The sequence below is a fragment of the Parasediminibacterium schistidii genome, assembly GCF_046546515.1.
GTDB lineage: Bacteria > Bacteroidota > Bacteroidia > Chitinophagales > Chitinophagaceae > Parasediminibacterium.
In genome coordinates, this window is the sequence record NZ_JBKHKJ010000001.1 from 173,014 (window position 1) to 288,356 (window position 115,343).

82 protein-coding genes and 1 tRNA gene (2 of these 83 only partly in view) are annotated in these 115,343 nt (G+C 40.6%); 48 read left to right on the forward strand and 35 right to left on the reverse strand.

From position 1 onward, the window contains the following. A protein-coding gene (locus ACHFIY_RS00625) for a sugar phosphate nucleotidyltransferase (RefSeq protein WP_410844099.1) crosses the window boundary here: on the reverse strand, positions 1-365 show its 5' end (the start). 628 nt of this gene lie to the left of the window's left edge; the window shows 365 of its 993 coding nt (coding positions 1-365); its start codon is at positions 363-365; its stop codon lies off the left edge, out of view. A gap of 379 nt (positions 366-744) precedes the next feature. On the opposite strand from ACHFIY_RS00625, the gene trmD reads away from it, so the two are divergent. Next, a complete protein-coding gene (trmD, locus tag ACHFIY_RS00630; RefSeq protein ID WP_410844100.1) occupies positions 745-1,464 on the forward strand; it encodes a tRNA (guanosine(37)-N1)-methyltransferase TrmD in 720 nt (239 codons plus the stop codon). 74 nt (positions 1,465-1,538) lie between these two features. Here the strand turns inward: trmD and ACHFIY_RS00635 are convergent, their stop codons facing one another. From ACHFIY_RS00635 to ACHFIY_RS00645, 3 genes are all read right to left on the reverse strand, one after another. Further along, on the reverse strand, positions 1,539-1,940 hold the full coding sequence (locus ACHFIY_RS00635; RefSeq protein ID WP_410844101.1) for a response regulator: 402 nt from the start codon (positions 1,938-1,940) through the stop codon (positions 1,539-1,541). Between the two features lie 22 nt (positions 1,941-1,962). Then, on the reverse strand, positions 1,963-3,357 hold the full coding sequence (locus tag ACHFIY_RS00640) for a PAS domain-containing protein (protein ID WP_410844102.1): 1,395 nt from the start codon (positions 3,355-3,357) through the stop codon (positions 1,963-1,965). 149 nt (positions 3,358-3,506) lie between these two features. After that, positions 3,507-6,380 (reverse strand): PAS domain-containing sensor histidine kinase, encoded by a 2,874-nt coding sequence (locus tag ACHFIY_RS00645; protein ID WP_410844103.1) that lies wholly within the window; start codon positions 6,378-6,380, stop codon positions 3,507-3,509. A 244-nt stretch (positions 6,381-6,624) separates the two neighbouring features. Between ACHFIY_RS00645 and gldB the strand changes: the two genes are divergently transcribed. Next, complete coding sequence (gldB, locus tag ACHFIY_RS00650) at positions 6,625-7,647, forward strand: gliding motility lipoprotein GldB (RefSeq protein ID WP_410844104.1); 1,023 nt, start codon at positions 6,625-6,627, stop codon at positions 7,645-7,647. A 446-nt stretch (positions 7,648-8,093) separates the two neighbouring features. Here the strand turns inward: gldB and bshA are convergent, their stop codons facing one another. Further along, complete coding sequence (gene bshA / locus ACHFIY_RS00655; RefSeq protein WP_410844105.1) at positions 8,094-9,233, reverse strand: N-acetyl-alpha-D-glucosaminyl L-malate synthase BshA; 1,140 nt, start codon at positions 9,231-9,233, stop codon at positions 8,094-8,096. A gap of 851 nt (positions 9,234-10,084) precedes the next feature. Here bshA and ACHFIY_RS00660 point away from each other — a divergent pair. Further along, entirely contained in the window at positions 10,085-10,189 is a 105-nt protein-coding gene (locus ACHFIY_RS00660; protein WP_410844247.1) for a DUF4160 domain-containing protein, read from the forward strand. A 94-nt stretch (positions 10,190-10,283) separates the two neighbouring features. Further along, positions 10,284-10,520 carry a DUF2442 domain-containing protein gene (locus ACHFIY_RS00665; RefSeq protein ID WP_410844106.1) on the forward strand — a complete coding sequence of 79 codons (237 nt, stop codon included), beginning with the start codon at positions 10,284-10,286 and terminating at the stop codon, positions 10,518-10,520. A gap of 9 nt (positions 10,521-10,529) precedes the next feature. On the opposite strand, the gene ACHFIY_RS00670 is transcribed toward ACHFIY_RS00665, so the two are convergent. After that, positions 10,530-11,681, reverse strand: a complete 1,152-nt coding sequence (locus tag ACHFIY_RS00670) for an acyltransferase family protein (protein ID WP_410844107.1) — start codon at positions 11,679-11,681, stop codon at positions 10,530-10,532. Between the two features lie 1,227 nt (positions 11,682-12,908). On the opposite strand from ACHFIY_RS00670, the gene ACHFIY_RS00675 reads away from it, so the two are divergent. From ACHFIY_RS00675 to ACHFIY_RS00690, 4 genes are all read left to right on the forward strand, one after another. Next, positions 12,909-13,679, forward strand: coding sequence for an exodeoxyribonuclease III (locus tag ACHFIY_RS00675; RefSeq protein ID WP_410844108.1), 771 nt, complete (start codon positions 12,909-12,911; stop codon positions 13,677-13,679). Positions 13,680-13,749: 70 nt separating this feature from the next. After that, complete coding sequence (locus tag ACHFIY_RS00680) at positions 13,750-14,055, forward strand: DUF4286 family protein (RefSeq protein ID WP_410844109.1); 306 nt, start codon at positions 13,750-13,752, stop codon at positions 14,053-14,055. 162 nt (positions 14,056-14,217) lie between these two features. Beyond that, positions 14,218-14,487 (forward strand): HU family DNA-binding protein, encoded by a 270-nt coding sequence (locus tag ACHFIY_RS00685; RefSeq protein WP_410844110.1) that lies wholly within the window; start codon positions 14,218-14,220, stop codon positions 14,485-14,487. 91 nt (positions 14,488-14,578) lie between these two features. After that, the gene (locus ACHFIY_RS00690) at positions 14,579-14,707 is read left to right on the forward strand and encodes a 30S ribosomal protein THX (protein WP_410844111.1); all 129 of its coding nucleotides are present in this window, start codon (positions 14,579-14,581) and stop codon (positions 14,705-14,707) included. Positions 14,708-15,213: 506 nt separating this feature from the next. Here ACHFIY_RS00690 and ACHFIY_RS00695 read toward each other — a convergent pair. Next, positions 15,214-16,305, reverse strand: coding sequence for an acyltransferase family protein (locus tag ACHFIY_RS00695; RefSeq protein WP_410844112.1), 1,092 nt, complete (start codon positions 16,303-16,305; stop codon positions 15,214-15,216). Positions 16,306-16,918: 613 nt separating this feature from the next. Further along, a complete protein-coding gene (locus tag ACHFIY_RS00700) occupies positions 16,919-18,487 on the reverse strand; it encodes a hypothetical protein (protein ID WP_410844113.1) in 1,569 nt (522 codons plus the stop codon). Between the two features lie 328 nt (positions 18,488-18,815). Here ACHFIY_RS00700 and ACHFIY_RS00705 point away from each other — a divergent pair, with 328 nt between their 5' ends. The 11 genes from ACHFIY_RS00705 to ACHFIY_RS00755 all read left to right on the forward strand — a co-directional run bounded on the left by ACHFIY_RS00705 (position 18,816) and on the right by ACHFIY_RS00755 (position 32,863). Then, the gene (locus tag ACHFIY_RS00705) at positions 18,816-20,006 is read left to right on the forward strand and encodes a 2-isopropylmalate synthase (RefSeq protein ID WP_410844114.1); all 1,191 of its coding nucleotides are present in this window, start codon (positions 18,816-18,818) and stop codon (positions 20,004-20,006) included. 409 nt (positions 20,007-20,415) lie between these two features. After that, positions 20,416-21,531: a 3-isopropylmalate dehydrogenase gene (leuB, locus tag ACHFIY_RS00710; RefSeq protein WP_410844115.1), complete on the forward strand. Its 1,116-nt coding sequence runs from the start codon at positions 20,416-20,418 to the stop codon at positions 21,529-21,531. A gap of 249 nt (positions 21,532-21,780) precedes the next feature. Continuing rightward, positions 21,781-22,650, forward strand: coding sequence for a branched-chain amino acid transaminase (locus tag ACHFIY_RS00715; RefSeq protein ID WP_410844116.1), 870 nt, complete (start codon positions 21,781-21,783; stop codon positions 22,648-22,650). Positions 22,651-22,747: 97 nt separating this feature from the next. Beyond that, positions 22,748-24,430: a dihydroxy-acid dehydratase gene (gene ilvD / locus ACHFIY_RS00720; RefSeq protein ID WP_410844117.1), complete on the forward strand. Its 1,683-nt coding sequence runs from the start codon at positions 22,748-22,750 to the stop codon at positions 24,428-24,430. A gap of 324 nt (positions 24,431-24,754) precedes the next feature. Continuing rightward, positions 24,755-25,321, forward strand: a complete 567-nt coding sequence (locus ACHFIY_RS00725) for an ORF6N domain-containing protein (protein WP_410844118.1) — start codon at positions 24,755-24,757, stop codon at positions 25,319-25,321. A 26-nt stretch (positions 25,322-25,347) separates the two neighbouring features. Continuing rightward, positions 25,348-26,166 (forward strand): energy transducer TonB, encoded by an 819-nt coding sequence (locus ACHFIY_RS00730; protein WP_410844119.1) that lies wholly within the window; start codon positions 25,348-25,350, stop codon positions 26,164-26,166. A gap of 22 nt (positions 26,167-26,188) precedes the next feature. Beyond that, a complete protein-coding gene (locus ACHFIY_RS00735; protein WP_410844120.1) occupies positions 26,189-27,070 on the forward strand; it encodes an energy transducer TonB in 882 nt (293 codons plus the stop codon). 32 nt (positions 27,071-27,102) lie between these two features. Further along, positions 27,103-28,887 carry a biosynthetic-type acetolactate synthase large subunit gene (gene ilvB, locus ACHFIY_RS00740; RefSeq protein ID WP_410844121.1) on the forward strand — a complete coding sequence of 595 codons (1,785 nt, stop codon included), beginning with the start codon at positions 27,103-27,105 and terminating at the stop codon, positions 28,885-28,887. A 134-nt stretch (positions 28,888-29,021) separates the two neighbouring features. Beyond that, positions 29,022-29,609: an acetolactate synthase small subunit gene (gene ilvN / locus ACHFIY_RS00745; protein ID WP_410844122.1), complete on the forward strand. Its 588-nt coding sequence runs from the start codon at positions 29,022-29,024 to the stop codon at positions 29,607-29,609. A 120-nt stretch (positions 29,610-29,729) separates the two neighbouring features. Then, positions 29,730-31,214, forward strand: a complete 1,485-nt coding sequence (ilvC, locus tag ACHFIY_RS00750; RefSeq protein WP_410844123.1) for a ketol-acid reductoisomerase — start codon at positions 29,730-29,732, stop codon at positions 31,212-31,214. A 545-nt stretch (positions 31,215-31,759) separates the two neighbouring features. Beyond that, positions 31,760-32,863 carry an acyltransferase family protein gene (locus tag ACHFIY_RS00755; protein WP_410844124.1) on the forward strand — a complete coding sequence of 368 codons (1,104 nt, stop codon included), beginning with the start codon at positions 31,760-31,762 and terminating at the stop codon, positions 32,861-32,863. Positions 32,864-32,869: 6 nt separating this feature from the next. Here ACHFIY_RS00755 and ACHFIY_RS00760 read toward each other — a convergent pair whose 3' ends face one another. Next, on the reverse strand, positions 32,870-34,153 hold the full coding sequence (locus tag ACHFIY_RS00760; RefSeq protein ID WP_410844125.1) for a M28 family metallopeptidase: 1,284 nt from the start codon (positions 34,151-34,153) through the stop codon (positions 32,870-32,872). Positions 34,154-34,298: 145 nt separating this feature from the next. Between ACHFIY_RS00760 and ACHFIY_RS00765 the strand changes: the two genes are divergently transcribed. Next, the gene (locus ACHFIY_RS00765) at positions 34,299-35,309 is read left to right on the forward strand and encodes an ABC transporter ATP-binding protein (RefSeq protein WP_410844126.1); all 1,011 of its coding nucleotides are present in this window, start codon (positions 34,299-34,301) and stop codon (positions 35,307-35,309) included. Between the two features lie 68 nt (positions 35,310-35,377). On the opposite strand, the gene ACHFIY_RS00770 is transcribed toward ACHFIY_RS00765, so the two are convergent. After that, positions 35,378-37,252: a DNA polymerase III subunit gamma/tau gene (locus ACHFIY_RS00770; protein ID WP_410844127.1), complete on the reverse strand. Its 1,875-nt coding sequence runs from the start codon at positions 37,250-37,252 to the stop codon at positions 35,378-35,380. A gap of 1,126 nt (positions 37,253-38,378) precedes the next feature. Between ACHFIY_RS00770 and ACHFIY_RS00775 the strand changes: the two genes are divergently transcribed. Beyond that, positions 38,379-38,639 (forward strand): hypothetical protein, encoded by a 261-nt coding sequence (locus tag ACHFIY_RS00775; protein WP_410844128.1) that lies wholly within the window; start codon positions 38,379-38,381, stop codon positions 38,637-38,639. 21 nt (positions 38,640-38,660) lie between these two features. Here the strand turns inward: ACHFIY_RS00775 and ACHFIY_RS00780 are convergent, their stop codons facing one another. Continuing rightward, complete coding sequence (locus tag ACHFIY_RS00780) at positions 38,661-38,924, reverse strand: hypothetical protein (protein WP_410844129.1); 264 nt, start codon at positions 38,922-38,924, stop codon at positions 38,661-38,663. A 414-nt stretch (positions 38,925-39,338) separates the two neighbouring features. Between ACHFIY_RS00780 and ACHFIY_RS00785 the strand changes: the two genes are divergently transcribed. Genes ACHFIY_RS00785 through ACHFIY_RS00800 form a run of 4 tightly spaced genes read left to right on the forward strand, consistent with a single transcriptional unit; the run spans position 39,339 to position 44,925 of the window. Continuing rightward, entirely contained in the window at positions 39,339-41,954 is a 2,616-nt protein-coding gene (locus tag ACHFIY_RS00785) for a DUF7619 domain-containing protein (protein ID WP_410844130.1), read from the forward strand. 19 nt (positions 41,955-41,973) lie between these two features. Further along, entirely contained in the window at positions 41,974-42,975 is a 1,002-nt protein-coding gene (locus tag ACHFIY_RS00790; RefSeq protein ID WP_410844131.1) for a hypothetical protein, read from the forward strand. Between the two features lie 5 nt (positions 42,976-42,980). Continuing rightward, positions 42,981-43,535 (forward strand): RNA polymerase sigma factor, encoded by a 555-nt coding sequence (locus tag ACHFIY_RS00795; RefSeq protein ID WP_410844132.1) that lies wholly within the window; start codon positions 42,981-42,983, stop codon positions 43,533-43,535. Beyond that, entirely contained in the window at positions 43,525-44,925 is a 1,401-nt protein-coding gene (locus ACHFIY_RS00800) for a hypothetical protein (protein WP_410844133.1), read from the forward strand. The genes ACHFIY_RS00795 and ACHFIY_RS00800 overlap by 11 nt, the downstream gene beginning before the upstream one ends. A gap of 88 nt (positions 44,926-45,013) precedes the next feature. On the opposite strand, the gene ACHFIY_RS00805 is transcribed toward ACHFIY_RS00800, so the two are convergent. The 3 genes from ACHFIY_RS00805 to ACHFIY_RS00815 form a co-directional block, all read right to left on the reverse strand. Next, a complete protein-coding gene (locus ACHFIY_RS00805) occupies positions 45,014-48,262 on the reverse strand; it encodes a TonB-dependent receptor (protein ID WP_410844134.1) in 3,249 nt (1,082 codons plus the stop codon). A 279-nt stretch (positions 48,263-48,541) separates the two neighbouring features. After that, entirely contained in the window at positions 48,542-50,458 is a 1,917-nt protein-coding gene (locus ACHFIY_RS00810; RefSeq protein ID WP_410844135.1) for a foldase protein PrsA, read from the reverse strand. Positions 50,459-50,622: 164 nt separating this feature from the next. Continuing rightward, a complete protein-coding gene (locus ACHFIY_RS00815; RefSeq protein WP_410844136.1) occupies positions 50,623-52,107 on the reverse strand; it encodes a redoxin domain-containing protein in 1,485 nt (494 codons plus the stop codon). A 190-nt stretch (positions 52,108-52,297) separates the two neighbouring features. Here ACHFIY_RS00815 and ACHFIY_RS00820 point away from each other — a divergent pair, with 190 nt between their 5' ends. Beyond that, a complete protein-coding gene (locus ACHFIY_RS00820; protein WP_410844137.1) occupies positions 52,298-53,050 on the forward strand; it encodes a PP2C family protein-serine/threonine phosphatase in 753 nt (250 codons plus the stop codon). A gap of 3 nt (positions 53,051-53,053) precedes the next feature. Here the strand turns inward: ACHFIY_RS00820 and ACHFIY_RS00825 are convergent, their stop codons facing one another. Further along, a complete protein-coding gene (locus ACHFIY_RS00825) occupies positions 53,054-53,701 on the reverse strand; it encodes a J domain-containing protein (protein WP_410844138.1) in 648 nt (215 codons plus the stop codon). Positions 53,702-54,231: 530 nt separating this feature from the next. On the opposite strand from ACHFIY_RS00825, the gene apaG reads away from it, so the two are divergent. Further along, positions 54,232-54,618 (forward strand): Co2+/Mg2+ efflux protein ApaG, encoded by a 387-nt coding sequence (apaG, locus tag ACHFIY_RS00830; protein WP_410844139.1) that lies wholly within the window; start codon positions 54,232-54,234, stop codon positions 54,616-54,618. Between the two features lie 174 nt (positions 54,619-54,792). Here apaG and ACHFIY_RS00835 read toward each other — a convergent pair. Beyond that, positions 54,793-54,865, reverse strand: a tRNA-Lys gene (locus ACHFIY_RS00835). A gap of 166 nt (positions 54,866-55,031) precedes the next feature. On the opposite strand from ACHFIY_RS00835, the gene ACHFIY_RS00840 reads away from it, so the two are divergent. The 3 genes from ACHFIY_RS00840 to ACHFIY_RS00850 all read left to right on the forward strand — a co-directional run bounded on the left by ACHFIY_RS00840 (position 55,032) and on the right by ACHFIY_RS00850 (position 57,506). Then, positions 55,032-55,838 carry an SDR family oxidoreductase gene (locus ACHFIY_RS00840; protein WP_410844140.1) on the forward strand — a complete coding sequence of 269 codons (807 nt, stop codon included), beginning with the start codon at positions 55,032-55,034 and terminating at the stop codon, positions 55,836-55,838. A 28-nt stretch (positions 55,839-55,866) separates the two neighbouring features. After that, positions 55,867-56,691 (forward strand): SAM hydrolase/SAM-dependent halogenase family protein, encoded by an 825-nt coding sequence (locus tag ACHFIY_RS00845; RefSeq protein WP_410844141.1) that lies wholly within the window; start codon positions 55,867-55,869, stop codon positions 56,689-56,691. A gap of 86 nt (positions 56,692-56,777) precedes the next feature. Next, complete coding sequence (locus ACHFIY_RS00850; protein WP_410844142.1) at positions 56,778-57,506, forward strand: ThuA domain-containing protein; 729 nt, start codon at positions 56,778-56,780, stop codon at positions 57,504-57,506. 222 nt (positions 57,507-57,728) lie between these two features. Here ACHFIY_RS00850 and ACHFIY_RS00855 read toward each other — a convergent pair whose 3' ends face one another. From ACHFIY_RS00855 to ACHFIY_RS00865, 3 genes are all read right to left on the reverse strand, one after another. Continuing rightward, a complete protein-coding gene (locus tag ACHFIY_RS00855; RefSeq protein WP_410844143.1) occupies positions 57,729-58,430 on the reverse strand; it encodes a murein L,D-transpeptidase catalytic domain family protein in 702 nt (233 codons plus the stop codon). Between the two features lie 82 nt (positions 58,431-58,512). Then, the gene (locus ACHFIY_RS00860; protein ID WP_410844144.1) at positions 58,513-60,156 is read right to left on the reverse strand and encodes a L,D-transpeptidase family protein; all 1,644 of its coding nucleotides are present in this window, start codon (positions 60,154-60,156) and stop codon (positions 58,513-58,515) included. A gap of 148 nt (positions 60,157-60,304) precedes the next feature. Continuing rightward, entirely contained in the window at positions 60,305-60,667 is a 363-nt protein-coding gene (locus ACHFIY_RS00865; RefSeq protein ID WP_410844248.1) for an IS1 family transposase, read from the reverse strand. On the opposite strand from ACHFIY_RS00865, the gene ACHFIY_RS00870 reads away from it, so the two are divergent. Then, the gene (locus ACHFIY_RS00870) at positions 60,561-60,785 is read left to right on the forward strand and encodes a hypothetical protein (protein ID WP_410844250.1); all 225 of its coding nucleotides are present in this window, start codon (positions 60,561-60,563) and stop codon (positions 60,783-60,785) included. The two genes, ACHFIY_RS00865 and ACHFIY_RS00870, sit on opposite strands and share 107 nt — an antisense overlap. On the opposite strand, the gene ACHFIY_RS00875 is transcribed toward ACHFIY_RS00870, so the two are convergent. Both ACHFIY_RS00875 and secA read right to left on the reverse strand, forming a co-directional pair. Continuing rightward, positions 60,744-61,034 (reverse strand): IS1/IS1595 family N-terminal zinc-binding domain-containing protein, encoded by a 291-nt coding sequence (locus ACHFIY_RS00875; RefSeq protein ID WP_410844145.1) that lies wholly within the window; start codon positions 61,032-61,034, stop codon positions 60,744-60,746. The two genes, ACHFIY_RS00870 and ACHFIY_RS00875, sit on opposite strands and share 42 nt — an antisense overlap. A 147-nt stretch (positions 61,035-61,181) precedes the next feature. Next, positions 61,182-64,502 carry a preprotein translocase subunit SecA gene (secA, locus tag ACHFIY_RS00880; RefSeq protein ID WP_410844146.1) on the reverse strand — a complete coding sequence of 1,107 codons (3,321 nt, stop codon included), beginning with the start codon at positions 64,500-64,502 and terminating at the stop codon, positions 61,182-61,184. Positions 64,503-65,816: 1,314 nt separating this feature from the next. Here secA and ACHFIY_RS00885 point away from each other — a divergent pair. Then, complete coding sequence (locus ACHFIY_RS00885) at positions 65,817-66,353, forward strand: Uma2 family endonuclease (RefSeq protein WP_410844147.1); 537 nt, start codon at positions 65,817-65,819, stop codon at positions 66,351-66,353. A gap of 149 nt (positions 66,354-66,502) precedes the next feature. On the opposite strand, the gene ACHFIY_RS00890 is transcribed toward ACHFIY_RS00885, so the two are convergent. Continuing rightward, the gene (locus ACHFIY_RS00890) at positions 66,503-67,804 is read right to left on the reverse strand and encodes an Lcl domain-containing protein (protein WP_410844148.1); all 1,302 of its coding nucleotides are present in this window, start codon (positions 67,802-67,804) and stop codon (positions 66,503-66,505) included. Positions 67,805-67,821: 17 nt separating this feature from the next. After that, positions 67,822-68,583, reverse strand: a complete 762-nt coding sequence (locus ACHFIY_RS00895; RefSeq protein ID WP_410844149.1) for a T9SS type A sorting domain-containing protein — start codon at positions 68,581-68,583, stop codon at positions 67,822-67,824. Positions 68,584-69,115: 532 nt separating this feature from the next. Here ACHFIY_RS00895 and ACHFIY_RS00900 point away from each other — a divergent pair. Beyond that, entirely contained in the window at positions 69,116-69,784 is a 669-nt protein-coding gene (locus ACHFIY_RS00900) for a hypothetical protein (protein ID WP_410844150.1), read from the forward strand. Between the two features lie 367 nt (positions 69,785-70,151). On the opposite strand, the gene ACHFIY_RS00905 is transcribed toward ACHFIY_RS00900, so the two are convergent. The 6 genes from ACHFIY_RS00905 to ACHFIY_RS00930 form a co-directional block, all read right to left on the reverse strand. Then, positions 70,152-73,781 (reverse strand): S8 family serine peptidase, encoded by a 3,630-nt coding sequence (locus tag ACHFIY_RS00905; protein WP_410844151.1) that lies wholly within the window; start codon positions 73,779-73,781, stop codon positions 70,152-70,154. Between the two features lie 291 nt (positions 73,782-74,072). Further along, positions 74,073-75,095 (reverse strand): sugar kinase, encoded by a 1,023-nt coding sequence (locus ACHFIY_RS00910; RefSeq protein WP_410844152.1) that lies wholly within the window; start codon positions 75,093-75,095, stop codon positions 74,073-74,075. A 727-nt stretch (positions 75,096-75,822) separates the two neighbouring features. After that, complete coding sequence (locus tag ACHFIY_RS00915) at positions 75,823-76,302, reverse strand: Lrp/AsnC ligand binding domain-containing protein (RefSeq protein ID WP_410844153.1); 480 nt, start codon at positions 76,300-76,302, stop codon at positions 75,823-75,825. Positions 76,303-77,119: 817 nt separating this feature from the next. Then, positions 77,120-78,034, reverse strand: a complete 915-nt coding sequence (locus ACHFIY_RS00920; protein ID WP_410844154.1) for an ROK family protein — start codon at positions 78,032-78,034, stop codon at positions 77,120-77,122. Positions 78,035-78,100: 66 nt separating this feature from the next. Further along, positions 78,101-79,189, reverse strand: coding sequence for a serine hydrolase domain-containing protein (locus tag ACHFIY_RS00925; RefSeq protein WP_410844155.1), 1,089 nt, complete (start codon positions 79,187-79,189; stop codon positions 78,101-78,103). A gap of 239 nt (positions 79,190-79,428) precedes the next feature. Further along, a complete protein-coding gene (locus tag ACHFIY_RS00930) occupies positions 79,429-82,836 on the reverse strand; it encodes a hypothetical protein (RefSeq protein ID WP_410844156.1) in 3,408 nt (1,135 codons plus the stop codon). A gap of 209 nt (positions 82,837-83,045) precedes the next feature. Here ACHFIY_RS00930 and ACHFIY_RS00935 point away from each other — a divergent pair, with 209 nt between their 5' ends. Further along, positions 83,046-83,687: an MBL fold metallo-hydrolase gene (locus tag ACHFIY_RS00935; RefSeq protein WP_410844157.1), complete on the forward strand. Its 642-nt coding sequence runs from the start codon at positions 83,046-83,048 to the stop codon at positions 83,685-83,687. A gap of 55 nt (positions 83,688-83,742) precedes the next feature. On the opposite strand, the gene ACHFIY_RS00940 is transcribed toward ACHFIY_RS00935, so the two are convergent. Then, positions 83,743-83,949, reverse strand: coding sequence for a hypothetical protein (locus ACHFIY_RS00940; RefSeq protein WP_410844158.1), 207 nt, complete (start codon positions 83,947-83,949; stop codon positions 83,743-83,745). A 76-nt stretch (positions 83,950-84,025) separates the two neighbouring features. Here ACHFIY_RS00940 and ACHFIY_RS00945 point away from each other — a divergent pair, with 76 nt between their 5' ends. Continuing rightward, positions 84,026-84,490, forward strand: coding sequence for an SRPBCC family protein (locus ACHFIY_RS00945; protein ID WP_410844159.1), 465 nt, complete (start codon positions 84,026-84,028; stop codon positions 84,488-84,490). A gap of 121 nt (positions 84,491-84,611) precedes the next feature. Here ACHFIY_RS00945 and ACHFIY_RS00950 read toward each other — a convergent pair whose 3' ends face one another. After that, positions 84,612-85,079 carry a hypothetical protein gene (locus ACHFIY_RS00950; protein ID WP_410844160.1) on the reverse strand — a complete coding sequence of 156 codons (468 nt, stop codon included), beginning with the start codon at positions 85,077-85,079 and terminating at the stop codon, positions 84,612-84,614. A gap of 254 nt (positions 85,080-85,333) precedes the next feature. Between ACHFIY_RS00950 and ACHFIY_RS00955 the strand changes: the two genes are divergently transcribed. Continuing rightward, a complete protein-coding gene (locus ACHFIY_RS00955) occupies positions 85,334-86,620 on the forward strand; it encodes an acetyl-CoA hydrolase/transferase family protein (RefSeq protein WP_410844161.1) in 1,287 nt (428 codons plus the stop codon). Positions 86,621-87,399: 779 nt separating this feature from the next. Here ACHFIY_RS00955 and ACHFIY_RS00960 read toward each other — a convergent pair. From ACHFIY_RS00960 to ACHFIY_RS00975, 4 genes are all read right to left on the reverse strand, one after another. Continuing rightward, positions 87,400-87,996: a mobile mystery protein B gene (locus ACHFIY_RS00960; RefSeq protein ID WP_410844162.1), complete on the reverse strand. Its 597-nt coding sequence runs from the start codon at positions 87,994-87,996 to the stop codon at positions 87,400-87,402. Beyond that, positions 87,987-88,442: a mobile mystery protein A gene (locus ACHFIY_RS00965; RefSeq protein WP_410844163.1), complete on the reverse strand. Its 456-nt coding sequence runs from the start codon at positions 88,440-88,442 to the stop codon at positions 87,987-87,989. The genes ACHFIY_RS00960 and ACHFIY_RS00965 overlap by 10 nt, the downstream gene beginning before the upstream one ends. Positions 88,443-88,894: 452 nt before the next feature. Further along, positions 88,895-89,188 carry a hypothetical protein gene (locus ACHFIY_RS00970; protein ID WP_410844164.1) on the reverse strand — a complete coding sequence of 98 codons (294 nt, stop codon included), beginning with the start codon at positions 89,186-89,188 and terminating at the stop codon, positions 88,895-88,897. A 204-nt stretch (positions 89,189-89,392) separates the two neighbouring features. Beyond that, entirely contained in the window at positions 89,393-89,584 is a 192-nt protein-coding gene (locus ACHFIY_RS00975) for a phage integrase SAM-like domain-containing protein (RefSeq protein WP_410844249.1), read from the reverse strand. A 1,038-nt stretch (positions 89,585-90,622) separates the two neighbouring features. Here ACHFIY_RS00975 and ACHFIY_RS00980 point away from each other — a divergent pair. The 12 genes from ACHFIY_RS00980 to ACHFIY_RS01035 all read left to right on the forward strand — a co-directional run. After that, positions 90,623-91,276, forward strand: a complete 654-nt coding sequence (locus ACHFIY_RS00980) for an RNA polymerase sigma-70 factor (protein WP_410844165.1) — start codon at positions 90,623-90,625, stop codon at positions 91,274-91,276. 50 nt (positions 91,277-91,326) lie between these two features. Next, a complete protein-coding gene (locus tag ACHFIY_RS00985) occupies positions 91,327-92,313 on the forward strand; it encodes a FecR family protein (RefSeq protein ID WP_410844166.1) in 987 nt (328 codons plus the stop codon). Between the two features lie 48 nt (positions 92,314-92,361). Beyond that, positions 92,362-95,937: a SusC/RagA family TonB-linked outer membrane protein gene (locus tag ACHFIY_RS00990; protein WP_410844167.1), complete on the forward strand. Its 3,576-nt coding sequence runs from the start codon at positions 92,362-92,364 to the stop codon at positions 95,935-95,937. A 75-nt stretch (positions 95,938-96,012) separates the two neighbouring features. After that, positions 96,013-97,503 (forward strand): RagB/SusD family nutrient uptake outer membrane protein, encoded by a 1,491-nt coding sequence (locus tag ACHFIY_RS00995; RefSeq protein WP_410844168.1) that lies wholly within the window; start codon positions 96,013-96,015, stop codon positions 97,501-97,503. Between the two features lie 23 nt (positions 97,504-97,526). Then, positions 97,527-98,942: a choice-of-anchor Q domain-containing protein gene (locus tag ACHFIY_RS01000; protein ID WP_410844169.1), complete on the forward strand. Its 1,416-nt coding sequence runs from the start codon at positions 97,527-97,529 to the stop codon at positions 98,940-98,942. An 89-nt stretch (positions 98,943-99,031) separates the two neighbouring features. Continuing rightward, positions 99,032-100,447: a right-handed parallel beta-helix repeat-containing protein gene (locus tag ACHFIY_RS01005; protein ID WP_410844170.1), complete on the forward strand. Its 1,416-nt coding sequence runs from the start codon at positions 99,032-99,034 to the stop codon at positions 100,445-100,447. 1,183 nt (positions 100,448-101,630) lie between these two features. After that, a complete protein-coding gene (locus tag ACHFIY_RS01010) occupies positions 101,631-103,835 on the forward strand; it encodes a GH92 family glycosyl hydrolase (RefSeq protein WP_410844171.1) in 2,205 nt (734 codons plus the stop codon). A gap of 53 nt (positions 103,836-103,888) precedes the next feature. Continuing rightward, a complete protein-coding gene (locus tag ACHFIY_RS01015; RefSeq protein ID WP_410844172.1) occupies positions 103,889-104,992 on the forward strand; it encodes a type I phosphomannose isomerase catalytic subunit in 1,104 nt (367 codons plus the stop codon). A 294-nt stretch (positions 104,993-105,286) separates the two neighbouring features. Beyond that, the gene (locus tag ACHFIY_RS01020; protein ID WP_410844173.1) at positions 105,287-106,525 is read left to right on the forward strand and encodes a glycoside hydrolase family 88 protein; all 1,239 of its coding nucleotides are present in this window, start codon (positions 105,287-105,289) and stop codon (positions 106,523-106,525) included. Positions 106,526-106,711: 186 nt separating this feature from the next. Next, the gene (locus ACHFIY_RS01025) at positions 106,712-111,349 is read left to right on the forward strand and encodes a beta strand repeat-containing protein (RefSeq protein ID WP_410844174.1); all 4,638 of its coding nucleotides are present in this window, start codon (positions 106,712-106,714) and stop codon (positions 111,347-111,349) included. Positions 111,350-111,426: 77 nt separating this feature from the next. Next, the gene (locus ACHFIY_RS01030; protein ID WP_410844175.1) at positions 111,427-114,342 is read left to right on the forward strand and encodes a right-handed parallel beta-helix repeat-containing protein; all 2,916 of its coding nucleotides are present in this window, start codon (positions 111,427-111,429) and stop codon (positions 114,340-114,342) included. Positions 114,343-114,859: 517 nt separating this feature from the next. Continuing rightward, positions 114,860-115,343, forward strand: partial view of a T9SS type A sorting domain-containing protein gene (locus ACHFIY_RS01035; protein WP_410844176.1) — the beginning only. It continues 1,811 nt past the right edge of the window; 484 of the gene's 2,295 nt are visible here — the first part of the coding sequence; it begins with the start codon at positions 114,860-114,862; the stop codon falls past the right edge of the window.

A 115,343-nucleotide genomic window follows, 5' to 3' on the forward strand; every position in this document is an offset into this window, starting at 1 on the left:
CTGTATGGGCTGTCCATTACCTCTTTTACGTCGTACTCGCAAATGGTGTCGCCAAGAGCTATAAAAACTTCATCGTTGCCCACAATGCTCCTAGTAAGCTCTATTGCGTGGCCAGTACCCTGCCTTTCGTTCTGGAAAACGAAATGGGTAACCAAATCGGGGTAGGTATGCAGCACATACTCTTTAATTTTTTCACCTAGGTAGCCAACTATAAAAACAAATTCGTTGATGCCAGCATCATGCAACTGGTCCACGATAAAACTAAGTATGGTTTTACCGGCTATGGGTATCAATGCTTTTGGTTGTGTATATGTATGTGGCCTCAATTTAGTACCTGCACCCGCCACTGGAATAATTGCTTTCATGTAAAAAGTGTTTATTTAAGATAATTTAGTTGCCCCTTGTATGCTTTAAATTGCAAGCCCAAACACGATTATTACAGCGTGAAAATAGGAAATTCTTTTTTCATGCAATTTTTTATAACTGCATTAGGGTACAAAAAGCCCTTTTTATCCTTAAAGCAATTTCTTTTTTATCAAAATAAACAATAGTTATTACATATTAATATTAAATATACATCCTGCTCCCGAGATGCCTAACATGGGCGTACACCCTTTGCCACAGTTATTTAACCCATTCAAGGTTTGTTGCAAGTAATGGTTACTATTCAAGTATTTTCTTGCCACAAAGGCTTAAAGACTAAAAGTAACACCAAGGAAATAAGGAAGAATGGCAGACGCATAAATGATTGCTGGGAATTTATATAATGCCGATATTTGCCGCCTCATGCAGATAGACATCATCACCGTGGCACCTGAATTGTTAGAAAGCCCTTTTAGCCACAGCATCATGAAAAGGGCGCAGGACAAGGGGCTGCTTGCTGTGCGTACCCACAACCTGCGGGAGTGGGCAATAAACAAACATGGGCAGGTGGATGACTACCAGTACGGTGGAGGAGCAGGCATGGTGATGATGTGCGAGCCTTTGGCAAACGCAATTGAACACCTGCAAAAAACCACTACATACGATGAGATAATATATATGACCCCAGATGGCAAAACATTCAACCAACAAACTGCCAACCAGCTTTCCATGAAAGAAAACCTGCTGATTATTTGCGGGCATTACAAAGGCATAGACCAGCGTATCAGGGACTTGTATGTAACCCTAGAAATTTCTATTGGCGACTATGTGCTAAGTGGTGGCGAACTGGCAGCGGCAGTTGTGGTTGATTCTATTGGCAGGTTGATACCGGGTGTACTAAACGATGAAACATCTGCATTGTTTGATAGTTTCCAAGACAACCTGCTTGCCCCGCCCGTATATACCCGGCCTGCCGAGTTTAAGGGGCAAAAAGTGCCAGATATTTTACTGACGGGTCACCCCGTAAAAATTGAGGACTGGCGACATGAACAAAGTGTACAAAAAACAACCGAAAGGCGGCCAGATATTTTGAGGGATTGATTGGGTAGGCAACAAGGCAAGGAGGCAAAGAGAGAAAGCCTATTCTGAACAGCCTACATTTCAGGTTTGCCCACTCAAGCAAAAAAAGGAGCTACCGCAGGTATTGTTTTTATAAAATTGCAAGCATCTACCTTCAATGGTTTTTCCAAGTAACCAATTACCTGTGGGAACTGTTTGGCATTTTCTTTGTCGGCACTGTCAACAGAGGATGTAACCATAATAACCCGTAACTTATTTGCAAATGAAAAATCTTGGATGGCACCTAAAAAATCCCAGCCATTCATTACTGGCATATTAATATCTAGTAAAATAAGGTAATTTTCATTTTCGTCGTACTGGGTGCTGAAATAGTCAAAAGCAGCTTTTCCATCCCCAAAAACAAGGGGCTGGGCAGATAGGTTGCTTTTCACCACTATCGCTCTGTGCAATAGCTTTATTGTTGGGTCGTCATCTACAATTAATACTTTCAAATTCATGTTTGCTGGCGTGTATTGGATTTTAAACGTTTTCTGTTTTCTGCACTATTTCCCTGATAATCAAATCTAGTTCATTTGCAGAATCTGCAATGATATTAATTAGTTCGGTATTATCAACCACTTCACCGGGAAAAGGCTCGGTAAGCATGTTTACCAGCCCCATGATGCGTGCCACGGGTGCCCTTACTATATGCGATTGGGTCCATGCTATTTCCTTTAATTTCTTGTTTTGGCTTTCAATAGCCTGAAGGTAATTCCTACGGTCGGTAACATCTCTTTCCACGGCTATCCAGTGGGTGAAATACCCAGTGCTGTCTGCCACGGGCGATATGGCAATATTTATCCAAAACTCATCACCGTTTTTCTTGTAATTAATCAACTCTATGGTGCAAGGCTGCCAATTTTCCATGGCAACCTTCAACTTTTTTAGTTCCTCTTCGTCCGATTTTGAGCCTTGTAGCATCCTAGGGGTTTTGCCTATCGCTTCTTCCCGGGTGTACCCTGTCATTTTGGTAAATGCCTCATTTATATATACTATCCTTGGGCCGGGTTCGTCCATGGGTTCTGCCTCAGTAATTAATACAGCATCGGTGGCCTGCGCAATAACTGATTCCAGCAATTTTAATCGGTGTTCTTCCTCTTTTTTGCTGGTTATGTCTTGCATGGCACCAATCATCCGTATTGGCTTTTTAGCATCGTCAAGCACAAGAAAAGCCCTGTCTAAAACATATTTATAACTATCGTCCGCACAGCGGAACCTATATTCTAATTGCAGGAGCGAATTTCCCGATTTAAAAATAGACACCAACGCTTTTACTATGTTCTTATAGTCATCTGGGTGTATCCTTGCCCGCCACCATTTTTCCGTTTGCGCCACTTCCTCCTCCGGGTAGCCAAATACAGTGTTGATTCCGTGGTTGCATACCACAGTCTTGTTTGCAATGTCCCAATCCCATATAGTGTCGCTGGTGGCTTTTGCCACTATCTCATAGCGTTCGTTGCTTTTTATTAATTTCTGTTCTATTCGTTTGCGTTCTATGCTGTAAGTAAGGCTTTTGCTTAGCTGCGAAACATCTAGCTCGTCTTTCAGCAAATAATCCGACACGCCCAAGGCGAGGGTTTTAATGCCAAATTCCCTATTGCTATACCCGGTTAATACAATCACGGGGGTTAGCCCTGCCAGTTCTACAATCTCGTTCACCAAATCTTCACCGCTATGGTCTGGCAAGGAAAGGTCGAGGAAAACGGCGTCAAAAGAATGGACGCCTGCCAAAAAGCCCTTTGCTTTTGCAAAAGTGCCTGCAATTGCAATTTTAGGTACCGATGCCACATCATTCAAGTATTCCTGAATCAATAGGGCGTCTCCCAAATTGTCTTCAATTACCAGCAAGTCCAGTGTCTTTTGAGAAAACATCATTCTATTTTTTCGTTTTGCAAGCTGCCAGCATGCTGTTAAAACCAAAAATTGTTATTAATAAACAAACGAAGATACCCAAAGCAGTTAATAGCTTTATTCAATATTACAAAGATTTAATGGGTTATCTTATATTTTTTGTGGAATATTTTTCACTTAGGTATAGTAAAGTAAAAACAACTCCCCTCCCCCATTACCGATTCTACCCAGATGGCACCATGGTGGTTTTCTACAATTTTTTTGCAGATAGCTAGGCCTATGCCAGTGCCAGAGTATTCGTCTCTGTTGTGCAGCCGCTGGAAAATGACAAATATTTTGTTGAAAAATGCAGGCTCTATCCCTATCCCATTATCTTTTACAGAAAAAGTCCAATGTGTGTTACTTTCTTCAGCTGCTATACTTATAGTAGGTGCATTGTCTGGTTTTTGATATTTCAGGGCATTGCCCACCAAGTTTTGGAATAATTGGCGAAGCTGCGTGAGGCTGCCATTGATTACTGGTAAGGACCCTGCTATTATGTGGCCATTTTTTTCAGAAATCATACTTCCAAAATCCTGTTTTAAGTCCTCAACCACTTGCTGGGTATTTACTTTTACAAATACTTCTTTTACCGTGCCTGCCCTAGAATATTCCAGCAGGTCCATGATCAACCGCTTCATGCGTGTAGCCCCATCCACGGCAAAATGGATGTATTGCCGCCCTTTTTCGTCTAATTGGTTGTGGTATTTCTTTTCTAGCAATTGCAGGAAACTACTCACCATGCGCAATGGTTCCTGCAGGTCATGAGAGGTGATGTAGGCAAACTGTTCAAGTTCCTTGTTGATAATAGCCAGCTCATCTGTTTTCTTTTTGTTCTGGTCGCTAAGGTGCTGCAAAGCCATTTCATGGTTCTTCCTGTCAGTAATATCGGTACGGATAGATATATAGCTTATTACTTTGCCTGTTATTTTATCGATAAATGGTACAATTGTAGAATCAACCCAGTAAATGCTGCCATCCTTGGCACGGTTGCAAAACTCGCCCTTCCACACTTTTCCACTAGCAATGGTGCGGTACATATCCTCATAAAACGTCTTAGGATGATGGCCAGATTTTAGGATACGGTGGTTTTGCCCCATCAACTCTTCCTTGGTGTATTTGCTTATTTGTGCAAATTTATCATTTGCATACACAATAGTGCCTTTTGTATCTGTTACAGCCACTACTGCGTGCTGGTCTATTGCAAAACGCTGGTACGACAACTCGTTGAGCGATTGCTGCATTATTTCCCGGCTTTCCAATAGCTGGGCTTCTGTTTTTTTGCGGTTGGTAATATTATAACTAAGCCCTAGCAGCCCTATTATTTCGCCACCTGCATTTTTCAATGGTATTTTAGAACTCAAAAACCAAGTTGTGCTGCCATCGTGGCGGGTATTGGTGGTTTCTTTCCCAATAATAGGCACCCCGGTTGCAAAAACTTCCCGGTCCTCGGCCAATGAAATACGCGAGGATTCCGTAGGGTACAAATCGGTGTCATCTTTACCCAGTACTTCCTCTTCGCTTTTGGCGCCCATGTATTCGTATTCAGCACGGTTTACCAACGTTTTCCTAGACTGCATATCTTTTACATACACGTTCATCGGCAGGTTGTCTATCAAAGTCCTTAGCAGTATCCTTTCCTCAATAATTGCATGCTCGGCTTCTTTCCTGTCTGTTATATCGTAGCTTATACCTATCAAGCCCACTATTTTGCCAAGGGCATCCAAAAGGGGCATCTTAGATTTTGCCAGCCATTTTTTCTTTCCAGAAGCACTTGTAAAAAAACTTTCTTTGTTAATAATGGCAATGCCAGTAGCAATAACAGACTGGTCTTCTTCTATATTCCTTTTTGCAATTTCTGCTGGGAAATAGGCATAGTCGTCTTTGCCCAGCACTTCTGCCTCGGTAGCAGCCCCACAAAATTCATATTCTACTTTATTGGCAATCTTTTTCTTTGAAAGCAGGTCTTTTACATAAATATTTGCGGGGAGGTTGTCTATTAAAGTCCTTAGCAACAGCCTTTCTTCCGTAATAATCCTTTCCTTTTTTTTGCTTTCAGTAACATCTGCCACCATTATGGTATAGCCGCTTGTACCGTCTTCGTAGGTGAACAGGTTGGAGCAAAAATCGCAAGGGAACCGTGCTCCATTTTTCGTGATGCCCGTAACGGTTCCGCTAGCCTTGCCTTCTTTTGCTATTTCCAGCCCTGCTGCCCTGAAGCCAGGATCTGTAACATCAAAAAAAACTTTTAGTGGCAACGCTATAAACTCAGCTTCCGTGTAGCCAAACATATCCAATGCTGCCTTGTTTACTTCTGTCAATTGATTGGCTTCATTGGCTACCATAATGCCATACATGGCATTGCTTGCTATAGATCCGTACTTGGCTTCGCTAGCCCGTAGTTTTATTTTCTGCTGCTTTTGTTCTTCAATATCCTGGAAAGTGCCATATAACCGCGTGCATTTTTCACCATCCCAATTGCTTTTGCCAATAGACCTTACCCATATTTCGTTGCAATTGCCGGTTACTATTTGCAATTCCACATCCCAGCTTGTTCCATTTTCTTCCCCATCTTTTAGCAACTGCCTAATAATATCCCTGTTTTTGCCTTCTTTATAAAAGCAAATAGCAGTTTCCAAATCGGGTTCAAAATTTGGTGCCACTTCGTGTATGGACTTGGTAACGGGCGACCAATAAAGCTGGTGGTGGATCAGGTCCAACTCCCAGCCACCTACCCGGTTCATGATCTTGGTTTCTTCCATGAACGCTATGGTATGCTTGTCTTTTTTCCGTTCCACTTCCAGCAATGCTTTTTCTGCTTCAAAAGCGTCGCTCTGCTTTTGTAGTTGCACATTACTTTGTTGCAACACCGTTATATACTCCCGCAATTGTTCGTTGGTAGCCGTTTTCAAAAAATATTCATCAATGGTATATGCCATCTCAGTTCCTGCGTTTGTAGTATCGTTGCTTATATTGCCAATATTATCGGCAGTATCTTGCATATTCATGGCAGCACATTTGGGTAAATTAACCCTTTAAAAGGATTAAACTTAAATAGAAATTTATTTTATGTAAAAATAAGGACATTTCAAAATTATCTGTTATGTTTTTTTAAGTGCATAATTTACCTTGCTTAAAGCATAGTATTACTGGATAAAAGGTATTCGCATTTGTTTCAAATATCATAATTTTTGTTTTTTACAATTGCCAGCACTTTACTTTGTAAACTAGTGTATAAAGTAAAATAATTTTATGATTAAAATTGCTGGCTGGCTTTTGCTTGCTATTGTATTGATGGGTTGCTCACACAAAAAAAACATACCCGATGTTTCGCAAGTAGAAGTGAGCCTAAAAACCATCCGCTTTGAAAAAGACTTTTTTTCTTTAGACACTACTAGGATGGATGTAGGCCTGCAAGCATTGTTCAGTAAGTACCAGGGTTTTTCACAAGATTTCTTTTTCAATATCCTGGGCATTGCCCCACAGCCAGATAGCATCCCTGCCAATGCTAAATTGTTTTTAAATACATATTTGCCCATCTACAAAGCATCTGTGCAGCCATATACCAGTTTTTCGCTGCAGGAGGCAGAAATAAAAAAAGGGCTTCAATTTGTGCATTACTATTTCCCAAAATATGCCTTGCCAAACAAACTGGTTACATTCATTGGGCCATTCAACAGCTATGCTGGCATTATTATGCCAAACAATACCATTGCCATAGGGCTGCAATTGTACCTTGGCAAAGATTTCCCAGTTTACCAATCGGATGAAGTGCAGGCCATGTACCCAAGTTATGTTTCCCGCAGGTTCGATGCTGCTTATATCCCCGTAAACAGCATGAAAAACATTGTGGACGATTTGTTTGCCAGCCTAGCCCCCACCAAAAAGGAAGGACAACTGATAGACCAAATGATAGAAGAAGGCAAAAGGCTATATGTGCTAGACGCTTTTCTGCCTTATACCCCAGACAGTTTAAAAACAGGTTATACCCAAAAACAACTAGACTTTGCTTTTGCCAACGAAAAAGAGATATGGGCTTTTATAATAGAGAGCAATTTGCTTTATCAATCAGAACCTAGCCTTGTTAGCCCTTTTGTAAACGATGGCCCCAACACGGCAGAGCTAGGCGAAGCCTCGCCCGGGAATATTGGGCAGTTTGTAGGCTGGCAAATAGTAAAAAAATGGATGGAGAAAAACGACAAAGCCACCTTGCAGCAACTGATACAAACCCCAGCCAAAAAGATATTTGAAGAGGCAAAGTACAAACCACGGTAGTTTTTTTTCACCACTAAGGCACTAAGTAACGTTGTCAAAATAACTTTCCCAAATGTAATTTTCCAAAGTAAAGCATACTAAGCCATTAAACCCGGATTTTGCAGTTGACTTCGTTATGAGAGGCTCAAATGCAATAAAGACAAGTATTTGAGCCGAATTTTTCGTCGAAAACATAGTGTACTATGGCAAGGCCAAAAAACAAAGCAAATGCTTGTCTTTGAAGTAGTTGGGGCTTGCAATAGATTTCAACTGCAAAATCCGGGTTAAACGCAAAGAATGGCAAAGGTTTTACGCAAAGTAAAATGCTTGTAATGTTATTATAAATGTATTACTTTTATAATCGACCCTAAGCTAAGCAAATGATTTTTTTTGGCGAAGTTTAAATGCTCATGCAGTAAGCCTAAACTATAAACCTTGCTCTAAAAAACGCAATTATCTTTTTTCATTTACACGCAAGGATCCATCCTGCAATACCTTTTGTAAATAGTTTCATACAGCGGTATAATGTTGCTAATATCAAAAGCCTCTGCTTGTTTAAAAGCTGCTGCTTTCATCCTTTCCAAACCTGCTTCATCTTCTAGGATGGATATTGCAAACTGGCTCATGGCTTCCACATCGCCCACGTTGGCCATGTAGCCCGTAACCCCGTGTATATTTATCTCAGGCAGGCCGCCTGCATTAGTGCTTATCACGATGTTGCCTGCTGCCATCGCTTCCAGTGCAGCAAGCCCAAAACTTTCGTATTCGCTAGGCAGTAAAAACAAATCGCTCACGGCAAGTATTTCTTCCATTTGCTCCTGCTTGCCCACAAACCGTATTTCATCGGTTATGCCTAGTTCCCTTGCCAGCTCCTCCATGGCAGGCCTTTCCGGCCCGTCGCCCACCATCAACAGCTTGGCACGTATTTGCTTTTGTATCTCGTAAAATACCTTTATCACATCCTCCACCCGCTTTACCTTCCTAAAATTGCTGGCGTGCACCACTATTTTTTCCCCGTTGGGGGCAATTACTTTTTTAAACGCATCAATCGGCTTTTTGTTGAAACGGCTGATATCAACAAAATTGGTAATTACTTCTATGGGCTTGGTAATGGCAAAATTCTTAAAGGTTTCTTCCCGCAGGTTTTCAGACACGGCGGTGATGGCATCACTTTCGTTGATGGAAAAAGTAACCACGGGTTCGTAAGTTTTGTCTTTGCCCACCAGCGTTATATCGGTACCGTGAAGGGTAGTAATCACTGGCACCACCCTGCCCGTTTTTTGCTTTACAATTTGCTTGGCCATATAGGCAGCCGAGGCATGGGGTATGGCGTAATGCACATGCAGCAGGTCTAGGTCATAGTTCATAATCACGTCTACCATGGTGCTTGCCAATGCTATCTCATAAGGGGGATAGTCGAACAAAGGGTAAGTAGGCACACGCACTTCGTGGTAAAATATATTGGTGTTGAATACATTTAGCCTTACAGGCTGCTGGTAAGTAATAAAATGCACTTTGTGGCCTTTGTCTGCTAAAGCTTTGCCTAGTTCCGTGGCCAATACGCCGCTTCCGCCAAATGTAGGGTAACAAACAATTCCTATTCGCATGATGTGGTGGTGGTTAAAAATGTACAACTAGCTAATGGACAGCCTCAAAAAAAACAACTGCATACCAACTAAGACATGCAATTTTAATAACAATTCTAATCTTCAATACAGATTATCCTTAATTCGCAAGCCATAGGGGCTACAACTAAAGCTGAAAAGATAGATATTGAACGGGTGCATTTCAAATCTTCGCTTTTTATGGGCCTTTTTTTGAAGAGACTTTACTATTTGATTGTGAAAGCCCCAACCTAAATCCCGACCTCACCCGAACCCTCTCCAAAGGGAGTGTAGGGCAAGAACAAGGGAAAGCGAGCAAGAACAAAGGAGGGGGAATGCGAAGGCTTAAGCGAATACTTAAACTGGGTTATTTTTTGTTTTTCGGTGGTTTATTTTTTTTGCTATTTCCCTTTTTTGCCTTTAACTCATTGATATTCAGTTGTTTATGTTTTTTTTGGCCTCATTTTTTATTATAATTTAAGTGAATTTTATGATAATTTATTGATAATGGAATGATAGTTTTATTATAGTAGAATGATAATTTATTGATAAGAAACCAATAAGATTTTGATGGTGGATTATCATTTTCCCAAGACAACTAATATCCGATGCAGGAGGCAAGGCCAAGATGCCCTTAGTTGCTCCTTTAATGTAAAAGTCGGATACATAAGTATATAGCCCAAAATAAAAATCCTATATGGGGGAAATATGCCCCCATGAGCATCCCAAAATTCCCCCATATAGGATGCTTGCTGGCAGCAAACAGCAGGGATTGACTTATTACAGGAATAAATATTTCGTACTTCTGCCAAATTGAAAACAACAAAAAAGCGAAATTTTGAAATGCACCCCATATTCATATAAAATATGCCGGCGACGAGGCTATTTACCAAATACCTGATGGGATTTTATTGGAAGGTTCACTGCCTTCAAATAAACACAAGTTAGTGTTGGCATAGATAGCAATACATCATGAAAGCTTGATAGCTGATTGGGATTTGGCAATAAATGGACAACCCATTTTTTCGATTGACCCTTTAAAATAATAAAAGCATGAACCCCAGAGTAATAAAAGTGGAATATCAAAGCCCCTATAAATTAAACTTATCTTTTAGCAACAACACCATAAAACAATTCAATTTGTTGCCATACCTCCATTATCCTGTATATAAGGTATTGCAGAACGAAACCTTTTGTAAAAAGGCAAGGGTTTGGAACAATACGGTTATTTGGGACGAAATGGTGGATTTTGACCTAGATACGCTGTATTTAGAATCAGAACCCATATAACTTCCACGTCTACACCTTCACATAAACCTTCTTTTTGTCCAGCACAAAACCCACTAGCCAGTAAAATGCAATCATGCACAAGGCATAGAACAAAGAGCCTATACGCAAATCGGTAGCAATGTTTTTACAAACATGCAGGTAAAACCAGTTGAATGGGGTGGTATATACCTTTTTCCCTGTCTCGTCCAAATGGTCAACCCAGCGGGCTAATGCCAGCACACGGGGCAAAAAGCCACTCAATACAAAAATGAACAATGGGTTTTTGCCAAACACATTAAAAAAGCGGCTCCATGCACCACGGTTATCTTTAAATTCAATCAAGTAAATCATCAAAGCAAGCGTTAGCGTGGCAAGCCCAGTGGTATAAACCGTATAGCTGCTTGTCCAGGTTTTTTTGGTAATGGGGTACACATAATCCCAGCAATAGCCTGCAAAAACCAATAGCACACCAGCAACAAAAAGCTGCGATAGCATTTCGTAGGTTTTTCCCTTTGCTTGTATATAATGCCCAACAAAATAGCCAAATAGCACCTGCACAATGGCAGCTGGCAGGCTTGCAAGCCCTTCGGGGTCAAAAGGCACGCCCTCGCCTTTGTATATATGCCCCACGTCAAGTATTTTTATATCTATGGCAGTACCAAAATAGCCATTTAGGCTATAGGGATCACCGGGGTTGCCAAACCAAAAACAGGCCATCCAATACAACAATAGGATACTACACCCCACCACAAACGCCCCACGCAACTTGAAAAAATAAACGATAAGCGAAGCAGAAAAATAACAAATGGCAATGCGTTGCAGCACGCCCATTATGCGCACCATTTCCCAAGGCTTTGCAACTAAGGCATCGTTGCTCCATTTCACAAAGGGGCACCAGTTTAGGAATAGCCCAATCAAAAAAATAAGCAGCGTGCGTTTGCCTACTTTTTTTAAAGTAGAGGCTGCCCCTGCTTGTTCAAAACGGGGCATTACAAAAGCAAGCGCATTGCCCACGGCAAACAAAAAGAAAGGGAATACCAAGTCTGTAGGCGTACAGCCATGCCATGGGGCATGGTCAAGCGGCGAGAATATATAATCCCAGTTGCCGGGGTTGTTTACCAGGATCATCAGGGCTACCGTAGCCCCCCTGAACACATCTAAAGAATAATAACGCTGTTTCATAGCCCTCTTGAAATATTTTAAATGTTGAATTTTATAGTTTGAATTAAATATTGAGGTTTGTAAAAGTGCTTCAACCTGCTTTTTATTAAAATGAAGTTAAGGGATAAAACGCATGGGTAAAACGTAAAATGCTATGGGCATATAATTTTTTTACCACAAGGTCTACAAGGAATAAGAAACACTAGGGTAACAAGACGACAAAGCATATAAAGGGTACAAAATATTGCATAATCCCAATAAAATTGCAGGGATGGTGAATATCCTTGTGTCCTTTAATTATAACGAACAGCTACATTAATATAGCTTATTTTACCAAGTGCGCTTTGTATAAATCTTTTGTGAACCTTGTGGTTAAATTTTCTTTGTTACTACTCAGGTGCAAGTTTGTTTAATCTGCCACGAAGACACAAAGAGGCACAAAGTTTTAAGAGAAGAAGTAGAAAAGAAAAAAGAAAAAAAATTATATTATCAATGCCTTTTAAACTTCTTTTTTCTTCGTGCCTCTTCGTGTTTTTGTGCCTTAGTGGCTAAAAAAACATATTCGATGTGGTGAGTAGTAACTTTTCTTTTTTAATTGCTCAAGGGTTAATTATTTAATTGATGTCCTGGTAGAGTACATATTTTTCATTGCAATTCTGCTTTTCCCCCATCATGGGGGCATTTTGGGGCACTCATGGTGGCATATTTCCCCCATATAGGATTGTCCTTTTGTACAGATCCTAAATCAATCCTAACTTTGTAATATATGGCTCTTGGTTTCGTTGGTTAAATCCCTGCCGCCGCCATAGCCTTGGTACAATGCCCTGTGGGGCTCATTTTTAACATGCAAAAAAACATTATTATGAACTATATCCTTACTCAAAAACACTCAAAAAACACTCACTTTTCCGCGAAAATCACTCACAAATCACTCACAAATCACTCAAAAAACACTCACTTTTCACTCACAAAACACTCAAACTTAAAAACACATACCACTGTATTTCAATGAGTTACGTTTACGAAGGTCTAAAAATTAAATTCAGGGTGACAAAAAACAGCCAAACCAAGCGGGCAACGCTCTTAAAATGGGGCATAAAAGTTTGAGCTTTACACCCCATCAAGGTAGTAGGCAATGCTAGGTTGGCACTCACCAGCACCTCAAAAAAAGAATTAGCCCAATTATTTGTGGCAGTTAAAACATACCTAATTTTACTCATTGTTTTTTTTCGATTAAATAAAATCCCTATGCGTATTATATCTTACAATGTCAATGGAATACGGGCTGCCATCAAGAAAGGCTTTATTGATTGGCTGAAAACCGACCCGGCAGACATTATCTGCCTGCAGGAAACAAAAGCCACAAAGGAAGATGCAGACTATAAAGCAATAGAGGCATTGGGCTATGAAACCTATTGGTTTTCTGCCCAAAAAAAGGGTTATAGCGGCGTGGCTATTTTTACCAAGATAAGGGCAGACCTGATTGTTTGTGGCAGTAGCATAGAGCAAAGCGACTTTGAAGGCAGGGTAATACGAGCAGATTTTGGCAACATTACCCTTGTGAATGCCTACTTCCCAAGTGGCACCAGCGGCGAGGAAAGGCAAACCTATAAATACCAGTGGCTAGACGAGTTTTTAGATTACCTGCAAAACTTGCGAGCCACTAGGCTAAATATTATTGTAACAGGCGACTACAATATTGCCCACCACCCCATAGATATACACGACCCTAAGGGCAACAAAAACTCCTCTGGCTTTTTGCTGGAAGAAAGGGCTTGGCTAAGTAAGTTTCACCAACACGGCTGGATAGACACATTCAGGCATGTAAACCCTGATAAAAAAGATAGTTATAGCTGGTGGAGCCAACGTTTCCCTACAGTAAGGCAACAAAACAAGGGATGGCGGATAGATTATATTAGTGTTACCGACAGTTTACAAGAAGCTATTGTGGATGCAGCTATTTACCCCGATGTAAAACATAGCGACCACTGCCCCATTTATTTGGAAGTAAGTGAATAGATGCCAGCTTTAGCTGGTTTTAAGTAGATGCCAGCTTTTAGCTGGTTTAAGAATTATAAAATAATATTCAATGTTTATTTACAACGTAACCACGCATGTTGCACATACCATACACGAAGCATGGGTAGCATGGATGCAGGAAAAACATATACCCGATATTATGGGGAAAGGCTGCTTTACAAAATACCAGTTTGTGCGCATTTTAGAAACAGACGAAAAAGAAGGGGTTACTTATGCCGTGCAGTTTTATGCAAATAGCAAGGCTTTGTACAATAGATACATTGAACTATACGCACCCGCATTACGGCAAGATGCTTCTAAAAGTTGGGGTGATAAAACAATTGGTTTTAGGAGTTTAATGGAAATTGTGGCATAATTATTTTTTTTTATACCGAATAGGAATAATTATTAAAAAAGTTTTTTTATTGGCGTTGTATCGTATTTTTACAAAAAATAATATCTTTATTTAAAATTGATTTCGATCAACTAAAAGAAAAGAAAATTGTTTGTTACCTAAATATTAAAAAAACATAGCGTTATGAATAAGGCGGATTTAATAGCACAAATATCGGAGGATGCAGGTATTACTAAAACAGAGGCTAATGCTGCATTAGATTCTTTTACAGCGGCTGTTACAAAAGCCTTGAAAAAAGGAGATAAAGTAACTTTGGTAGATTTTGGAACATTCTCGGTGTCAGCACGAGCTGCACGCACTGGCCGCAACCCGCAAACAGGGGAAGCCATTAAAATAAAAGCCAAAAAAGTAGCTAAATTTAAAGCAGGTAAAGAATTAAGTGCCAGCATTTAATTAAAATATCCGTGTTGCAAATAAATAAAGTAGCTGTTTAAGTAAGTTTTTTTATTTTTACATTTCACATTTACAAAAACAATAAATAATCATGGGTAGAGGCGACAAAAAAACAGCAAAAGGCAAACGTTTTAAAGGGTCATTTGGCAAAAGCCGCCCTGCGAATGCAAAGAAAGCAACGGTAGCAACAGCAACAGTAGTAGAAGAAAAAGCATCTTAGTCTTATAGCTAAAAAGCATTCTCACAAAAGCCTGCAACATAATGGTTGCAGGCTTTTTTATTTTTGGTCAATTTGAAGCACTCGTTGGGTTAATACTGTTTGCTTAATGGTGATTTTAGAAAATAATTTGCTTGAAAGAGCTTTAGTTACTGTTCGATATGGCCCTGTTAAGCAGGATTCGTAAATCCATTCTTTCTGCCGTTTGACATCCGTTGCGATAACATGTCAAACAGCGTGGTATGTTAACATATTGAACAGAAAAATATAGCGCTAGCTGGGGCAAAAACAAAATACCAAAGAAAAATACGAAGATTATTCCGCCATGCCCCTATTATGCCAAACCTTCTATTGAACCAATACCCTAAGTGAAGAAAAATACCTAGAAACTACTAATTTTTTTAATATATCTTATCACCAAGCTAGTCAATAAGGAATGGCCGAAAAGTCCTGTTAAAAACCTGAAGGTGAGGGGGCGTTTGAGGGTCTTGTGTTGATTCTTCTCAATATTAGCTGTGAGTCATTATTCTCTTCTGTCTTATTTTCTCAATTTTTTTAGCAACCCATTCATTTAATATTGTAGCGAAGACTATAGTCATTAAAGTTAAACTTAAGCCTATTCCGCCAAAAATAATAGGAAATTTGATGCCGCTTATAATAGTCAATACAAACATATGCGATATATATATCGGATAGGATAACTCGCCGATGTATGAATCTTTTTTCCAGCGTTTTGTTAATATAAAAACAAAAGGTATGGAGATAAAAAATGCTATTAAGTATAAATAATTTTTAGCTGGTATCGGTAAAAAATCGTAAAATATTGTAAATCCTACAATACCAAACCATATCAATTTCAAATAAATATTATTTATTTCCAAGTTGCATAATTTTTTGTACCCGTGATAAGAAACAATACCCAACAGAAAGAACACTAACTCTGTTGGAAAAAAACGATAAGTCCATGGATCATTTTTCAAGCCCAATTGGTAGTATAATACTAACCGTAAGCTTAAAGAAAGCATAATTAGGAGAATAATAATTTCGAGTTTTTTCCTTGCAATAAATGGAGCAATTAAATAAAAAGTTATTTCAACTCCGATAGTCCACGCCTGGGGTATAAATAAAAATCTATAAAGCATCGGATCTGTTTCCCTAAAATTTGCAGTAAAAAACAAATGCCCGGTTCTTAAATCTAACCCTAAAAACATAACAATATCCTGCAAAAAGAGAAACAAATTGGTAAACCCCAAAAAACAAAGACTCCCAACACTCATGTTTCTGGAATAATCTGCATAAATATTAAAATTTCCAAAGTATTTTCCATGAGAGTGGATAGCCATAGCCACAGAATAAACAATGGTCAAAAAAAGAATTAGCCAGTAAATTGGATATATCCGCAGGAATCTATTTGATATGAATAACTTATAAGAATTATTTATTCCTACATATTTTTCATTAAGGATTAAAGCCATATAAAATCCAGAAATTATATAGAAGGCTTGAACTGCAGTTGGTCCGCCCACAAAACTAAATCCAAAGATTGAACTTGAATGAGCAAGTACAACTGTTATTGCCAAGAGAAATCTAAGTAAACCCATAATATATCCTGATTTTTTGCTTATCACCAACGGGCAGGTATATGCCAGGTGGCTAAAGCTAGCCCTGATTAAGCCGATGACAAAATCTTAATGCCTACGCTAAAGTTCAAATATATAACCTGTTACCTAATCTATAGTATCAAGCTGGGACAAAAGTTAAAAAAGGGCTAAAAGAGGAGTTTGTTCCATTAAGCCAGGCATATTGCGAAGACAGATGTTAGTAGAATCTATATCTGCTGTTGTTAATGCAATATTCCAATTATTTTGTCATTATCTTCCTTATCAATTTCTTGTCAATTTCTGATGTTCGGCAAGTCTCCAGATTTGCATTTTGCATGTCGCCACAATTAGTAAAATAGTTAGCATTATCCCATGCTACAAGGTTATTAGATATACAACCAGCAAGCTACCTACTTAAAAAAATCAATATAATAGAATTGAATAACATTTTTCTATTGTTGTCATGTTACAAATTTATATCTTTTTTCGTTTTACTATAAATGCTTCGTAATCTTCACCAGCTATAAATTCTTCCCAAAGATTAGTATCAATTTCTAAACCTTATAATTCAAAGTCTACTTTTATTTCTTCTATGTTATTTGTAATTCCCATCCTACCTCACCTTCTGCCCCTGCACATGCTTCCTCCCTTCCAAAAAACGCCTGTGCCTTATTTCCTGTACAGGCACATTGATTATTTTGCTTTCCAGCCAGCCGATAATGTCCAGGTACATAAAAGAACGGCTTTCCAGTGGGTTAGCTTCGAGGCGTTCCAGTTTGTCTTTCAGGCTCTTAAAGGCAGGGGTGAGTTTTTGAGGCGATAAGGAAAACGATTTGCGGATAAACTTAAACACCTCTTCCTCCACAATACTCAGGTTGTTCATCTTTGCCATGAAACGGTAAACGGACTTTATCAGGTATTCCAACAAGTCATAATTGCCCAGTTCATAATGGGCTATCAGGTGCAATAGACGGGCATAGCATTGCAGGTCTGTACGCAGGCTTACTTTCAAATTAATTATCTTGTTCAGGTAGTCAATGGTTTTTTCATTGTCGCCACTGCCAAAGTACAAGCAAGCAATTTTATAATAGAAAATAAGTACCCTATGCTTGTCCAAATGCAGTTCATAAGCAGCCAATTGTTCCTCTATATAAGGCACCAATTCTAATCCTTCTGTAAATGTACCTTCCAGGAAATGCTTGTTTATTTTAGCAATATGTAAATACACAAAGGTTTGTATGGCTGCATTTTGGGTGTTGGTGGCGGCAGGTGATTCTGCAAAGGATTCAAATTTCTGTAGGTCTATGGCAAATTTGTCATAGTTCGATAAATTGAAATGCGCACTTAACAAATTGTGTAACCCACGGATATACTGGCCCGGCTCAATGAGTTGCATTTGTGGCACATCTTCAAACAGGGCTACCCATTTTTTTGTGTAGCGGTAATACATTAGCAAATCTTGTAAAATAAAACCGTACCAGCAGTATGACTGGTATAGGTATAGCTTCTCATAAAAACCCATTTCCTGCAGTCGGTAGGGGGGCAGGTTGGTTTCAAAAAAGGCCTTCATGGCGTGTACGTCCTTCTTGTCCCTGGCATGGCCATGTTCTATGTACCAGCCATACAATTGCAACGCAAGGTTAGATAATTTGCCCACTAAATGCAGGTGGCTATTCAGTGAGTCGCTTTCGTGGCTTAAAGCCTCGGCCCGGTTGCCTATACTATGCGTAATGTGGAGTGTTTCAATCTTTTTCTCAAAAATAACCGCCTGCAATTGGAATGTAGCCTGGTTGGTGGCCTTGGCCAATTCTTTTATCTTGTCCAGTATTTTCAGGCTTTGAAAGTACAGGCCTTTGTTGTACAATATCTTGGCAAAATCCATCTGCTCATGGAGTTGTATGTCAATATTATCATCGTCTTTTAGCAAACGGAGGCTACTCAGTATTTGCTTGTATAAATGTGCTTTCGTATTGGATAGTTGCGCTTTGGAAAGACTGGGTATTTTTTTTAGCAAACCCACCTCGTCATATTCATGCATTTTCTCCAACGCATCAAATAATTGGATGATTTTTAAATTATCATCGGCAGCATTTCGCTGTACATATAGCTTAAAATTACGTTTTTCGCCTTTTTGCATCGATTTTACCAACTGGAACAAATTATCTGTACTTCTATTAGGCATTGTAATAAAATTAAGTTGAAACCCTTTCTGCTATTGGCTTTTAGCCAAATATACATACTTTATATAACGTAAAAACCCTTCAATTTTAGTGCAGGGAATAAAAGAAAGCAAAGTAAGTTTGTATATGGTTTGTTCCAAATTGTAAGTTGTTAAAGTGTAGAAATGGGGTGCTGCCTTATAAAGACGCATTTAACCGCAAAGCTCGCAGAGGGATTAACGCAATGAAGCACAAAGAGGAGGAGGAATAAAAGAAAGGCAAGCGTTTCACTTAAAGGAAGCAAAGGGGGGATTCATAACTCATAATTCATAACTCATAATTAAAACATAGATGCCACACAATAAGATTTATATTTTCGATACTACACTAAGGGATGGTGAGCAGGTGCCGGGTTGCAAATTAAACACTAAGGAAAAGATTGAACTGGCATTGTCTTTAGAAGCATTGGGGGTTGATATTATTGAAGCAGGCTTTCCTATTTCTTCACCCGGTGATTTTGAAAGTGTAAACGAAATTTCCAAGATCATTAAGAATGCTACTGTTTGTGGCCTTACCCGTGCGGTGCAAAAAGATATTGAAGTAGCTGCTGAGGCACTTAAATACGCCAAAAAGCCCCGTATCCATACAGGAATAGGTGCATCTGACATACACATCAAATACAAATTCAACACAACGAGGGAAGACATTATAGACCGTGCCATCCGTGCGGTGAAATTGGCGAAGAACTTTGTAGACGATGTAGAGTTTTACGCAGAAGATGCTGGCCGTGCAGATATGCGATTCCTTGCACAATTAATAGAAAAAGTAATTACAGCAGGTGCTACCGTGGTAAACATACCAGATACCACAGGCTATTGCTTGCCAGGTCAATATGGCGAAATCATTGCTTTTTTAAAGAACAATGTAACTAATATTGATAAAGCCATTATTTCATGCCATTGCCACAATGATTTGGGTTTGGCTACCGCCAATTCTATTGCCGGGGTAATGAATGGTGCCAGGCAAATAGAATGTACCATCAACGGCCTTGGTGAACGGGCTGGCAATACCTCGCTGGAAGAAGTGGTGATGGTGCTTAAACAACATAAAGAATTAGGTTTATATACCAATGTTGATGCGAAACTGCTATGGCCACTAAGCCGTCAGGTAAGCGAAGTGATGCGTGTGCCTACGCAGCCCAACAAGGCAATTGTGGGTGCCAATGCCTTCTCGCATTCAAGTGGCATACACCAGGATGGTTTCTTAAAAGAAGCGACTACTTACGAAATAATTGACCCATTGGAAGTAGGTGCAGACCTCTCTAAGATTGTATTGACTGCCCGCAGCGGCCGTAGTGCTTTGGCATTTAGGTTGCATAAGCTTGGCTATCAGTTCAATAGGGATGAAATTGATGTACTATACCAAATATTCCTGCAAGTAGCAGATAGTAAGAAAGAAGTAATGGATAATGATCTACATGCCATGATTCCTTCCGAACTACAAGTAAAGGAAGATAAAGGCGCAATGGCAATGCATGCATAAACTAGTGGTAAGTCGTAAGTAATAAGTAGTAAGTAGTTGTCTACAAGACCTGTCAGGTAAAAAACTGCTAGGTCTAAAATGAGGAAATTTGTTGCCTAAGTAATAAAAGTCCGTAAGCCGTATTCGGTAAACTGTAACCCATTAGTGTATAGGTGTATGGGAAATATACTAATATAGGGAGCATTTAGACACAAATAGTTACTATAAATGTTTGGTTCTGATAAGTTTTTTAAAATAAATGTATTTCCAGCCATTGATTTACATAACAAATTGACCCATTTTGGCACTAATAGATAATTCAAAGTGGCATACCCATTTTCCTTGTCTCTTTTACCCCCGTTTAAGGGATGTGGCAAGGGGAAATGTTTATTCACCTTTGGGTTATTAAAAATGCTAAAAATATAGTTGTATGAAAAAAAATATTGCAGTAATTGATGGTGATGGAATAGGACCTGAAGTAACAGCACAATCCATAAAAGTGTTGGATGCCGTTGCAGCGCATTATGGGCATGAGTTCCATTACAAACATTGTTTGATGGGTGCTGTGGCCATTGACCAAACAGGAAACCCCTTGCCACCTGAAACCATAGAAATTTGTTTGGAAAGCGATGCGGTACTTTTAGGGGCAGTAGGGCATCCCAAATATGACAATGACCCCAATGCAAAAGTAAGGCCTGAACAAGGGTTGCTTGGTATAAGGAAAGTATTGCAATTGTATTGCAATATCCGTCCGCTGACTATTTTTCCTTCTTTATTGCACCTCTCACCATTGAAAGAATCTTTTCTAAAAGATGTTGATTTGGTTATTTACAGGGAGCTTACCGGAGGCATTTATTTTGGCCATAAAGAAACCAGTACCGATGGCTTTAGCTCTACGGATACTTGCACCTATAGTACTTCAGAAATAGAACGCATTGCCCATTTGGCATTTAAAAATGCACAGATACGCCGTAAGAAATTGACTTTGATAGACAAGGCCAATGTATTGGAAACTTCCCGCCTATGGCGTAAAGTGGTGCAGCAATTGGCTTCCCAATATTCCGATGTGGCAGTTAGCTACATGTTTGTTGACAATGCTGCCATGCAAATGATACTCAACCCTAAACAATTTGATGTAATTCTTACAGAAAATATGTTTGGCGATATCATCAGTGATGAAGCCAGCGTACTAAGTGGTTCATTGGGTCTTGCACCTTCTGCTTCGGTGGGTAATATCACTGCCTTGTTCGAACCTATACACGGTTCATATCCACAAGCAGCCGGAAAAGACATTGCCAACCCTATTGGCTCCATCCTTTCCACAGCCATGATGCTGGATTATTTTGGTTTGTTCCAAGAAGCAAAAAGGGTTCGTGAAGCTGTTTCCTGGACACTGGAAAACAAGTTCGTTACAAAAGACATAGACCCAATCAATTTTTATTTTACCTCCACCCTCGGCGAATTGATTGCCGATTATGTTGGGCATAAAATAACAGATCAGGTAAACCATGAGAATATTGAGTTGAGAAAATCAACAGTTATATAAAAAAGTTCTTTGAATATTACATAGAAGTGCTTATGTTCGCAACATCAAATTACTTCTATGTCGTTAAACAAGTTTAATAAAACAATCGGTTCCATCGCAGTCATTGTGGTGGTGTTGTTGGTTGTCGTTATTATTCCTGCTTGGCATGGAGGTGGAAACTGTATTTAATTAATAAAACAATTTAATTATAACAAACCGCCTCCCACGAGGCGGTTTTTTTTTGCCTCAAATTGCTAAAAACACAGAAGCATGAAGTACTACAATGAACACACCATTATTTACCACGATGGCAGTTTTGTAAAAGCTGCCGAAGCGACAATTGATTTGTATAGCCAGTCGATGCACTATGGCTATGCCGTATTCGAGGGCATCCGTTCTTACAAAACGAAAGACGGAAGCACCAAGATATTTAAACCTGTAGAGCATTACCAACGATTGATTGCTTCTGCAAAAGCATTGAACATGCCATTTGCTTATACAACTGAGGAATTGATAACAGCTACAAACGAAGTGCTAGCAGCAAACAAACTAGGTGATGCCTATATACGCCCCTTGGTGTATGGACCTGATAACATGAGTTTTAACCCTAACACGGTTTCGCACTTCACTATCCAGGCTTGGGAAATGCAGCCTTTTTTAGGTGAAAAGCTGTTAAGGGTAATGTTATCCTCTTTCCAACGGCCAAACCCAAAAGCTTTTAGGATGGAAGCAAAGGCAAGTGGGCATTATGTAAATTCCATCATGGCCAGCCATGAGGCAAAAGCCAAAGGTTTTGACGAAGCACTACTGACGGATATAGATGGTTTTGCAGCAGAAGCCCCGGGTGCCAATTTGTTTTATGAAAAAGATGGAATATTATATACTCCAGAATTAGGGCATATTTTACCTGGTATTACAAGGGCAACTGTTTTTGAAATATGTGCCCCAAAAGGGATAGAAATAATAGAGAAGCCTTGCACTGTAGAAGAAATATACGGAGCAGATGCAGCCTTTTTCTGCGGAACAGCGGCAGAAATTATTGGCTTTGAAAGCTTAGATAATCATCCGTTTGCAATGAAATGGGAGGATACATTGAGCAGACAAATACAATTGGCTTACAAAGAGTTGGTAATAGAATAAGGTTTTTAATGCCTGCAAGGGATATAAAATATATTAAGTAACAATAATCAGTTTCCACAGTTACCCCCTTTTAATAGAAGGGGGAAATATTTTTCTTATGAGCGAATTAAATAAGTACAGTAAGACCGTTACACAAGACACAACACAACCAGCAGCACAAGCGATGCTATATGGCATTGGGTTGACAGATGAAGATTTAGCAAAAGCTCAGGTAGGCATTGCCAGCATGGGCTGGGATGGCAACACTTGTAATATGCACCTGAACGATTTGGCCAAAACCATTAAAAAAGGGGTTTGGGAAAATGATTTGGTAGGGTTGATTTTCAATACCATTGGTGTAAGCGATGGCATTAGCAATGGTACAGATGGTATGCGCTACAGCTTGGTAAGCCGTGATATTATTGCAGACAGCATAGAAGCAGTTTGTGGTGCACAATACTACGATGCGTTAATTGCTGTACCGGGGTGCGATAAAAATATGCCGGGTTCAATCATAGCAATGGGTAGGCTAAACCGCCCTGCTATTATGGTGTATGGTGGTACCATAGCCCCTGGCCATTACAAAGGGCAGGATTTGAATATTGTTTCTGCTTTTGAAGCCCTTGGGCAAAAAATTGCGGGCAATTTAAGCGATGAAGATTTTAAAGGTATTGTGATGCATAGCTGTCCGGGTGCTGGTGCCTGTGGTGGCATGTACACGGCCAACACCATGGCTGCTGCTATTGAAGCCTTGGGTATGAGCTTGCCTTACTCTTCATCTAACCCTGCTATCAGCAAAGAAAAAGACCAGGAATGTAAAGATGCGGGCATAGCCATCAAGTTATTGTTGGAGAAAGATATTAAGCCGAGCGACATCATGACCCGCAATGCATTTGAAAATGCCATGGTAACCATCATGGTATTGGGTGGAAGCACCAATGCGGTATTGCACCTGATAGCGATGGCAAAAAGCGTGGACGTGACATTGACTGTGGATGATTTCCAAGCTGTAAGTAACCGCATACCCATGCTGGCTGACTTTAAACCAAGCGGCAAATACCTGATGCAGGACTTGCATGAACACGGTGGTGTGCCATCTGTAATGAAATATTTATTAAAAGAAGGATTGCTTCATGGCGATTGCTTGACTGTAACAGGTAAAACCGTAGCTGAAAACTTGGCAGAGGTGCCTGATTTGGACTTTTTTAAACAAAAAATAATCTACCCATTAGACAAGCCATTGAAAGCTACCGGCCACTTGCAAATTTTGTATGGCAACCTAGCTGAAAAAGGCTCTGTAGCAAAAATAACAGGCAAGGAAGGAGAAAAATTCACAGGCCCTGCAAGGGTTTTTGACGGCGAAAAAGAATTGATAGCCGGTATACAAAGCGGCAGGGTACATGAGGGCGATGTGGTAGTAATCAGGTATGTGGGGCCAAAAGGCGGTCCCGGTATGCCAGAAATGTTGAAACCTACTAGTGCTATCATAGGTGCAGGCTTGGGCAAAACAGTAGCGTTGATTACCGATGGTCGTTTCAGCGGTGGCACCCATGGTTTTGTAGTGGGGCATATCACACCAGAGGCTTACGATGGCGGTGGCATTGCTTTGGTGAATGACGATGACATTATAGAACTCGATGCCGTGAACAATACCATCAATTTAAAAGTACCTGCTGAGGAAATAGCAGCACGGAAAGCCGCTTGGGTAAAACCAGTCTTGAAAGCCACAAAAGGCGTATTGTTTAAATATGCCCAATGCGTGAAAGATGCCAGCGAAGGGTGTGTAACGGATGAGGCGTAACCCCCATCCCCTAAAGGGGGTTGAGGTCGCAATTTGTGATCTCAAAGTAAAAATGCGTAGATTTTATTACTAATCAAAAGTGCCGTTAGGCACGAAATATCGGTAGCGCATAGATAAAACTGGTATTTCAGTCCCGTAGGGACGGCATATTGGTAGTTTTGATATCACAATTTGTAATTTCAAATTTTGCAAAAAATACAATCTCATTTTTTCTAAGGTCACAAATAGTGACCTTAGAAAAATAAAAATGCTTTTTAAAGAAGAGATGTAAAAAACTTGAGGTCACAATTTGTGACCTCAAGTCAGATGATAAACAATTATTCAATGCAACTACAAATTATACAGCAAAAGATATTTGAAATCAGGGGGCATAAAGTAATGCTTGATTTTGACCTTGCGGAGATGTACGAGGTAGAGACGAGGGTATTCAATCAAGCCATCAAAAGAAATATAGACAGTTTCCCAGAAGATTTTATGTTTAGGCTTACGGCAAAGGAATGGAAACAGTTGTCGTCCGAGCTTTCTAGTAAATCTGTAAACAAAGATGATAAAAGTTTGATATCACAATTTGTGATATCAAACAGGGGCGGTAGGCAACAAGCGCCTTATGCTTTTACAGAACATGGCGTAACAATGTTAGCAAGTGTTTTAAAAAGCCCAACAGCCCGGAAAATGAACATCGCCATTGTGCGGGCTTTTATTGAGCTAAGGAAATTTGCTGTGCAATACACGAATATCATTGGTCAATTGCAGGAACTAAAAGAACGGGTAGGCAACCATGATGCGCAACTGAACCAGATATACGAGGCATTGGATAAATTGCTGGCACAAAAAGAAGTAGAAGAAGATTGGGAAAACAGGCAAAGGATAGGGTTTAAGGCAACGGATTAAATACATGCAACTAAAAAACTAGAAAAATGAAATTTTTATCAACTTTAGTAATAGTATTGATTGTATTTGCACACATTGGCTATTCACAAGATACATTGGTTAAATATTATGATTCATCTTGGAACAGGCTTAGTACAAAAGAAAATGCGAGGTTTTACTTGAAAGCTGTTAAGGAAGAAAATTTATATAAGTGCAAAATATATTATTTGCCATCAATGAACATATACAGTAGGTACACTTGTAAGGATACCGCATTGAAACAAAGCATAGGTTTGGATTTAAACTACCATGAGAATGGGCAGCTAAAGGATTCTTCTTTGTATTCAAAAGAAAGCAAACATCTGTTTAGGTATTCTTTTTATGAAAGCGGCAAGTTGAAGAATGTCACAAATTATGGGGATAGCGGTGCATACAATACCCATGATTTTTATGAGAATAATAAGTTGAGGGCTTATTCGTACAGGAATAAAGGGGCAAAGGAAAGTATTGATACGGGTTATGATGAAAGCGGTAATATTGTTCCTGATTACATATATATGAGGGCAGCTGTATTTCCCGGTGGTCCAAATGGGTGGGTAAAATTTTTGCAAAAGCATTTAGACTCATATGTTCCCACGTTCAATTTTGCACCAAGGGGTAAATACACAGTTATGGTTGCTTTTATGGTAAACAAAGAAGGGAAAGTACAAAATATAAGGACTGAAAATGACCCTGGATATGGTACAAAAAAGGAGGCTATGCGGGTTATGAGTAAAAGCCCAGATTGGGAACCAGCAATAGAGTACAACCAACCAGTAAATTATACACTACGGCAGGCAATAACTTTTATTGTAAGTGGTTATTAGAATAAAATTATTTAGAAAAATAATGATGAAAGCACTTGTTTTTAGCATACAAATATTATTGGTAATAGCAACGGCCACCATTGCCAATAATTGTATTGCACAAGAGGGGGAAATAGTAAAATACTACGATTCACTTTGGCATCCTACCAACGAGGAAGGCGCACAATATGTTGGAAAATTTGAAAAAGTAGATACCTTGTACCAATACACTTTTTATTATCTGTCTTCGCACAAAATATACAGCCGTGGTATGAGTACTAAGTCCGAGATAAGAAACCAAATAGGCCCAAGGGTTACTTATTTCTTAAACGGCAAAATAAAAGACACGGCTTATTTTTATAAAAAGAACTTTGCAAGCTCCTTAAAGTCTTATTATCCCAACGGCACTATAAAAGACTCGCTTGTGAACGGCGATAATCGGTTGGGGTATAAAAGGTATTTTTTCTCTTATACGGGCAAGTGCGACTCTTTGGAATACAGGGATTCTTTTGGGCGTGCAATGGTGGAAGGGTTTGGTGCAGATGGGAGTAGTATTTTTAAAAAGTACAAGTATTATAATGATTCCTTAAAAGACTATAAACATGCGGAGGGTATAGTAATAGCAGCAGAATTTATAGGTGGGTCTCAAGCGTGGGCAAAATATTTACAAAAGAACCTAGATGTTACTACTCCAAGTAGAAGAGCGGCACCGAATGGTAAGTACACTGTGATGTTATCTTTTATTGTAAATGAAGATGGTAGTATTGGGCAAGTAGTTGCAGAAAACGACCCAGGATATGGGTGTGCAGAAGAAGCAGTGCGGGTTTTAAAAAATATCCCCAAATGGAATCCAGCCATTCAAGATGGAAAATATGTTACTTACAAGGGAAGGCAGTCACTCACTTTTATGGTGAGTAGTTATTAAGTTAGTAATTATTTTTTTTAATATAAACAAATATGGAAACATTAATCATAGAAGAAAAAGAACTGGACATCGACATCAGTGTTGAGGAAGCCCCTGAGTGGGACAACAAAGCTGGCACCAGCATTAGCGGTTCACAAGCTGTATTAGAGGCTTTGATAGCAGAGGGCTGCGATACTGTTTTTGGCTACCCGGGCGGGGCTATCATGCCTATTTATGATGCTTTGTACGATTATCATGACAAATTGAAACATATATTGGTACGTCATGAGCAGGGTGGGATTCATGCTGGTCAAGGCTATGCACGCAGTTCTGGTAAAGTAGGGGTTGTATTTGCAACTAGTGGTCCTGGTGCTACCAATTTGGTAACTGGTTTGGCCGATGCCATGATAGATAGTACCCCTTTGGTTTGTATCACTGGTCAAGTATTCGCCCATTTGCTGGGTACCGATGCTTTTCAGGAAGTAGATGTAATTAATATTACCACCCCCATCACCAAATGGAATTACCAAGTTACGGATGCCAATGAAATACCCAATATATTGGCAAAAGCCTTTTTCCTTGCTCGCACCGGAAGGCCTGGACCAGTATTGATTGACATTACCAAAAATGCCCAGCTTCAAAAGTTTGATTACGAAGGTTATACGCCTTGCTCGCACATACGCAGCTACCGCCCCAAGCCAATCGTAAGGAAATCTTATGTGGAAGAGGCTGCCAAATTGATAAATGAAGCTCAAAGGCCTTTCGTGATTTTTGGGCAGGGCGTGATATTGGGTGAAGCCGAAAAAGAATTCAAAGCATTTATAGAAAAAGGGGGCTTACCAGCCGCATGGACATTGTTGGGGTTGAGTGCATTGCCAACCGACCACCCACAAAATGTAGGTATGCTGGGTATGCACGGCAATTATGGCCCCAATGTATTGACCAATGAGTGTGATGTATTGATAGCGGTAGGTATGCGTTTTGACGATCGGGTTACTGGCCGTTTAGATAAATATGCCAAGCAAGCCAAGGTTATACACCTAGATATAGACCCTGCCGAGATAGACAAAAACGTAAAATCGACCGTGCCTGTTTGGGGCGATTGTAAGGAAACGTTGCCAATGCTTACCCAATTGCTGGAGAAAAAACAGCATACAGCTTGGATGAATCAGTTTAAGGAGTTAGCTGCAAAAGAAACAGCAGTAGTCATCCATAAAGAATTGAACCCAACCGAAGGCGAAATGACGATGGGTGAGGTAATGAAGGTTTTGAATGAATTGACCCATGGCGATGCTATTATTGTTACCGATGTTGGCCAACACCAGATGGTAGCCAGTCGATATGCCAAATTCAATCAATCCAAAAGTAATATCACTTCTGGTGGTGCTGGTACCATGGGGTTTGGCCTACCTGCTGCTATTGGTGCCAAGTTTGGCGCACCAGAAAGGACAGTTGTAGCCATTATTGGCGATGGAGGCATACAAATGACTATACAGGAATTTGGTACCATTATGCAAACAGGTGTTGATGTGAAAATATTGATACTAAACAACCGCTTCTTGGGCATGGTAAGGCAGTGGCAGCAATTGTTCCATGATAAACGCTATTCTTTCGTAGATATTCAAAGTCCTGATTATGTAGCCGTTGCAAAAGCGTACCGTATAGATGGTAGTTGCATCAATGATAGGAAAGATTTAAAGACTGCATTATCTGAAATGTTGAACAACAAAGGCTCTTACCTATTAGAAGTAATGGTAGCCAAAGAAGACAATGTGTTCCCAATGGTGCCGCAGGGCAGGGGTGTATCGGATATAGTATTGAGCAAAGAGGAAGTATAGGAAAAAATAGCCACTAAGGCACAAAAAAACAAAGATGCACTAAGGTCTTAAGGAAAGAAAGCATATAGATATGTATTCTTTTTTCTTCGTGCCACTTTGAGCCTTCGAGTCTTTGTGGCAATAAAACATAAAAAATGAAACAGGAATTTACCATCACCGTTTATACAGAAAACCAGGTAGGGCTGCTTGTGCGCATTGCCATTATTTTCTCTCGCAGGAAGATAAATATCGAAAGCCTGAATACTTCACCTTCTGAGGCAGAAGGCATCCACCGTTTTACCATCGTAATAAACGAAGAAGAAGAAGTGGTAAGGAAACTTTGCCGTCAGATTGAAAAGCAAGTAGAAGTATTGAAAGCCTATTTTAATACAAACGAGGAAATTGTTTGGCAAGAACTGGCTTTGTACAAAGTACCTACCGATATTATTGCAGAAAAAGTGAAGGTTGAGCGTTTGCTTCGCCAATTTGGTGCAAGAGCAGTAGCTATCCGTATGGATTATACTATTTTTGAAACAACAGGGCATAGGGAAGAAACAGAAGGTCTTATCAAAGCTTTGGCTCCTTATGGATTGATAGAGTTTGTACGTAGTGCCAGGGTAGCTATCATTAAAGCTAGTAGTGGTTTCCATGATAAATTAAGGGAGTTCGAAACTTACCAACCTGCAAAGGAATTGGCAGAAAATGAATACTTAGGCAAACAGGCAGAGGTTTTTTCAATGTAATAACATTGTTAAGTGTATAGTAAGACATACCTTGCCGAACTTTTATAATAGAACAATAATTTAAACAACAATTAAAAATTCCCCGTAACTCCCCCTTTTAGGGGACGGGGGCAAAGAACGATGGCAAATTATTTCAACACGCTTTCCCTGAGGGAGAAATTAGGTCAGTTGGGCGTATGTGAGTTTATGGACGGCAGCAACTTTGCCGATGGTGTTTCTGCCTTAAAAGGTAAAAAAATAGTAATAGTAGGTTGTGGCGCTCAAGGGCTGAACCAAGGCTTGAACATGCGTGATTCGGGTTTGGATGTATCTTATACCCTTCGTAAAGAAGCGATAGAAGGCAAACGCCAGTCATGGAAAAGTGCTACTGAAAATGGTTTTACAGTGGGTACTTATGAAGAATTGGTTCCTTCGGCTGATTTGGTAATTAACCTTACGCCAGACAAGCAACATACTGCCGTAGTTGGTGCTGTTATGCCTTTGATGAAACAAAATTCTACATTGTCTTACTCACACGGTTTCAATATAGTAGAAGAAGGGATGCAAATCCGTAAGGATATTACCGTAATCATGGTAGCCCCTAAATGTCCAGGTTCTGAAGTACGTGCAGAATACCTCCGCGGCTTTGGCGTACCAACCTTAATAGCAGTACACCCAGAAAATGACCCAGAAGGTAAAGGATGGGAATATGCAAAAGCTTATGCAGTAGGTACAGGCGGCCATAGGGCAGGTGTTTTGAAATCTTCTTTCGTAGCAGAAGTAAAGTCCGATTTGATGGGCGAGCAAACCATATTGTGTGGCTTATTGCAAACAGGTTCTATCCTTTCTTTCGATAAAATGGTAGAAAAAGGCATTGATGGTGCTTATGCTGCTAAATTGATACAATATGGTTGGGAAGTAATTACCGAAGCCTTGAAACAAGGTGGTATCACTGCTATGCTGGACAGGCTAAGTAACCCTGCCAAAATCAAAGCTTTTGAATTGGCAGAAGAATTGAAAGGTATCATGCGTCCATTGTTCCAAAAACACCAGGATGATATCATGAGCGGTCATTTCTCTAAAACCATGATGGAAGATTGGTCTAATGACGATAAAAACTTACTTACATGGCGTGCAGCTACTGGCGAAACTGCTTTTGAAAAAACAGCGGTTACCTCAGCGAAAATAGCAGAGCAAGAATTTTTCGACAATGGCTTGTTGATGGTTTCTTTTGTAAAAGCAGGTGTGGAACTGGCTTTTGAAACAATGGTACAATCAGGTATCAAAGCAGAATCTGCTTATTACGAATCATTGCACGAAACCCCATTGATTGCAAACACCATTGCCCGTAAGAAATTGTTTGAAATGAACAGGGTTATTTCCGATACAGCCGAGTATGGTTGTTATTTGTTTGACCATGCTTGTAAGCCACTATTGGCTGATTTCATGAAAATAATTGAAACAGATGTAATTGGTAAAAACTTCAACGAAGGTAAAGATGCTGGTGTTGACAATAAAGAACTGATTGCTGTAAACAAATCCATCCGTAGCCACCAAATTGAAGCGGTAGGTGCTGTTTTAAGGCAAGCGATGACTGATATGAAAACGATTAATACGGTTGCGTAGGAAGTGGATTGATAATTGATAAATTTTATAGTAAAGCCTGCGGTTAAATAATCGCAGGCTTTATTTTTTAAATGTCTTAATCAATAAACCTGTTTTCTGGATTTTTACCGGTATGAAATACGGCATATACAACAATGTCTTTACCTAAATAATTCCTTATCAAAAGAATACCAGGATTATTTGGCAACCTTAGAAACTAAACACACTTGGGATAAGGATTTTTATTAATTCTAGGTTTAAAAAGAAGCCATCACTAGGGACGGATCTTTTTGAAAAGATTTTTACTTTACCCAAATTTGAATTAAATTACAACTTATTGAATAGCTAGAGAAAGTCCCAAATTTTCCTTATTCCCTTAAGATTAAAATTCATCAAAATAGTACGCCGTTTAAAACAACTGTGCAAGATTTCATTTGTTTTTCATCCATTTCCTAAAAGTTTTTTTGCCGTTCTTGGTGTTTTGTAGTACTTCTGCTTTTAGTTCCACTTTAAAAATCTATTGACCAGCAAATTGGCTAATACAGCAGCTACAGACAAGCAAGCCCATGAATAGTTTTATTAGCCAAAAGTTTAAGTTCTATTCTTTCCTGTCCATGGTTTTGTTGGTTTTTGTACATGCCTACAACTTAAACGCAAGGTACCTGCAGCCATTTTCTATTGTGGAGGAGCGGCTTACTTGTACTAGCTTTTTAGAATATTGGCTGGCCAATGGCCTTTTCAGGTTTAGGATCCCCATGCTGTTTATTATTTCAGGCTATTTAATGTCTATCCACGACTATAAGCCATACAGTGAAAGAACAAAAAAACGCTTGCGGACTTTGTTGATCCCTTACCTTTTATGGAGTGCTTTTGCATTGCTGCTAACTTATTGCTTACAGTTGTTCCCTGTTACTGCACTTGCAGTACAAGGCTCGGAATTGCTGCAAGCCGGCGAAGCTCAGCCTGGCCTACCTATTCATTGGGGCAATGTTTTGTACAGGTGGGCTTTTGCCCCTATTGCTTTCCAGCTTTGGTTTATTCGCTCGTTATTGGTGTATAGCATCGCTTACCCGCTTATTGTTAAAGCAATAAAACAAAAACCTGTAATATGGTTTGGCATTTGCTTTTTGCTCTGGCTGCATACTATCGGCATACATTTTATTGAAGCCGAGGGAATGCTGTTTTTTTCGCTGGGCATTTATATCCAAAAAACAAGTTTCGATATAGAAAAACCTGCTAAATGGCTTCGGCTTGTACTATGGCTTCCTGTTTTTTTGGTGGCCAGCATTATAAAAACAATTATTGCTTTTTATTTGCCTTGGGGCATACCTTCTTTTATCATCCTTTCTTTATTACATAAAACCACTGTATTTGCTGGGTTGATAACTATTTGGTATGGCTGCGACAAAATGGTGCTCTACTTCACAAGTAAAAAATGGTTTATGTGGGTTTGCCCTTTTTCGTTCATTATCTATGCTATGCACGTGCCATTGGTCAATTATTGCAATAGCATAGTTTTTACTTATTTTAGTCATGTTCCGCATCTTCGGCTGGTTGCGTTTATTGTACTTCCCCTTCTTATTTTGCTTTTTACAATTGCCATAGGTGCCATATTTAGGCTGGTATCGCCAAAACTGTATGGTATTTGCACGGGCGGCAGGGGGATGTAATAACTATTATTTGTTGAACCCTAGTTTCCCTTTGTCATTGGCAGCAGCAATTACCTTTAATATATAGGTTAGTGCTTCCCTTTCCTTATCAATATTTATATCCATTGCCTTGCCGTAAGTTGATTGTATTTCTGGAATAAAAAAAAGCACAGGCATATTGGCTTTGTAAAAACAAGCGTGGCAGCCTACACTCATTCTACTGCTGTCAAATGAAACGGGGTATTGAGGGTTAGTGGCCGATTTTGCAATTTCACCCCAAATGGGCGAAGTGGTACAACCGCCAATGGTTATATTTTTAGTTGTGTCCCAACTGGCAACGCCATCCATATCAACCATATAGTTAGGCGTAACAGCAATGGTAGGGTGTTGTAGCCAGTATTGGCTGCCCAACTGACCCGCATCCTCCCCACCGGAATGCACAAACAAGTAGTTGTTATTTTTAGCATTACACATGCTTAGCAGCTTGCTTATTTCTATCATCCCTGCCGTGCCAGCAGGGTTGCTTGTTAAAGATGAACCAACTATTACCGTATTGGCAGCACCATTGTTGATGTACCCTATCACATTGTGTGTTTTATGGATAGACCAGCCAATATCCACGTTAATAGACACTTTTTGCGTGGCAGTTTCATCTTTAAAAAAATCAGTCAACCCCTCTCTCGTAATATAAACAATAGGCATCATGGCCGTTGATGCTGTATCTGTTTTTACAAACTGGATACTATCGGTAGTGTTGCCACTATTATACAAAAACAAAGCAGTTGCCCCTTTAGCTGTTATTTTTGCTATGTGTTTTTTAATGGCTTCTGCCATATTAAAATTATGGATATTAGGATTGTCTTCTAGCCAGTCTTTCACGTCTTTAAACCAAATTTTACCAGGCTCGTTTAAAGACATTGCTACCGCAGACGCTACTGTTTTGCTAGCGCTGAACGCCAGTGGGAAGAAGTGCTTATTTACAATAGCATCCCTGCCATTGATTACCAGTTGCGTAGCTGGCTTTATTTCCCTGCCCTCGTTTATTGCTATTTCCTGTATATACCCATCATTCCCCGCCGGACCTATATTGGCTTTTTTGTATTGGGCTATTAAGTATTGCGTAATTGCCATTTCCTTATCAAGGCCAGCGAGCGAGTCGCTGTAAAAATATTGCAGGTGTGCTTTAATATTGGCAGTTAGCACGGCTTTGTCCTTGGCTTCCTCTGCCGCTAATAGCAATGCTTTTTTCCGCTTACTTTGGGCAACAAGCAGCAAGGGACAGCAAGCAAGCATTATTAGTAGCATCCTCATATTACCAACAGTGTAGGTTACAAATGTAAATGATGATTATTTTTATATTATATTCCATTAGTATGAAAGGTTTATTTTATAGCAAAAAAATAGCCAAACTCGTTTTAGGAGGTAAATTTGCCATGCTAAGTATATATTCGTAGCCATGTCTTTATTACAAGTCTTAGATATTTTTGCAAAAACGGAACGGGGCAATGGACTGTCTGGTATCAACTTTACCCAAAACAAATACCAGAAAATAGCCGTTGCTGGGGAAACAGGCTCGGGCAAAAGCACGCTCTTGAAAATTGTAGCCGGGCTGGCCCAGCCTTCTGCAGGGCAGGTATTGTTTGATGGTAAAAAAGTAAAAGGCCCGTTTGACCAATTGATACCTGGCCACAAAGGCATTGCCTACTTGTCGCAGCAATTTGAATTACCCAATTTTTTAACCGTGGAGCAGGTGCTTATTTACGCAAACCCCTTGTGGGATGTTGATGCGGAGAAAGACGAAGTTGCCAAAGCCCTGTATGAGACTTGTAAAATAACACACCTATTAACCCGTAAAACAGACCAGCTTTCTGGCGGCGAAAAACAACGGGTGGCCCTTACAAGGCTACTGCTTACTGCACCCAAGCTTTTGCTATTGGATGAACCATTCTCGAACTTGGACATGGTGCATAAAAACATTTTGAAAGAGGTACTAAACGAGGTAAGTGAAAAGTTAAGCCTTAGCTGCATCATGGTGTCGCACGACCCGTTGGACACGCTTTCGTGGGCAGATACTATATTGGTAATGAAAGATGGGCAAATTATTCAACAAGGCACGCCAGCATATATTTACCGTCACCCGGCAAATGAATACATAGCCGGGCTTTTTGGAAAGTACAATAGTATAACTGCGGCAATAGCAGCAGCGGTTTTTAATATACAGGCTTTGCGAGGCAAGGAAGATATGCTATATATAAGGCCTGAATGCTTTAGGCTATCTTTAAACCCAACAAGCAACAGCCTAAAAGGCATTGCAAACAAGCTATTTTTCTTCGGTAGTTACTACGAAATGGAAATAATGCTTATAGGTAATAACACCATTACTGTAAAAACAAATACCTCGCAAGGCATAAAAAAAGGCGATGCGGTTTATGTTTCATTGTTGGCAGATGTGTTTGCGATTAACTAACCAATGTTTTATATTCTTACAAATGGTTTAAATGAACAACTGAAATCTATAATGTTAGGTGTAATTTCCTAATAATCCAACTCCAACTTCAACTTGTCCCTCAGTTCCCTTAGCAAAGGGTATTGCTCGGCAATACGCTCAAAACGTTGCTTACTGTTCAGGTTTGCCGTTACGGGTACTTCGTCTTTTGTGCCTTCGTTTAGTTGGAAATTAAAACTGATGCTATTATTGTGGTAATGCCGTTGCAGGTATTCCAGCATCATGGTTTTTTCCTGTTCTATAAAGCGTTGCTGCAAGTTGCTGTTTATACATATCGTGAAAGTGGCTTCATCCTGTATTAACAAAGTTGCCTGATAAAAAGCATTGCCAACAGATACTTGGTTGTCTTCCTTTAGTTTGTTGGTAAACTTGTCCCAATGCGCTTGCAATGTTTCCATAGTCAGCGGTATAGGTTCTTCTACTACCTGCACAGAATAACGGTCGCCATATTTTGCACGCAAGGCATCTAGTATATTCCTTTTGCCATCCCCCATTGGCGGGGCCGGCACGGGCTTTACAACCTGCATTGGCGGTGGCTGGAGTATGGTTTGCGTAGTGGTTGCATACTGCGTTTCGGGCATATAGGGCTGCATCGGAGAAGTTGCAGGTGCATATTCCTGTGCAGGTGCTTTTTGCTGTATGGCAGGCTTTTCTTCTACATACAATTTACCTATGTTGTTGGGCATAGGTATTACCGTTGCAGGTGGTGTTTTTATTTGTATAGATGCTATGGGCTTGTACTGGATAGCCACTGGGCCGTCCACCCTTTTTTTCCTTACTAGGTTGCCGTCTTGCACAGATAGCTCAATGGCTTGCTGCAAAAAGTTCAGCTTTATAATCACCAGCTCCACATGCAGCCGCTTGTTGCGGGCCATTTTAAAGTTTACTTCTGCCTCGTTCAGTATGTTCAAGGCACTTACCAAGTAGCCAGCGTTTACGCTTGCTGCCACAGTCCTGTATTTTTCCTGCATACCCTCTACCACGTCTAGCAGTTGGATGGCTCGGGCATCTTTGCACACCAGTATGTTCCTGATAAACTCGGCAAATCCATTCAGCACCATGTCGCCCTCAAAGCCTTTGCGGTTTATTTCGTCATACAGCAGCATACCACCGGCCATGTCCTGTTGTTGCAAGGCTTCCAACAGTTTAAAATAATAATCGTGGTCTAGTATGTTCAGGTGTTCCAGCGTATTTTGGTAGTTTACTTCGCCACTGGTAAAGCTCACTATCTTGTCCAGGATGCTTAGTGCATCCCTCATGCAGCCTTCGCTTTTCTGGGCAATAATCTGCAAGGCTGCTTTTTCTGCATGTACCCCTTCCTTGCCAATAATTTCCTCTAGGTGTTCTACCGTGTCATTGGTGGTAATCCGCTTGAAATCGAATATCTGGCAGCGGCTAAGGATGGTAGGCAGTATTTTATGCTTTTCAGTAGTTGCCAATATAAAAATGGCATAAGGTGGTGGTTCCTCTAGTGTTTTCAAGAAGGCGTTGAAGGCACTTGTGGTAAGCATGTGTACCTCATCTACTATATATACCTTGTATTTGCCAGCTTGTGGCGCAAAGCGTACCTGCTCTACTAGGCTGCGGATGTCGTCAACCGAGTTGTTGCTGGCCGCATCCAGTTCATGTATGTTCATGCTGCTGCCCGCATCGAAGGAAACGCAACTGTTGCAAGTATTGCAGGCCTCGCCCTCTGGGGTTTGGTTGGTGCAATTGATGGTTTTTGCCAAGATCCTGGCGCAGGTGGTTTTGCCCACACCCCTAGGGCCGCAGAACAAAAACGCATGTGCCAACTGGTTGTTCCTGATGGCGTTTTTAAGCGTTGTGGTTATATGGCTTTGCCCCACGACTGTATTAAAGTTTTGCGGGCGGTACTTACGGGCAGAAACAATGAATTTATCCATAACAGGGATGCAAGATAAGGAAAAGTGGACAGTGGTGAGTGGTGAGTAGATAGTGATGGGTGCATTTTAAACCTTCGCTTTTAATTGTTTTCAATTTAGAAGAAGCATACGCATTGATTCTGGAAGGCCCAGTTAACCCCATATAAAACATAGCTGATGACGCATACCACCACACTTGAGCCCTGACCCTGCCACGCAAGGAATGCAAGGGTTTGTACTATGGCTTGGCAGTGCATTTTTCCCTAGATTTCAAATATTAGGCCTTACTTAAACGTAACTCATTGAAATACAGTGTTTTATGTTTTTTAAGAGTGCGTATTTTATGCGTATTTTGTGCCTACTTTTTGCGTGTTTTGTGCTTACTTTGTGCATATTTTGTGCGTACTTTCTGCTTGTTTTTTGAATAAAAATAACATATTAAAACTTTTTTATTTTGATATTAAAAATAGTGCCACTAGGTTAAAGACCGATGCCAAGGAACCGGTTCGGTTGGAGCCTAATGTGTACAAAGGAGCCATTTGCTGTAAAATTGAGAATAATTTACGGGCTATTTAAAAGTACAATCCTATATGGGGGAAATTTGGGATGCTCATGGGGGAATTATGCCCCCATATAGGATATTTATTTTGGGCTATATACCTATCCATGCCAACTTTACATTAAAACAGGAACTAGCCACATTTGCTTTAGCTCTAGCACCCGTTGGTAGTTGGCTTAGGAAAATGATAATCCACTATCAAAATCTTATCAGTTTCTTATCAATAAATTATCATTCTACTATCATAAAACTATCATTCCATTATCAATAAATTATCATAAAATTCACTTAAATTATAATAAAAAATGAGGCTTAAAAAAATAAAAATAGCTGAATAACAACGAGTTACGGGCAATAAAGTAAAATAGCAAAAAAAAATAAATCACGAAAAAGAAGAGAAAAAATATTTCACATATTCACCTAGTGCTTCAATTGCCTTTGCTAGGAGGGTTTAGGGCGAGGAGTCTAGTACAATCAATTAGTTATGCTGCAGCTAATAAAAAAGCGAAGGTTTGAAATGCACCCCCACCATAAATTAATATTTTGTACACTTTCTAAGCCGTATTTTTACAACCTAAAATAAAACCTATGGCTACTTATTCTGATTTGGAACTGAACAGCTATTACTTGGTGATAGAAAATGAAGGCGATGAAATTTCATTGGTGCAGCCACTAATGGAAACAGATGCCTGCGTGCTTTTAATGAATCTGGACGAGTATGAAAATACTTACTGGCGCAAGAAAAGCGACGATTTGTTTGAATTGGTGGACGAACTGACAGAAGAACAACTGGAAGAGTACGAAAACCTGTTTGACGAGGAAGATGAAGACGAGGATTATGATGACTAGCTGAAACAATTTTATTAGAACCTACCTTAAAAAGAGCCTGCATTTTTTATTGCAGGCTTTTTTTATGTATTTATACAAAGGATAGGAGCAACACCAAGCAACTTCGTTTAGTTCTCTGCTTTCTCTCCTCGAAGCTACTGTGCAAACATCCCTTTTTTTTGCAATAAACTCCTTTAGTAAAGTTATTTTGAAGATATTCCTAATTCCTAATTCTCCTTCCTTCCTTTGAGGAAAAAAATAAAATAAAAAATATTTTTCCAAAACCCAACCTTTTACATTTTTCAAAGAGTATAGTATTATGCAAACCAGTTGTTGCGCTCGAAATCATTTGTTGCGGTTAAAACAAACTCATTAGTGAGGAAGCATTATAACCATGGCATTGATTTTATTTTGCCGCAACCATCGCTACCTTACTCCCTACCGGATATTGCACTGATGCAAGGTGGCGCACCGATAGCACAGCTATTAGTAGTTAATCCTGCAAAAATGCAGTATCCGTGCAGGAATTAGCCAAGTATCCATTTTGCCACAAATGCACTAATGGAAACTAATGTTTTTTATGAGTGTCTATTTGTAAATTAGAGGCAATTAAAGAAAAGCAGGTTCTTTTGTTTCTTTCTTCTTTCCTTCGTGCTACTTTGAGCCTTTGAGTCTTTGTGGCACAAAATACCTGGGTAGTAACCCTAAACGAATTGTAGCATGAAAAGGATAACAACCCTTTTATTTGGTTTTATACTGCTGGCAACTATTGCCAAGGCGCAGTATGCAGCTATACCAGACAGCAATTTCAGGGCTTTCCTGGTTGGCAAATACCCTGCTTGTTTCAATGCGTTGCAGCAGATGGACACTACATGCAGCGGTGTAACAACTGAGTATTCTTTGAATTGTAACAACCTGCTCATAAAAGATTTAACAGGCATCCAATATTTCGATAACCTGCAATTCCTAGATTGTAGCAACAACCAATTAAAAAGTTTGCCAGCTTTGCCCGGCAATATACGCTATCTGGCTTGTGCCAACAATCAATTAGCCAATTTGCCATCCTTTACAAATAATTCCTCTTTGAGTTATTTATATTGCTCAGGCAATAAACTAAGCACATTGTCTGCCCTGCCCAATTCCCTCGTTTTTTTAGAATGTCAAGACGATTCGCTGACCAGCATCCCCACTTTGCCAAATACAAACCTGGCTAGTTTTATTTGCGATGGCAACCAGCTGGACAGTTTGCCATCCCTGCCCGATTCTTTAAGTTTTGTTTTTTGTAACAATAACCAGTTAGGTAGTTTGCCTTCACTGCCTGTCAATTTGAATTACTTGGGCTGTAATGGCAATAAGCTAACCACTTTGTCCTCATTACCTGCTTTTTTAAAATATTTATATTGCAACCGCAACCAGCTTACCAGCCTGCCAAACCTACCTGCTGGCTTGGGGTATTTATATTGTGCCAATAATCAATTAAGTTACCTGCCATCCCTGCCCGATTCGCTTGTTTATTTAAAATGCAAAGCCAATAGCAGCCTTGCTTGCCTCCCAGTATTGCCGGGCAAACTGGCCAGTTTGGTATTGGATAGTGTTACTTTACATTGCATACCCAACCAAGTTGCTAATTTGCAAATAGCACAAGATACCGACAATGCTATTATCCAAATGCCTATATGCAACCCTACCAACAATGCAAATCAATGCAGGGCTTACCCAACCATTATAGGCAAAGTATTTGGCGACAATAACAGCAATGGTATTAAAGACAAAAACGAGCATTATTTGCCTTATATCCGTGTTGCTTTAAGCACCGGGCAATCTGCTTACACCAACAATGTTGGGCAATTTATTATTTCCACACCTGACACGGGCAGTTTCAGCCTAGTAACAAAACCACCAAGGTTTTACAAGGCTGTGCCCGATACCAATAATGTTACTTTTACAGGGTATAATAGCACGCTAACGCTTGCCGATATTGCGTTGCAGCCAACGTTAATAAAAGACAGTTTGTTTGTACATATTTACCCTTTGGAAACTGCCATACCAGGGGAACGCATTTTGTATGCCGTGGCAGACAGGAATATTGGCACAACCAGTTTGAATGCTATAGGTAGTTTTACTTACGATACTAGCAAGTTGGTGTTCGATTCTGCCTCAGTGCCACTTATAAGCCATGCTGGCAATACCCTTGTTTGGCAAGACACATTGAATGCAGGCTATTTTGAAAGTTATGCAAATACCTACGGTTTCCATTTCCCTTATTTCAGGTTTAAGGTAAAAACAACAGCGGTATTGGGCGATAGCTTAGCAGTAAGTGCAACCATAACATCGGCAACCGCCACGGCTGCTGCAAATAACACCATTGCTGTAAAGAGCAGCTACGACCCCAATAGCAAAAACGCTACCCCACAGCTTAGCAGCACTCAAGTGTTTAATGGGGCGGATATAGACTATGTTATCCATTTTCAAAACGTTGGGGCTGCCTTCGCAAAAAATATAGTGATTGCTGATACGCTAAGCCAACTGCTAAACCAAGGCGTGCTGCAAATGGTTGCTTTTAGCCACAACCCAGCCATTACCATTGGCAATGGCATCATTTATTTTGAGTTTAAGGGTGTGAATTTGCCAGATAGCAATACCGACCAATTGAAAAGCAATGGGTTTGTGCATTTTAAGGTAAAGCCTCAAACAACTGTTTCGCTTGGCAGCAGTATTGATAACCAGGCAGCTATCTATTTCGATTATAACACTCCTGTGCTAACCAATATCGCATCAACCATTATTAAAAACCCTGTATTGCCTGTAAGGATAGCAAGCTACGAACTGCAATTATTGGCCGATAATAGCGTAGAAAATATTTGGGTTACTAGCAGCGAGATAAATACCGCTTATTTTAACTTGCAAAGAAGCATAGACGGCAACAGCTTTGCAACTATTGGAAAAGTATTGGCAAAAGGAAATGGTTTATATGAATTTACTGATATGCATGCTAAAAGTAGCGTAGCAGGCAGCAAACGCTACTACCGCCTGCAAATACTGGACAAGGATGGCTCCATCAGCTATAGCGACACCAAAAGCATCAGTATTTTGCCTACACCATTGGGCATTGGCATTTACCCCAACCCTGCCAAGGATTTTATATGCATATATGGCAAAAACATAGCGAAAATAAGTATCATAGACAATATGGGCAAGGTTGTGGCTACTAAAGCAGGGCTAGACATGCTTGCCGAGCAAAACAAGGTGAGTTTTAGCTTGGCACCTGGGGTGTACATAGCACAAATAGCAACCGTGGATGGCAAAATAGTAAATAAAAAATTTGTAGTAGAATAAACTAATAAACAAAACAAACATGAAAAAGGTATTAAAAATGGGATTGTTTTTTACAATAGCTATCATGGTGGTAGCATGTAAAAAAACAACCAGTACCGATAATGCGCCAATCAATTTGTTCACGCAACAGCTAGACAATATCAAGCGTGCAGAACCTGTATTGCTCTCTTTTGACAATGGCGTGAACACTGATATTGTAAACTGGCAAGTAACCCCAAACAAGCATTACAGCCTTAGCAAAGTTGGTGTATATGCTTCGCTGCTGTTTGATAGCGCAGGCGTTTACAATGTAATAGCAAGCACGGCCAACAAGCAAGCTACTTATGTCGTTACCATTGCAAACACAATGTTTAAAGATGCCGACGACACAGGGTTTAGCTTAAAAGCCTCCAAGCTGGTAAATGTTGCTCCGCTTGAACTAGTTTCATTTGCTGTGAGCAATGCGTTGTCTAGCAATTTTAGTTGGACAATTGGTAGCAGTGCCAGCGTAGCTACTGCCATAACATCTGCGAACCCGGCAGTATTCAGTTTTTTTAGTGGCAACACTGCCACCATCACCGTTCAGGCTGGCAGCCAAAAACAAAGCCGTACAATATGGTTGTCTGGATCTGTAAACGACGCATCGGTAGATACGGTGCCTTTTATCTTTAGCGATAAGCTAATCATTACCCCTTCTGTAGAAACAGACAATGGCGGCAACAAGACACTTGTTTTGCAGGCACATACCAATTACAATTACCAATGCAGCACGGATAAAATTTTAAGTATTGCAGACAGTTCCAACAACGAATATTCAATAAGCTATGGCGGTGTGGTAATGGCTGCCACGCCTTGCACAGATATTACGCCTGCTACCTGCACCAACAAATTTGCTGGCATGGCCGTAGGCACGCATCCTTTCACTATCAACTTTGGCAATAAAACAATTATGGGCACTATTACACGAAGTACTGCTGGAAGCTTTAACTTTGATTGGGTAAGCAACAACGCCGTATCCATTTACCCATTAACTGTGCAATAACCTATTTGATAGACGACATCCATATATTGCTGCAAGGCTGCATTGAGTATGACAGGCTGAGCCAGGAAAAATTGTACCGCCAATTGTACCCTGCTTTGTTTGCCCTGTGCAATAAGTTTTTTGATGAAGAAGACGATATAGTAACAGCATTGAATAATGGCATGCTAAGGGTGTTTAACAATATTGAAAAATACAACCCGGCCAAAGGCACATTAGATGGGTGGATATACAGCATAGTACGCAATGCGGCCATTACACTAGTGCGGGTAAAGAAAAACCAGATGGCTACGGAAGAACTATCGTATAATTTGCAATTAGAAACAAGCATCAACCCATTTAAAGATGCCAAGGAAGAAACGATACTTGCATTTTTAACAAAGCTTAACCCGGCCACAAGGGCAGTTTTTAATTTGTTTTATATAGAAGGTTTTTTGATAAAGGAAATAGCAGGTAGCCTAGACATGCAGGAAGGCACGGTGAAATGGCATTTGAGCGAAGGGCGGAACAAGCTGAAAACAATTTTTAAAGACAATATAAATGCAAGAGGCTATGCAAAATAATATGGACGACAACAAGGCTGCCCCTTTTGTGCCTTTTGAAAAGGCATGGGCTGGCTTGCAGCCTGCATTGGAGAAGGAAGCTGCAAGGCGTAAAAAAAGGAAGAAAAGGGCTGTCTTTTTCTGGCTGGGCATCATTGCCGTTGCCTTGATAGGAGGTGCGTTTGCTATACATAGTAGCAACCTTTCTTCATATTCCACAGTACAATATAACAATAAGCAAAGCACTGTTTTAGCAAAACCTAGTATGAGCGTTGCTTCACTAGCATTGCCAGTAGCCATTGATTTACTTAAAAAAGAAAAAGGGTTAAGGAATATTAATGCTGATAAAAATAATAACCTGAATAAAACAATAGGTTCAAAACTATTGGATAATAAAGCTGTTAGTGAAGGAAATAACCGTAGCAATATTGGTCAACTAGTAAAAACAAATGAAGCAGAAGCTGGGAAACAAGGAACAGTAGCAACCTTTTCTTCTCTTGCTTTTGCTTCAGGCAATAATAAGGCAGCAAATACCAATGAAGCAAAGGGCAAGCACAATACAAATACTGAAAAAATTATAGCTGAAACGGAAGCTACAAATTCAAATAGTTTAACAACAAAAGCAAAAAGTGGTATAGTTAGAAAAGGCTTGCCACAAAAAGATACAACCAAATTAATAGCTAGCAACAACAACTTGGTTGATTCAACAAAATGGAAAACGGATTCTGCCAATGCGCTTGCAAAGAATGAAACAGCGAAAAAGAAACAAAATAAAATACATTTTGGCTTGCAGTTTAATGCCCCTTTGAGCGATGATGTAAATTTATTGGATATAAACACAAAAAAACAGCCACTGTCCCTTCTAATACCACAATTTTGGATAAGCAAACAAATGGGTGCGAAGCATAGCATATTGCTACAGGTTAACCCATACGCACAATTTTACCTGGACAATATAAGGGCAAATTCAAACCAATATAAGGTTACAACGCAGCAAGGTGCAACTGTAAACAGCAAGCCACAAGAAACTGTTTACACAGAAACTACTTCTTTTAATAAGTTAATAGCTATTGAAGCCTCGGTGCTATATCAATACCAGTTGTCGTCAAAGATAAAAATAAGGATGGGCATAGGCAGCAATTGGCTGCAGGGTGCATTGCTGCAGAACAAAATAACCAAAAACAATACCCAAATAACACAAGACAGCCTATATGGGATAGACAAAGCAAGCAAGGAGTGGAATAGTGTGCAGTCGCATTATTTGCTTGGTAAATTTGATGCTGGCTACCAATTCAAGAAAATAGAAATAGGGCTAAATGTGAATGCAGCCCTTGGCAGTGTGTTCAATACTAGTATCCGTTACAGCACACCTGTGAATACCAATTTGTTTATAAGGTGGCAGGTGAGGTAACACCTTCCAACAACAAAAAAGCGGCTACCAAAATTGGCAACCGCCCTGTATATGGGTGTATATAGGATGTTTTTACAGGATAAATGCTTTAGAAACTATACCTTAAACCTGCTTGCATTTGAAAGCGGGAAGCAAACAAATCAATTGAATAAGGAGGCACTGTTGACACAGCAGGATTCCATTTGTATTTTGGATAAACTGTAGGAGAACCTGGTGTAACTTGTGTTAAGCCTACATCAGACATAGAGTTGAAGGTGTTTGGCGAAAAATAAACCAAGCCCCAATCTTTATTTATTAAGTTGGTTAAGTTAATCACATCATAAGTAAACGTAAACGTGTGTTGTTTACCTTTTACTTTAAAGTTAATATCTTGCGTAAAACGATAATCCAACTGTACATTCCAAGGCGTGTGTGCTGCATTGCGTTCTGTGAATTGGCCTCGGCGTGAACTCAAATATTTGTTGCCATCCACATACCCATCAAAAGCATCAGATGTTGCTTGGTCAGCAAAAAAGTTGATTGTTTCTCCCTTTTTAGGAATATAAATCAAACTCTGTTGTTGGCCAGTGTTGTTGATATTTGTGCCAGGATTCACAATACCATAAGTAAAAGGTGCACCAGTAGCAGCACTAAAGAATAAAGCAAAATTGCTCACATATTTACCCTTCGTGTTCCAATCCTGACGGTAGTTGATAGTGGAAACGATGCGGTTGCGAATGTCGAAATTTGAATTAGCCAAGCTTGGGTTATTCGGGCTTAATGAAGGATTCAACTGCCAGTTAGACTCCATAGAGTTACGAATGCCATTGGTAATGTCTTTTGAATGTCCAAAAGTGTAAGCAACCATCGCAGTCAATCCAAAATCAAATGCTTTGCTTACCTGTGCCGTGATACTGTAACGGTATCCTTGATCTGTGTTGGACAACAAATAAGCATTGGTATATTTAGAATTAATTTTCTTTCCAGAATAAATAGGTTGTAAGTGATTCACATCATAAATCAAATATTTTGGCGTGTCAATATAGTTTATTTGCTGAAATTTCAAATCTTCAACTACTTTGGTATATATACCCTCTATCGTAAATTTCCATTTGCTAGGTGTAGTGTAGTCGAAAGCAAGGCTGCTTCTCCATGCTTGTGGCATTTTAAAGTTATTGTCAATCAAATCTACCTGTGTAGCACCTGTAGCATCATTTACAGGTAAACCTTGTGCTTTTACAAAGCCTGCTTCGCCAATATTGCCATTGTTAATTGCGTCTTTCACAGGATTTGTGCCTGGTTTAAATGGTGTTGTACTGCTTCTGTTGTCATACGCACCATAAGTAACACCGTTGTTATAATAAGCATAACCCAACCATGCAAATGGGATACGACCAGTGAATAAGCCAGTTCCACCCCTAATAATAAAGCTTTGATTGCCATTCACATCGTAGTTGAACCCTAAACGAGGTGAAATCTGCGCTTTGCCCAAAAAGTCGTTTTGAATGTCTTTTGGTTTGGTGTAGGTGTAGCTTGTACCATAGTATGCATCCCCAGGCGCGCCTGTTGTTTTATTGCTCAAAGGTTGTTTGTTTGGCATCTGAGCCAAATCTACACGAAGACCGGGTGTGATTTTCAATTTACCAAGCCTTATTTCATCCTCTCCATACACGCTGTACATGTTCACTTTAAACTTAGCAGGCGGGTTTGCCATAATGCCATCCCTTGTATTGTCACTATAATTAAAGTTTGTACGTACACGGGCAGGATTGTTATTTAAGAAATCTGTTACACTATTGTAATCTACCCGGCCATTCCAACTGTTTACAAAGCCATAAGTAATGTTGTAAAGCTCATTGTGCGTACCAAAAGTGAAGGTATTATTGCCTTTCACGATGGTTACATTATCCGTAAATTCAAAAGTTTTTTGCTTCATGTTAAAAATAGAACCTTCACGGTCAGTACCCAAATAAATTACCCCCCCGTTTGATTTTATTTGAATTTGCGGCAAAGCTGGGTTAGAAAGTGGGTCCCTATAATCATGGATGTTTGAATAACCTACAATCAAACTATTAGAAACTGAATTGGAAAATTTACTTTTCAACTCTGCAACGGTAGATGATTGATTGTTGGTTTGTTTAAAATCAATCCCTCCAAAGCGAAAGTTAGCATTATCACGCTCCAAGTTAGTAGCTTCAGAAAACACCGTATTGTTTCTGATAGACAACCTGTTTTTGTCATTAATAACCCAATCCAAACGATTGAACAACTTGGTTGACTTAGAATAAATAGTGGTGTTGCCATAAGCACCTACATCACCAGCTCCCCAAGCCTTCATTGTATCGGCAATTTGTTGGGCTTGCTGTAGCGAAATAATGCTGCTTGCAGTAGAGCCAGCTCCCGAAATAACAGGATCTACCCTGTGTGAAATTTCCTCATTAGTAAAGAAAAACAATTTGTTTTTTAAAATAGGAAATCCAAAACGAACTCCTGTTTGGTAATCATAAAAATCCAAGGGTTCTTTGCTTTTATCACCACCAGCATTAGCAGGTGCGTTGTTTTTTCCAACCATAAATGGTGAGCGACCAAAAGCATAAGCCGATCCGTGCAATTCATTAGTACCACTACGGGTTACTGCGTTTACACTACCACCTAAGAAGTTGCCAATCTTTACATCATAAGGGGCAATATATACTTGCACATCCTGAATGGCATCTAATGAAAAAGGATTTGTACGGGTGCTGCTGCCCGGCTGGCCAGATACACCGCTTTGGCCACCCAAAGATGGGCTAAAACCAATAGCATCGTTATTGATTGCACCATCTACAGTTACGTTATTATAACGAAAATTAGTACCTGCAAATGAGTTATTATTACTTTGTGGTGTAACACGTGTTACATCTTGCAGGCTCCTATTGATGGTGGGCATTGTTTTGATTTGCCTTTCCCCAATTTGAACACCAGTACCTGTTTTTAAATTTCCTGTCTTGGTTTTTACAACCACTTCATTCAAATTACTTGATTCATCCAGTAAACGGATGCTTAAAGAATTTGAGCCTAGTGATAAATTATAATCTTCTCTTTTTTCTGTTTTACGACCCACATAAGTAAAGGTGACTGTGTATGGCCCACCAGATTGTAGGTTAGATACATAAAACAATCCTTTATTGTTGGTTTGGGTTTGGGTAGTAAACCCAGTTGGGACGTGTTTAACCGACACGGTAACACCGCTGATTAATCCCCCTTTGCTGTCGGTAACTTGACCACCCAAAGTTGCGGTAGTTTCTTGTGCAAAGCTGGCAACCGAAATACACACTGCAACAATGATTTGCAACAGGAGTAAAAAATTTTTCTTCATATCCTAACATTTATGTTTAGGCCGCAAACATATACGTAGCATATTACCAAATTGTTAACAATCGTAGCAAGATTATTTTATATGTATTAAATGTAATTACTTGGTTTTTTATCTTTCTTTTTTATAGTTTTTGATAGGATGTTCTGCATTAATTAGAGGAAAAGAATGAAAATTACTGATTTAAATTTTTTAGGAGATTTGAGAATATTATTTAAAATAACCCTTTAAATAAAATAAGGCATACAACCATTGCCGTATGCCTTACTCACCACTACTCACTCAATTCACCGTCTTCCAAGTACCTTGGTTCACGGTTACGGGGTATTGCTTTTTCAAAATGGCTATCCACTGTTGTTCCAATACTTGCTGGTAATCATTTATCACCATGCCCTTGGCATCGTCAAAGCTGCGTTGCTCTTTTTGCGGGTGCGTTTCTAGTATATATACAAAGGTATAAGAATCGTCGTTGCTGTTTTTTTCTGGCGTGCTTATGTAGCCAGCCTTGTTTTCTATGGGCTGTTTCAGGGGCAGTTGCGTAAGCTCATACCGACCACTGTCTGCATTTGCATCGCCGCCGTAGCTGTTGCTAAGTGTATGCCATTCTTGCGGGTTTTGTTTTATTTTGGCAGCTACTTCCGCTGCGGATTCTTTTGTTTTACAGCTTACCACCAGCGCGCTCACGCTTGGCTGCCATTGGTATTTTTCCTTGTGCTGGCTGTAGTATTTTTTCAATCCCTCCACATCTTCACCAGCTTTGCCCCATACATGCTTGTCCATGGCGGCAAACAGCAGGTTGGCCTCGTCAAATTCCTTGCATTGGTCGCGCATGGCTTGGTTATAAAATTCCAGGTTTTCTGTATAATATTCTGTGCAGCAATTTTCTACAAATGTTTTTAAGGCAGGGCCATAGTCCAACGCTGTCTGGAAAAGGGTTTTGGTGGCATAAACTGCCCAGTCAGCCGCACGTACTTTCTTCTTCTCAAAAGAAAAGATTACGGTAGTATCACTGATGTTTTTAATGCCGTTGGTTATTTTGCCTTGCAGGTTGCTATCGGTATATGTTTTAAATGCCTGTGCATCATAAACGCCAGGTTTGTATTTGGTAAGCACCAGCCATTTGGCTATCAGTTTCTTTTTGCTGATGGCCAGGCGCTCGTCTTTTTCTACCTGTAGTTTCATGGCGGCCAGTGCGGCAGCATCTGTTATGTCTTTGGTAACAGGCTTTTTCTCCAGTAATTTAATAATATGGTAGCCAAACTCCGTAGCAAATGGCTTGGTTACCTCATCTACTTTTTGGATGGAGAATACTTTGTTTTCGTAAGGTGCATCGTATTGCCCTACGCCAATATCGCCCACTACACCTCCAACATTGGCAGTCTTGTATTCGTTGCTGTATTGCGCAGCCAGTTTCTCGAAAGAGCCGCCTTTTACAATTAACTGGTAAATGCTATCGGCCAGCGACAAATATTTTTTCTTCTCGGCATCGCCAGCCCCAGGTGGCGTTGCTATCAATATCTGGGCAATTTTTCTTTTGCCAAGGGCCGCACGCTCGCCTATGTTCTTAAAAATATGGTAGCCAAAACTGCTTTTGAATGGCTTGGAATAGCTGCCGGGTTTTAACCCATATATTTCATTTTCAATTGGATAGCTCAATGTAAAAGCGGTTATAAAGCCCAAGTCCCCCTTGCTTTTCTTGGTCGCATCGTCAGATGAAAAAGTTGCTGCCACGGTTTCAAAAGGCTTGCCCGCTTGCAAAGCTGTGTATGCGGCTTGTATTTGCTGCAGGGCTTTTGCAGTGTCGCCGCCTTTTGGTATTTCTACAAAAACCTGTGCCGCATGTATATCTTTCTGGCTGCGTGCCATGGCTTCGTCCACTAGGGCTTTAATCCCCACTTCCTCATTAATGATATTATCGGCTATTTGCTTCCTGAAGTTTTTGCTTTCCTGCTCAAAAGAAGGTTGCTTTTCCAGTTGCTCATCATAGCCAGCCTGCACTTTCAGTTTGTAGTTGATGTACAAGCCAAGGTATTCGTCCAAAGCTTTCCTCCTTTCTGTACTCTTAGGTGGGTTTTTATTGAATGCGGTTAAAAACGCTTGCTTGCTCACGGTATTGTTGCCATAAGTAAAAAGGGTTTGGCTGAATAACAATGCGTTGGCAGAAAGAAGGGCGCCAACCAATAGTAAATAATGCTTCATAAGTTAAATGATGTTGGGAAAACAGTTTGTTTAATTTTTGCGTTGTTTCTCTCACCACATAGGCACATAGCACACATAGATTTAAGCGAGTAAAAAGAGAGCGAACATAGTTTTTTACTCCTTTTTAGCTATGTCTCCTATGTGCATATATGGTGAGTATTAACCTATTTCTTAGCGTTCGATTTTATTTTTGCCGTTATAATATCGTTGAATTGCTCAATGCTCAATTGCTTTGCAATAATATGCTTTTGCTCATCTAGCAAGTACATGGTGGGCGTTTTATATACATCGTACAACTGCCTGAAATTGGGCTGCCCTGCTGCTTGCTCGGCCTCTCTTGCTTCCTTTGTTTGCGATGTGTATAGCCAATCGGTATCTAATTTCTTATCGTTTACAAATTTCTTTAGTTCCTGCGTGGTGTTTGCGGCTGTGCTAACGTTCACGCTGTACAATTTTAGACCTACGCTTTTCCACCTGGCCTTGTAAATAGAATCGATACGGGGCAATTCTTCCTTGCAATGCCCACAGGTGGGGTCCCAAAATACCACGAATGTAAATTTACCCTTTACATTGTACAACGATGCTATTTTTCCTGCTGTATCCACTAAGTCTAATGGTGGGGCTGGGTTGCCTAGTTGGTTGGCCATCATGCTGTATGCCCTTTCTATAATTGTTTTGCGGCTGGCGGCGTTTAGGTAGGTGGTATCGCCCTTGGCATAAAAATCTTCAAAAATCTTTATAAATACTTTGTCTTGCCCCATGTATTCGGGGTTGATGTATTTATTGGTAAATTTGGTAAGCAGGTAAGGGTACATTTCCTTGCCTGTTCGAGCAAATAGCAACATATATTTTACCTCTTTGTAAATGCTGTCTGGGTCGTTTGGCACTAGTGTTTTAAAGTAGGTATCTACCTTGGTTTCAAAGAAAGGGGTGCGTAGCAAACGGTCGTCGTTAAACTCCACATCGTCCCAAAAATGGTCTTTTACATGGTGGTAAGGATATAGCGTGTCTGCTTTGCCATTTACCACAGGTATTGCTGGGTAGTCGGGCTGCTTCATGGCATTTAGCAATGTAGCCAGCAGCGAGCTTGGGTTTTTCTTTATCAGGTCTTCCCGGTAGGTTTGCAATAATTTATTTTCTTCTACTAGTTCAGTCCTTATTTTGCTAGAATCTGCCTTGGTAGGTGCTTTTTTATATTGCTCTGTCAATGCGCTTATTTTTTTGCCTTTTTCCACCGAGTACTCAGAATAGCTTTTAAATAAGTCGTTTTCCATGGAGCCAGTTATCACAGGGTTGTCTTTTTTCAGTGTGTCGGCATCTATTGAGAATTGTTGCTTTTCGTCCATCAGCAACTCAAATAAAATGCTGTATGTTGGCGATACCACAAAGTAAATGCCCGGCGTATATTTTTTTGCAGGCTTAAACACGCCTTTGCTGTTCTCATCCAAAAAAGCAGAATCAACCAATGTTTTTCCTTTTCCATAATAACTGCCAATATATACCCAAATATTTTTATATGGCTTCAAGGTAATGGCAATATGGCTGCCACTACTAGGGGCAGCAGTTGCTTTGGCTACGGGCTTTTTTACTTGTTCAAAAGAATGCGTTGCTATCAGTAACAGTACAATAATGTTTGCAAAATGCTTCATAGTTTCTATTCAATAAAAATACGCTGTAAATGTAAGTAATAGAATTTGTTGGTAAAACAGTGTATATAGTTCATTTGGGTATTGGTGGAAAATAATTAACATTTAATCGGGAGATAACGAATGAAAAAGAACAACTATTTTCGCACCCATAGCCAATTATGGCTGGATAAAAGCGTTGCTTGATAAAACGATGAGGCTTATTATTGATGCCATATCAGACAAAGGGAGCATACCCCATGCAAATGAGGACATGGTACTAGTGGGCAACGACTGCCTCCGTGATGCCGCGAAAAGCTATGCCTTCGATTTTGATACTTACGATTACTCATTTCTCATTGCGTTAGCCGACGGGCTAGGCGGGCACACGAAAGGCGCTTATGCCAGCGAAGCGGTGCTAAAAAAAATGCAACTATCTATTGCTATGCTGCCGCCCGGCTTGCGTGCAAATGACCTAAAAAAATACCTTGGCAACGTTGTAAGCTTAATAAATGAGTATATACGCGCTGAAAGCGACAAGGATAGCTCACAGCTAGGCATGGCATCTACTTTTTCGGGCGTTTTATTTTACGAGAACCATTTTTTCCTGCTGCATATTGGCGACAGCAGGGTTTACCGCTATGGGAAGGGCAAGCTAACCCGCCTTTCAAGGGACCATTCACCAGAAGAACTGAAAGTAAACAATGGCAAGCTAAAAAATGTGCTGCTGAATGCCTTTGGCACCGAGAAAGAGATATTTTTTGATTTTGAAGACATTACGCAAAAGCTGCATGACGATGATATTATTCTTTTATGTACCGATGGGCTTACCAACCAACTGCCTGATGATAGCATTGAAAAATACATAGCCTTGCCCGATGCGCACCTGTTGCTAGCCAAAGAAGCCAACAACCAAGGCGGCCACGACAATATATCAATGGCAGTAGTAAGGTATGTTAAATATTAGTACTTATACCAACAAATACATTGCAATACACAAGCCCACCGCAATGGCAAGTGCCAGCAATAGCTTGTACCTGTTCCAGTAGCCAATCCTTTTTAGAAGTTTCGTTTGCTTGTTGATTATTGCTTTTGTGGCTTCATCATTCCCCGCAAGGGTTAGTAATATTTGGTGGGTTTGCGTTGCATCATCAAAAGGCAATAATTGGGTGCAGCGTAGTATAGATGCAATTATTTTTTTATTCATCTCTAGGTTATGTTCCTGCTGCAACACTTGCAAATAATGCCCACTAATCAATTGTTGTATTTGCCATTGTAGCTTTTCAGTATCAACCCTGTATGGATCCAGCACAGCCGCAAATGCCGACAACGATTCTGCTTGGCTTGCAATAAAAGCGGCTGTAACAACAGGCTGGGTTTTATAATGGGTATAAAAATATTTGTAGTGGTATTTTTGTCTTGTTTGTGGGTTTATAAGCGTTTCATAGGCCGTTTTTATTTGCCTGAATTGTTCAGTGGCAAGCATATCGTCTCCTATAATGTCTGGGTGGTATTGCAAGGCAAGCTTGCGGTAAGCCTTTTTAATGGCTTCCCCTGTAGCCGTGGGGGCTACCTGCAAGGTTTGATAATGATTATTTGAAGTATTAGAAGCTAACAAATTCTATTTTTATAAAGCCGAAATTAAGGGATAGTATAAAATTGGTTTACTTTTTTCGGTGGCATAAATTTTTTAGAATTAGCAGGAAGGATTGTTTTACTTTTTTGTTCCAGCGATTTGCAAAATTATTGTTGACACACAACAAACTTTGAAACACTTTTTTTGAAACACTTTAAAGTGCTTCAAAAAAAGTGTTTCAAAAAAATAGTTGATTATTTTTTGAGAAATAAAATTGTAAGCTTCTAAACTGTATAACTGGCCCCGGTAGAAATACAAGCCAATAGAAATAGCAAATATCTTAGAAGCAACTTTAGGTTAGTTAAATACGTAAATGATATTGTGAAATGCCAGTTAACTTTCTATTCATTGAGTGGATAATTTTTTTCCGGCCCGCATGAAGGTTGGCAACGCTGCGACAAGCCGCATAAGCGTGAAAAAAAATATGCACACAATTGATTAAATATAGAAAATACTACAATATAACTTTTGTAATAAATCAATAATTACCTTTAGCCAAATCTGCAATGCAAATGGTTTCAAAAATTTCAGCCGGCGTATCTGTAACTGTAGAAATTTTCTATCAGCCGGGCTATAGCAACCCGCTAAACAACGAATATATGTTTGCCTACCGCATCACTATCGAGAACCACAACACATTCAGCATTAAGCTGCTGAAACGCCAGTGGTTTATTTTCGACAGCAATGGCGAATACAAGGAAGTAGAAGGGGAAGGAGTAGTAGGTTTGCAACCTTTTATTGAGCCTGGCGAGCAGTTTCAATATACCAGCGGCTGCAATTTACGCACCGAGATGGGCAGGATGCACGGCACTTATTTCATGGAAAACCAAAATAACAGGCAGCAATTTAAAGTATTGATACCCCCGTTTGAAATGATTGCCCCCAGCAAATTCAATTAATTATTTGCCGCTTTTTATACAAAGGCACAAAAACACAAAGAAGCACAAAACAAATAATAAATTAGCAATTAAGGGGTGCATATTAGCAGGTTGACAATTATTCACCCTATGTTTACCCCCAAAAGAAAAAGCCCCGCAAATCATTGATTTACAAGGCTTCCTTCATTTAAAGCGTGATTCCGTTGGGATTCGAACCCAAGACCCCATCATTAAAAGTGATGTGCTCTACCAGCTGAGCTACGAAATCTTCACCCTTTTTTGTTTCGACTTGGGCGAACCCGTATCGTTTTGGGAGTGCAAAAATAAGGGAAATCCATTCCCAGCCAAATTTAATTTAAAAAACAACATTATTTTTTTCAGGTATCGGCAATCCTGCTTTGTAGGCTTACATTTGCTTCGCAATTTTAAAAGTTATGTCTTTGTTCAGCAATAAGGTAGTGGTTATCACAGGGGGCAGCGATGGCATAGGTCGGGCCTTGGTGGATGCGTTTTTAAAAATGGGTGCAAAAGTTGCCACTTGCGGCCGCAATTACGACAAGCTGTACCAAATACAGGCCACACATGCTGGGAAGCCGCTGTTGATACTGGCTACCGACATAAGCAAGGAAAATGAATGCAAAAACTTTATCGACACGGTTTTGCAAAACTTTGGTCAAATAGATATTTTAATAAATAACGCAGGTATTTCCATGCGGGCTTTATTTAGTGAAGTATCGCTGGATGCTTTGCGGAAGGTGATGGACGTAAATTTCTGGGGCAGCGTTTACTGCACCAAGTTTGCATTGCCCAGCATTACCGAGGCAAAAGGGTCTATCATTAGCATATCTTCCATTGCAGGCGTGCGAGGCTTGCCCGGCCGTTCTGGATACTCTGCCAGCAAGTTTGCCCTAAATGGATGGATGGAAGCAATCAGGACAGAATTACTGGATACTGGCGTGCATGTAATGTGGGTAAGCCCAGGCTTTACAGCGTCTAACATACGCAATGCAGCACTAAACGAAGATGGCCTTCCCCAAGGCGAAAGCACGATGGAAGAAGGAGAGATGATGACAGCAGAGGAATGTGCCCAGCATATTATTGAAGCCCTTGAAAAAAGGAAGCGAACGCTTGTATTAACTGCTACGGGCAAGCGAACCGTTTTTATGAACAAATTTTTCCCAGCTTTTGCCGATAAGCTAGTGCGGAATTTCTTTTATAAAAATGGCGAATTAGTAAAATAATCTTTCTTTTCAACCCCACTTACTTTACATGGCAATCATAACACTCACATCCGATATAGGGCAGCAAGATTACCTTGTTGGGGCTATTAAAGGGCAGTTGCTATCGCAAAACAGCGGGTTTAATATTGTGGACATTACACATTATATGTCGCAAACCAATTACCCACAGGCGGCTTATATTTGTTCCAACGCATTTAAGTACTACCCGCCACTAACTTTCCATATTGTTATCCTCAATTTTTTCGACACCACAGTAAATCATTTGCTTATAGCCCGGCACAAAGGGCAATACATTATTTGCCCCGACAATGGCATTTTAACCATGATTACTGGCGAGAAGCCTAATGAAATAGCCCGCTTGCCTTTGCATGGGCAGCATACGCTATTGGCAAGGACTTACATTATAGCAAAAGCAATTGAAGAAATAGTTCAAAATGCCAGTTTTGCCGTGGATACGGAAACATCAATTGATATACTGGAAAAATATCCTTTGAAAGCCACCATTGGACCCGACTGGATGGAAGGGCAAATCTTGTTTATCGATAATTTTGAGAACGTAGTTATCAATATTACCAAGGAAGAATTTGAAGAGCAGTGCAATGGCAGGGCTTTTAGTATTTTATTTACACGCGATGAGCAGATAACAGCCATTAGCAACGACTATGCGGCTATACAGGAAGGCGAAAAACTTGCTTGGTTCAACTCGGCAGGATACTTGGAAATTGCCATCAACAAAGGCAATATTGCAGGCTTGTTTGGCTTGCAGCGGTACAACGAAAAAATGAACAAAGTAGGCATGGCATCGCAGAATAAATGGTTTTACCAAACAGTAAAGATTTTTTTTCAAGGCTAGTTTTTTTGCCACAAAGGCTCGAAGGCTCAAAGTGGCACGAAGAAGAAAAGAAAAAAAGCCAGCTTCAAAACCCTCGTGGGTTAAATATGAAAATAGCTATTAGTATTTTTTCCTTTTTACTTATAACTGCCATGGGTTGCCTACCCTTATTGGCACAACCCATAAAAATACTTGCTTGCACCAAAACAAATGGCTTTAGGCACAAGGCCATGCCTGCTGCAACAGCCGCTTTAACCGCAATGGCAAAAGAGAATAACTGGGAAATAACATTCACGGAAGACTCACTAGCTTTTAGCAATTACAAGGCACTCAAGAAATACAATGCCATTTTATTTGTATTTGCAACCGGCAAAATATTTGGCGAGGCAGAGGAGCAAGCTTTTCAAAAATACATGGAAAAGGGAGGGGCTTTTGTGAGCATACATACAGGCACAGACGTTGAAAAAAACTGGCCTTGGTACATGGGCATGGTTGGGGCAGCGTTTAAAAACCATCCCAAGCAACAAAATGCAACATATTTAGTGGTTGACAGCACCCATCCATCAACCAAATATTTGCCAAGGGAATGGCAACATTTTGATGAGATATACAATTTTGCAGCCCCTTTGCCAGCTAATTTCCATGTTTTAATGGAAGTAAAAGAAAGTTCTTATAGTGGTGGCACTATGGGCAAACACCCTATTGCTTGGTATGGCCAAGTAAAAAAAGCAAGGGTATTTCAAACTGCTTTGGGGCATACCGATGAATGCTATACCGATAAATACTTCCTACAGCATTTACTAGGCGGCATAAAATGGGCAATGAAAATAGAGTAAACAATATTTAAAAAATAGGATACTACTCAGGTGCAAGTTTGGTAAATCTGCCACGAATGCACTAAGACACAAAGGGGCACAAAGTTTTAAGGAAATAAAAAGAAAAGTAAGAAGAATACTTTTGTGCCTTCGTCGCTAAAAAATCCTATTCGATGTGGCGAGTAGCTTATTTTGCTAAAAACCCTGAAAGGGTTAAACAATAGTGAAACCGTGGAAGGAGTATTAGCCCATTGAAGTATGCTTGAAATAGTTTTTGTCGGGGTAATACATATAAAAGCAAGAACCTTGCTTTATATGGTTTACGATAGGCGTACACAGCTCCTGCGGAACAGCAGGGCAGCCTTGGCTCCTGCCTAGCCTGCCACATTGTTTAATAAACGATTCACTTACATAAGGCGCACCATGTATCACGATGCCCCGTTGCTCTGCGCCATCGTTAATCCCTTTTTCTATTCCTTTTAATCTTAAAGAAAGGCCGTGGGCACCTTGGTATGTATCGCCAGTAATATAAAAACCAAGGCTCGATTTAAAAGAATTGGCTTTGTTGGCAAAAGATTTTGCAAATTCTTCGCCCGAGTTGCGGCCATGCGCCACATAAGTATTAAACAATACTATTTTCTTTTCCATGTCTATAATGTACAGCCTTTTGGAATTGGACGACTGCGACATATCGGCAATGGAAAGCAACCCTGCTTTTTGCAGGCTTTGGTGGCAATACAAAACATCCCATCCAGCCAATGCCTTTTCAAAAATTTCCTGCTTCAAGCCCAAGGCTGCAAGGTTCAGTTGATTATACAAACTCTTTTTCTCAGCTATTGAGCCAATAGCCGCCTTGCTCACTTTTGCTTTCGAGAAACTAGGCGTAGCAAAAAACAACAGAAAAGGGAGGGCTAAATGCCTTTTTTTTGAAAAAAAGTACCGCATAATCTTTAATTTATAAGTATAGATGACGGAAAATCATTTTTTGCTAATAACCAAAGATAAACTACGCTATCTATTTATTTCGTTAATTAACAAACATCAACTGCTTCATTTTAACATCGTGATGGTAAATATCTTCCCTGAAATTCAATTTCCCACCCCTATCTACAAACGCAGTGAAGTAAGCTATAAACACAGGCACTTTCTTTTTTAGCGTTACAGGCATTTCCTTGCCGCTATTCATAGCCGCATTTATTTTGGCATCCGTCCAGCTTGGGTCGCTCCTTAATAAAAACTTAGCCAACTTAAAAGGCTCTTGCACACGTATGCAGCCATGGCTAAAAGCACGGGACGATTCATCGAACAACGACTTCTGAGGAGAATCGTGCAGGTATATGTCGTACGAATTGGGGAACAAGAATTTTACCAATCCCAACGAATTTTTTACGCCCGGCTTCTCCCTTACAAGGTAAGGGAAACTACTGGCAGATTGGTCCCAGTTGATAGCAGATTCATTAACTGGCTGCCCTGAAAAAGTAACAACTTCCATGTTGTGTTTCTCTAGGTAATCCCTGTTTTTCCTGATGCCTGGCAGCACTTCTTTTTCCAATATGCCTTTGGGTATGTTCCAATAAGGGCTAAAAACGATGGTTTCCACATTGTTGTTGAATATCACCGAATTATGTACCCTTGTCGATTTGCCTACCACTACGTTGCAGCTCCATTCAAGGTTGTCGTTGTTATAAACATGCAATTTGTATTCTGGTATGTTCACGGCCAAATAGTCGCCTTTCAATTGCGTGGGTATCCATTTGCTGCGCTCCATGTTTATTAAAATCTGTTGTATTCGCTCTTTAACAGGTACTTGCAAAGCATTAACTGTTCTTTGGTTTAAGGAACTATCTTCAGGAAGCCCCAGCCTGTTTTGAAATTTTTGTAATGCAGCGGTCAATCCATCATCAAACAAAATACTTGTATCATTTACAGCTAAGTCTCCCATTACTACCAATTGCTTTTTGACGGCTGCAATGCCAGGCGATGAGCTGCCTTTTTTAAGCCCTTTTACATTTTCAGGAATGATAGGCCAGCCACCATTTTTTTGTATGGCTTTGTATTGCTGCAAAAAATTGTTTAGCAATCCGTATTGCCTGTTATAAGGTTGCAAAGACGTGTCGGCAGGGTTCTTCTTGTCCAAAACAGTGTCTAGGAAACTTCCGTAGTCTATTTTTTTCCGGTCTATAAACCAGGCTGCTTTTTTCATGGCATCCTCGCTTAGGCCTTTCCAGTTGCGCTTGGCATAGCCGAAATAATTTGCTGTCAGTAATAATTCCAACTGTAGTGCAAGGCTGTCTTTGCTGTTGAACTTATAATCTTCATCGTTTAGCTGGTCGTATAGTGTATGCAGCTGGTCGTGGTAAAAAGCCGAGTCGTTCCTGCCTTGTATCTGTTCTTGGTTTAGCATGTTTATAAAGCTGCCCGCATATTCGTTTACGCCGTCATTGTTTATCCATGCAAACGAATAATCCCTTTTCTGGTAGAAGGAACTTAGCTTCTCATGCTGTGTGCCTTCTTCTGGGTGTTGGTTGAAAAACTGCTTTATTTGTGTTGAATCAAAATAATATAAGGTAGTATCTGCTTTTGCTGTGCCAGCATCTTTCTTGTTTTTATTTTTACAAGCCGGGGCAAAAAATAAGGCAGCAATACAAGTAGCAATCAGTAATCTGTTCATTATAAAGTTGGGTAAAATGATATAAATGAAAACAGCTACTGAAAATAGAGTGCCACGAAAAATCGGGGAATATTATGCCCAGTTTGTTTTTCCGGAATGCAGGGTATATAGATACTAGATAAAACGGTGGTGGTACACCATAGTTGATTTATGTCTTAAGATTAAGGTTGTAGTAATAAGCCCAAAGTTTAAAATGAAGGTTTAGCATATATTCCTTTTTTGAGAATGAAAGGCTTTTGCGCACCATTCTGCTAAATCGTTGCCTAATGGTGTTGTTCAACCGTTCGATGTGCGCTGTTTCCCCAGTTTCCTTCCCCACCTTTTTGTGTGTTTTCACTGAGATGCAATTATAGGATTTCCAGAAATCAGAAAAGCTGTTGCATTTTAAATAGTCATAGGGCAATTTGCGCCACATCTCTTTGCAAGATGCCATGCTTCCATCCCCAAGGAAGAAAGAAACGATTTGCCTTGTTTGCCTGCATTGTGCTATCCATATCCTTATATGGTTGATTTTCAACAAGAAAAAAGTAAACACTTCGTCCACCTCTAAAATGGGGCTTTCCTTCCCGGCAGGCATGATGGTAGATTTAAAACCGGGCAGCGACTGGGCTTTTTTTAAGCCATCTTAAAATGGAAACATGACTCACGTCAAAAATACGGCCTGTTGAGCGGAAACTGCCCCTTTCCGTATAGGTGAGGGCTACCTGTTCCATATCAAGCACACGACTGGGTTGACGGTAATCCAATACACGCGTTACATTGCAATCTTTACAACGGTAACGCTGTTGGTTTGATGCGTTTTTACCATTCTTGATGATATTGGGACTTTGGCAATTGTGGCATATTCGTAAAACTGATAACATAGTAAATGCTTTCATATATAAACGAAATAATAACAACTTTATTGTACCACTACCGATAAAACTAAAAACCAACCCTTTCAGGTTGGCTTTATAATTTAACGTTTATTTCTTTTTCTTTCCCACTTCGTGCTTCTTTGAGTCTTCCCGCCTCAGTGGCAAACGCTATTCCTCCCGTCCGTGGCAAGCCTTGTATTTCTTACCGCTGCCACATGGGCAGGGGTCGTTGCGGCCTATCTTGGGGCCTACTACTATCGGTTGTTGCTTTACGGGCGTAGGATCGTAGTAATCTTCCTCCTCAGATGGTGGCAGTTCCCTGCCCGCAGCATCCACGTCCTGCTTGCGGGTTTTCAGCTTGCTAAGGTCTGTTTTTTCCTGGCGGCCTTCCCTTACGTCCCCTTCGTTTTCTATAGGTATGGCGGCATGGCACAAAAACTCCACAATGTTCTTGTTTACCTCTGCATCCATGTTTTTAAACAGGGTAAACGCTTCTACCTTGTAAATAACCAAGGGGTCTTTTTGCTCGTAACTGGCGGTTTGCACGCTTTGTTTCAAGTCGTCCATTGCCCTTAGGTGTTCCTTCCACTCATCATCAATAAAGTTGAGCGTTGCGGTTTTTTCAAGGCTATTGATTATTTCAACTCCTCCACTTTCAATTGTTTTGTCCATGTTGGCCAATACCTGCAAGCCACGTTTGCCATCGGTAAATGGCACAATCACGTTTTCTATATGCGCCCCTTGTTCCTTGCGTATATTTTTAAACACTGGAACGGTTTGGGCAGCAATTTCTTGCTTTTTGGCTTGGTAGTTATCCATGGCCTGTTGGTATAGCTTTTCTGCCAGTTGCTGTTCAGGAAGCTTATGCAGTTCATCTGAAGTAATAGAACTGTCTATACCAAAGTTTACGATAGTCGCCAAGCGGAAACCTTCATAATCATCCTGTTCCTTGAAGGAATTTACCAACCCTTCTGCCACAGAATAGAAGGCATTGTCCAAATCCAGAGCCAAACGCTCGCCAAACAAAGCATGGTTGCGTTTTGCATAGATTACCGTACGTTGCTTGTTCATCACATCGTCATATTCCAGCAAGCGTTTCCTAGTACCAAAGTTGTTTTCTTCTACTTTCTTTTGGGCACGCTCTATACTTTTAGAAATCATCGGGTGCTGTATCACTTCCCCTTCCTTGTACCCTGCAAAGTCCATCACTTTTGCAATACGCTCGCTGCCAAACATACGCATCAAGTCATCTTCCAGTGTTACAAAAAACTGTGTAGAACCAGGGTCGCCTTGGCGGCCGGCACGACCTCGCAACTGCCTGTCCACACGGCGGCTTTCGTGGCGTTCTGTGCCAATAATGGCCAAGCCACCTGCTTCTTTCACGCCTGGCCCTAGCTTAATATCCGTGCCCCTACCAGCCATATTCGTGGCAATGGTTATAGCACCTGCCAAGCCTGCTTCGGCCACTACCTGTGCTTCACGGGCGTGCTGCTTGGCGTTTAATACATTATGCGGTATTTGTTTCTGGCGCAGCATACGGCTAAGCAATTCACTCACCTCTACCGAGGTGGTGCCTACCAGCACTGGCCTACCTTCGTTTCTTAGTTTGTTTATTTCTTCTATTACAGCGCCAAATTTTTCACGCTTGGTTTTGTACACCAAATCTTGCTCGTCCCTGCGTATAGCAGTGATATTGGTTGGTATAGTAACTACGTCCAGTTTATAAATATCCCAGAACTCCCCTGCTTCTGTTTCGGCAGTACCCGTCATGCCGCAAAGCTTGTGGTACATCCTAAAATAGTTCTGCAAGGTTACCGTTGCATAGGTTTGTGTAGTGGCTTCAATTTTTACGTTTTCTTTTGCCTCAATTGCTTGGTGCAAGCCATCGCTATAGCGGCGGCCATCTAAAATACGGCCTGTTTGTTCGTCTACAATTTTCACCGCTTCGTCCATCACCACATACTCCACGTCTTTGTCAAACAAGGTATATGCTTTCAGCAATTGCTGGACGGTGTGTATCCTGTCTGCTTTTACAGAATAATCATTAATGATAGATTCTTTCTGCCTTAGTTTTTCATCAGCATCGGCAGTACTTTTGTCAATTTGCGCTAGGTTAACACTTATATCAGGAATAATAAAGAAATGCGGGTCTTCCCCAGCTTTGGTTATCAACTGGATACCCTTGTCTGTCAATTCTACCGAGTTGTTTTTTTCGTCAATAAAGAAATACAATTCTTCATCGGCAATGTGCATTTCCCTTGATTGGTCTGCTAGGTAATAGTTTTCTGCTTTTTGTAGTTTCACCCTCATGCCGGGCTCGCTCAAGTATTTAATTAAGGCATTGTTTTTGGGCAAACCACGGTGCGCCCTAAACAGGGCTAGGCCACCATCTTTTGGGTCGTCATTGCCTTCGGCAATTTTCTTTTTTGCTTCGTTCAGGAATGCATTTGTGGCACGTTTTTGTGCTTCTACCAGTTTTTCAATGCGTGGTTTCAGTTCAAAAAATTGCTCTAGGTTGTCTTGCCTGCCTATCGGTCCACTGATAATCAAAGGTGTACGGGCATCGTCTATCAATACACTATCTACTTCATCCACCATGGCAAAATGGTGCTTGCGCTGTACCATTTCATCGGGTGTGTGTACCATGTTGTCGCGTAGGTAGTCAAAGCCAAATTCGTTGTTCGTTCCGTAGGTAATGTCTGCCAAATAAGCGTTCCTGCGTTCTTGGGTATTGGGTTGATGCTTGTCTATACAATCCACCGTAAGGCCAAGCCATTCAAACAAAGTGCCGTTCCACTCGCTGTCCCTTTTTGCCAAATAGTCATTCACAGTTACTATATGCACGCCTTCGCCTGTCAAAGCGTTCAAGTAAGCGGGTAAAGTACTAACCAATGTTTTACCCTCCCCCGTTGCCATTTCAGCAATTTTGCCGCTATGCAGCACAGCTCCACCTATCAACTGCACATCATAATGCACCATGTTCCATGTTACCTTGCCACCACCCGCAGTCCAGCTATTTTTAAAAATGCTGATATCGCCATTGATAGACACATAGTCTTTTTTCACAGCCAGTTGCCTGTCTAGTTCGGTAGCCGTGGTTTCTAAAGTAGTATTTTCTTTAAAACGCCTTGCGGTTTCTTTTATCACCGCAAATGCTTCTGGTAGTATATCTTTTAATACCTCTTCTATTTGTTTGTCCCTTTCTTTTTTCAGCTTATCTACCTCTTGGTAAATAGTATCTTTGGTATGCAGTTCCTCTGCTGGCAATGCATCTGCTTCTTGTTGCTTGTTTGCTATTTCGGCATCAATATCTTGCAAATGGCTTTTAATGCGGGCTTTAAATTCCACCGTTTTGCCCCTTAGGGCATCATTGCTAAGGCTTTGGTATTCCTGGAAATGCTGATTTATTTTCACGACCAACGGTTTTATTTCCGCCACGTCTTTCTCACTTTTATTCCCGCCCAGTAATTTACTTATAAAACTAAACATATCTAAAATATAATGGTGTAATTTGAGGTTGTTGCTAGTCAAATAAAATGCTACAACCTGTTTAAAGCCAATTTGTCATTTTTTCGAGTGGCAAATGTAAAGGTTTTAGGGGCTTTTTGGGAAGTGGGTATAAATTGGTGCTTAGGAATTGATATTATTTGTTTTAGCCTGCATACCAAAAACAACCAATTAATATAAAAAATTAGCGCTATTCGTTCATTCGTGGCTAATTGGTTGTATAGGAGTTTTACGCTTTTTTATAAAAAAATCAACCTAGCCAACCTCATCCCTCCCGAAAGACCAAGACTAATTACCCAAAGGAAAAGGTAACAGAAATAGGGCAAGGAGACAATGTTTGAATATTTTTAATAATATCAATATCTACTAGTGTTATATTAAAATAGTTTCAGTTATGCCATTTTTGTGGGATTTTTACGCTGTTTCTTTTTTCAAAAATCGTTACAAAACTTATAAGCCATTGATTATCAACAACAACATCAAATTTTTGTGCGCATTTTGTGCTTATTTTTCGCTTATTTTATGCGTAATTTGTGCTTGGTTTGTGCGTAATTTATGCTCATTTTGTGCCTAATTTGTGCGTATTTTACAGCTATAAATACGAGGCCAAATTTTGAGACTACAACTATCTTAATATTAGTAAAAAAAGAGCTACGATTTAGATGCCAAGACACTAGTTTTGTAAGTAGTTGGTATCAAGTGCATTTGTACCACAAAGATAAGGTTTTTACAGATTGGGGGGTATAAGGACAAAGCGAAAAAGTTTTAGGCACCCGTTTATTTTTTGTTTTCGGTGGTTTATTTTTTTTGCTATCTTGCTTTTTACCTGTAACTAATTGATATTCAGTTGTTTATATTTTTTTGCCTCATTTTTTTTGATAATAAAAGTGAATTTTATGATAGTTTATTGATAGGAAAATGATAGGTTTATATTAGGAAAATGATAGTTTATTGATAGGAAACTGATAATATTTTGTTAGTGGATTATCATTTTCCTAAGCCAACTAACATCCGATGCGGGAGGCAAGGCCAAGCTGCCCCTAGTTTCCCTTTAATGTAAAATTCGCAGGCATAGGTATAAAGCCTAAAATAAAAATCCTATATGGGGAAAATATTCCCCCATGAGTATACAAATTTTACCCCATATAGGATACTTGTTGAGCGGCAAACATCAAGGCATTGAATTAAATATTTCCTGTTTCTGCCAAAAATAAAACAACAAAAAACGAATTTTTGAAATGCACCTCCCTATAAAGGCTAATAATCCACTAAAACTTTTTTCCATAACTTAGCATCATGGTTATTACACAAGCTTCTTTACCACCCCGTACTGCACTAGAGGTATTCAGGCTATTGCCAGAAGGCACTTTGTGCGAAGTTTTGAATGATACATTATATATGTCCCCTGCACCAAGATACACCCACCAAAGAATGGTATCCTTTCTTAATAGAAGACTAGGAGATTTTGTAGAGGACAATAACCTCGGCGAGGTCATCATATCGCCAATAGATGTTTATTTTACAGACCAAAAAAGCGCATTGCAGCCCGACCTTATTTTTATTACCCCTGAAAACAGGGGCATACTGCACGATGATGGTTATTTTTATGGCGCACCCGATTTGGTGGTGGAAGTACTTAGCCAAGATATAAAAAGGGACACCGTTACCAAAAAAGCCATTTATGAAAAGGCAGGCGTAAAAGAATACATCATGGTAAACCCCAGCACACTTTCGGTAAAAACCCTGCTGCTGGGAGATGGTGTTTACAAGGAAGTCTTTTCTGGTAGAGGCGTGTTTAAAAGCGAGTTGCTAAATGCTACATTCCCTTTATAGCAATTTTGCTTCCTTAGCGTAATTTTTTCGCCACAAAGGCACGAAGTCTCGAAGAAGCACAAAGAAAAGAATTCCAATTAAGAGAAATGCCAGGACATCTATCCCGGCATTTCTCTTAATTCAAAGTTTATTATCATACGTCTATCAACCTAAAACTTCCTCACTGCCCTTACCCTTGCCGTGTTGTTTTTATAATAAGCAAACTGGCTATTTTGCCCAAAGTCAAATACCCATGCTTGGTTCACGTCATATTCGGAGGAACTGTAGTAAAAACTGCCTGTAAAGTTGCCAAATCCCTTTGTATGGAGGTTTTTGTACATCAATGCCAGCTCGCCTTTCGATGGCATAAACCAATCGCTATAGCCATTGGCTGTTTGCACGCATACATTGGCAGCATATGTTCCACTTGCTTGCACTGCTATGATGGCAGTAGTATTTGCCTGGCCTGTTCCTACTGCAGTGTCAGAGGCACCTGTAACTAGGTAACTACCATTCCACCAGGCTACTGCTGTGCTTTGGTCGGTAGTGGCTGCTACCAAGCCATGCTGGCCACTAGCATCTATATAAAATATAATGCCACCCCCATAGTTCTGTCCAATAGTAAAACTGCTAGTGCCGGCGGTTGTTGTAAAACTTATTTGGCCTCCATAAGCTGTTCCTACGCTATTGGTGGCATAAGCCCGTACATAATAGGTGGTGCCAGCAGTAAGCCCTGTAAGGTTAGCACTATAGCTGCCTGTGCCGTTGCCGCTAGAAACGGTACTGTTCGATACAGTAGGGTTGACAGTAGTAGCATAACATACCCCTCGGCTGGTAACTGTCGCTCCTCCGTCACTTGTTATATTGCCACCTGCAATCGCAGTGGTAGAAGCAACCGTAGTAACATTTGTGGTGGTAACAGTAGGCACAGTAGCTGCAACTGCACAGCCACCCCAAGTAGGTACGCCTCCGCAAAGCGTTAAAGTGCTGCCATTAGTGCCCACAGGTATAATTACCCATTTGCTGCCATCCCAATACTGCATATCGCCAACATTGTTGCCGTTCTGGTTGCCGTTGGCAGCGTACAAAGCGTATGGCACACTTAATAATTGGCTTGCCCCGTAAATAGCATAGTTGCTGCCACCGCCAAGGTCTGTGCTTGTCTTTATATAATAGGTGCCGCTGCCCCATTTAATGTTAGAGAAGCTACCACTAGCAGGCGTGCCTGTGCCAATAGCTATGCTCACAAGCCCATTGGCATTGGTGGTTGGCCTTTGTATCTCCGCAAAAATAACGGAGCCGTTCGCCGAGTCTTTGGTAATGCTAATAAACATGCCTACCTGTGTACTTGTAACCAATGCGCCGCTACTGTTCCTTATAACTGCTTGGTAACTAAATTTTTGAGGCGCCTGAGCCATTACTGCTGCAACAAATAGTAAAGAAACAATAAGTAAGTAAATTGTCTTTTTCATATAACTAGTTAGCTTTTTTAATTTTTTATAACTTTAAATGATTTTATTAAATTGTTTTTGTCCATCACTTCCAGCAGGTAAATGCCATTTGCAAGCCCACTGGTGGTAATAACAGTTGTATTGTTATTTATTTTTTGCTGCGCAATTAGTTTGCCTTGCAAATTAAAAATGGAATAGCTCAATGAACGAGTACTGGCATCTTGTATTTGCAGGGTCAAGATAGCGGTGGTAGGGTTGGGATACACAGATAGCGTTCCGTTTGCATCACCAGCAATGGTTACCGCCACGCTGGTGGAATAAGTGCTTTTGCCACCTTTGTCTGTTTGTTTCAAACGGTAATACGATGTGCCGCTATAAGGTGCATAGTCTATTGTAGCATAGCTTTGGGTAGCACTGCTGTTGCCATTGCTATTTACAATTGATAATTGCTTGAAAACAATGCCATCTGCCGAATGTTCAACGGTAAAAAAAGCGTTGTTGTATTCAGCAATGGTTACCCAGTTTAGGGCTACTTCTTTTTTGCCTGTTACCGTTGCCTTGAACTGTATAAGCGTTACTGGCAGTGTTGTTGGAGTATATGCCTGTTGTACGCCTTCTATAATAATCCCACTATCAGCCGAAATGGAACTATATGCTATTTCACCAACGGAAAAGCTGGCTGTTCCGCCTGGGCCCGTGGCATCGCCCCCACTTGCTACCGGGCTACCTTGTGCCATCAGGCTTGTTGCCATGCTTGTAAAAAGCATACAACCCAACAGCAGCATAATTGTTGTTTTCATGATTTAAAAATTATTGTTTAGTTGATAACGGGCAGCTATTGAATTTTGTTTAGTTGTGGTTATATTCATTTTTTTTAACCTGGTTGATGCTTCTTTTATAAAGGCTAGCCTATTTAAAGGCGTCAATAAGGTTGTAAAATAAGGTATTAAAAGAAAGTAAACTTTTTTCATTGTCTGAAATTTTACTATTTATACATCTTCACAAATAAAGCCGTAACAATTATAGATTTTCATAAGAAAGGAAAATTGATTATCATTAAAATGCAATATTAAGATAAATTATTATTATTGTCAAGCGTATTAAGTTGCAAAGTTTTATGCTTTGCCAGCCTGTTGCTGAATGTATGTAGTACAAAGAATGCAAATTAACTGGCTTGATGAACAAAAATTAAAACAAGTGAATAATATTGAAGTTTGATGAGTATCTTTATATGTAAGTTGCTTATGGTCGAAATTGAGCTTGTTGCACTAAAGTTTTATTAACCTGGTTTTTTTTGCAATCCATATAATTAATTAAAGCGAAGATTGCCCAATGAAAAAATATTATTTGCATGAACAAGGGCAGCAAAAAGGCCCCTATAGCTTAAAAGAACTAGGGGCAAAGGCTGTTGCAAGATGGATGTATAGCTCGGTAATAATAGCTATGCTGTCTATAACCGTTGTGCCATACCTTCTATACAAGAACTATAAACTGGGCATTGCGCTTGGCTTGGCCAAGCAAGAAGTTTTAACCACAAGGGCACAGGCTGTAAATATTCAAGAAGGTTTGCAAATTCAAAATGACGAGCTGCGAAGTCTAAACCGAGGCAGCAAAGTGGTTGCTGACGGGATAACTATAAAGCAAATGGAATATAGGAACAACTGGAAAAAATACATACGCAGTAGCGTGCCTACTTATTCCGTAGGCTTTTTTGGAGGCGTGTCGGGCGTGTCGATAAAAATATCTGATTCTACGCAATACCCTATTGACGAAATAGACGTGGAAGTAAAATACATACTAAAAAAAGGAGGCGTATATAAAACAGAGATTGTAACGGTTACCAACCTATTGCCTTTTTCTGAAAGGAAAATAACCCTGCCAAACAGCAAAAGGGGCCGTACCGTGGTAGTAGGCTTTAGAAACATAAGGGCAAAAGCATATCGTTTTTGCTACAACAGCAGGATTGAAGTTACTGGCACAGACCCATGGTTGTGCGATTGAGGCAATGGAATGGAAATTGCCACAAAGGCACAAAGCCTCAAAGAAGCACTACGGATTTAAGGGAAGAAGAAAAAGTTACTCCGAAGCACATAGTACACATATCTATTGGTTAAAAAGCTCGTTTAAAAAAGGATAGATTTAATATGAAAACTATGTTTTCTTATTTTTTACTCGCTTCACTCTATGTGTCCTATGTGCCTATGTGGTGAACTAATAACTAAGTAGAAACTTTTTTCTTTGTACATCTTCATGTTTTCGTGCCTTTGTGGCACCCCGCCTTTTGTTTAACAGAGTCGATTTTTAGCCGCAAAAAAGATGGCTGCCTATTGTATAGGCAGCCATCTTTATTATAAATCTTTATGAATGTTTACTTCTGTATCAACAGTTGCTGATTGGCAACTGTTTTTTCGTTTGCAAACCTAACAGTATAAACACCCGGGGCTAATCCTGTGGTGGAAAGGGTATAAGAAGCTAAGCTGGCGCCGCTTATCTTTACTTCCTTTACTTTCTTGCCTTCTGCGTTTATTACGGTAATGCTTCCAGAAGAAACTGGCGTGGCAAAAACAAGCGTGGTGCTTTGCCTAGCAGGGTTTGGCACAAGGCTTAGCCCAATGTTTTGCCCTGCTAATTTAACCGTTTTGCTGTAGGAAAAACTGCCGTCCTTATCAATTATCTTCAATCGATAATAAAGTGTTGCCCCAGACAATGCAGGCGAAAGGGCATCCCCAAAACTGTATGATTTTGTTTGGGTGCTGCTGCCTGCTGCTGCTATGCTGCCAACAGCATAGAATGGTTGCCCATTTGTGCTGCGCTCGATGCTGAAATTGTCAGTGTTTGTTTCTGTCAAGGTTTGCCAAGCAACAACGGCAACACTTGTAGAAGGAGATTTAGATACTCCAAAATAAGCCAATTGTAAAGGTAGGTTGTCTCCAACAACCAATGTATCGGAACGTGTGCCGGCTGTGCAGCCCATTAAGTCGCTAATGATAATTTTTATTGGGAAAGAGCCAAGCTGTGCCGGGGTGCCTACAAGGGAGTCGCCAGAGAAGGAAAGCCCTTTGGGCAGGCTTCCAATAATGGCAGAGCTATATAATCCACTTCCGCCTGTAGCAGTATAAACGTATAAATACGAATTGTTGATTACTGCTTTGGGAAGCAATCCAGCATTGGGGACAACTGGGGTGCAGGCAGGTGCTGCCGCACAGGCAGGGTGTGAAACATTGATGATATAAGGGTTGTTAGAAGCGGCCCCACCTGCATTTAAGTCATGAACCACAACTGTGAAAGCCGTTTTAGCCTTGGAAGTAAAGCCATATTCCATTAGTGTGTCGCTATAATAAGGATGCCCTATTAAATTAGAGTCAGGGTTGGCTTTTACAAAGCCGCCTTTGCCTATGTATGCAGCGGCATATAAACTATCGCCATATATGCTGGACACTGTTACTGTCATGCACGAATCCACAGCACCAGTATTAGTAAAGGTATAGGCATCGTAGTGCCTTTTACCGAAGTCGCCAATTAAGCCACTGTCAGCCAAATCTGAACAAGTAGATCCAATGCCATTCCTGCTTAGCCTATCTGTTTGTATCCCAGTTTTGGCGGTGTAGTTACTGCCATTTTTTGGGGTTTTGCCAACGGTGCCTTTAATAATTGTTTCTGCCCTGCCACCAGTAGGCACAGTTATAGCAAACGTTTGGTAGGGTACTGTACCACCGCCATAACTAGCTCTTGCAAAAAAAACAGCAGTGCTGCCACAGGCGACAGACGAAGCAGGCAAAGCAGCCACCAACGGGCTAACAGTAACGGCTGCAGCGTATGATTTTACATCGCCCAAGGCAACGGCTGGGCTATAAATAATTTCTCCTGAAGAATCTGGCAAGAGCGACACCACCAATCCAGAGGCTGTGGCAAGCGAAGGGTTAGTAAAGCTAAGGCTAATGTTTACAGACTCCCCTGGGTCTATTATGCCATTGTGGTTGCTAAAGCTGCCTTCAGTAACAGTTGATTTAGTTAAAATAAGGTTTGCCTTGGGCGTTGGTGCCAAAGATTGCATGGCTTTAAGGGCATTTACTACCCCAGAACCACTATTGTAATCGTAACCTTTTGCTTCTACGTCTATCGCAGTGGAGGTAAGCAAACTGCGGATTTGGGTAGTTGTTAAAGTAGGCTTAGCCGATTTAAGCAAGGCAGCAACTGCGCCTGCATGGGGGGCTGCTGCCGATGTGCCATAAAAAGGCGCAAATCCGCTCACAGAAGTGTTTACTCCATCAGCAGCCGTAATGTCGGGCTTTTTCCTAAGCGTGCCGCCATTAGTTGCATTCAAAAAATTGCCCGGCGTTATGGCCGTTCCATCTGCATTGTAAAAAACCCTTCTTGGCCCATCGGATGAAAAATATTCAACTTTGCTTTTAGTTGTAAATACGCCAGGATATACCAGAGAGGCATCCATTGCCGCAACGCCAAATGCATTCACTGCACTATTGTGGCCAGATGTGCCCGAGGCGGTGGTTTGTGTAAACCCTTCGCCTTGGCCGTCTAGGTTGGCATTAAGCCTTATGGCCCTATTTTGTGCCCCCGCATTTTGAAAAACGATGAACTGGTAGTTTTGTTGGATGAGTGCTGTGCTGTCTTCGATGTATTCGAGCGGATCTTCGCTACCCGTTTGGGAGTTAGTAGATGATGCTACAACATTTCCAGAGGTATCTATCAAGAACAAATCGTAATCGTTGTCCGATTTCCCCGCAGCATCCGACCATTGCAAGGTATATATAGACGAAGGCGTTATTACAGAGTCGCCTGGTATAACAGCAGCCGCTGTGCCAAAATTGTGCACGCTGCCATTGGGGTACTGTGCTGATACAAGAGGGTTGAAATCGCCCTCCCACACGCTGGAAAAATTATATTTAAAAGAGCCACCGTTGCCTGCCGATGAAAAATACAGGCTGCCGTTGGCAGTTACGGTATTTACTGCCTGTGCCACAATTCCATCTTGGAAAGCTGGTTCATCAAGATAAGCCAAGTCGTCTATGATAATGTCGCAATTGTATGGCGCAGAACCCAATGCCTCGATATTTGCTGCGTAATCGGCTTCGCCATTATTGCCTGTCGCAAAAAAAAGTTGGGCTTTGGGTGCTAAATCATGTATTATCTGTAGCATAGCCCTTCCCTCGTCATGGCCAGAACCTGTTGAGTCTTCTTCAACAATGGTAATAGCAGTTGTATCGCCAAAAGGGTTCCCTGTTCCAGGAAGCTCACCAACTTGTGCGTCAAAATCGGCCGCCCCTTGGTTATTATAACTGTCCGATAGCACGCCAATCCTTATGCCTTCACCTTGATAGCCATATTTCAGTTTAGCACTATCAGCCCCCATGGCATGATCGCCTTCAGAAATAACCGATCCAGTTTGGCCTATTATATCGTATGTTTTCAGTTTCAGTTTTAGTTTTTCTACCAACTTGGCAAATGCCAAGCGGCGTGAGGGCTTTATGGCATCGAGCCGCAAAGCAGCAGTGCCTTTTGCTTTTTCCAAGGGTGGGGTTACAGGTACATGGTGGGGCTTGAAAGCGGCCTTTACAAAATGTACACTGTCTAAAGCAGCCAAACGTACGAGCTGTGCAGGCAAAATTGTAGCCCTGATGGAATGAGCCTTGGTTGAAGAAAACAAAATCTTTCCGCCTAATAGCTGTATCTCTTTTAGCAATTTGCTTGAAACAGCAGCATCTATATCCACCAAAACACTTCCATCTTTTTCGGCAGGCAAATTAATTTTATGCAGTTGCACGCCTTTGGCCATTTCTTTGCCCTGCGATTCCCTGTGCAATTGCAGCAATTGGGAAGATAATTTTTTCTCCCCGCCCGACCTACCTTTTTTCTCGGCTAATAGTGCTTCTATCTGCTGTGCAGTAGATGGCTTTAACTGTGCCTTGGCTTGAGTTGTACTGCTTATGAAGGCCACTAGGCACACATAAGACACTAGCAGAATGTTTTGTGTTTTCATGTTGTCGATAGTAATTTAGGTTTATTAAGATTGGCAATATACTATTAAGATAAATGCCAATTAGGACTAATTTTATTTTTGCAGGAATTTAATCATAATTTAATGTACCCCCCCTGTATTACTAATCAGGTGCTGTTTTAAGCAATTTGCCATGAAGAATCAAAACACAAAGGAGCATTAAGTTTTAAGTGAAGAAGAAAAAGCACTAATAAAAAAATCTTTTTTTCTTAGTGCTTTTTCAAGTTTTTGTGCCTTTGTGGCAGAATACTACCCAAATTGCAACCTACAATATCATTTAGCCGTGCCCATTTTTGTTACCGTAAAAACATCCTGCCCTGTAGCATCGCCTTGCTCCTGTAGTTTGCCAAAAGCGGCGGCGGTGGCATAGTTGAGTGTTTCTTGCGGGGGTAACTGGTTGTATAGCCCATAGATAAGGCCAGCCATAAAGCAGTCGCCGCTGCCGCTCCGGTCAACAACGCCTTCGCAGGCAAATTCTGGGGAGGCAAAATGCTGGTTTTCTGTAAACATGCCTGTATAATATAAAATATGGTTGCCAGACCCATCAAAGCGGAAGGTGTTGGCTACAGTTTTGCATTTCGGGAATTTCTCAATTATAGCCCGTGCTGTTTTCTCCGAATGGCTCAAGTATGCAGCTTTGCTTTTTTTGTCGTGTATATGCTCGTTTACTTCAATGCCTAGCAAAGTGTTGGCACTCCATATATTGCCCATGATTACATCGCAATATGCCGCTAGTTGTGGCATTATATCCACAGGGTCTTTGCCATATTTCCACAGGCGGGATCGGTAATTTAAATCTAGCGAAATGGTTATGCCTTTTTTTGATGCGGCTTCCACTGCTTCTAGGCACACGTCTGCCACGTTTTGGTTGAGGGCAGGGCTAATGGCAGTAAAATTGAACCAAGAAACATCGCGCAGCACTTTGTCCCAGTCAATAGTGCCAGTGGTTAGCTCTGAAAAAGACGAACGCTCCCTGTCGTACACCATTTTGCCTTTCAGGTCTGCCCCCCTTTCTAAAAAGTAAATGCCTATACGGCTGCCTGAATGTATAATAGACGAAGTATATATGCCTTTGTATTCCAAATAGTCAATCACATGCTTGCTCATGAAATTGTCTGGCAATGCTGTGCAATATTTCACAGGCACGTTCCAGCCAGCAAGGGCAGTAGCCACATTTGCCTCGGCGCCACCCATGTAAAGCAGCATTGGCTGTTTCTCGGCTGACTCGTCCTCAACGCCAGCCGGCGAGATCCTCAACAACAATTCACCAAAAGAAAGTACTTTTTTCTTGTGCATGTCCTTATCTTATTGTATAGTTAAAAAGGTATATGGCAACTTATTCAACATAAAACGCTTGGGCAAGCCGATGAAACGCTTCATAGTTACAAATTAAAGAATAAATAGCCTTGCATGGTGTTTTAGGGCTAATTCTTTTTTTGAGGTGCTGGTGAGTGCCAACCCAGCATTTAAAGTAACCTGATTTGAATACATAGTGAAAATATTTATGAAGCATTTTAAGGGGCTTTACCTGCTTGGTTTTGCTGGCTTTTGACACCCTGAATTTAATTTTCAGGTATTCCTGCATCATAACTCATTGAAATACAGTGCTTTTATATTTTTAAAAATGAGTGTTTTGTGAGTGAAAAGTGAGTGTTTTGTGAGTGATTTATGAGTGATTTATGAGTGAAAAGTGAGTGATTTGTGAGTGATTTTTCGTGCTTTTTTAAGTACGGATGTAGTTCATAATAATGTTTGTTTGTATGTTGAAAATAAGGCCTACGGGGCAGCGAGCCAAGGCGATGGCGGCCGCAGGGATTAAACCAACGAAAACAAGAGCCATATATTACAAAGTTGGGATTGATTTGGCATATGTGCAAAAGAACAATCCTATATGGGGGAAATATGCCACCATGAGTGCCCAGAAATGCCCCCATGGTGGGAGAAAATCTACGTTACAATAACAAATGCAAACTCACCAGTACCTCAAAAAAGAATTAGCCTGTTTTAGGCGAAGTAGTTTGTTTTATTCCTGAACGATAACGTTCCTGCTGAAGCTTTCCTCAAGGGAAATCAATGTTTCGGTCCTTTCAATGCCTTTTATTTTTTGCAATTCATCGTGCAGTACATAGCGCAGCTGCTGTATGTCTTTGCACACAATTTCTGCAAACATGCTATAGTTGCCCGTGGTATAGTTTACCCGTACCACCTGCGGTATTTTTTTCAGTTCCTTGGCCACATCGTCGTACAAAGAGCTTTTTTCTAAGAAAATACCAATGAAGGCAATAACATCGTAGCCCAAGGCTGCAAGGTTAACAGACAGCTTTTTGCCAGTAACTACTTTCTGCTCTTCTAGCTTTTTGATGCGCACATGTATGGTACCGCCCGATACAAAAAGCTTTTTGCCTAAGTCGTTATAAGATATTTCTGCATCGTTCATCATTTCCTGGATAATTTGGAAATCCAATTTGTCAAGTACTAATTTTGAGGCGGATTTGTTTTCCATATTAGAGAGTTTTCAATATTGTGTGTAAAATACTAAACAATTTCTAAATTTTACAAAAAAATATTAAAATATTTACAACATAACCATTCTTTTGCCTAATATTGCACTGTCAAATAGAAATAGATGGCATTGATAGCGTTCTTTTATACTGTGGGGTGATGAAACTTTTGGCAGACATGCCCTCTTGTCTCGGGGGTGAGGATCACGGGATAAACATAGCATAGAGCCGTTGCAATAGCAATATTGCCTCGACCAGGGTCGACCACTCAACTTTGTGCTACGGCTAACCGCCTCGTGGAGGTTCGACCCCTCCCCCTACAGCTACTTAATCCGTTGATGGCATAAACCATCAACGGATTTTTTTATGCATTTTATATGTCCCCTATTTAAACCTAGAGTAAATACACATCTCCTATTGAGTTAAGTGTTGCCTTCTAGCATGTAAACCTCACCCCCCACCCCCTTTCCAAAGGCGAGGGGGAGTCAGCCCTTGACAAAATGCAAGAGGTTTTATGATAAATTTCCCTTGCAGCTATCTATTTTGGTTAAACTAAAAAGGCTAAAAAGATATATACCCTAGCTATTTAAACAGGAAAAATAAATCTAGCGTTATAAAATAAAAAGAGGCTGCCCAATATTTTACTATACAAACAACCTCTTCTTTAAAAATTGAGAGTACTATTTTAAACTACCTCCAAAATAAAATCCTCCACTATCCCTAATTTCTCATGTACTGCCTTTAAAAAACCTACATCTTGTTTTCATTTGTCGTTCATTATTGAAGGATTGTTTAACTTTTCCACTCTTTCAAATGGCATCAAAACAACGCTGCTGCCCCAATAATAGCCGCATCCTCGCTCAACTTGGCCCTCACAATAGGCAATTCAATGCCTACCTGCTTTAAATTTTGTTTTAGCTGTGGCAAAAATAGTTTTTCCCCGTTCATGATATTGCCGCCTATCACTACTATTTCTGGGTTGCTTTGCTCGATAAAAAAAGCTAGGAAACTGGCAAGGTTGTCTGCAAACTCATTGAATACCAACTTGGCATTTTCATCTTCAGGGTATATATCGGCTATTTGCTTGGCTCCTTTTACTTGTAGGCCTGTAAGGCTATGGTAATATTTCACAAACCAACGTGAGGAAATATAGTCTTCTGCAATGCTTTCTTTAAAAGGGGTGCACCACAAATCTGCATCTACCACATCATGATGATGCAGTGTTGTGGAACCCAAACCAGTGCCTAGTGTAATGCCAATAGCATGTTGGTAGCCCACTGCAGCACCAGCAAACCACTCGCCTTTTAAAAAAGCCGCAGCATCGTTTATAAAACGGATATTCCCCTCATCGATGCCTAGGCTAGCAGCAAGCAGGGTTTTAATATTTTTGCCATACAAGGCTTCGTATTTGGCATTCCCTATCATTAAAGAAATACCGTTTTCATAATCAAAAGGGCCTGGCATGGCAATGCCAATTTGCTGTTTGGGCAACAACTCCCCTCCTGCTGCTTGCTTTATCACCTGCACCCATGCACTCAAAATATTTTCTAGCGTGCCTTTGGAGTCCAAATGCCCACGGAAATGCGTGCCATCAATAATGGCACGTTTGCCCATGTCTACCAATGCTGCCGTGATATGCGTGCCCCCAATATCAATGCCCAAAACAGTATTCTCAGCCTTAGCTACTTGCTCAATTGCCATATCAGTCATAGGTAAATCAGCTAAAATATCCATGCAAAAACTATTTTGAGGCAATGATATGAAAAATACAAATACAGGTATTTTGTTATTGCTCGAGTGTTATTTCACAACCTTGTCAATCAAAGATTTTAAGCCTGAATATCGCTCATGGCGGCCTTTGCTGTTTACATTGAAGGAAAACAAAATGGCTGCGTATTGCCTTTTATTGTCTATCCAAGGGAACGTGCCAAACAATCCCGGGCTTGATACCACATTGGCTTTGCCATTGCCATCTCCTATTTCTATAATCCATTCGCCAAATCCATAGCCCCAGTTGCCTGCTTCTGCTGGCGAGTAAGCAATGGTTGCCGATGTGTTATAGCTTTGCTGCATGGCCAATAGCGACTGTGGGGCAAGCACTTGCTTGCCATTGTATTTGCCATTTTGCAATAGCATGATTAGGAATTGCAAATAATCTTCTGCCGTGCTACTGGCACCTCCTGCTGGCAGCACCACCGCAGCATTGCCAAAACTGGTGTTTTTCATGCCACAAGGCTGGGCAATGCGTTCTTGAAAAAGGGTTTCAAAACTTTTGCCGCTTATTTTTTCTATCACAGAAGCTGCTATTTGCAGCCCTACGTTGCTATAATGGAATGTTTTGCCAGGCTCGCCCTCCATAGGCATGGCAGCAATATTGGCACTGGCTTCATCCATGCTTTTCAGTGTTTTTAATTCGCCGAGGCTTTCCTTTAATGGCGGGGCTTGTATGCCGGTTAAGTGGCTAAGGCAATCTTTGATGGTGATATTGCCTTTCCCGTTTTGCGTAAGTATGGGCAAATACTTGCCCACGGTATCGTTTAAACCTAGTTTGCCATCCTGCACAAAAGTCATTACCAATGCGGCAGACAACCATTTGCTGCAACTGGCTATAGGCTGCTGGGTGGTAGTAGTAAAATTCTGCGTTGCATTGTCAGGGTCTTTACCTTGCTTTTTGGCTACCCACTTTGATGCTATTTTTTCACGAATATTCATGCTATTGGCCGCATGGCTATAGATTATTTTGCCATCTTTCCATACCATCAGCACTGCCCTTCCGCCCAGTTCATGCAAGTTGTCGTCAAGCCATTTATCTGCTGGTGCAAAATTGGCTTGCCCCATGCTGGCTATGCCCATTAATAGAAAAAGAATAAGGAAAAGGGCTTTTGGCATATAAATAAAAAGTTTTATTTATCAAAAAAAACTTATGAATGGCGTAATGAATAAGAAGCTTCTTCACACACTTTAGGGCTATCCACTCGCTTTCTTCATCCCCGCTATTACGTGGCACGAAGCAATCTGCCCTACGATATTTTAGCATAACTATATTCGGTTAGATTTCTCCTGGTGTCGAAATGACGGGGATGAAGAAAGCGAATGGGGAGCCTAAATATAAAATATAAACAACCATATTAAAAATCAAGCCCAAGTGAAAAATACCATACTGGCTGGCCCCTGAAAATGCCTTTCATGGGCCAGGCGGTGTCTAGCTTCACAAAATAGCCCAGCAAATTGCTCCTCGCCCCAAAGCCATAACCACCCGCAAATGGCCCCAAGCCACCTGCATCTATGGTAACAGACACGGGGTTGGCTGTTGGGTTATCGGCTGTTGCTGGCGTGGTAAAGGTTTGGTGTGGGCGATGGATGCCGTTGTAAAGGCCATTCCAAGCTGTTCCTAGGTCTATAAATTGTACTAATTGAAAATTCCTGATAAACGCATTGTTAATAGGATTGTCTAAAAAAGTAGCGAAAACAGGAAGCCTAAATTCGCTGTTCAGCACCACTGCATTGTTGCCATTGGCAATATTTTGGGTGTAGCCACGCATGTTTACTGCTAACGATTGGTAAGCATAAGCTTGGTCATTAGCTGGGGCGTTATTGCTATTGAACTTCGGGTTTATCCATCCGTCCACTCCACCCAAGTAATAAATTATTTTTTGGCTGCCCCAGCTAAAGTCGCCCGCTGCCCTGCCAGCCCAGATAAAATTGCGGTAAATGGGCTTGTAATAACGGCCGTCAAAACCAAAATTATAGGTATTTTTACCTTTGTAAGGGGTATTGCCAAAAGGGGTATTAATGTCCATGTAAATCTTGAAACGCACGCCATCCCAAATGTTCTGGGCAACGTTCAGCGTGTTGTCGTGCACATATTCCAGGCGCGACAAAACAAAACTAGACAAGCCATCTGGTACCTGTAAGCTATACTGGTCAACAGCTTTTAAAATAGCCCTGTCTGTCCTTACTCCAATGGTGGCACGCAAGCTTTTTACTTCATTAAAGGGCAAAGTAAAATTTACTTGGTACAGGTTGGTGTACAACCCACCAGGATATTCGTCGTAAGTATTAGGCCGGATAAAAGTAACAGATGAATTGCTGCGGTAATAAGTAAGCCCCCAGTCAACCATCCTTTTATTGTTTTGGAATGAGAAAAAGAAATCTTTGTCATTCAGGTTATTGAAACCAAGCCTTACTCCCCCTACAAATTTAACGTCCTCAAATAAATCGCTAGTGCCTACCTGGAAATTCAGGTTTAGGCTATTGCCATTGTTTAGCACGATAGGCCCATACCCACCTTCATAAGGCTGGTACCTGTTTACCAAAACCGTGTTTGTAATGCCGCTTTGCACATAGTCGGCATTAAAATGGTAACGATAGTTGAACATTTTTGTTTTTGCCAAAGCCACATCATTTTTGTTCGCCAACTTTGCCTGGTTCATCAGGGCGGTAACGCTCGAATCTGGCTTGTCGTCTGCAAATTCATTCTGAAAAAAGTCTTTTGGCTTGGCCTTGGCAGTATCGGCATCAGTGGCAACTAGCTGCCCTTTTTTATACACTGTTGCTTTGCCCTCTGCGGCTTTAGTGCTTTGTATAATGCTTTTCATATACTCGGTTGGCCTGGCTTGCACATTCCTGCTTCTTAGTACATCTTCATTTATTTTTAATTTGTACAGGTTTTTATTATCGCCATCCCGCTTGGTTTCGCTTATCTGCCCGTTGTTGCCCGCAACCTTGGTTTCTATGATAGAATTGGAGTAATTGGTAATAGGGAACGTATAAGTAGAATCTTTAAATACTTGGAAATAACTAACGCTGTCTGGTTCTTGTTTTTGCCATGCCACCAATGCCGAGTCCATTTCTTTTGGCGATGGGTTTCTTAGCAGTTCGTCGCCTATGTAATACAAAGTGTCTAGCCCATTTCTTTGCGTTGAGAAAAAGCCAGCCCAGCGGTTGGTAATGCCCGTTTCGTCCGATACAAAAGTAAAGTGGTTTACATTGTACTGCATGGGGTTGGTAGCGTTGCCGTGTTTCATGCTAGTTAGCTGTGCCACCTGCTTGGTAGGGGTATTGTTAAAAATATCTACCATGTATATGTTGAAAGGGTAACGGCTAGGCAAAACCGTGTCTTTGTTTGGGGCATTGTTCCCCGGCCTGTTGGAAGAAAAAAGAATGCCCGACCTGTTGGGGAACGATACAAATGTGGGGTTTAAATCGTCGTAAATATCATTGGTTATTTGGGTAATTTGCTGCTCTTCTATTTTGTAAATATAAATATCTGAATGCCCATTTTTCACGGCACTGAGTACCACCGTGTTAGGGTCTAGCATATAGCTTGCATCTAAAACCTGATCGAAATACTTAAACTCTTGGAAGTTCTTTTTAAACCCTGCTACCATGTCATAAACAAACATCTTTATTTTGCCCGCCTCCGGGTATATTACCAATAGATCCCTACCCTTTGTGTCCCAGGCAAGTATGGGGTAGTTGGGGTTAATGTCGCCCTGGCGGGTACGCACACCAGTATGCAGCAAGGTAGTTTCGTCATAATTGCCGTCTATCAGCTTGGTTTTGTAAAGCCCTTTTTTAAATTCCACTTCTGCATAGCTGCCGTTCCTGGGGTTTGGGTTTACGGTAAAGCGGTAATAATCAAACTTGCTTACATCTTCCGATACCACTACCGATCCTTTAGGGTTGTTGCGCCTTTTGCTTACATCCTTATTGTATTTTTCTTCTTCATAGTCCATGAAGCCCGTCAGTACTTCTTTAAACTTCTTTTTGCAAATTTTTAAAGAGGCATTGTTCAGGCTTTTGTAAATACGAGCTAGGTACAGAAAATAGGTAACATTTTCTGGCTTGTATTTCTCGGCTATATAAAACCAAAAAGCATGGCCTGCAAGCAATGGTTTTTTAAAAGCGTACTTGTAAAATTTGTTGTAATTGCCAGAGAGTATGTCTTCTTTCAGTTCATCGTCCAGCGTGGTGTTCCATGGCTCGGCAGTATAGGCCACATAGCCATCTGTAAGCCATTTGGGTAAATCGAGTAGGGCTTGATTGCTGGCAAAATCACCAACGTCCTCACCAAACATCAGGTTGTCGTTGAGTACCTTGGCAAGCCCTTGCCTTATTTGTTGCTTCAGGTGTGTGTGGTTGCCGTCAAAGTAAAGCACCATTTTATTGTTTACCAATGTGGTAAGCCCCCCTGCGCTTTGCCAGTCATTGCCCAGCCCTATATTGCTTTGTTTGTAATCGTCATAGCTATTGTACACCACAATATCGGTGCGTTTTTGCAAGGAATATTCCACAGCGGTTTCTATTGATGGCAGTTCTTCTTCTGCTACCAGTGCCGCAAATTTGCCAAGCTCGGTACCGCCTTGGTGTACATAAACATTAAAATTGGCAGTTTGGTAAAACTTCCACCTGAGTTTTTTGAATTGCAGCCTGTTTTTGCCAAACGTAACCGTGTTTACCTGGGCAAGCAACGAAAATGGAAAAACAAATAAAACCAATACCGGTAGCCAAGTGTGAATAATATATTTTCGCATGTTTCTTAATTCTTGTACTATATAAGTTTTTCTGATATTGACCCTAAAAGTTAAAACCCCAACAAATGCCCTGAACAATGAGTTTAGTTTCCCATTAAAAAAAATCGCTTGGTAAAATTACTTTATTCAGCTTTGTGGCTGCAAATCATTAGTTGTAGCACTGTTAAAATTAGGTGTTTACTTTATACAAACTTCTAAAAACGTCAAATATGCTTACAGTACACTCCTTTGTGTTTAGCCCAGTGCAGGAAAACACTTATATTGTTTACAACCAGCATGGCAATGCCATTATCATAGACCCCGGCTGTTATTTTTCAGAAGAGCAACAAAAGTTGCAGGCTTTTATTGAAAGCAAGGGGCTAAAAGTAAAACAACTTATTAACACGCACTGCCACTTGGACCATGTATTTGGCAACAAATGGGTACACAAGGTTTATGGCACAGAGCTTCATATCCATCCCGATGAGGAAAAATTATTAGCTTTTGCCCCACAAAGCGGCATGAAATGGGGTTTGCCTTTTGACAATTACACAGGGCCTTTGCATTTTTTGAATGAGGGCGACACTATTTTTTTGGATGAAGATAAATTGCAAGTGCTGCTAACACCAGGCCACTCGCCAGGCAGTATCAGTTTTTATTGCGAGGCACAGCATTTTGTTATTAGCGGCGATGTGTTGTTCCAACGAAGCATAGGAAGGACAGATTTGCCAGGTGGCAACCTTGAAACATTAATAAATAGCATACGCACAAAGCTTTTTACGTTGCCCGATGAAACAATTGTCTATAATGGCCATGGCAATGCCACCACTATTGGCAGCGAGAAAAAGCAAAACCCTTATTTGCAGGGCTAATAAAGGAAAATAAGAATAGCCACGAAGGCACAAAAATTGCCTTCTATTACATATACTATTTTAAGTCTTCTAATGGGGCATTAAAATCATCAGGTATGGTTACCTTTCCTTTAAGCCCACTTGGCTTACGGAAAGCTGTTTTATTTTGTGGGGCTTCATCAATTAAAAAAGTAACCATCACATCTGTATGCTTTTCCACGGGTGGGGCTTCTTGCAGCACTATTTTACCTTGCTCATAATATCCTCTTATGGTAGTTTGCATGTAAACAAATATTTATTGCAATATACCAACAACTTTTTAATTGCGCAAGTTGTTTAGTTTATAACAACTTTCTATTATGAGCAAAGTATATTCTTTTTCAACCGTTCAAACAATCCCTGTTTCTTTAGATGAGGCATGGGCATTTTTCAGCAACCCTGCCAACCTGAAAGACATTACCCCTGCCAACATGGGCTTTAACGTCATAAGCAAATACCATGGCGACAAAATGTACACAGGGCAAATTATTGAATACACCGTTAGCCCTTTGCTAGGCATACCCATGTATTGGATGACTGAAATAACCCATGTACAGGACAAGCAATATTTTATTGACGAGCAACGCTTTGGCCCCTACACTTTATGGCACCACCAGCATCATTTTAAAGCTGTAACAGGCGGCGTGGAAATGACGGATATTGTGCATTACAAAGTGCCTTTTTGGATTTTGGGCGATATTGCCAACGTAGTATTGGTAAAAGCCCAGTTGAAAAAGATATTTGACTATCGGTTCAAAGCGGTGGAGGAGAGGTTTGGGCATTAGTCGTAAGTAATAAGTCGTAAGTGGTAAGTAGGAAAATCATATAGTACCATTCGTGGCAATTTATTTTAAAAGAATTTCTTGCTCCCCACTTACGACTTACCACTTATAACTTACGACTTCTTTAAAACACCGCCCCCTCGCTCACCATTACTTCCACTTGGGTAAGTTTTCCTTTTTCCACTCTATATACATTAATATTGTTTTGCTCGTTAAAGCGATTGGCGTAAAAACCATTACCCACTTTTACAAATATAGAATAACTGCCCACGGGCAAGTGGACAGCAAAATGACCTGCCGAGTCTGTTTGCACTGTAGCAATTCGCTTGGTATGAATACTATCGTACAACGCAGTACTTCCCTGCCGTTTTGTTTGGCTAATATTGGCAACCTCAAACATATATACCGTTGTGGCAAGACCTTTGGGGGTGCTAGCCTGCCGCCTATTTTGCATAGGCATTTGGTTGCCAGTAAGGCGCACCACACGCCCTTCGATGCCTTGCTGTAATTTTGCTAAACTTTGTTTTTTGATAGCCGCACAGGCAGCAATGACCGCGCCAAAAACCAGTATTATTAAAGTCGTTTTTTGCATAGTGGTAGTATTTATATATAACTGATGTTTTTGTGTCAATACAATAATTAGGATTACTGTTATTTTCGTCTTTTAAATAAACCAGTTTCCTTTAAAAATAGCACTTTGCAATTTCTTCATATAAAAATCTTTGTCCCCTTTGCATTTAATTATTTCTTTAAAATGATTTTGATAACTTAAAACTAACCAAAGTCATTTTTTCTTCCTTCCTTTCATGCGTCCTTTGCTTTTTTAGAAGGTTTAATTCTTGACATATGATCCATCCATATCAGTATTCAACAGCGAGCGAGGCATTATCCATAATAGAAAGCGGGCAACGCATATTTGTACAGGGCAGTGCCTGTACCCCTTTGTATCTATTAAGGGAGCTAGCAAAACAAAAAGACCGTTTAGAAAATACGGAAATCATTTCCATCACCCTGCAAGGGCATATAGAACTGGCTGAGCCAGGCTACGAGAATGCCTTCCACATCAATTCCTTATTTGTTTCCGAACCCATACGGCAAGCCGTGAAAGACGGCCGTGCTGACTTTGTTCCTGCCTTCCTCAGCGATATACCAGACATGATGCGAACTGTGTTGCCGATAGATGTGGCAATAGTGCATGTGTCGCCACCAGATATTCATGGCTACTGCTCACTTGGCGTATCGGTTGACGTGGCGCGCACAGCCGTGAATTGTGCTAAAAAAGTAATAGCACAGGTAAACCCTCAAATGCCACGTACCCATGGCGATGGCATGATACATACCGACCGGTTTACAGCCATGGTATTTCACGACGAGGCTTTGCCACAAGTAGATTATGGAAGCAAAACAACGGCCACGGAACTTATTATTGGCGAAAATGTAGCTGCATTAATTGATGATGGCAGCACCATACAGGTAGGCATAGGCACTATACCCGATGCCGTGCTAAAAGCATTGTATGGGCATAAAAACCTAGGCATGCACTCCGAAATGTGCAGTGATGGCGTTATTGGGCTGTTTGAAAAAGATGTAATCAACAACAGCAAGAAAAAAATACACCCTAATAAAATGGTAACAGCTTTTGCATTGGGTACTAAGAAATTGTACGATTATGTAAACGACAACCCGTCTTTTGCCTTCTTGGATATAGATTATGTAAACGACCCGCACGTTATACGCCGCAACCCTAAAGTAATAGCCATTAATAGTGCCGTGGAGGTAGATATTACGGGGCAAATTTGTGCAGACAGCATTGGCACTTACCAGTACAGTGGCATTGGCGGCCAAATGGATTTCATGCGTGGGGCTGCCCTTAGCGAAGGCGGCAAGCCCATTATTGCTATAACCAGCAGGACCAATAAGGGCACGCCCCGTATTGTGCCATTCTTGCAGCAAGGCGCAGGTGTGGTAACCACAAGGGGGCATGTGCATTATGTGGTTACAGAATATGGCACCGCATTCCTATACGGCAAAAACCTCCGCCAACGTGCCCATGCGTTAATTAATATATCCCACCCAGACGACAGGGAAAAGCTTGCCCAGCAATGCCATGACCGGTTTAAACTATTTGCATGATTGGGGAGGGCATAAAATTTTTAGCTTTTTAAATTGCCTATGCTAATGGGTTCTACGAAACAACCTATTTCAATAATTTCTTTAAGAAAAATGTTCAGCTTAGCCACATTTGAGAAATAACAGCTAATTCTTTTTTTGAGTTGCTGGTGAAAGGTAACCTGTCATTTCATGCAAACATGGCAGGGGTAAAATCCAAAATGTATAGCCCATTTTCAGTAGCATTTCCCGCTTGGGTTGGCTGGCTTTTGGAAACCAAAATTAATTTTCGAGGCCTTTTACACCATAAATCATTGAAATACAGCGTTTTAGACTTTTTTCAAGTGCGTATTTTATGCTTATTTTGTGCTTATTTTGTGCTTATTTTATGCGTATTTTCTGCATATTTTGTGCTTACTTTTCGCAGAAAAGTGCGTACTTTTTGCGTATTTTTTAAGCATGGATGTAACTCGTAATAACGTTTTTTTTGTATATTAAACTAAGCCCCACGGTGTAGCGAGCAATGGTTAGGCTAACCAAAGGGCTTGTGCTAATGAAAACAAGGGGCTATAAACTACAAAGTTCGGATTGATTTGGAATCCATACAAAAGAACAATCCTATATGGGGAAAATATGCCCCCATGAGCAGTCAAAAATGCCCCCATGGTGGGGGAATTTTGAATTATAAGTATTCTATATTCTGCATGTCTTCGAATACTCCTACAAATTTTTTGTATAGTGTATTTACTCCCTGATTTGTAAAAAAGTTAGATGCCATTACTTTATTTTCCTTTCTATTTTTTTTATCCTCTTGCGAAGTTTATTAATGGTTGAATATCCCCTTTATCTGCTGCTTTGATGGCACTAAGATAAGTAGCCCTAGTATCGCCTTGCCTTACCAAATTTGCAGCACCCCATGTAAATACCTTTTGCTTAAATATTTTCTCTATAATAATATCTGCCATTAGCCTACTGTGCCTACCGTTTCCATTTGGGAAACAATGAATGCTAACCAAACGGTGCTTGAAAAGAATGGCAAATTCGTCGGGGCTAAAGGTATTATTTGCATACCAAAATTTTGCATCATCCAATAAATACCTTAACTCGGTTGCTATCTGGTATTTATCTACCCCAATGTTTTTATTTGACCTGCGAAACTCACCTGCCCAAGCCCATACTTTGCCATACATACGCTTATGCACTGCCTTAATGAAATTTTCGGATAACACAGCTTCGACCTTGAATGAACGATTTAAGGACCATAATACAGCTTGCTCGATATTTTGCTGCTCGAACTCGTCCAACTCGCCATGGGTGGCAATTGTGGGAATAAGCAAGCCTTCCTTCTCGTCTTCATCCAATGGGGTTTGGCCGTCTATGTAATCTAAATCTAATCCCATAGTGTTTTAGGCATTTCATTTTTGATAGTGGCCGTTCTTTCTTGTATGGCTTTTTCTATGCGTTGCTTTGTATTCTCCTGGTCTTCTAGCTTCATTGTGTTAGAAGTGCGCAGAACGATTTGTGTAGCCAGCTCTTTCGCCTTACGGTTTATCAATGCTTCTAAACTGCCATCGTTTGGAACAAAACCATACACTAATTGCATATCTAAAGCCCTTGCGGCCTCCCTTAATGCCTTGATGGTAATAGAGCCATCTTGTTCCCTATTTTCCATGTCTTGTACACTCTGCTTGGTAATAGAAAGCCTATTGCCTAATTGCAGCATGCTCATGCCTAGTGCCAGGCGAATAGCTTTTACCCATCCGGTGGGTGGCATAGCCACTTTTTGCAAAATGGCGAAGGACAACAACTTGCTATTGAGTTGTTGAATTTGTAATGACTTGCTCATGATAGTAAAGTTATACTTTGACTAAACAAGGGCAAATGTAAGGATATAAGCTGACAATAAAAGAAAGCAAGTAAGTGTATGGGCTGACAAATATAGGAACTATATAAGGGTATGACTTGACTATTTTGCAAAGCTTGCAAAGATTGCAAAGATTGCAAAGTGAATAGACCTCACCCCAACCACTCTCCAAAAGAGAGGGGCAAGCAAAAAAACCTCCGAACGGAGGCTTGATTATAGACGCTGGTAATGGCCGCCTTTTATTTTATTGAGCGTGTAGCCAATGGAGCATTTTAATACATCATCGACCGTTCGTGCCGATAGCTAAAATTTTACCCCTATTTCTGTGGCTTCTTTCCTAGTAAATTCAACGGGCAAGGCTTCAAAAAATTTCTTTTTGCCATTGCCTGAAAGGAACTGCATCGCTTCATTTTGCTTAGGCAAATTGTTGAACATCAACAGACTATGCTGCAAATAGGTATGGATAATTTGTCTTGCTTTTTAGCACTACTCATGGTATCGGCTTTGGTTTCGCAAATGATGCCTTGGCCATCGTTGGCTTTTAAATGCTCTGTATTTTTTCGCTTTTGGATTATAGCTATTGCCTTTAGGTGCAAGCCTATTTTTATTGGCCTTAAATCTTTTTTCTTAGTATTCTTTGTTTTTTGACGGATGAAATGCAAGTAGCTATCATCTATGCTAGAAGGTTTTAACTGGGTAATATCGGCAAAGTTGATACCGCTACACAACTAAGATAATATCCAAAAATCAAGTGCCCTTTGCTCATCTTCTTTGGCCGAAATATAATTTAACAGCTTACTAATTTCAACATCGGAAAGTGCCTTTTTAATATTGCAGCTTGTTGATATTTCATATTTCTTGAAAGGGTATTTTTCTTGCTGTAATAATCCGGCGGCAATAAAATGATTTATTATTGCCCTAAGCTGGCGCAACTAGATTCCTATTGTTGTATTTGTTTTGCCATTTTTGAGCATATAAGCTTCGTAATTATCCAATAAAATTGTGGTTACATCTTGTGCACGCAAGCCTTTTTTAAACTCATTTAAAGCGTTTATAGTCGTTCTGTATGATGAAGCTGTACCAACCCTGCCTTTATCATTTAACCCGGATTTTGCATTTGAAATCTATTGCAAGCCCCAAATACTTCAAACACAAGCATTTGCTTGATTTTTTGGCCTTGCCATAGAACACTATGTTTTCGACCAAAAATTCAGCTCAAATACTTGTCTTTATTGCATTTGAGCCTTTCATAACGAAGTCAACTGCAAAATCCGGGTTTAAGCTTTTTATGTAGGTGTCAAACCAATATTGTAATGCTAAATTCTTATTTACAATTGAATTTCCAAAAAAGGATTCTTCAAAAGCAACGAATGAAAATGGGTTTAAGCTAGCTATTATTTTAAGTTCAGCGTAGTTTTGATTTCTTTTAGGTTGGAATCCCTAAGTTTAGAGTTATTTAATTTTTCCCATTCTTCAATAGTAGCATGGCAATTCGTTGAAAACTTTTTTTAATGGCATTACAATAAATTACCATCTTGATTAAACACTTGCTTTCTGAATTGGGTTTTGTCTTTTCGAGGTAAAAACTTACTGTTACTTTTGTTCTGACATACTTCTTTTTTTAAAATTGCGACCACAAATGCGACCACGAATATACTAAATAAATTAGTAATAAAGGAAAATAAAAGAAGCATTTTTATTGAAAAGTAGTTAGCAATGATAGTAAAAAAAGGTATAGGAAAGCATGTGTCAATGACTCATAATCAGGGAGTAGCTGGATTTTTCCCAGGTGAGTCCACCTTGGAAATCAAGCAGTTACGAAGTTATATCGTAGCTCCTTTTTTGTTTTGAGACATCTACTCTGCTAGGCATTTTGCCTTGTAGCCTTTTTTGTTGTTTTTAGCAATATTTCACACAAATTGCATAGCCAGAACATATCATAAAAATAAATTCTCGTATTGTTTTAAATCAAAAAAGAAATTAATTGAACGGAGAAATTAAATCGAACTTTATTGTCGATTTCAAAGCGTAATTTCTTGAACTGTTTGCACAATAAAGAATATTGTAAAATATTCGATATTTTTTTGCTTAAAAAATTCCTTTTGCACTAAGGGTATTTCTTTTAATAATTGTCTTCATGACTAGATAACAATTTGCTTGCGATGAAAAGATTGGAATTGTCAATTTTTAATGATAAAGCCTTGCGGGAAAAAAAGCCGGTTTTTAACTTGTATGCTGAAAAAGATACGGATAAAGAATTTGCTAATGTGTTGGATAATGAATCTTTAATTAAGAATATTATCAAGAGCAACCCCGAAAAAGGGTTTGAATTGGTTTTTAAAAAGTATTACAAGCCGCTTTGCAACCATGCCATAAGGTATGTATATTCAAAAGAGATTGCTGAGGATATTGTGAGCGAGATTTTTGCGAATGTTTGGCGGAAAAAACTTTTTGAAACAATCACGGGCAGTTACCGGGCTTATTTATATCAAGCATTGCGAAACAATATTTATAATTATTTAAAAAATGAGTTTGCAAAAAAGCCCGATTTTTTAAATAATAAAGATGAAGAGGGCTTGTTTGAATGCGATACGCCACAGAAAATTTTGTTGTTTGACGAGTTGAATAATAAAATTGGAGAGTCTATCAATTCTTTTTCGCCACAATGCCAAAAAGTTTTTTTGATGAGCAGGGTAGAGGGTAAAAAGAACAGGGAGATAGCAGAGGAATTAGATATTAAATTAAAGACGGTAGAAGCGCACATGATGAAGGCACTCGCAATACTTAAAAATTCACTTTCTGCATATTTGAAATAATTGTATAGCCGAATTTAAAACAAAGTAAGTGACAGTTAATAAAAAAGTTTATGATTAATTCAAACACGATAACTAAAAATATACTACTAAATCATTTTGCAGGGCAATCTACGCCATTGCAAAAGAAGGTAATAGAAACTTGGCTGGAAGATCCTATTAATGTAGAATTTTACTATGAATGTTTAGATGAGTGGGAAAATACCAATATTCAATTTGTACCTAATGAAAAAGCAGCTTTTGCAAAGATTTTGCAAGAGGATGCCTTGGTGCGTGACATAAAAAAGAAGCAACCTATACTTTGGGAAATTAAAAGAAGATGGGCAGTGGCAGCTGTTGTTTTTTTGCTGGCAGGTGTGTCTTTTATGCTTTCTAAAGATGTGATTTTTTATAAAACAATACAAACTGCTTATGGAGAAACAAAGCTAGTGGTACTGCCAGATAGCAGCATTGTTTCGCTGAATGCAAATACATCTATACGTTTCCCCCGTTTTGGCTTTGGCAAAAGCAAAAGGGAAGTATGGCTAAATGGCGAGGCCGATTTTTCGGTAGTACACACCAAAAGCAACCAGCAATTTGTAGTAACAACAGATAATAAATTAAAGGTGCAGGTGCTGGGCACGCAGTTTACGGTATATGCAAGAAACAATAATGCAAACGTGGTGTTGCGTAAGGGCAAAGTATGCTTGAATTACACTGAAAAAAATATAGCCAAAGGGCTTGTAATGCAACCCGGCGATTTGTTTACTTCAAACACGGCCAGTGGCCAAAGCAAGCTTGCCAAGATAGATAGCCCTGAGAAGCTCTCTGCCTGGAAAAACCACGACTTTATTTTTGATGGGTCTAAATTACTGACGATTGGTGACTTGCTAAAAGACGATTTTGGTATAGCCATGAAATTTGAAGACGCAGAATTGGCTACAAAAACTATATCTGGCTCGGTACATGCCGAGACAGCCGATGAGTTGATTGATGCAATAGCACAATTGCTAGACATCAATTATAAAATAAAAGACAACACTGTATATTTTTTTGAATAAAGCCGGGTAAACCGATAAGTACATAACGAATTAAAATAATTGCCATTTATGAAAGGGATTAAACACCTGTTGCTGAAAGCGCTATTGCTATGCGTGATATTAATGATTGTTAAAGGAGGCGTTGCACAAAACAATGCCATGGGGGAAAGCAATATTGACAAAGGCAATGACACGGCTCCTTATACCATAAAATTGTCCGATGTGTTAAAAAGTTTTAAACTAAAATTTGGCGTGGATATTTTGTTTGAAGACAAAGTGGTAGAAGGCTTAACGGTATCTACAGAGCAAATAAACACAAAGGAGCCAGCAGAAGTGAGCCTAGGCAATTTGCTAAACACCGTAGGGTTGACCTATAAAAAAATAAAAGACAAGACCTATTTGGTAGTGGTGGCTAAAAAGAAAATAAAGGCCAAAGCTTCTTTTACCGATTTACAAACAGTGCCATCAGGAAAAGAAAGCGACCCTAAAATGGCAAAAGAAATGGCTGCTCCAGAAAAAAAAAGCACCAATGAAACCGGTTTAGTAGAAATAATGCCTATTGACATTATTATTTCAGGCACTGTAAAAGATGAAAATGGCAAGATAATGCAAGGGGTTACCGTGAAAGAAAGGGGTACTAACAATGTAGGCATAACTAATGAGAAGGGCATTTTTAAAATAAAGGTGCAAAAAGAAACAGCCGTGCTAGAGTTTAGCTCCATCAACTATGTAGCCCAGATTGCCGTGGCAAAAAAGAACCAAAACCTGAACATTGTTTTAAAACTGGACGAAGCAAAGAAACTGGAAGATGTAGTAGTGGTGGGGTATGGCACATCTAAAAGAAGCGACCTTACCGGTGCTATATCCAGCATAAAAGCAAAAGACTTGCAAGGCGCACAAATTAATACAATACAAGATGCCTTGCAGGGCAGGATTGCCGGTCTACAAATGACATCTGGCAATGCCGCTCCAGGCGAAACGGCTACCATCCGTATCAGGGGTGTTGGATCCCTAGGTACCAGTAGCGACCCTTTATATGTGATTGACGGATACCCAAGCAGCGAGGACATTACTTCCATAAACCCAAACGACATTGAAACAATAGATGTTTTAAAAGATGCTTCTGCAACCGCAATATATGGTTCGCGGGGTGCCAACGGCGTTATTATGATAACTACTAAAAAGGGTAGTAGAAATGGAAAAGTTAATATTGATGCAGACGTTTATCAAGGTGCAGCCAGGATATCGAACAAGCTAGACCTAATGAATGCAAGGCAGTATGCCGAATATAGGAACCAGATAAATGCATATACAAACACTGCATTGCCTTTTGCATCGCCCTACCTGCTTGATTATTATTCAACGCACAATACAGATTGGCAGGATGTAATGTTTAGGACGGCACCGGTAACCAGCGTAAACTTAAGCCTGTCAGGCGGTGATGCCAAGACAAGATATTTGATAAGTGGAAATTATTTTAAACAACAAGGCATTGTCCAAAACACCGCGTTTAGCAGGGCTAGCTTGCGTTTTAATTTTGACAGGGAAATTACTAACAAGCTAAAGTTTAACATAATTACCACTATTACCAAAACACTTAACAACAGGACTTTAATAAACACTGCTGGAGGTAATGCGGGCGGGATTGTTTTAGGTGTAATACGGACGAACCCGGTAACGCCTGTTTATGACTCCACAGGCAACTATAGCTATAATAATATTATTATAAAGGATCCTTCGTCTGCATCCGATCCATTGGCTCAAGTTGAACAGATTGGCAACCCACTGGCTTATGAAAAACGTAGTGTAGACCAAAACAATTCGTTAAGGATGCAGGTTAATGTTTCATTAGAATATGAAATTATAAAAGACCTAAAATTTAAAACATTGATTGGTGGCCAATACAACCCTGGCTGGCGTGATCAGTTTGTACCATATGATTTATATGAACAACGTTCTTTAAACGGATCAGCTGCCCAAACCAATAACTTTTCTAGCAATTGGATAAATGAAGACTACTTAACTTATACTAAAAATTACAGTTCAAAATATTCAATAACAGCATTGGTGGGTACTTCCTTTCAGGTATCGCAAGTTTCATCTGCCACTGCTTATGTGTCAAACTTAGGCACTAATACGTTTAGCTACAATAATTTGGGCTATGCTGGTTCTCAAGGTACTACCTCATCTGCAAGCAAAAATCAACTGGAATCTTTTTTCTCACGAGTAAATCTGAAGTTATTTACCAATTTACTGTTGACGGCCAATTTTAGGGCAGATGGTTCCAGTAAGTTTGGGGCTGACAAAAAATATGGTTACTTTCCTTCAGCGGCTGCCGCATATAAATTGAGCAACCTGAAATGGATAAGGAAAGTAAAAATAATTAGCGATGCAAAAATAAGGCTAGGTTATGGCATAACCGGCAACCAAGAAATAGGGGCTTATGGTTCATTATTGGCTTATGCCAATGCTCAAAACGTACTTACTGGTGGGAACGGATCAGCGGGCCATAGTACTTTTGGTAGTACCTCCCAGCCTGCGATAGCTGTAAACACAACGCAACCACAAAACCGAAGAGTACAATGGGAGCAGACAGCTTCAATTAATACAGGCATTGACCTCTCTTTTTTTAATAATAGGCTAAACCTTACCGCTGACTATTATGTTAGGACAACCGACCATTTGTTGTGGGCAGTACCGCTACCTAGCACGTCAGGCTTTTACACTGGAACGCAAAATCTTGGAAAACTGGAAAACAAAGGCTTTGAACTGGCGCTTACGGGCAAGCCAATGGTAAAAAAGAATTTTACTTGGAGCAGCACGGCCACTTTTGCTGTAAACAAGAATACGATAATTGACATGGGGCCAGTATTCGATTTTCCCTACGGGGGCCAACTTGGACTGCAAATTGGTACATTGGCAGGGCTTGACCAAAATTTTATTGACATAAAACCAGGCTTGTCTATAGGCACATTTGTAGGGGCAGTGTCAGATGGTATCTGGCAATCGCAGGATGAAATAAATAAGAGCGCTTTTTCTACGGCTTATAAAACGAGTGTTAACGTAAAGCCTGGTTCAGTGAAATACAGGGACTTGAACGGCGATGGCAAAATAGATAAAGATGATCGTAAAATAATTGGGAACGCCAGCCCTAAATTTACGGCTGGGTTCATTAATACATTTACCTATAAAAGTGTTGAACTAACTATTTTCTTGCAAGGGCAACAAGGGAATAAGGTATTGAATTTGAATAAATATTATACGGAAACAGTGCAGCAGGCCAACAAAGCCACCTATATTAAAAACTCTTGGACGGGTGAAGGAACAAGTAATATTTTGCCCGGTGTTGCATTGGGTTACACTAGGTTTATAGACAATACTATTATAGAAGACGGCAGCTATTTAAGGATAAAAACAGTAACGCTAGGTTATAATTTGCCCGAAAATTCTTTCCTTGTAAAAAGAGCTAAACTGCGTTCATTGAAGGTATATGCTACCGCCACGAATTTGTACACATTTACCCATTACTCTGGCTACGACCCAGAAGTGGGTTCTTATAACAATAACCAATTTGCGCAAGGTATAGATTATGGTGCTTACCCAGTTTCAAAATCACTGCTCATAGGTCTCAAAATAGGTTTATAGTATATTGGTGCTATCTGCTTTTATCCTAGTTAGGAAATAGCATTTATTTAAATCATTTAATTATTAGCGGAACTCATGAAAAATATCGTATTTATTATCTCTTTTATCATGCTGGTGAGCCTTGGGCTTACATCATGCAAAAAATTTTTGACAGAAACTACCTATAGTGTTTTTAATCAAGACAATTTCCCTAAAACCACCGCAGATTTAAGGTCGCTTTGCAATGGTATGTATAACCTAATGGAAGTGAACGATGGGTATGGACTAGTTATTTATGAACTGACAGACTTATTTTCCGACCAACTTTATACATATGGGTTAGGTGGGTCAAGGGCTGATTTTGAAAACTTGACCGTGAGCCCAAGCAATACAGAAATATTGAAATGGTGGCAGCGCAGCTATGCCATTATTGGCAGGGCAAATATCATTATACAAGCTGCTCCCACCAGCCCACTTACACCAGCCCAAATAGCGCCTTTTGTGGCAGAAGCAAAGTTTATTAGGGCCATGACTTATTTCCAGATGGTAAAATTTTGGGGTGATGTGCCGTTGATAACGCAGACTTTTACAGATTTAGACTCAATCAATGCACATGGTTTGCCTTACCGCACAGGGCAAGATACTGTTTACAAGCAAATAATCAGCGACTTGCTGGAAGCAGAGCAGTACTTGCCAGATGAAAAAGCAATCCCATCCACTTACAAAGGCCTTCCAAGCAATGGGGCAGCTTCATCTTTGTTGGCAAAGGTTTATTTAACAAGGGCATATTTGCCGATTGCAGAAGCAACCGATTTTCAAAATGCAGCTGCCGAAAGCCAAAAAATAATGAACAACCCGAACTATAGCCTTTATACCAATTATGCAGATGTTTTTGACGTAAACAAGGAAAATGGATCCGAGCATATTTTTTGTATCCAGTTCGATTATGGCTCTGGCTTACTTACCAGCACGCTAGCTGCTTACCTAACGCCCACGAGCGTTTTCCCGAAAGGGTTTGGCAGCTTTCTGGCAGAAAGGCCATTTTATAATTCCTATACTGCTAAAGACACCATCAGGCGCAATGCTACTTATTGGGACAAGGGAGTAGGGCAAGCTGGTCCTGCCCTTGGTCTTCCATACAATTTTGTAGCTTCAGCAAATGGGCAGCCCTATTGTGGCAAATACAAAGATCCTGTTTTAATGTCTAATGCTTCAAACGACCGTTGTAACCATATCATATTGCGGTTGGCAGATGTATTGTTAATGAATTCTGAGGCACTAAATAGGATAAACCCAACTGACCCCAATAAATATAATGGTATTAATAAAGTACGCGCAAGGGTGAAGCTGGATACGCTGACAAACATACCAGATGTTACCAAATTTGAAACTGCCATACTTCAAGAGCGTGGGTGGGAACTTGCTTTTGAAGCTAAAAGAAGGGACGATATGATAAGGCTTGGCAGGCTCGTGCAGGTGATGACAGCAGACAAAAAGCCACAAGTGCAGGATTACATGAAGTACTACCCTATACCACAAACAGAGAGGGATTTAAATCCTAGCCTCACACAAAATTTAGGGTATTAAAAATATTTTAAAATGATTACTTTATGAATATCAACCTTAAATTGGCAATACTTGTTTTGTTGGCAGGCTTCCTCGTATTTGCTGGCTGCAAAAAAAACGATTATGCCAGTGGTTTTGTTGTAAGCAATACAGACACGGTTGATAATCCAATAACCATTGCACCCGTAGCTTCCATTGGCCCAGCAGGTAAAAGCTATTTTATCTCCGCACTGATAGGTGCCGATACCAACGATGGGCTAAGCGTGGCTACACCGTTTAAAAGCATTTCCAAAGCAGTGGGGCTTGCTGGTGCTGGGGATACTGTTTTTTTTATGAATGGAACATATACTGCCAACAATACAGCCTTGCTAAGTATTAAGAAATCCGGTTCTCTCGGTCGGTACATTACTTATAAGGCTTATCCTGGTCATACCCCTGTGCTTTATGGCCCTGGCGGTATATGGGATATTGTTTACATCAATGCGTCTTATATTATAATAGACGGCCTTGAAGTGAAAGGCGACAATGCAAACCTTACCTATGCAGATGCTTATGCTGCATATACTTATGCAGCCGGTGGTGGCAAAGATCTAAGCCAGTTTGCAAAATACAATACGAATGGTATTGCCATTGGGGGGCCTGGAAATACTTCCTTATTTCCAACCCATGTAATCGTAAGGAATTGCAAAGTACACGATTGTTCATGCGGGGGACTTGGTGCTTGCCAAGCAGATTATATTACCCTTGAACACAATATTGTGTATAACAATGCGTGGTACACCATGTATGGCGCAAGTGGGATGGGTTTTTTAACACCCTTTAATAGTGATGGGGTAACTACTTACAAAAACATTATAAAAGACAATGTGGTGTATAATAATAAAACACTTATACCATGGATTAGTGTTTCGCGGTTATCAGATGGAAATGGTATTATTATCGACGTTAACCAAACAGGGTATTCTGGCTTGCCTCCTGGCTACAATGGGCGTACTTTGGTAGAAAACAATATCAGCTATAACAATGGCGGTTCGGGTATACATGCATTCGAGGCTTCACATGTAGATATAATTAACAATACTACTTATGGCAATGGAACTGTGGTAGGTTATGCAAACATATTTGCCAGTAGTGCTAGCGACTGTAATATAAAAAATAATATTATGTATGCTGCTACAAATGGCAAGTGCAACCTTAGCAATAGCGGCAACACCAACGTAGTGTACGATTATAATATTTATTACAATGGATCTGTAGCTGAAAAAGGCGCACATGATCAAGTGGCAGATCCGCACTTTATCAACCTTTCTACAGATCCAAGTGTGGCTAATTTTTTATTGAATAATGGTAGCCCTGCCCTAGACGGAGGCACAAGAAGCATTTATTCGTCCAAAGATATAAGGGGTATAGCTAGGCCACAACGTGCCAGGGTAGATTGTGGGGCTTATGAAATGCAGTAAGAGAGCGAAAGTAAAAAATAACTAAGTTTTCTTTTTACGGTTAAGTCAATATGATAATGTATACAAAGTATAAAAAAAATGATAATTTTATGAATATAAATATTAAACTTGCTATAATTGTTTTATCGGCCGGCTTCCTCGCCTTTGTAGGCTGTAAAAAAGACGATTATGCCAGTGGTTATGTTGTAACTAATGTGGACACGGTGGATAACCCCATAACCATTGCCCCAATAGTTTCCATTGGCCCTTCGGGCAATAGCTATTATGTGTCTTCATTAATAGGTGCCGATACCAGTGATGGCCTTAGTTCTACTACACCGTTTAAAAGCATTTCAAAAGCGGTATTTAAGGCAACTGCTGGGGATACAGTTTTTTTTATGAACGGCACTTATACTGCTAATAATTCAACCTTACTGAACATAACCAAATCTGGTTCTGGTGGCAGGTATATTACCTACAAAGCTTATCCCGGCCACAACCCTGTGCTGTACGGCCCAGGCACTGTTTGGAATATTGTTTCCATTAATGCTTCGTACATTATCATTGATGGCATTGAAGTAAAAGGGGATAATGCAAACCTTACATATGCAGGTGCTTATACAGCATATACCTATGCTGCAGGTGGGGGGAAAGACCAAAGCCAGTACGCAAAATACAATACCAATGGCATTAGTATTGGCGGTCCTAATACTAGTTCCGTATTCCCTACCCATGTAGTTGTCCAAAATTGCAAAATACACGACTGTTCTGGGGGAGGCATTAGTTCTATACAAGCAGATTATACTACTATTCAAGGCAACTTGGTTTACAACAACGCTTGGTACATGATGTATGCTGGCAGCGGCATCAGTATTTTAAACCCCTTTAATAGCGATGGTGTAACGGGCTATAAGAACATTGTAAAAGACAACATCGTATATACCAATAAAACACAAATACCCTGGATCAGCATCAAGGGCTTGTCTGATGGCAATGGCATTATCATGGATGTTAACCAAACTGGGTATAATGGCAAAGGACCTGCATACAATGGCCGTACTTTGGTAGCAAACAACGTCAGCTACAACAATGGTGGTTCTGGCATACATGCCTTTAAAGCATCGCATGTGGATATTATTAACAACACAGCTTATGGCAATGGCACAGTGGTAGGCTATGCAAATATTTATGCAAGTAGTGCCATAGACTGCAAAATTAAAAACAACATCATGTACGCAGCCAATAATGGCAAGTGCAACCTTAGCAACAATGGCAATAACAATGTTGTGTACGATTATAATATTTATTACAATGGCACAGTTGGGGAGAGGGGCGGGCACGACAAAGTAGCAGACCCGCATTTCATAAGCCTTTCTACTGATGCCTCCGTGGCTAACTTTTTATTGAATAATGGCAGCCCTGCCATTGACGGCGGGACAAGGAGTATATATTATTCAAAAGATATAAGGGGCGTAGCAAGGCCACAGGGGGGCAAAGTAGATTGCGGGGCTTATGAGGTGCAGTAGTTTTCTTACTTCTTTATTTTCTTTTCCCATAGGGTACTTTAATATTACCGCTAAAAGGTTTTAGCCATAAACAAGATATTACTTACTCACCTTACGCAGGCTTTTCCCATATTTACAAAAAATAACCATATAGGGACCTATATTTAATAGAATAAAAAAACATTTAAGTCAAGATAGGCCAACATAGGCTTCATTGGGTGCATTTCAAAAGTTCGTTTTTTTGTTGTTCGCTATTTGGCAGAATCAGGAAATAATCTAAATCAATGCCTTGCTGTTTGCTGCTCAACAAGTGTATCCTATATGGGGGAAATTTTGGATGTTCATGGGGGCATATTTCCCCCATATAGGATTTTTATTTTGGGCTATATACCTATCCATGCCAACTTTACATTAAAAGAGGAGTTTGAGCATCTTGGCCTTTCCTCCCGTATCGGAGTAGTTGGCTCGAGAAAATGATAATTCACTATCAAAATCTTATCAGTTTCTTATCAATAATTTATTATTCCATTATCAATAAACTATCATTTTACTATCAATAAACTATCATAAAATTCACTTGAATTATCATAAAAAATGAGGCTTAAAAAACATAAACAAATGAATATCAATGAGTTATAGGAAATAAAGGGAAATAGTAAAAAAATAAATCACGGAAAAAACCATTTAAAATCTTCGCTTTCCCTTCTTTTCTTCTCCCTCTCCCTTGTTCTTCACCCCATCCCTTTGGAGAGGGTTGGGGTGAAGTCGGGCTGGGGTGAGGTTGGGGCTAGTTCAATCAATTATCAATGTTTCCTTTGAATAGAAACTAAGGGAAATAAAAAGCGAAGATTTGAAATGCACCCGCTTCATTTTATAAGAAAACTTTGCTTTTTTGCAAAGCTATTTGGTGTTAAGTATGCAGACTTAATTAAGTTAATACTATTTATTTTAGAGACCTCACCCCAACCCCTCTCCAAAGGAGAGGGGCAAGAACGAAACCCTCTTAGAATTATATTAAGATAATTATGGCTTATTACTTATATGCGTTATACAAGCCAAGGACTTTCTTTTTAGGCTATGTGCCTACCTGATGAATAGTAATAAAATCTGTAATAGTACTTTGCCTGTAACTATACGTCAATTAATCAGCTATTGTAAATAAACCATTATTCTTTGATTGCTTTTTAATTGACCTCCATTTATTATGAAATTAAAATTATGGCTTTCGCTCTTAGTTTGCGGTTGCACGATTGTCTCGGCATATTGTCAAACCAAAACTAAGTACACCTCGCATGTAGACCCTTTTATTGGCACCATGAAAGATGGGAATGTGTTTGCAGGTGCCTGTTTGCCACACGGTTTTGTGAAACTTGGGTCTGATAACAAATATCCTGCAGGTGCCGCAGGTTATAAACATGACAAAGAAGTCCTAGGGTTTTCGCACATGCACATTACGGGCATGGCTGGGCCCATGTATGGCAATATTCAGTTGATTCCTACCACAGGGGCGATAGAAAGCCTGAACCACATATCGGCAAAAAATGAAGAAATAGTGAGCCCAGGATATTATAAAGTAGGGCTGAAAAAATACCATACCATTGCAGAATTAACAACCACTGCTCATGTAGGCTTTCATAGATATACCTTTCCTAAAGGCAAGGATAGCCATGTTCTGGTGGATGCTGGTGCTACTTTATATGGCATTGTTAGACCCTTGGACTGGGGTTCAAGTAATACAATTGGTGGTGAAATACACATTGATTCAGCTAATAAGGCAATCTATGGATACAACACTTTCAAAGGTGGACGATCCACTACCAAGCCTTGGCGAGTATATTTCTATGCAGTGTTTGATACCCCTTTTGAAAGCTATGGCATGTGGAACGATTCCACGCTCTTTGATGCCAAGCAAACCATTGCTGGGAAAAAAATAGGTGGTTATTTTAATTTTATAACCAAGCAGTCGCAAGCGATTCAGGTGAAGGTGGGCATATCAATGATAAGCACAGAAAAAGCCAAGCAAAGCATGATGGACGAAATTCCAGATTGGAGTTTTGACCGCATAAAAAATGCCGCCAATGATAAATGGGAAGCAGAATTAAGCAAAATAGAAACCAATTACACCCAAGAAAGCGAAAACAGAAAATTTTACACTGCCCTCTACCATTCTTTGCTGGTGCCATCTGACTGGACGGGAGAAAACCCTATTATTGATAATAAAAGACCATACTATGAAGACTTTTTATGTATTTGGGATATTTACAGGACTGTTTGCCCACTCCTAACTCTAATCAGCACTCGTGAACAACGTGACATGCTGAATACCTTGCTTGATATTTACAAACAAGATGGATGGCTACCCGATGCGCACAGTGCATTGCAACGAGAATGGATTCAAGTTGGCACAACGGCGGATGTACTGTTTGCGGATGCCTTTGCGAAATCGATGAAAGGAGTAGATTACGAAACCGCATTCAAGGCAATGCAAAAAAATGCGGAGGATACTACCAACGAAAAAAGCCTACATGCAGGGAGAGCTGGTTTGGCTTCTTATCTTAAATACCATTATTTGCCTGCAGATGCTAAGTTTAAAGGAAAGCGTCTAACAGTATCCCGCACTTTAGAGTATATATACAGCGATTATTGCCTTTACCAACTTGCCAAAGGTCTCCACAAAGATGAGGAAGCAAAAAAATATAAAAGCAGGTGCGATTGGTACAAAAATGTTTGGGATAGCGATTTGAAACTGGTGAGGGGCAGAAATATGGATGGCACTTGGATTGAGCCTTTCGACCCACAAAAATCCGAAACAGGCCCTTGTTTTTATGAGGGCCATGCCTACACTTGGACTTACGATATTCCCCACGATGTGAAAGGACTTATCAATCTTTTTGGCGGTGAAAAAGTTTTTTTAGATAGCCTCACAAATGCGGTATCCCACCATTATGAGGCATGGAACGAGCCTTGTATGCTCCAGATTTATTTATTTATCTGGGCTGGCAGACCAGATTTAGCACAACAATTTATTAGGAAAGCCCTTGCTGAAAATTTTACGGATAATGACGATGGTTTGCCTGGCAACGACGATAGTGGCACCACTTCGGCATGGTACCTATGGAATAGGATGGGCATTTTTCCAGTCGCAGGCCAAAATTTATACATTATTGGTAGCCCTTCCAACGAAAGCACCATCATGCACATGGAATCTGGGAAAAATTTGGTAATCAAAGCCCAGAACGCGTCTCCCAAAAATGTATATATACAGTCTGCCAAGCTGAATGGCAAACCCTATAACAAAGCGTTTTTCTTTCAAGAAGATATTGTAAACGGCGCAACATTCGAATTTGTGATGGGGGCAAAACCATCAGGTTGGGGCAAAGGGTTTGTGCCACCATCTTTAAGTAAGTAAGAAATTGGACTTGAATTAACACGAATAAAAATTTTACCCCATAAAATGTTAAAATGGAAGCAAAGGATGTACTTCTTGGACCTTTAAAATTATTGAGCAACCGAGTTAACCGGTCTTATCAAGGTGGGGTGCTATTGGAGCAATGGCAAGGAAAAGCAAACGCTTCCGACAGCCTTCAACCTGAAGAATGGGTGGCATCCCTTGTGCCTGCAAGGAACAGCAATTTCATTGAAAATGAAGGCTTGAGCCAAGTGGATACAAGCAATGGCAATTTGCTTTTAATAGATTTGATAAAGCAAAATCCTTATGGATTCCTTGGACAGCACCATGTTGAAAAATACGGGCCTAATTTGGCAGTTTTAACCAAAGTATTGGATGCTTCTGTACGACTCTCCATACAAGTACATCCCACAAAAGCCTATTCAAGGCAGTTCTTCAAATCAGAATTTGGAAAAACCGAAGCATGGTATATCCTAGGTGGAAGAGAAATAAATGGTGAGCCGCCCCACGTTTTTGCTGGTTTTAAACCGGGTATCAACAAAGAAATATGGAAAAAGTATTTTGACGAGCAAGATATTGATGGCATGATACAGGCTTTGCACAAATATTATGTGCAGCCTGGCGATGTTGTACTCATTGAAGGCGGGTTGCCACATGCTATTGGTAGCGGATGTTTTCTAATTGAAATACAAGAACCAACCGATTATACCATGCGGGTTGAAAAAATAGCATTTGATGGCAGCACTTTGCCAGATATGCTCTGCCACCAAGGAGTAGGGTTTGATAATATGCTGGATTGTTTTAGCTATTATACTTTCTCAGCTTCTGATTTATATAACCAATGTTTCAAAAAGCCACAGGTATTGTTGGAACAGGGAGACAATTCTATCGTGTCTTTGATTTCAGAAAAGCATACACCTTGTTTTCAGATGGACAAGCTAGTGGTTAATACAAATTTGATTGTAAAGGATAGTTCATTTAAAACATGCATAGTAGTGAGTGGAAATGGTTCTATTGAGTGGAATGGTTATGATATTCAGTTAAAACAGGGCGATATGCTTTTTTTGCCAGCCAATATAGGCGAGATTGGCTTTGCCAATTCTGGGTTACAGCCACTAGAATGTTTGCTTAGTTACCCACCTGGTGCAAATAAATAAAAGATATTTGACCAAAAAATAAACAACCACAACTAAGGGTATTTGTCTTTTTTTATGTCTACATGTAGTACAGTATTACATTATTTTGATTAAGTGAGGTATTACCATGTTTTATAGTAATATATCTAACACTAATAGCTAGAGAAACGATATTGCGTAAGCCAATGGGATTAGATTTTTTTAATAATCAATAACAAAATCAATTTTTTGCCAATGGGTTGCTAAAGGCTGATTTCACCTTGCAATAACCTTAAATATTAAAATCTGGATAACATTAAAACTTATAAATCTACAATGGGCATAAGGCGTTTCTTTATAGTAATTTGTATCTTCTCATTGTTCCAAACAATTTTTGCACAAAAGGAACTGAATGTACAAAAGGAGATAAAAGATGCTGCAAAGCAGTATAAAACGATGTTGACTACCCATCAGGATGTAAACAAGTTCCCCCAATCTATCTGGCCAGATGGAGAGGCAAAAGACATGCCCTCTAGTTGGTGGTGCAGCGGTTTTTTTGGCGGCAGCCTATGGTACCTATATGAGTTTACGCACGATACTGCCTGGAAAAATGCTGCCACTAAATGGAGCATGGCAGTGGAAAAAGAGAAAATAAACACTAGTACCCACGATTTGGGTTTTATGCTCTATTGCCCTTTTGGAAATGGCTACCGCCTTACGAAGAATGGTCAGTACAAGCAAATTATGCTAACAGGTGCTGCTTCTTTAGCATCACGGTTCAACCCAAAATATGGCGTAATTAAATCCTGGGATGATTGGGAAGGGTACGATTATCCCGTGATTATCGACAATATGATGAACTTGGAATTTTTATTTTGGGCGGCAAAGGCATCCGGCAACAAAGCTTATTATGATTTATGTGTTACCCATGCCGACAATACCTTGAAAAACCATTTCCGCAAAGACTATAGCAGCTACCATGTGATTTGCTATGGTGAAGGGGGCAAGGTGCTTGCACAAAAAACACACCAAGGCGCGGCAGATAGTTCTGCTTGGAGCCGTGGGCAGGGCTGGGCTTTGTATGGCTATACCGTCATGTACAGGGAAACAAAGCAAGAAAAGTACCTGCGCCAAGCAGAGCATGTTGCCCATTTTATTTTGAGCCACCCCAACCTGCCAGCAGACAAAATACCTTACTGGGACTTTAATGCCCCTCATATACCCAATGAGGAAAGGGATGCTTCGGCTGCTGCCGTGATGGCTTCTGGCTTGTTAGAGTTAAGCCAATACAGCAAAACCAATAGCAAACTATATATTGAAACAGCAAAAACAATGTTGGAAAGCCTTGCTTCCCCAAAATACAAAGCCCCCATTGGCAGCAACAAAGGGTTTATATTGATGCACAGCGTAGGTGCCAAGCCCAAACATTCGGAAATAGACGTGCCATTGGTATATGCAGACTACTATTATTTAGAAGCCTTATTGCGGTATGATATGATTAGCAAAAAGCAAAATAAATCCTTGGCTATCAAAGCAAATGATGCACTGGGATTGTTGGCACACGCAAAGAAATAAGTTTCCTATCGATGATTGCCTTAACCATGATGTATAGGAATAGAGGTATTAAAAGAATATGCTGTAGGAGTTGCTTGCCCTGCCCCAATTCTTCCCTTCGTCCTTTTTCCTTCGTGCCGCTTTGAACTATTGAGCATTTGTGGCGAGAAATGCCTAAGTAGTAACAATATTTTTACTTATTTACAAATGAGGAAATACATTTTTATACTTGTAATTTTATTTTGCTCAATCATTTTCAATGAACGTGTTTTTGCTACCAATTACTATGTAAAGCCAACTGGCAGTAACAGCTATACTGGTAAAAGCCCAGCTACACCTTATGCAACCATCCAAAAAGCACATGATGTAAGCTTAGCAGGAGATACTATTTTCATAATGGCTGGCACTTATTCCACCTATAATAGTGCTGGAGACATTGTTACTGTTTCCCGCTCAGGAACTGCTTCAGCTTACATCGTTTATACAAAATACCCTGGCGATAATCCAATTATTAATCCATCATCGTGGAATGGGTTTAAAATAACCTATGGGGCTAGCTACATAGTGATTGATGGATTAACCGTGATGGGTAACAACGCCAATTTAACCCTGAGCGGCGCATTGGCACAGCCAGGTGGTTGTGCTTCTGTTGGGGCAACCCCCAATTCAGGCAGCAGGACCGGAACTTACAATACCAACGGCATTTACTGCGATGGCAGCCAAACAGGCGGCATTACACATCACATTATTATAAAGAATTGTGAAGTATATAACTGTGCAAGTGGCGGCATATCTACCAAGCAATCTGACTACATCACAATTGATGGCAATAAAGTGCATGACAACTGTTTATATGGGGCTTATGCAGGAAGCGGTATCAGCAACCTGAACAACTTAAATTGGGACACAAACACCACGGACTATAAAATAATAGTAAGGAACAATATTGTATATAACAATGAAATGTTGGAACCTTGGTATGGCTACAACTGCCAGATAACGGACGGCAATGGGATAATATTCGACAGCAACAACAACAGCAGTATTTCTATGCCCGCCTATACTGGCAAGAGCCTTTGTGAAAACAATATTGTGTACAACAATGGTGGCAGGGGGGTGAATTGTTTTCAGAGTGCCAATGTAACCGTACTCAACAATACCTGTTTCCAAAACTGCAAAAGCGCATCCATTGCAACAGATGGCGACATTACTGTTAGGACAACCGACAATATAAATGTATATAACAATATCATATTTGCAAGGACGGGTAGGCCAGCAACGGTGCTTTCTGGCTCTACTAATTTTTCTTCAAGCAACAATTTAATGTACAACAGCGCCCAAAACGGTTTTGGTGGCTTGTATAATGTGCTGGCAAATCCTGCTTTTACCGATACGGCCAATAAAATTTTCACCCTGCTTTCAAATAGCCCGGCCATCAATTCTGGTAGCAGTATTTCTGGGCAGTTTTCAACCTATGACATCACCAACCAAGCCCGCCCCTTGGGTGCCAGCCCAGATATGGGCGCTTATGAATACGCTACTGGATCAGCCCCGCAGTTTATGCCAGGCAACTTAGTGGCATTGCGTGCAAACACACAGTCTGCTACCACTGGCACTGTTTCTTTGGTTGAATACACGCCAACAGGCACAGCCACGGGCTATATGGCAACCATGCCATCATCTACTAGCGGCAACCGCCTCACCCTCACGGGTACGGGGTCTTTTGAAGGGCAGCTAAGCCTTTCGCTTGATGGGCGGTACCTGACTTTTACTGGTTACGACACTGCGGTTGGTACTACCAACGATGCTGCCGGGGCATGGGGGGCAACAAAAGTAATAGCCCGTGTTGGGTATGATGGCTCGGTGGACATTTCCACGAGGGTGCCTGCGGCTACCGCTTTCAATGGTGTACCAGTGCGCAGCTTGGCAAGCAAGGATGGCTCTGGGTTTTGGGTAGCCAGCAGCACTAGCAGCTTGCGTTATGTGGCTTTTGGGGCTACGGCTGCAACCACGCAGATAACGGGGGCTGCATACCGTTCAGTAGGCGTTTTTAACAATGGGTTGTTTGCCTGCTCCAATGGTGTAGTTGCTTTCAGCAGCTACCCTACTACTTCATCTACCCCAACATCCTTGGGCTTCACCCCATCATCAAACAACGGCACTTCATTTATAATGTTGGACACCGACCCCACCATTGGGTATGGCACTACTGGCTACGATGTGCTGTATGTTACTGACGCCTCCTCCACCAATACAGGCACAGGTATTTATAAATACTATTGCAATAATGCAGGCACAGCCTGGGTATTGGCAAACTTATACGACCCAAGCGGCACAGGCGCTACTGCTTATACAGCCATTACAGGCACTGTGAATGCGCTGGGGCAGCCAGTTTTGTATGCCATACAAGGCGGCACTGCAAACAATACTATTATTTCCATCATAGACAAGGCAGGCAGAACCGCCAACATGGCTTCTGGCACCACAACGGTAACCTCGCTGGCAAGCGCAGGCAGCACTGCTACTTTCAAGGGCATTGCTTTTGCACCCACCACCCATACTTGGAAAGGCACTACCTCCACTGATTGGAACACTGGAAGCAATTGGAGCGTGGGCACTGTGCCAAACGATGCCACTACTGCATCTGTTTACCTGCCTTATGGAGCTACACAGCTAATGCCCAACCAACCAGTTATTGGTGCTGGCACAACGGCAGCAGTGTATCATTTATGCGTGGCCAATGGGGCTGCTGCAACTATTGGGTCGGCGGCAATACTCACCGTTTCAAAAAATATCAGCAGCAATGCCAGTATCACTGGGGCTGGCACGCTGGGCCTGCAAGGCATAACAGCCCAGGGTATAAGCGGTGGCGGCAGCTATACGAACATTGCCCTCAACAATGCCGCAGGGGCAACCATTGGCAGTGGTACCGGCAACATGGCCAGCATATATGGCAGGCTCACTTTAACGGCAGGGACCTTAACCACAAATGGCAACCTGACATTAAAATCCACTGCCATGGGCGATGCAAGCATAGCAGCAATACCTGCTGCCAACACTACCCCTTTGGCGGGTAATATAACCGTGGAGCGGTACATACCTGCCAAGGCAGCACGCAAGCAGAGTTTCATAGGCAGCCCTATATCCCAATCCATCCGCAATGGCTGGCAGCAGCAAATTTACATTACTGGCGCAGGCACAGGTGGGCAAACCTGCGGCAGCACCACCGGCAACGGCGGCACAACCGATAAATACAACAGCAACGGGTTCGACAAAACAATTACCAACAAAGCAAGCATGTACACTTATGCATTGTCTGGAAGCGGTGCCAGCTGGGTAGCTGTACCCAATACGGGCAGCACCAACCTTACCCCGGGTATTGGCTATGCCATTAATATCCGCGGCGACAGGAACAGCGAGGCAGTAACCTGCGACAACCAGCTGAACCAGACATACCCTGCCGCCCCGCAAGCAGTTACATTAAGCACCTCAGGCACGGTAACCACAGGTAATTTGTCAGTAACGCTAAACGACCCGGCCATTCATTTATATACTTTGCTGGCCAATCCCTACCCATGCCCCATTAGCTTTACTGCTTTCAAGGCAAGCAACAGTGCCGCTATCAACAACAAGATGTGGACATACAGCCCAAGTTATTCCAATGGCAACTACACCACCTATTCCAACGGTATCATCACCAATGGCACCAATGCCGGGTACAACAATACCACCGGCGACTATATAGCCAGCGGGCAAGCCTTTTTTGTGGAAGCCAACACGGGGGGCAGCGTTAGTTTCCAGGAAAGCCATAAAATAAACACCGCCATCCCCAATACCCGTTTTTTTGGCACTACCGTAAATAAAATGGTACGGGTAGCCTTGAAAGACACGGGCAATACGGTGCTGGACGAGGTAGCCATCCGTTTCAACAGTAATGGCAGCGACAGCTACACACAATCTTGGGACGCAGTATCCCTGAGCGGTGGCAGCCAAACCTTGGCCACATTAAAACAAAGCAAACGGTTGGCGATTGCCACCCGAGCGGATTATAAAGGAAATGACACTGCCATGCTGGATATACGCAGTTCCACAGCAGGTGCTTTCCATCTCACCTTTAATGATTTTGAAGGGTTGGACAGTACTGTTTCCATTGTACTAAGGGACAAATTTTTATCAATAAGCCAAGACATCAGGGTAAACAATACCTACGCTTTCAACTGCACTGGCGACACCAATAGCATGGGCAGCCATAGGTTCGAGCTGGTATTTGAAAGCAAACCTACGCTGCTGCCTATTAAGTATATCAGCATGGTTGCTGCATTGGTGGATGGGCTAGCAAAAATAAGCTGGGCAGTATTAGGGGAGAAGGATATAGTAGTTTACGAAGTAGAAAAATCTACAGACGGCATTTCATTCCAATCAATAGGAAAGGTAAATAGCCAAAATTATGGCTTGGCCAATTACAAATGGATTGACAGCAGCCTTGCCAATGGTAGCAATTATTACCGCATAAAAGCAACAAGCAATAACGGAACGGTAAACTATAGCAACGTAGCTATGGTAAGCAATACATCAAGCAGTTTTGTTTCAGTATATCCTAACCCAGTAGTTGGTCGAAAAATTTCATTGGTGTTGAAAAATATAATGCCAGGCACTTACGACTTGGGTATGTACAATAATTTAGGGCAGAAAGTATATCAAGAACAGATTAACTATAGTGGCAATGGCATTTGCCAATTAGTTACACCAGGTAAGTTGCCATCTGGTACTTACTCTTTAGTACTACGTCATACTAGTACGGCGCAAGTGGTTAATTCAGCAATGTTGATAGTAAAGCAAGAATAATTTTTGGGATTGAAAATCATTCATTGATGAATAGGAAAGCAAACATTTTTTGATTTTTTTTTAATAAAATATACGACATGAAAAAAATAGCCATTGTGCTTAGTTTACATTTATTAGCATTGGCTTATTCACCTTTGTGGGCTACGAATTATTATGTAAAACCTGCCCCCGCAGGTAGTAATAGCAACAAAGGGACCAGCCCTACTACACCGTTTGCCACTATCCAAAGGGCACACGATGTAAGTTTAGCAGGAGATACCATATTTTTCATGGCTGGTACACATACTGCGTATAACACGGGAGGAGATATTGTAACCATTTCCCGCTCTGGTACAGCATCTAAATATATTGTTTACACAAAATACCCTGGTGATAACCCCATTATCCATCCCACCAATTGGAATGCTTTTAAAATTACTTATGGGGCGAGCTATATTGTAATTGATGGCCTTACAGTGCAAGGGAACAACAGCAACCTTACTTTAGCAGGTGCTTTGGCACAACCTGGCGGCTGCCCTGCTGTAGGCGCAACACCCAATGGAGGAATTGCTGACGGTACTTATAATACAAACGGCATCTATGTTGACGGCAGTCAAACGGGTGGGATATGTCACCATGTAATTGTGAAGAACTGCGAAGTATATGAATGTGCTGGCGGGGGCATATCTTCAAAGCAATCGGACTATATCACATTCGAGGGCAATAAAGTACATGATAACGCCATATACAGTCAATTTGGATCGAGTGGGATAAGCAACCTGAATACACTGAACTGGGACAATGACACTATAAATTACAAGATAATTGTAAGGAACAATATTGTTTACAACAATGAAATGCTGGAACCTTGGGTTGGATACAGTTGTCAAATTACCGATGGCAACGGTATCATATTTGATAGCAACAACAACACAAGTATTTCAATGCCGGCCTATACGGGCAAAAGCCTGTGCGAAAACAATATTTGCTATAATAATGGAGGTAGGGGCATCCATGTTTTTCAGGGAAGTAACGTTACAGTGATTAACAATACTTGCTACCAAAATTGTAAAAGCAGCGCAATAGTAGATGGCGACTTGAATGCAAGCTTTTCAAGTAATGTGAAATTTTACAACAATATTGCTTATGCCCGAACGGGCAAGCCTAGTTCTACACTGGCCAAGTCCACTAATTTTACTGCCGACTACAATTTGTTTTACAATGGTAGCAAAAATGCGTTTGGCGGCACGCACAACATGGCAAGCAACCCATTGTTTACCAATGCCAGCATGGGCGATTTTACCCTTTTGCCAAATAGTCCCGCCATTAACGTGGGCAGCAGCGTAGCTGGCCAGTTTGCAGATACGGATTTGCTAGGCATAAAAAGGCCTATAAGTCCATTGCCAGACATGGGGGCTTACGAATATAACAAAATATATACTGCCAATAAACAGTTTACGCCCGATTACTTGGTGGCATTAAAAGCAAATGTTACAACCGGCATTACTGGTACAGTGTCTTTAGTTGAGTATGTAACTGTTGGTCCAGCAACTGGTTATGCCGTCGCTATACCAGCCACTACAAAAGGCAAAAGATTGGTAATGGGTGGCAATGGCTCTTTTGAAGGGCAGTTAAGCAGATCGGCAGATGGGCGTTATTTATGTTTTGCGGGCTATGATACCGCTACTGCTATAGCCAATACTACCACTGCGGCATGGTTAGCCACAAAAGTAGTGGGCAGGGTGTCTTTTGATGGTTTGGCTGACTTATCTACAAGGATACCACCATCAATTGCCTATAAGGGTTCAGCCATGCGGAATGTGGTAAGCAATGATGGGTCTTCTTTCTGGGTAACCAGCAATGCTATATCCCCATCGCTGCAACAGGTTAATTTTAAAGATACCAATGCAGCCATCCAAATAAATACCAATTCGTATAGGTCGGTAGGTATTTTCAACAATTCCTTATATGCCTGTGCCAACAATATTGGCACTTTCACTGGCTTGCCTTTTGCTGCTGCTGCTACCAAAAGCCTTGGTGCCAACCCAGCCTCTGGCAATGGGGCTTCCTTTGTTTTGCTGGATACCGATTCCTCAATCAGTTATAACAATACAGGCTATGATGTGCTGTACATTAGCGATGCCAATACCAGCAACAAAGGCACGGGTATTTATAAATATTATTGGAACACGGCCGTAACCCCCAATGTTTGGACGTTTGCCAATGCGTATGACGTTACCAAAACAGGCAATGCCATACCTGCTATTATAGGTAAGGTAAATGCCCTGAACCAACCTGTGCTATATGCCGTTACTGGCAATGCAGCTAACAATGCTATTATTTCCATACTCGATGCTGCTGGCAGGACTGCAAACATGGACAGTGCCAATGTTACTGTAAATACAGTAGCCAATGCGGGCAGCGGTGCTATTTTTAAAGGGGTAGCTTTTGCACCTTTGGCAAATGCTTTGCCATTGCCAGTGAAACTGGTTTCTTTCACAGGTTCTGTAGTGGATGGCAAGGGGCAGCTAAACTGGTCAACCTCGGCAGAAATCAATACAAAATCATTTGTTGTTGAAAAAGGGTTCGATGGCATCAGCTTCTTTGCTATTGGCAGTGTGGCTGCAAACAATACAGTTTCTGGCAGCAATTATTCCTACAAAGATGCATTAACCTATGGTGTTGCCAACTATTACCGATTGAAAATAATGGATAACAACGGGCAATACACCTATAGTAGTGTAGTCAATTTGAAAGGTGGGGATGGCCAAAATGAAATATCGGTTTCCCCAAATCCCATGGTAGGTAATACCCTTACAGTTAGGCATCCTAAAAGTGTGCTTGGCGCTACTATTACCGTTGCAACGATAGAAGGTAAAATATGCAAACAAGTGCCTGTTTTTAATGTTGCTACACAAACAAGTTTCATGATAGATGGCTTGCTGAAAGGCAGTTATGTATTGTCTTATAATGGCTTGGGTAAAAAAGTTTCGGTGGCATTTATAAAAAGATAATGAATGACAATATACCCCTAGAAGGCTTTCAAAAGCCTTCTAGGGGTATCGGGATGGGATGTTTCAGTATTGCTAAATAAGCCTTTAGTGTGTTCCAGCCACTTTGGTTAGTGCTGTAGGATTTGAATTGCCATATGTCTTGTGAAAGACCTAAGTATAGCCATACGCCACAGGTATGCGGTAGCGGAGCGAAGAGAGAGGCCATTCCCTCATTTAAGATAAATAAAGTCATTAGAACGAACACCCCTTAATACCTGAACCCTAATTTTTAACCCTATTATTTGCCAATGGAATAAAAGAATAATAAAATCTTCATCAAATAAATAACCTCTATGAAAACGATTAGGTCGCCATCCTGTCTATGCTACTATTTTTTTGCTTGCTTGCCACAAGTCTTTTATCGATAATGGGTACTCAACCCATTGCAATCAACAAATTTTATTTTACAAACTTGCTTTGCTAAGGATAAACAAATATCCTGTTCTTAGCCTTGCCAATAGTTTAAAAAACTTGAAATATGAAAAAAACATCAAGGCATAGCTATGCCCTTTTAAAAGCGATATGCATCCTGTCCATCATTTGCCATTGCACTTATACCAGCCTTGCACAAACCCCAAAAAAATACTACATCACCCCGGTTGCGCTCTCGCCTGTGGGTGATGGTAGTGGCAACTCGCCCACTAACCCAAAACTATTTGCCAACTTCTCTTCTTATGTATTGAACAGTGGTTTTAATCCTGGAGATACTATTTTCTTGTTGCCCGGTACCTATTCAAAAACCACCACAGCTATTTTTACCATCAGTGCCAATGGCACGGCTACTCAGCCTATCGTCATCACTAGTTACAACAAAGCCAACAAGGCCGTTTTGCAATTGGGCGATAACAATTACCAGGGTATCCTCGTGAACAATGGGGCAAGTTTTATTGTGATTGACAATATAAAAGTGGTAGGCAATATGTCTACTGTAAAACTAACCGATGCCATCCAACAGCCTGGTG

Excerpts from the sequence above, each read along its gene's own strand:
- ACHFIY_RS00915 (WP_410844153.1), bottom strand. The coding sequence starts at position 76,302 with ATGGAAAACAAATCCGCCTCAAAATTAGTACTTGACAAATTGGATTTC.
- ilvC (WP_410844123.1), top strand. The coding sequence starts at position 29,730 with ATGGCAAATTATTTCAACACGCTTTCCCTGAGGGAGAAATTAGGTCAG.
- apaG (WP_410844139.1), top strand. The coding sequence starts at position 54,232 with ATGGTTTCAAAAATTTCAGCCGGCGTATCTGTAACTGTAGAAATTTTC.
- ACHFIY_RS01000 (WP_410844169.1), top strand. The coding sequence starts at position 97,527 with ATGAATATCAACCTTAAATTGGCAATACTTGTTTTGTTGGCAGGCTTC.
- ACHFIY_RS01005 (WP_410844170.1), top strand. The coding sequence starts at position 99,032 with ATGAATATAAATATTAAACTTGCTATAATTGTTTTATCGGCCGGCTTC.
- ACHFIY_RS00675 (WP_410844108.1), top strand. The coding sequence starts at position 12,909 with ATGCGTATTATATCTTACAATGTCAATGGAATACGGGCTGCCATCAAG.
- ACHFIY_RS00895 (WP_410844149.1), bottom strand. The coding sequence starts at position 68,583 with ATGAAAACAACAATTATGCTGCTGTTGGGTTGTATGCTTTTTACAAGC.
- ACHFIY_RS00855 (WP_410844143.1), bottom strand. The coding sequence starts at position 58,430 with ATGCGGTACTTTTTTTCAAAAAAAAGGCATTTAGCCCTCCCTTTTCTG.
- ACHFIY_RS00725 (WP_410844118.1), top strand. The coding sequence starts at position 24,755 with ATGCAACTACAAATTATACAGCAAAAGATATTTGAAATCAGGGGGCAT.
- ACHFIY_RS00690 (WP_410844111.1), top strand. The coding sequence starts at position 14,579 with ATGGGTAGAGGCGACAAAAAAACAGCAAAAGGCAAACGTTTTAAAGGG.
- ACHFIY_RS00695 (WP_410844112.1), bottom strand. The coding sequence starts at position 16,305 with ATGGGTTTACTTAGATTTCTCTTGGCAATAACAGTTGTACTTGCTCAT.
- ACHFIY_RS00930 (WP_410844156.1), bottom strand. The coding sequence starts at position 82,836 with ATGCGAAAATATATTATTCACACTTGGCTACCGGTATTGGTTTTATTT.
- ACHFIY_RS00910 (WP_410844152.1), bottom strand. The coding sequence starts at position 75,095 with ATGCACAAGAAAAAAGTACTTTCTTTTGGTGAATTGTTGTTGAGGATC.
- ACHFIY_RS01015 (WP_410844172.1), top strand. The coding sequence starts at position 103,889 with ATGGAAGCAAAGGATGTACTTCTTGGACCTTTAAAATTATTGAGCAAC.
- ACHFIY_RS00800 (WP_410844133.1), top strand. The coding sequence starts at position 43,525 with ATGCAAAATAATATGGACGACAACAAGGCTGCCCCTTTTGTGCCTTTT.
- ACHFIY_RS01030 (WP_410844175.1), top strand. The coding sequence starts at position 111,427 with ATGAAAAAAATAGCCATTGTGCTTAGTTTACATTTATTAGCATTGGCT.
- ACHFIY_RS00925 (WP_410844155.1), bottom strand. The coding sequence starts at position 79,189 with ATGCCAAAAGCCCTTTTCCTTATTCTTTTTCTATTAATGGGCATAGCC.
- ACHFIY_RS01020 (WP_410844173.1), top strand. The coding sequence starts at position 105,287 with ATGGGCATAAGGCGTTTCTTTATAGTAATTTGTATCTTCTCATTGTTC.
- ACHFIY_RS00995 (WP_410844168.1), top strand. The coding sequence starts at position 96,013 with ATGAAAAATATCGTATTTATTATCTCTTTTATCATGCTGGTGAGCCTT.
- ACHFIY_RS00705 (WP_410844114.1), top strand. The coding sequence starts at position 18,816 with ATGCCACACAATAAGATTTATATTTTCGATACTACACTAAGGGATGGT.
- ACHFIY_RS00935 (WP_410844157.1), top strand. The coding sequence starts at position 83,046 with ATGCTTACAGTACACTCCTTTGTGTTTAGCCCAGTGCAGGAAAACACT.
- ilvB (WP_410844121.1), top strand. The coding sequence starts at position 27,103 with ATGGAAACATTAATCATAGAAGAAAAAGAACTGGACATCGACATCAGT.
- ACHFIY_RS00665 (WP_410844106.1), top strand. The coding sequence starts at position 10,284 with ATGAACCCCAGAGTAATAAAAGTGGAATATCAAAGCCCCTATAAATTA.
- ACHFIY_RS00790 (WP_410844131.1), top strand. The coding sequence starts at position 41,974 with ATGAAAAAGGTATTAAAAATGGGATTGTTTTTTACAATAGCTATCATG.
- ACHFIY_RS00845 (WP_410844141.1), top strand. The coding sequence starts at position 55,867 with ATGGCAATCATAACACTCACATCCGATATAGGGCAGCAAGATTACCTT.
- gldB (WP_410844104.1), top strand. The coding sequence starts at position 6,625 with ATGATTAAAATTGCTGGCTGGCTTTTGCTTGCTATTGTATTGATGGGT.
- ACHFIY_RS00635 (WP_410844101.1), bottom strand. The coding sequence starts at position 1,940 with ATGAATTTGAAAGTATTAATTGTAGATGACGACCCAACAATAAAGCTA.
- ACHFIY_RS00905 (WP_410844151.1), bottom strand. The coding sequence starts at position 73,781 with ATGAAAACACAAAACATTCTGCTAGTGTCTTATGTGTGCCTAGTGGCC.
- ACHFIY_RS00940 (WP_410844158.1), bottom strand. The coding sequence starts at position 83,949 with ATGCAAACTACCATAAGAGGATATTATGAGCAAGGTAAAATAGTGCTG.
- ACHFIY_RS00640 (WP_410844102.1), bottom strand. The coding sequence starts at position 3,357 with ATGATGTTTTCTCAAAAGACACTGGACTTGCTGGTAATTGAAGACAAT.
- ACHFIY_RS00955 (WP_410844161.1), top strand. The coding sequence starts at position 85,334 with ATGATCCATCCATATCAGTATTCAACAGCGAGCGAGGCATTATCCATA.
- ACHFIY_RS00805 (WP_410844134.1), bottom strand. The coding sequence starts at position 48,262 with ATGAAGAAAAATTTTTTACTCCTGTTGCAAATCATTGTTGCAGTGTGT.
- ACHFIY_RS00645 (WP_410844103.1), bottom strand. The coding sequence starts at position 6,380 with ATGAATATGCAAGATACTGCCGATAATATTGGCAATATAAGCAACGAT.
- secA (WP_410844146.1), bottom strand. The coding sequence starts at position 64,502 with ATGTTTAGTTTTATAAGTAAATTACTGGGCGGGAATAAAAGTGAGAAA.
- ACHFIY_RS00735 (WP_410844120.1), top strand. The coding sequence starts at position 26,189 with ATGATGAAAGCACTTGTTTTTAGCATACAAATATTATTGGTAATAGCA.
- ACHFIY_RS00685 (WP_410844110.1), top strand. The coding sequence starts at position 14,218 with ATGAATAAGGCGGATTTAATAGCACAAATATCGGAGGATGCAGGTATT.
- ACHFIY_RS00985 (WP_410844166.1), top strand. The coding sequence starts at position 91,327 with ATGATTAATTCAAACACGATAACTAAAAATATACTACTAAATCATTTT.
- ilvN (WP_410844122.1), top strand. The coding sequence starts at position 29,022 with ATGAAACAGGAATTTACCATCACCGTTTATACAGAAAACCAGGTAGGG.
- ACHFIY_RS00950 (WP_410844160.1), bottom strand. The coding sequence starts at position 85,079 with ATGCAAAAAACGACTTTAATAATACTGGTTTTTGGCGCGGTCATTGCT.
- ACHFIY_RS00965 (WP_410844163.1), bottom strand. The coding sequence starts at position 88,442 with ATGAGCAAGTCATTACAAATTCAACAACTCAATAGCAAGTTGTTGTCC.
- ACHFIY_RS00760 (WP_410844125.1), bottom strand. The coding sequence starts at position 34,153 with ATGAGGATGCTACTAATAATGCTTGCTTGCTGTCCCTTGCTGCTTGTT.
- ACHFIY_RS00700 (WP_410844113.1), bottom strand. The coding sequence starts at position 18,487 with ATGCCTAATAGAAGTACAGATAATTTGTTCCAGTTGGTAAAATCGATG.
- ACHFIY_RS00960 (WP_410844162.1), bottom strand. The coding sequence starts at position 87,996 with ATGGGATTAGATTTAGATTACATAGACGGCCAAACCCCATTGGATGAA.
- leuB (WP_410844115.1), top strand. The coding sequence starts at position 20,416 with ATGAAAAAAAATATTGCAGTAATTGATGGTGATGGAATAGGACCTGAA.
- ACHFIY_RS00990 (WP_410844167.1), top strand. The coding sequence starts at position 92,362 with ATGAAAGGGATTAAACACCTGTTGCTGAAAGCGCTATTGCTATGCGTG.
- ACHFIY_RS00785 (WP_410844130.1), top strand. The coding sequence starts at position 39,339 with ATGAAAAGGATAACAACCCTTTTATTTGGTTTTATACTGCTGGCAACT.
- ACHFIY_RS00715 (WP_410844116.1), top strand. The coding sequence starts at position 21,781 with ATGAAGTACTACAATGAACACACCATTATTTACCACGATGGCAGTTTT.
- ACHFIY_RS00920 (WP_410844154.1), bottom strand. The coding sequence starts at position 78,034 with ATGGATATTTTAGCTGATTTACCTATGACTGATATGGCAATTGAGCAA.
- ACHFIY_RS00770 (WP_410844127.1), bottom strand. The coding sequence starts at position 37,252 with ATGGATAAATTCATTGTTTCTGCCCGTAAGTACCGCCCGCAAAACTTT.
- ACHFIY_RS01025 (WP_410844174.1), top strand. The coding sequence starts at position 106,712 with ATGAGGAAATACATTTTTATACTTGTAATTTTATTTTGCTCAATCATT.
- ACHFIY_RS00820 (WP_410844137.1), top strand. The coding sequence starts at position 52,298 with ATGAGGCTTATTATTGATGCCATATCAGACAAAGGGAGCATACCCCAT.
- ACHFIY_RS00885 (WP_410844147.1), top strand. The coding sequence starts at position 65,817 with ATGGTTATTACACAAGCTTCTTTACCACCCCGTACTGCACTAGAGGTA.
- ACHFIY_RS00860 (WP_410844144.1), bottom strand. The coding sequence starts at position 60,156 with ATGAACAGATTACTGATTGCTACTTGTATTGCTGCCTTATTTTTTGCC.
- trmD (WP_410844100.1), top strand. The coding sequence starts at position 745 with ATGATTGCTGGGAATTTATATAATGCCGATATTTGCCGCCTCATGCAG.
- bshA (WP_410844105.1), bottom strand. The coding sequence starts at position 9,233 with ATGCGAATAGGAATTGTTTGTTACCCTACATTTGGCGGAAGCGGCGTA.
- ACHFIY_RS00850 (WP_410844142.1), top strand. The coding sequence starts at position 56,778 with ATGAAAATAGCTATTAGTATTTTTTCCTTTTTACTTATAACTGCCATG.
- ACHFIY_RS00680 (WP_410844109.1), top strand. The coding sequence starts at position 13,750 with ATGTTTATTTACAACGTAACCACGCATGTTGCACATACCATACACGAA.
- ACHFIY_RS00815 (WP_410844136.1), bottom strand. The coding sequence starts at position 52,107 with ATGAAGCATTTTGCAAACATTATTGTACTGTTACTGATAGCAACGCAT.
- ACHFIY_RS00890 (WP_410844148.1), bottom strand. The coding sequence starts at position 67,804 with ATGAAAAAGACAATTTACTTACTTATTGTTTCTTTACTATTTGTTGCA.
- ACHFIY_RS00945 (WP_410844159.1), top strand. The coding sequence starts at position 84,026 with ATGAGCAAAGTATATTCTTTTTCAACCGTTCAAACAATCCCTGTTTCT.
- ACHFIY_RS00670 (WP_410844107.1), bottom strand. The coding sequence starts at position 11,681 with ATGAAACAGCGTTATTATTCTTTAGATGTGTTCAGGGGGGCTACGGTA.
- ACHFIY_RS00875 (WP_410844145.1), bottom strand. The coding sequence starts at position 61,034 with ATGAAAGCATTTACTATGTTATCAGTTTTACGAATATGCCACAATTGC.
- ACHFIY_RS00840 (WP_410844140.1), top strand. The coding sequence starts at position 55,032 with ATGTCTTTGTTCAGCAATAAGGTAGTGGTTATCACAGGGGGCAGCGAT.
- ACHFIY_RS00765 (WP_410844126.1), top strand. The coding sequence starts at position 34,299 with ATGTCTTTATTACAAGTCTTAGATATTTTTGCAAAAACGGAACGGGGC.
- ACHFIY_RS00810 (WP_410844135.1), bottom strand. The coding sequence starts at position 50,458 with ATGAAGCATTATTTACTATTGGTTGGCGCCCTTCTTTCTGCCAACGCA.
- ACHFIY_RS00900 (WP_410844150.1), top strand. The coding sequence starts at position 69,116 with ATGAAAAAATATTATTTGCATGAACAAGGGCAGCAAAAAGGCCCCTAT.
- ACHFIY_RS00980 (WP_410844165.1), top strand. The coding sequence starts at position 90,623 with ATGAAAAGATTGGAATTGTCAATTTTTAATGATAAAGCCTTGCGGGAA.
- ACHFIY_RS00755 (WP_410844124.1), top strand. The coding sequence starts at position 31,760 with ATGAATAGTTTTATTAGCCAAAAGTTTAAGTTCTATTCTTTCCTGTCC.
- ACHFIY_RS01010 (WP_410844171.1), top strand. The coding sequence starts at position 101,631 with ATGAAATTAAAATTATGGCTTTCGCTCTTAGTTTGCGGTTGCACGATT.
- ilvD (WP_410844117.1), top strand. The coding sequence starts at position 22,748 with ATGAGCGAATTAAATAAGTACAGTAAGACCGTTACACAAGACACAACA.
- ACHFIY_RS00730 (WP_410844119.1), top strand. The coding sequence starts at position 25,348 with ATGAAATTTTTATCAACTTTAGTAATAGTATTGATTGTATTTGCACAC.
- ACHFIY_RS00775 (WP_410844128.1), top strand. The coding sequence starts at position 38,379 with ATGGCTACTTATTCTGATTTGGAACTGAACAGCTATTACTTGGTGATA.